We start from the raw sequence: 87,328 nt of genomic DNA on the forward strand, positions 1-87,328 counted from the left end.
CTGGCCTGTCACGCGCTCGACCCAGCCGACGATCTGACTGACGTTGATCGCCGCGATCACGCCCAGCACGCCGCCGATCACGGTGCCGACAATGCCAATGACAGTGCCCTGCACCATGAAGATGGTCATGATCTGGCCAGGGGTGGCACCGATGGTGCGCAGGATGGCGATGTCGGCACCCTTGTCGTTCACCACCATGATCAGCGTGGCGATGATGTTGAACGCCGCCACGGCGACGATCATCAGCAGCAACAGGCCGATCATGGTCTTTTCCATCTTCATGGCGCTGAACAGGCTGCCCTGGCTGTGGGTCCAGTCATCGGCCTTGTAGCCCGCACCGAGTCCGGCGGCGATGGCCGTAGACACTTGCGGGGCAGCGTACAGATCGGTCAGCGCCAGGCGCACGCCCTGCACCTGATTGGGCTGCCAGCGCTGGATGACCGCAGCATCGGCGACGTTGACCAGCGCCATGGACCCGTCCAGTTCAGCGCCCACCTTGAACACGCCGACCACCGTCAAACGTTGCAGGCGCGGGGTGATGCCACCCGGTGCGCTGCTGATCTCCGGAACAATCAGGGTCAGCTTGTCGCCGACGTTCAGGCGAAAGCGCCGCGCGGTGATTTCGCCGATCACCACACCAAATTCTCCCGGCTTCAGGTCCTGCAGCCGGCCCTGCACGATGTGCTGGGTGACAATGGAGACTTTGGATTCCAGTGCCGGGTCGACGCCGTTGATCTGGATCGGCTGCATAGAACCCTTGTAGGACAGCATGCCGTCCATTTCAGTGAACGGCACGGCGGCCGTCACCTGCGGATCCTTGAGCGACGCATTGGCAGCCGGCTGCCAGTCGTCCAGCGGTTTCACCCCGGAGATCACCGCGTGGGGGACCATGCCGAGGATTCGCGAACTCATTTCCTTCTGGAAACCGTTCATCACGGACAGCACCACGATCATCGCCAGCACGCCCAGCGCCAGCCCGATCATCGAGGTCATGGAAATGAACGAGATGAAGTGGTTGCGACGCTTGGCCCGCGTGTAGCGCGTACCGATAAAGATGGATAACGGTCTGAACATTCGTGGAGCACCGTAACTAAGCAGCTAAAAGTAAAAAGCCGATGCCCGAAAGGCATCGGTTGTACGGGTCAGGCTTCGACCAGACGGCCTTCTTCAAGACGCCACACGCGGTCCATCTGCCGGGCCAGCGCCATGTCGTGGGTCACCACCAGAAACGCGGTGCGCGACGACGTGCTCAGCTCCAGCATCAGGTCCTGAATGCCTTGTGCGGTGTGCGAATCGAGGTTGCCGGTGGGCTCGTCGAGCATGACCAGACCCGGCTGGTTGACCAGCGCGCGGGCGATCGCCACCCGTTGACGTTCTCCCCCCGACAACTCCGACGGCTTGTGCGCCAGTCGATGCTTGAGCCCTACCCGCTCCAGCAGCGCGGTTGCACGCTGACGCGCTTCCGGAATCGGTGTCTTGCCGATCAGCAGCGGCATGCAGACGTTTTCCAGCGCCGTGAACTCGGCCAGCAAGTGGTGGAACTGGTAGACGAAACCAAGGGCACGGTTGCGCAGCAGGCCGCGGGCTTTCTCGTTCAGCGCCGAAAGTTCTTCGCCCGCCAGCCAGACGCTGCCTTCGGTGGGCGTGTCGAGGCCGCCGAGCAGGTTGAGCAAGGTACTTTTGCCCGACCCCGAACTGCCGACGATCGCTACGCGTTCGCCCGGGTGCAATTCCAGTTGCAGCCCCGAGAGGACGACCACGGATTCCGGACCTTCCTCGTAGGATTTGCCCAGGTTGCGGCAGCTCAGTACAGCTTTATCACTCATGCCCGACTCACTCATAACGTAGCGCCTCCGCCGGCTGGGTGCGCGCAGCACGCCAGGCTGGATACAGGGTGGCGAGGAAACTCAGGACCAGCGCCGCGCCGCATACCAGCAACACGTCCTGGGCCATCAATTGCGAAGGCAGATAGTCGATGAAGTAGACATCCGCATTGAGAAACTTGTGGCCGATCAGGCCTTCCAGCGCCGAAATCGCCGAACTGACGTTGAGCGCCGCAAGAATGCCGACTCCGGCGCCGATCAGCGTTCCGACCACACCGATGACCGTGCCCTGGACCATGAAGATCGCCATGATCTGGCCCGGGGTCGCGCCCAGCGTGCGCAGAATGGCGATGTCACCGCGCTTGTCGTTGACCACCATCACCAGCGTGGAAATGATGTTGAACGCCGCGACCGCCACGATCAGCAACAGCAGCAGGCCGATGATGGATTTCTCCATGCCGATCGCCTGGTACAGGTTGCCATGGGTGCGGGTCCAGTCGCGGGAGTAATACTGATGCTCGCCGAGTTTCTGGGCGATGTCGTACGCCGTGCGCGGCGCCTTGAACAGATCGGTGAATTTCAGGCGCAAGCCCTGCACCTGATCCGGCTTCCAGCGGTGCAGCCGCGCCAGATCCTGCAGGTTGGTGACGCCCAGATAGCCGTCCAGCTCGCCGGCGCCGACATGAAAGATCCCGACCACGGTAAAGCGCTTCATGCGCGGGAACATGCCGGCCGGGGTCACGGTAACTTCCGGGGAGACGAAGGTGACTTTGTCACCCATGCCGACACCGAGCTTGGTCGCGGCCTTGTCGCCGATCACCACGCCGAAGCCGCCCGCGACCAGATCGTCGAGACTGCCCTGCTTCATGAAGCCGTCGATGATCGACACCTTGCGTTCCTGCGCCGGGTCGATGGCGTTGAGCAGGATCTTCTGCACATTGCCGTTGTTGGTCAGCAGGCCTTGCATCTGGGTGAACGGCGCAACGGCTTCCACCTGTTTGTTCTGTTTGACGCGGGCGGCCAGCGCCTGCCAGTCATTGATCGGCTCGCCGGACTCGATGGTGGCGTGGGGCACCATGCCCAGCACGCGAGTGCGCATCTCATGGTCGAAGCCGTTCATGACCGAGAGCACGACGATCATTACGACCACGCCCAGGGCGAGGCCGATCATCGACGTCAGGGAAATGAAGGAGACAAAATGATTACGGCGCTTTGCACGGGTGTAGCGCGTGCCGATGAATACAAAAAGAGGTCTGAACATTTAGGGGCTTGTTCGGAGGAATGGGAACGTCCTTGTGGCGGGCCTGGGCTGGCGGCTTTACACTCGAATCACCGCCAAATCATGCTTGAAAAGCTGAGCTATGATTTTGAGCAATCACTCTGACAACCGCCGCTACCATGGGTTCGCCATGCCGACACTAGATGAAGAAGAACGCCGCGAATACTACCGTATCGAGGACAGCGTCGCACTGGAAATTAACCGCATCGCCGGCCCCGGCACGGGAGATGAACCTGGCCATCACGACACGTCCACGCTCTTCGATCTGCTGAGCGAACTGCACGTCGCCGAGTTCGAATCCCAGCACCTGCTGCGCCAGCTGGATGATCGCGACCGCACTACCAACAGCTTTCTCCGGGCCATGAGCAAGCGCATCGACCTGCTCGGCCAAGTGGTTGCGCACACGGCACTGGGCAAGCTGGGCGCCCCGCAGCGCGTGATCATGTCCGAAGGCGGCCTGCAATTCGAAACCCCTCAACCCTACCCGGCCGGCACTCTGCTGTCGGTGAAAATGGTGCTCATGCCCCAGGCTTCGGGGATGATGCTGCGCGCCCGTGTGACACATTGCGATACGTTGGCCATCGGCGACTTCGACGTCGGCATCGAGTGGATTGACCTCACCGATGCCCAGCGGCAGCTGCTCGCTCGACACATCCTGCAACGACAAGCCGCGCAGCGACGCCTGGCCCGTGAGCAGACCGACCCTGATGTAAAGCCCAACTGATTCCAGCGCGACTTTCTCCAGCTCTACGCCTCCCAAGGAGTGATTGTGACCATTATTTACGGCCACCGCGGCGCCAAGGGCGAAGCACCGGAAAACACCCTGACCAGCTTTCAGGAATGCCTCAAACACGGCGTCAAGCGCTGCGAACTGGACCTGCATCTGTCCCGCGACGGCGAATTGATGGTGATCCACGACCCGACGCTCAAGCGCACCACGGACCGCCGCGGCAAGGTCGTCGAACACGATGCTGCCGATCTGGTCACCTACGACGCGCGCAAGGGCGGCCCTGGCTGGGTGCAGCCCTGCCCCATTCCACGCCTGGAAGAGCTGTTCGAGAAATGCCCCTTCGACCACTGGCAGCTGGAAGTCAAAAGCGCGTCACGCACCCGCGCGGCGACGACCGTGCTGGCCATCCGCGAAATGGCTCAGCGCCACGGGTTGCTGGATAAAGTAACGATCACGTCGAGTTCCCGGGAAGTGCTGCGCGCGGCGCTGGAACTGACGCCGGACATTTCACGCGGGCTGGTGGCGGAATACGCCTGGCTTGACCCGCTGAAAGTGGCTCAAGGGTATGGCTGCGAAATACTCGCGCTGAACTGGACGCTGTGCACGCCAGAGCGCCTGAAGAAGGCCCAGAATCAGGGCCTGCATGTGTCGGTGTGGACAGTCAACGAGCCCGCGCTTATGCGCAGACTCGCCGACTTCGGCGTTGACAGCCTGATTACAGACTTTCCCGGTTTGGCCAGCGCCACCCTTGGGAAGTACTGAAATCGGTCTCCCCGGCCGGCTCAGGCCACCGGCCGGAGCCGCTCAAAAAAGCCGGTTGAGGCCGTCGTATGCCGCTACCCGATAGGCCTCGGCCATGGTCGGGTAGTTGAACGTGGTGTTGACGAAGTACTTGATGCTGTTCGCCTCACCCGGCTGGTTCATGATCGCCTGGCCGATGTGCACGATCTCCGATGCCTGGTCGCCGAAGCAGTGCACGCCGAGGATCTGCAGGGTTTCCCGGTGAAACAGGATTTTCAGCATGCCCACCGGCTCGTTGGAAATCTGCGCGCGGGCCATGCTCTTGAAAAACGCCTTGCCCACTTCGTACGGCACTTTGGCAATGGTCAGGTCATGCTCGTTCTGACCGATGGAGCTGATCTCGGGAATGGTGTAAATCCCCGTCGGCACGTCGTTGACGAAGCGCCATGCGCCGTTGTCCACCGCGCTGCCCGACGCCGAACGACCCTGGTCATAGGCTGCGCTGGCCAGACTCGGCCAGCCGATCACGTCGCCTGCGCCATAAATGTTCGGCTGGCTGGTGCGGTAGGCTTCGTCGACATCGATCTGCCCGCGTCCGTTGGCCTTGATGCCAACGTTCTCCAGACCCAGCTTGTCGGTGTTGCCGGTACGGCCGTTACACCACAGCAAGGCGTCGGCCTTGACCTTCTTGCCGGACTTGAGGTGCAGGATCACCCCGTTGTCCAAGCCTTCCACGCGATCGTATTCCTCGTTGTGGCGAACCATCACGTTGTTGTTGCTGAAGTGATAGCTCAGGCCCTGGGAGATTTCCGAGTCGAGGAAGCTCAACAACTGGTCACGGTTGTCGATCAGTTCGATCTCGACGCCCAGACCGCTGAAAATCGATGCGTATTCGCAGCCGATAACGCCTGCGCCGTAGATGATCAGTTTGCGCGGGGTGTGGCCCAGGCTGAGGATGGTGTCGCTGTCGTAGATGCGCTTGTGGGAAAAGTCGATATCGGCCGGGCGATAAGGCCGCGAGCCAGTGGCGATGATGATCTGGTTGGCAACCAGTTTTTCCACGACGCCAGTGTTGCAGACCACGTCAATGCTGCGTTCGTCGGCGAAGCTGCCGGTGCCGAAGAACACGTCGACCCGGTTGCGCGCGTAGTAACCGGTGCGCGACGCCACTTGCTTGTTGATGACCTTCTCGGCGTTCTTCAGAACGTCCGGGAACGAAAACCAGCGTGGTTCACCGATGGCGCGGAACATCGGGTTGGTGTTGAACTGGATGATCTGCTTGACCGAGTGACGCAGGGCCTTCGACGGGATCGTGCCCAGGTGCGTGCAGTTGCCGCCGACCTGCCGACGGCTGTCGACCATTGCCACCTTACGCCCGGCCTTGGCAGCGTTCATCGCCGCGCCTTCACCCGCCGGGCCCGAACCCAGCACTACCACGTCGTAGTTGTAGACAGCCATGCGTACTCCTCAGAACTGGCCGAGACACCACTCTGGTGTCTCTGGCTGAATCACGCCGCCGCGGGCGGCATGAAGGATCGAAACTCGCGGCGCAGTCTAGTCGCACCGAGGGCAAACGACCATTAACCCTTGGTCGTGCCCCTCGGCTGACTGCTCTGCGCTGGCGCAGGTCGAGTGCTGGAAACCTCACTCCCCTGCCCAATTGCTGCGGATGATAAATCCCTTGCGTGACGAATCCTAAAAAAATCGCACACTCAGGCATCTGTCTCTGCAAAGGCCCCGGCCATTCACTCGGCCAGATGCAGAAACAGCCGCTGCGCCAGTTCCTTGCCGATAACGCTGCGATAAATACTCACCACTTCCTTGTTGTCCTTGGCCGCCTTGAGCATCGCCCTGTAACCCAGCAGCCGCTGCTCCGGCAATTTAAGGTGCGCGGCGGTGAAGGCATCCGCCGCCGCGTCCTCGCTGGAGTAGTGAAAATGCGCCCACCACAGCAACTGACCTTCTTTGTCGCGGATGGCATATTCCTGCACGAAGTCGTTGCGGCGAGCACCCGACATGTTTTTCCGCCCGTCATAACGGGCGATGTCCACCTCTCGCTGCCGGTCCAGGTAGCTGATGCGACTGGCCGTCGGCGGCTGTCGCTTGATCATCTCGATGCGCAACTGACGGCCCTGTTCACGGAGCCGGGCCTCCCCCGTCCGCAGCTCCGCCAGCACCGCCTCCAGCGCTTGAGCATTGCTCTGACCGGCGTGGGAATCGTCCTCATAAACCTGAAGCTTCTGCGCAATATCTCGAAGCTTGTCGGCCTTTTGCCCAAGAATATCTTCCATGTCCTCGGGCTCATTGGCGCGCCTCGATTGGCGTACGGCATTGGCGATGTCCGGCTCGACGCGCTCCAGCAGCGCCTGAGAGCGCCGGATGAGCTCGGCCATTGGCACAATGCTGTCACGACTGACCGGCCTGGGTCGCTGCGCCTCCAGCTCGACCCATTCGCCTTCGGCGTGCTGGTGATACGCGCCGATGACGCGGTCACCTGTGGCCGCCTTGACTTCGACCACCTCTCCCAGTGCAGGCTCCTCACCCTCGCGCAGACGACCGATCAACGTGCGCTGGCCGCGGGTCTTGATCACGCGCTTGCGAACCTGCTTCACCCTGGGGACATACTCGACCGGCGTGTCTGCGGGCTCCTCGCTCTCGCGAATGAGGTCCGAAAGGCGGTGCTCGGCGCAATCGGAGATGGCAGACAGATCATCGAAGAAACGCTGGAAATGTTCGGTATTAATGGCTTCCGGCTCGCTATCGAAGGCAGCGAGTGCAACCATCGACGCGCGGTCGTACTGGCGCAACGAACTTTCCAGTACGCAGATCTGTTCGGAAATCGAATAATCGTGCGGCTTCTCCAGTTCGGCCTGGGAGGTCAGCGCCCCATGCAAGTCGTCGTCGTTGAGCAGGCGCTTGAAGCTCACCGCCTTATGGTCATCCATGATGGTTTCGGGCTTGAAGCACAACTCGAGGGACGACCACATGCGGCTGGCCCGCCAGTCGATCACGGCAAACATGCGGTTGTTATAGAACCCCAGCGCTTCAGTGCGCCAATAGCCTTCACCGACTTTCGGAACCGCCCGCAGTCGTTGCCACAGGCCTTCCCTGACGAGGGACCACTTCACGCCGACCTCCTGCAGCACCAGCGACTTCTCGAACAGCGCCAGGTAAAGCCCGACGTTTTCGGCGATGACCAGGTTCGACAACGCACGCATGTGTACAAGGTCTTCCTTGGCCAGGGTCAGCATGTCACTCAACAGCACACCCTCAAGCAGACAAATGCGCCGCGCAATGCCTTGCAGGTCCTGTGCATAGACCTTGTCGCTGGTGCGGTCGGCGGGCCTGAGTTGCTGGTCGAGCTGGTTTTTGCGGTCAATGATCCCGATCACTTCACGGATATCGGTCTCCAGCGCGGAAATAACCTCCTGATGCTGGCTAATGGGCAAGCTATCGAAGCGGTTGTCGTTTTCGACGATCCGGGCGTACAGCTCAGTCTGGCGCTGGATCAGCTCGGTCTTTTGCCCATTGACGAGCTTCAGTCGGGCAGCGTTTTCCAGGGCCATCTGCCGAGCGCTACGCTTCGGCCCACCGCCCTTGAGGCGCAGGGCAAGGTCCAGACGCCAGCGCGTGCCGTCATGAACAAGCCGAGGCCCCGCGCGGTCAAGGTGCTGCGGATCGATGATCAGCACCTCGTCGTCGTTGACCCTCACCCGATAAACCGCATCATCTACCTGCGCGTACCAGACCCCGTCTCGCTCATAGAGACCCTGGGTGCCAGGAGCGCTTGAAGGCTCAGGCAGCCCGGGCTTGGGGACGATTTCAAACGTCTGCAGCGCTGCCCTCTGACCCATGCTCAGCTTCAGATCCGGTCGCGACCAGGAGAATGCGAGCTGCGTAGCGAGCCTGTCCGGCGGGGGGGATACCCTGTTCGCAGTCTCGGGGGCAGTCGTCGGGGGCGCTGCGAGCAGTTCAGCCAGGTTCGGCCGGTCAATCTGCGGCACTTTACGAGGGCGTGGTGGCACACGACTGCCGATCACGTTATGCAACAGCAGCGTCGCCACGGTCAGCAACAGGTTGGCCGTCGATGCGGCCCCTTCGCCGGCGCGGGCGTCGCGGTCGGCAGACACCTGCGCTTGCGCCTCAGCCATCAGCTGCACCAGCCACAGCGCGGTACCGGCGGTCCCGGAGATGAAGGGCATGACCATGTCCAGCGCCAGCCAGCCGCCGCGCTTGAGCAACGTCCAGCGGCTTTCGGCATTGGAGGTGGACTGTCTGTCCGCCAGCTCGATCAGCGCCGACGCGTTGGCCTGATAAAGCGCCACCAACGGATCACCGATCACCTCGTCAACGGTGAGCTGGGCAGGCGCTGGGGTTTCCAGGGGCGCGAACTCCGAGCCTTGCCCGAAACGCAGAATATGCGGCTGGTCGAATCCACCATTGGCATACACCTGACGGGCGCGATCGGTCATCCAGGTCAGTACTTCATCACTCAGTTCTCCGGGTTCGACGATGGCGGCACGCAAGGCCGCCATTGAGCTGAATTCGGTCAGCGATTGCCGCGACAGCGGGCGATACAGCACCACCGGCCCCTTGGTCGGGTTCTGGTCACTGATGACGAACATGTTTGTCACGACATCAGCCGACGCCCCGCTGCTGGCACGAAATGCCAGCGGGCGCAGCGTGGTGTCACGCAACGCCATTGCCCGTTGCTCCCGAGGCAGCATGAGCGCGGCGACGAGGCCATACGCCGTGGCGCAGAAATGCGCAGCGCTGCGAATCTTCTGCTCCAATGCCTGAAGCGGCAATTGAACGCGCAGCTGATCGATGTAAAGCGCCTGACGCCGAACCGACTCATGGGCATCGCTTATCAGAACCTGCTCCACCAACGCAGGGTAATGGCGCCCGATGTCCACCTTGCACACCAGTAATCTGAGGTAGTCGGCAGTGAACCATTCGGGCATTGGCTTGCCGTCCCGGTGCACCACGTGCAACGCGCCGGCTGGCTGGCCCGAGAGATTCTCCAGCGCAAATTCGGCGACGCTCATGCGCATCGGTTCGACCGAGCCTGAGGTAATCACTTCACCTCCGTGTGGAATGGCCACGGCGATCACCTGGCTAATTACCACCTCCAGATCGGCGACCAACACGTCAGTGGCCTCTGGATGGTCGGCCAGCAGTGCTCGCTGCAGTTGCTGACCGGCGTAATCCAGCAGCGGCGGCAAGCCTTCGTTGAAGGTCTTGCCGCCGGACCTCGCCTGGGCGCCGGCCAGCGCTATCATCCGGCGGCTGAAATCCAGGCGGTCGGTCACACTGGCGTTGCGCAGCCACTGCGGAAGCTTGTCGGTGCTTTGCGAACCGGGAACGAAGGGCAGCAGAACCGTTGAGATGTCCGTGCTCGCGATCACGCGACGCTCCAGCTCGGCAAAATCCTGCGCGGTAGCGTGATCCATGCCGGCAAGGTCCCACAGTTGCCGCTCCAGCACCGCTGCGGACAAGGCATCGAATATGTCCTCTTCGGACTCTCGCAGCGTCCAGCTCGCAGGATCAGCCGCTGACTCGCCGGCGTTGAAGCTCGACAGGAGATCCGCCTGGGACGCGTGGCGGGTGATGACGCCCGGCGACTGCCAGCTGAAAAACACGTGCGACCCGCGCCATACACCGGTCGCCACCAGCACGGGCAGCGCGACCTCCGGCAGTGACGCCTCAGGTCGATGATGGAGAATGCACGCACGAATGGCGTCGTCCGGCCAGGTTTTGTCAATTTGCAGCATGAAATCGCGCTGAGTCTTGTCGGCAAAACCTGCAATGGCGCGGAGAAATTCGCGCTCGTCTTCTTTCAGGGTCTGACTATTCGCCACAGCGTTGGAAAAGTGCTGCCTGAGCCCGTCGGACAGACGCGCCCAGGGGCTTCGCCCGCCTGCCACCGGCGCTCCCCAAAAGGCGACCAGCGCTTGTTGGAATACATCAGCCAGACCCAGCGCGACGGTGTCCACCAGAATGTTCAGCGTGTCGAAATCGACTGGCGCAGCCGGCGCACCGGAGACCTTGGGGTGCAGTACCAGCGCGTGGGCTGCTGACGTCCAGCGCGGGGTCTTTCCCGTGAGGAACGCCTGCTGCACGTTTCTGAGCAGGGTTTCGGCACGCTGCCCCTCGCCAGGGGTTGTGCGGGTGATGACGGCTGTCTGAGGATCGATGTGAAGGTCTGGAAAGTGCTGCTGCAGCGCGGTGCGCAGTTGAGCGAGGGCTACGTCGGCCAACGTTGGACGTCGGGAAAAAATTTCGATCAGGTCGATATTCAGGCTCATATGCCAGGTAACTCGTGCAGTGGGATGAGAAACACTCAACGACCCTTCGGGCATTGAGCGCATTTGCGGCGAGTTAAATCGGGAATGAGCCCATCGGTGGGATACATAGATATTGTTTTTAGCCGGGTGCAGCGGCAAGCCCGTGGTCGGTGCGCAGGGGTTCTCATTGCCAACCGCCAGCTTTACACATATCGTTACAAATCTGCGGTGCCCGAGGCCAAGCGCGGGCGCCGCAGCAGAGGACGCATAAATACAACGGATCCCCCCAGCTAGACAGCTTAAGTGAGTAATTCCAGATGGCCTCGAACACAGGCAAAGGCAAGGCGATCTTTCGCGTTGTCAGCGGCAACTTCCTTGAAATGTTTGACTTCATGGTCTATGGCTTCTATGCCACAGCCATCGCCAAAACCTTCTTCCCTGCCGACAGTGAATTCGCATCGTTGATGCTGTCGCTGGCGACCTTTGGCGCCGGCTTCCTTATGCGCCCGTTGGGTGCAATCTTCCTCGGCGCCTACATTGACCATCACGGTCGGAAAAAAGGCCTGGTGATTACGCTGGCGATGATGGCCATGGGTACGGTGCTGATTGCCTGCGTGCCGGGTTACGCGACCCTCGGCGTTGCCGCACCGATCCTGGTGTTGATTGGCCGCCTGCTGCAAGGCTTCTCGGCCGGCGTTGAGCTGGGCGGTGTCTCGGTTTATCTGGCAGAGATTTCCACGCCGGGCCGCAAGGGCTTCTTCGTCAGCTGGCAGTCGGCTAGCCAACAGGCGGCGGTGGTTTTCGCCGGCCTGCTGGGCGTTGGCCTGAACCACTGGCTGAGTCCGGAAGACATGGGTCAATGGGGCTGGCGTGTGCCGTTCCTGATTGGCTGCCTGATTGTTCCGGCGATCTTCGTGATCCGTCGCTCGCTGGAAGAAACCCCTGAGTTCGAAGCCCGCGCTCAACACCACCGCCCGAGCCTGGGCGAAGTGGTCAAGTCGATCGGTCAGAACTTCGGTCTGGTCATCGCCGGCATGGCGCTGGTGGTCATGACCACCGTGTCGTTCTACCTGATCACTGCCTACACCCCGACGTTCGGCAAAAACGAGCTGCACCTCTCTGACCTGGACAGCTTGCTGGTGACCGTCTGCGTCGGGATATCGAACTTCATCTGGCTGCCGGTGATGGGCGCGCTGTCTGACCGGATCGGGCGCAAGCCCCTGCTGCTGGCGGCGACCATTCTGGCCATCATCACGGCGTACCCTGCCCTGTCCTGGCTGACCGCCAACCCGAGCTTCGGCAACCTGCTGATGGTCGAGCTGTGGTTGTCCTTCCTGTACGGCTCGTACAACGGCGCGATGGTGGTTTCCCTGACCGAAATCATGCCGGTCGAAGTGCGCACCACCGGCTTCTCCCTGGCCTACAGCCTGGCGACCGCGACGTTCGGCGGTTTCACGCCGGCGGCCTGTACTTACCTGATTCACGTGCTGGACAACAAAGCGGCACCGGGCATCTGGCTGAGCGGCGCTGCGGTGCTGGGCCTGATCGCCACGCTGGTCCTGTTCCGCAAGGGTCAGACGCGGATTCAGGGTGTGACAGCGGTCGGCTGATCGCCGAGAGCAGCTAGCTCCAAGCTGCAAGTAAAAACGAAAACGCCCCGACTGGTTCGGGGCGTTTTTGTTTCGGCAGGGCTTCGACGCCAACTGTAGGAGCACGCTTGCCCGCGATGGCGGTGGGTCAGTCAACGTATCCAGCGGCTGACACGCACCGATCGCGGGCAAGCGCGCTCCTACAGGTAATCGGTGTTGAATCCGGAAGCCGCGTCAGGTCAGGACCTGCAGGATCATCCCCCATGGCCCGGTCTTACGCCTGGCACAGCGCCCAACAAAAACGCCCCGAACCAGTCGGGGCGTTTCTTTTTGCGTCGCGGTTCAGCTTGCAGCGTGCGGCTTACCGCTTGGCGCTTACCGCTGCTTTCAACCTACTTCGGGAAGGCTGGCGGGTTGACCCCGGTCATTTCTTCCATCACGCGGACCACCTGGCAACTGTAACCGAATTCGTTGTCGTACCAGACGTACAGCACAACGCGGTTATCCATGGCGATGGTTGCTTCGGCATCCACCACGCCGGCGTAACGCGAGCCGACGAAGTCAGTGGAGACCACTTCCAGGGAGTTCACGAAGTCGATCTGTTTATGCAGATCGGAATACAGCGCCGTGTGGCGCAGGTACTCGTTCATCTCTTCGCGAGTGGTTGCCGTCCCCAGGTTCAGGTTCAGAATGGCCATCGAGACGTTCGGCGTTGGAACGCGGATCGCGTTACCGGTCAGCTTGCCGGCCAGCTCGGGCAGTGCCTTCGCCGCAGCGGTGGCCGCACCGGTTTCGGTGATGACCATGTTCAGCGCGGCGCTGCGGCCACGGCGATCGCCCTTGTGGAAGTTGTCGATCAGGTTCTGGTCGTTGGTGTACGAGTGAACCGTTTCAACGTGACCATTGACGATGCCGAACTTGTCGTTGACCGCCTTGAGCACCGGCACGATGGCGTTGGTGGTGCAGGACGCTGCCGAGATGATCTTGTCATCGGCGGTGATCTGCTGATGGTTGATGCCATGCACGATGTTCTTCAGTTTGCCCTTGCCCGGCGCGGTCAGGACCACGCGGTCAATGCCCGGGCATTGCAGGTGCTGACCCAGACCGTCGGCGTCACGCCATACACCGGTGTTATCGACGAGCAATGCGTCCTTGATGCCGTACTGGGTGTAATCCACCTCGGCCGGGTTCTTGGCGTAGATCACCTGAATCAGGTTGCCGTTGGCGCAGATGGTGTTGTTGGCTTCATCAATGGTGATGGTGCCATCGAAAGGACCGTGGACCGAGTCACGGCGCAGCAGGCTTGCGCGCTTGACCAGATCGTTTTCAGCGCCCTTGCGGACCACGATGGCGCGCAGGCGCAGGCCGTCGCCGCCACCGGTTTTTTCGATCAGGATGCGCGCCAGCAGACGACCGATGCGACCGAAGCCGTACAGCACGACGTCAGTGCCCTTGCGCTCGCCGGAATTCTGCTGGCCAATGACTTCGGCCATTTCTTCGCGGATGAATTCTTCAGGGGTACGGCCATTGGCCTCGGCCTTGTACTTCACCGCCAGCTTGCCCAGGTCCACCGAGGCGGCGCCCAGTTTGAGCTCGCTCATGGCTTTGACGAGGGGGAAAGTCTCGTGTACGGACAACTCGCTGGCGTCGGCCTGGCGGTGACGCGCAAAGCGGTGTGCTTTGAGAATCGCGATGACTGAACGGTTGATCAGGCTGCGGCCATAGATCGAACTCACCACATTATTATTGCGGTAGAGCTGACCGATAAGCGGGATCATCGCCTCGGCGAGGGCTTCACGATCGATCCATTCACCAAGACACTGGTCGGGCTTCTGAGTCACGGGAACCTTCCACATGTAGGGGCTGAAAAAAGGGACTACATTATGCACAGGCCTTTGTTTATGAGCAATCCAGACTTTTCACCACCTGGAGCACTACATAATTTCCGGCGCACAAAACTGACAGCGTCTCTGCGGATTAGTTACACTCCCCGGCTTTGCCGCAACGCCTGGAGCTTTAACTTCCGTGCCCGTTCTGCGCCTTCCGATTCTGCCTGCTGCAGCAGGCAAACAACATTGGGGTAACCTCCCCGGTGCCGCCCTGAGTCTCGCCATCGCCGAGGCTGCCAGCGCCGCGAAACGCTTCACCCTGCTGCTTACCGCAGACAGCCAGAGCGCCGAGCGACTGGAGCAGGAACTGAAGTTTTTCGCCCCTGATCTGCCGGTGTTGCATTTCCCCGATTGGGAAACCCTGCCCTACGATCTGTTCTCGCCCCATCAGGACATCATCTCCCAGCGCATCGCCAGCCTGTACCGGCTCCCGGAGCTGGTACACGGCGTACTGGTGGTGCCGATCACGACCGCCCTGCACCGTCTGGCGCCGACCAGCTTCCTGCTCGGCAGCAGCCTGGTCCTGGACGTGGGCCAGAAGCTCGACGTCGACGCCATGCGCACCCGCCTGGAAGCGAGCGGCTATCGCTATGTCGACACGGTGTACGAGCACGGTGAGTTCACTGTCCGTGGCGCGCTGATCGACCTGTTCCCGATGGGCAGCAAACTGCCTTACCGCATCGACCTGTTCGATGACGAAATCGAAACCCTGCGCACCTTCGAGCCGGAAACCCAGCGCTCCATCGACAAGGTCGATTCGGTGCGTCTGCTGCCGGCGAAGGAATTCCCGCTGCAAAAGGAAGCCGTGACGCGGTTCAAGGCGCGCTTCCGCGAACGCTTTGACGTCGATTTCCGCCGCAGCCCGATTTTCCAGGACTTGAACAGCGGCATCACGCCGGCGGGGATCGAGTACTACATCCCGTTGTTCTTCGAAGAAACCTCCACGCTGTTCGACTACCTGCCCCAGGACACCCAGGTGTTCTCGATGCCGGGTATCGAAGCGGCGGCCGAGACGTTCTGGAAGGACGTGCGCAACCGTTACGAAGAACGCCGTGTCGACCCGGAGCGCCCGTTGCTGCCACCGTCCGAGCTGTTCCTGCCGGTGGACGACTGCTTCGCCCGCCTGAAGAACTGGCCGCGCGTAGTTGCCAGCCAGGACGATGTCGAAACCGGCGTTGGCCGCGAGCGTTTCCCCGCGCAGGTGCTGCCTGATCTGGCGATCGAAGCCAAGGCCAGCCAGCCGCTGGCGGCGCTGTCGAAATTCCTCGGCGAGTTTCCCGGCCGCGTGCTGTTTACCGCTGAATCCGCCGGTCGCCGCGAAGTGCTGCTGGAGCTGCTCGAACGCCTGAAGCTGCGCCCGAAAACCCTGGACAGCTGGCAGGAATTCGTCGACAGCAAGGAGCGCCTGGCGATCACCATCGGGCCACTGGACGAAGGCCTGGTGCTGGAGGAGCCGGCGTTGGCGCTGGTGGCGGAAAGCCCGCTGTTCGGTCAGCGGGTCATGCAGCGTCGACGCCGCGACAAGCGCGCCGACAGCCACGCCAGCGATGCCGTGATCAAGAACCTGGCCGAGCTGCGTGAAGGCGCGCCGGTGGTGCACATCGACCACGGTGTCGGCCGTTATCTGGGGCTGGCGACGCTGGAGGTCGAAAATCAGGTCGCCGAGTTCCTCATGCTGGCCTACGCCGAGGAAGCCAAGCTGTACGTGCCGGTGGCCAACCTGCATTTGATCGCCCGCTACACCGGCAGCGATGACGAGCTCGCCCCCTTGCACCGACTGGGTTCGGAAGCCTGGCAGAAAGCCAAGCGCAAGGCTGCCGAACAGGTGCGCGATGTGGCCGCCGAGCTGCTCGACATCTACGCCCGACGGGCGGCCCGCGAAGGGTATGCCTTCGCCGATCCGAAGCTGGACTACGACACCTTCAGCGCCGGCTTCCCGTTCGAAGAAACCCCGGACCAGCAGACCACCATCGAAGCCGTACGCGCCGACATGCTCGCGCCCAAGCCCATGGACCGTCTGGTCTGCGGCGACGTCGGTTTCGGCAAGACCGAAGTGGCCATGCGCGCGGCGTTCATCGCGGTACACGGCGGCCGCCAAGTGGCGATTCTGGTGCCCACCACTCTCCTTGCCCAGCAGCACTACAACAGTTTCCGCGACCGCTTCGCTGACTGGCCGGTGACAGTCGAGGTGATGAGCCGCTTCAAATCGGCGAAAGAGATCAACGCCGCCGTGGCCGATCTGGCCGAGGGCAAGATCGACATCGTCATCGGCACCCACAAGTTGCTGCAGGACGACGTCAAGATCAAAAACCTGGGGCTGGTGATCATCGACGAAGAGCACCGTTTCGGGGTGCGTCAGAAGGAACAGCTGAAGGCCCTGCGCAGCGAGGTCGACATTCTGACCCTCACCGCGACACCGATCCCGCGGACCCTGAACATGGCCGTGGCCGGCATGCGCGACCTGTCGATCATCGCCACGCCGCCGGCCCGTCGTCTGTCGGTGCGCACCTTCGTCATGGAACAGAACAAGCCGACCGTGAAAGAGGCGTTGCTGCGTGAGTTGCTGCGCGGCGGTCAGGTGTACTACCTGCACAACGACGTGAAAACCATCGAGAAATGCGCGGCGGACCTGGCCGAACTGGTGCCGGAAGCGCGCATCGGCATCGGCCACGGGCAGATGCACGAACGTGATCTCGAACAGGTGATGAGCGACTTCTACCACAAGCGCTTCAACGTGCTGATCGCCTCGACCATCATCGAGACCGGCATCGACGTGCCGAGCGCCAACACCATCATCATCGAGCGTGCCGACAAGTTCGGTCTGGCCCAGCTGCACCAGTTGCGCGGCCGGGTCGGGCGCAGTCACCACCAGGCCTACGCCTACCTGCTGACGCCGCCGCGCAAGCAGATCACCCCGGATGCCGAGAAGCGTCTGGAGGCGATCGCCAACACCCAGGACCTCGGCGCGGGCTTCGTCCTCGCCACCAACGACCTGGAAATCCGGGGCGCCGGCGAACTGCTGGGCGATGGCCAGAGCGGACAGATTCAGGCGGTGGGCTTCACCCTGTACATGGAAATGCTCGAACGCGCGGTGAAGTCGATTCGCAAAGGCGAGCAGCCCAACCTCGACCAGCCACTGGGTGGCGGTCCGGAGGTCAATCTGCGGGTGCCGGGGCTGATTCCGGAAGCCTATCTGCCGGACGTGCACACGCGCCTGATTCTGTACAAGCGCATCGCCAACGCCGCCGACGAAGAAGGCCTCAAGGACCTGCAGGTCGAGATGATCGACCGCTTCGGTCTGTTGCCGGAGCCGACCAAAAACCTGGTGCGCCTGACCTCGCTGAAGCTGAAGGCCGAGCAACTGGGCATCAAGAAAGTCGACGCCGGGCCCCAGGGTGGACGCATCGAATTCGCGGCGGAGACCCCGGTCGACCCGCTGACGCTGATCAAGCTGATCCAGAGTCAGCCCAAACGCTACAAGTTCGAAGGCGCCACGCTGTTCAAATTCATGGTGCCGATGGAGCGCCCCGAGGAACGCTTCGCCACACTGGAGGCGCTGTTCGAGCGCTTGACTCCACCGCCTTCCAAAAAATCGGCTTAAGGATTCACCATGGGTTTGATCCGCTCCTTCACCCTGCTGCTGGTGCTGTTCGCGCCGGCGGCCTTCGCCGATGGCGCCTATCAGGTGGAACTGATCCTGTTCCGCCAGAACGGCGAGCCGGCGGCGACCAATCAACCCGCGCCGGAAGACTGGGCCGGTGGGGCGCAACCGCTAGGCGCGGACAGCCAGACGCCAACAGCGCTGGACACGCTGGTGAACAAGCTGGAATCAAGCGACGGCTACAACGTGCTGCTGCACAAAGCCTGGCAACAGGACCTCAGTGCCACGCCGAGCAAGGTGGCGATCAGTGACGGCCAGGAGCAGTTCGGTCACTTCCCCATCGAGGGCACGGTGAGCCTGAGCCTGGCGCGCTTTACCGACATCGACGCGAACTTCTGGGTCAATCAGCTGGACAGCCACGGCGTGCTGGTGACCAGCGAGCGCATGCGTCAGGCCACCCGGGTCAGAAACGGAGAACTCACTTATATGGACAACGGAAGCCTCGCCATGCTGATCAAGGTTTCTCCCGTCCAGCCACTCCGTTGACGCAGGCCTAGACGTGGCGTCCAACCTGGAAAAAGCCCTCGCCCTGCCGTGGGAACCGCTGTTCAAAACGCAGTCGGTTGAGCGCGGTCTGGAGTACGCGCGGCAGAAACGTGTGATGCTTGAACACCTGAGCGGCGATGTCGTGCGCACGGTCTGCCGGGGCTCGAGCCTGGAGATCTACACCCAGACGCTGCTGTTCAAGGACCCGGAGCGCACGCGCAATTTCATTGTCGGCAAATGCACCTGCCCGGTCAGAAACAACTGCAAACACTGTGCGGCAGCGCTGTTCTTTTTGCAGGACCCGGAAAACACCCCCGGGATTCTGGCTGCGGTGGACGGCGAGTCGGTTGCGCGCAGGCCGAAAGTCGTCGAGCAAAAACCCAAGTTGCCCGAGCGCCTGGAAAAGAACATCAAGCCCGAGCCGCGGCTGATACTCGCCAGCTTCGAGTACAGCGCCTACGAGCCGCGCAACGGCAAGATGCAGCGGCACATCCAGCACCGTGCGGCCCTGGCGTTTCGCTACCGGGAATCCTATGTGTCCGGTGTGCCCGCCCCCGGCCGTGGCGGCGACATCCTCTGGCATCTGCCGGACGAAATATTGCGCACGCGCCGCCATCCGGAGCGTGAAGGCGAATACCGCAAGCAGCTGCAGGAACTGGGCTTTCGCATCGCCACTCGGCAGAGCAAGGCGCTGCCCGACAGTGCCGGCGAGATGTTCGAGCTGCCCACCGATAAAGCCTGGCTGAGCTTCATTCTCGACGAGTTGCCCCGGCTGCGCGCCGAAGGCTGGCAGATCGAAATGAGCGAAGACTTCGGCTTCGACGTCACGCCGGTAGACGACTGGTACGCCGTGGTTGACGACGAACCGGAGCGCGACTGGTTCGATCTGGAGCTGGGGATCATCGTCAACGGCGAGCGGCTGAGCCTGCTGCCGATCCTGATCAACCTGCTGCGCACGCACCCGGAATTGATGACCGCCAGCGGCATCGCCAAGCGGCGCGACGACGAGCAGTTGCTGGTTCAGCTCAACCATTTCACCCAGCGCGGCGGCGTGCCGATTCAGGTGGCGCTGCCTTATGGACGGCTGAAACCGGTGCTGGCGACCCTCGGCGATTTCTACTGGCGCGAGGACGGCAACAACGCCATTCGCCTGAGCACTGCCGATGCCGCGCGGCTGCGGCAGCTCGACGACCTGCCGCAGGTGTGGCAGGGCGGCGACCGGCTGCGGCAGTTTTCCGAGCGACTGGTGAACATCAAGGATGTGCGCGGTGAGGTGCCAGAAGGCCTCAATGCGACGCTGCGGCCTTATCAGCTGGAGGGCCTGAGCTGGATGCAGGCGCTTCGCGAGCTGGAAGTCGGTGGCGTGCTTGCCGATGACATGGGCCTGGGCAAGACCCTGCAGACCCTGGCGCATCTGCTGCTGGAGAAACAGGCCGGGCGTCTCGACCGGCCGGCGCTGGTGGTGATGCCCACCAGCCTGATCCCCAACTGGATGGACGAGGCGAAGCACTTCACGCCGCAACTGAAGGTGCTGGCGTTGTTTGGCACCCAGCGCCATCAGGATTTCAAGCGTTTGCAGGATTACGACCTGATCCTGACCACTTACGCCCTGCTGCCCCGTGATGTCGAGGTGCTCAGCCAGCAACTGCTGCATGTGCTGGTGCTCGATGAAGCGCAATACATCAAAAACCCCAACAGCAAAGCGGCGCAGGCGGCGCGTCAGTTGAACGCCCGGCAGCGTCTGTGCCTCAGTGGCACGCCGCTGGAAAACCACCTGGGCGAGCTATGGTCGCTCTTCCATTTCCTGATGCCCGGCTGGTTGGGGGAGGCCAAGCAGTTCAACAGCAATTACCGCACACCGATCGAGAAGCTTGGCAACGAGCAGCGCCTGGAGCACCTCAACGCGCGGATCAAGCCGTTCCTGCTGCGCCGGACCAAGGAGCAGGTGGCCACCGAGCTGCCGCCGAAGACCGAAATCGTGCATTGGGTCGAGCTCAATGACACCCAGCGTGATGTGTACGAAACCATGCGTCTGGCGATGGACAAGAAGGTCCGCGACGAGATCACCCGTAAGGGCGTGGGGCGCAGCCAGATCATCATTCTTGAAGCGTTGCTCAAGCTGCGTCAGGTCTGCTGTGATCTGCGGCTGGTCAACAGTGCGCCGGTCAATCCGCGGCAGTCGACTTCGGGCAAGCTGGACAGCCTGATGGAGATGCTGGAGGAGTTGTTTGCGGAGAATCGCAAGATTCTGTTGTTTTCGCAGTTCACGTCGATGCTGGAGTTGATCGAGGCGGAGTTGAAGCAGCGCGGGATCGCGTATTCGCTGTTGACCGGGAAGACCAAGGATCGGCGGGTGCCGGTGCAGGATTTCCAGAGCGGCAAGCATTCGATTTTTCTGATCAGTCTGAAGGCAGGCGGCACGGGGTTGAATCTGACGGCGGCCGATACGGTGATTCACTATGATCCGTGGTGGAACCCTGCGGCGGAGAATCAGGCGACGGATCGGGCGTATCGGATTGGTCAGGATAAGCCGGTGTTTGTGTACAAGATGATTGCGCGGGGGACGGTGGAGGAGAAGATTCAGCATTTGCAGCAGGAGAAGGCGGCGCTGGCGGCGGGTGTGCTGGATGGGCGCAAGGCCGGGGACTGGAAGTTGCAGGATGAGGATATTGCGGCGTTGTTTGCGCCGTTGCCGGCGGTGGCCAAGAAGGTGAAGCGCTAGGCGGGTTGTTTTTAGGATCAAGAGCGTCGGCCTAACGGCCTCGGTTTCGCCTTCGGCGAGTTACTTGGAAAAGCACCCCAAGTAACCAAGGGTGCTTGCTCTCGGTTGGGCCCTTCCTTCGTCAGGGTTCCTTCACTCCGGTCTCGCTCCGTGGGCCCGCGCCGAACGGACATCCATGTCCTGACGGCGCTCTCGCCGCATCCATGCGGCTCGGCCCACTCCGCGAGACCTGCGTTCAGCCTGCACCAAAGTCGCGATTGGCGGTGTTTGGACTATCTGCGTTTGAAGATCAAAAGCAAAGCAAAGCAAAGGCTTCCCGGCTGAAGCCGGTCCTACGGACGTACACGGTGATTAGTGGGACCGGCTTTAGCCGGGAAGAGGCCAGTGCAGGCGCCATCAATTCTCTGATCGTGCCCACGCTCCGCGTGGGCATGCATCCCGGGATGCTCCGCGTCCATTCCGGCTGACGCCGGTGCTACGGGTGTACGCGGTGCTTTCGTAGGACCGGCTTCAGCCGGGAAGAGGCCAGTGCAGGCGCCATCAATTCTCTGATCGTGCCCCCGCTCAGCGTGGGCATGCATCCCGGGACGCTCCGCGTCCATTCCCGGCTGAAACCGGTCCTAAGGGGTATACGCGATGCTTTTAGTGGGACCGGCTTCAGCCGGGAAGAGGCCAGTGCAGGCGCCATCAACTATCTGATCGTGCCCCCGCTCCGCGTGGGCATGCATCCCGGGACGCTCCGCGTCCATTCCCGGCTGAAACCGGTCCTAAGGGGTATACGCGATGCTTTTAGTGGGACCGGCTTCAGCCGGGAATAGGCGAGTGCAGACACCATCAATTCTCTGATCGTGCCCCCGCTCCGCGTGGCCGTGCTTCCCGGGATGCTCCGCGTCCATTCCGGCTGACGCCGGTGCTACGGGTGTACGCGGTGCTTTCGTAGGACCGGCTTTAGCCGGGAAGAGGCCAGTGTGGGCGCTGGCGATGTTGCGGATGTACGGAGTGGGTGAAGCCGATGTCACCCTGCCGCCAGCACTTTTTCTTCCGCCCATTTCACGTAGCACACCACCACAGGCATTTCGTGTTCGGCGCAGAAGTCTATCCAGCGCAGTTGGTTGTCTTGCAGGCGGTCGCCGGGGCCTTTGACTTCGATCATTCGGTAGCGGCGTTGTTCGGGGTAGAACTGGATGAGGTCGGGCATGCCGGTGCGGTTGGCTTTGATGTCTTGCAGCAGGCGGCGGAACCAGCGTTTGAGGTGTTGCGCCGGCAGGCAATGCAGCGCTTGGTCCAGCAGTTCGGGGGTCAGGGTGCCCCAGAACACGAAGGGCGATTGCAGGCCGAATTTGCTGGTGTAGGTGTCGCGGATCACCGCTTCGTAGCGCTGGTCGTCGAGCTGCGCCAGGCATTCGTCGAACAGGGCCGCGCGGCGCTGGTAGAAGTCCGGGCTGTAGAGGTCGCTCGGTGCGCTGTGGAACGGATGAAAAAACGCGCCGGGCAACGGCGCAAAAATGGCCCGCCAGCACAGCAGGCCGAACAGCGAATTGACCAGGGCGTTCTCGACGTAATGCACTTCGCTGCCCTCTTCCGCCAGGTGCTGCTGGATCAACCGTTCGACGCTGTGATCGGGCAGCGGCAGCACGCTCAAATCAAGCCGAGTGACGGTTCGTTTCAACCGTTTCTGCACGCTGCCCTCGCCCAGCTTGCGCTTCAGACGCGGCTGTATGCGCAGCAGGTGTTGGGTCTCTTCATCGTTTTCCGGCGCCGATTGCGCTTCCAGCAGCAACGTCATGGCGTCGAGAAATTGCTCGCTGCGTTCGAGCACCCTGATCCTGCGCACACGGGCGCCGGGGTAGCTGGACTGCGCGTAGACACTCAGCGCCAGAGGCCAGTCTTGCTCCCGTTCGGCCTGCTGGCCGATCTTGAACAACAGTTTGGCGCGACGCATGGCCAGCCAGGGATTGTCGGTCTTGACCGCCAGCGCCTGCGGGGCCAGCTCGGCCAGTGCCATGCCCTCGTCAAGCGCCTGTCGGCAGGTGTGCAGATGCAGGCAGATGTCGATGTCGGCGCGCTGATTGATGCCACGGGACTCGACGGAGAATTCGACTTTTTCGTAGCGATAGATACCCAGGTCCGCCAGCACAAACTCCGACCATTCCTGGTACAGGTTGCCGAAGTACAGCAAGCGAAGCCGGTCGCACAGGGGCATGACCTGCAGCGCGAAAATCACTTCTTCGAACCCGGCAAACCAGTGCTCCAGGCGCTGGGGCGATTCGTAGATCGGCAGCAGGCGCTGCAGGAGGTCGGATTTCTTCTCGGCGCTTTTGACGCCGTGAGCTTTGAAACACTGGCCCAGTTCGTCTTTGCGCAGCAGCGCAAACAGGGCGTGGAGATCCAGATGGGGTTGGCCGTCGACCCAGCCGGATTCCAGCAACGGCGCGGCGGCCAGTCGGACATCGCCGATTTCAGCGTAATCCAGCTTGCTCGCGCGAAAGAGCGTGCCTTTGCGCATGACCATGCGCACCAGCAAAGCCTGTGCAGGTTGCGGCAGTTGGGCAAAGTCGTCGATGAAACGGCGCTCGTCATCGTCGAGCAAGTCGTCGTAGCGCTGGGCGATCCAGTTCAGCACCTGACGGAAGTTTTCCAGGTAGTAAAACGGATTGTCGAGGGGGGAAAGGCTCACGGCGAGGTCACGTAACGGCTGACGGAAGAGCGTCAGGATACTGGTTATCCGTACAGATTCCAGCCCCGCCTGCTGTAGGATGACGCCGGCCCGATCAACGGCGCGGATCAACGGGCCCTGCCCATCCGCTACACTCGCTCTCCGAATTGCTCAGGAGATCACCATGCCTTCCGCCGGCAAACCCCTCGTTTATCTCGCAGGCTTCGACGTGTTTCGCGCCGACGCCATCGAGTACGGCCGCTATCTGAAAGCCCTTTGCGACCGGCACGGTCTGGAGGGTTTGTACCCTTTTGACAACGAAGTGCCGGAAGGGCTGAGGCCTGAAGAAGCCGCCGCGGTCATTTGCAACGCCAATATCGCGATGATCAAAGGCTGCGACGGGGTGCTGGCCAATTTAAACCCGTTTCGCGGCGCCGAGCCGGATTCAGGTACGGCCTTCGAAGTGGGCATGGCCGTTGCGCTGGGCAAGCCGGTGTGGGCGTATTTCGCGGCGAAGGGCTCGTTGCGCGAACAGATCGCCAATGATGCGGCGGGCTTCGATGAGCAGGGGTTTCAGGTGGAAGATTTCGGTCTGCCGCGCAATTTGATGCTGGCGTGTACCTGGGCGGGCAGCAGCGAGACGGCGGAACAGGCAATCGAAGCGTTGGCTACGTGGCTTGGCCACCGGTGATCCAGCTAGGCAAGCGGCCATGACTGGGGTGTATGACTCCGTGTATTTTAGCCAACGAGAGGACGCGGATGGATGAGTGAGTGCCGCTTGATCAAGCATGTCCGATTACTTCGCCACGGGGAAAGTACCGCTAACGCCGGGGCCGCCAGTGCGGATCACGCTACGATTCCCCTAACACCGAAGGGCGTGGAGCAAGCACGCCTGGCTGCCGCGTCATTTACACATGCGCCGGATCTGATCATCGCCTCGCCGTTTGCTCGAGCACAGACGACTGCGAAGGCAGCCGTAGCTGCCTCACCCGCTAGCCCGTTCGAAACCTGGCTCATCCACGAGTTCACCTATCTCGAACCTGCCAGATGTGCGAATACGACTCTCGACCAACGCCGGACGTGGGTCCACGCTTACTGGTCGAGGTCAGATGCCGCGTATGTGGATGGTGCCGGTGCAGAGTCGTTCCGGGACTTCATACATCGAGCTCAATCTTTCCTGAATCGACTTGCAGAGCATCCCGCGCAGGATATAGCAGTGTTTTCTCACGGGCAGTTTATCAATGCCGTCGCTTGGGTAATCGAGCATAAGCCACAGATCATAGACGGCCAGGCTATGGCGCAATGGCGCAAGTATGAGATCGAGAACCACGTTCCCAACTGCGGTGGCTACATCCTCTCGAAACATCCAGACGGCTCTGACTGGAGAGTGGTCCGCTCGTCTCCTAGGGAGCGTTCAGCGGGCGAAGCTCGTCGCGCACAAGACCGAGTGGGCAGCGTTATCGAAAGCGCCCAATCTGAACTCTCTGCCAGAGAGATAGTGCAGGTATTGCGAGAGGTCACCTTCGAGCAACGGACGATGTCCAGGGTAGGCACGGCCTCTTGGGCAGAGATTCATGGGGGCCATTTCCTGGTTGATATAGACGGTTGGCAAGTCTCCCTCTTCAACGACTGCGATACGCTCGACTACTGCGACGAATGCATCAGCGCCGATGGACGCCGCTGGTCATTCCATTCTGGAGATCGCTCTGGTACAGATCCGGTTGCGTTGCTCAGCACGTGGGAGCATCAGACACTGGAGCGGTTGTTAAAAGCATTGTGATGAAGACGGGGTTGATTGCTGCACGCTTACCCTCGGGGAGATGAAATGTTGGTGGATGACGTGAATCAGAACGTTGGAGAGTCGGTCTGGGGAGCTGCGGAGTGGGTCAATGAGCCCGGCTTTTATCGCGTGCTGGCAGATCAGTCACTGGAGGTGGTCACTGACGACCAGACCGATTTCTGGCGTGAAACCTACTATGGATTCGTGCGCGATAGCGGCCACTTCCTGGGGTTCACAGCCAAAGGAGGGTTCACGGCCCAGGTCAGAGTCAATGCAGACTTCCGCGAGCTCTATGACCAGGCAGGCATCATGGTGAGGATCGACGAGCAAACCTGGGTCAAGGCGGGAATCGAGCTTAACGACGGCAATGCAATGATCAGCAGCGTCATCACTCGGGGTCAGTCAGATTGGGCACCCGGCTTTTTTTCTGGAGATCCGCGGGACTTTTGGCTTCGCATGACCGTTGCCAAAGGCGTGCTTCGTTTGCAGTACTCAACAGATGGTCTGAGCTGGCCCCTGCTCAGACTTGCACCTTTCCCTGAAGCGGACACTTATCGGGTAGGCCCGATCTGCTGCACACCCCAGCGACAAGGGTTGCAGGTCAGGTTTTCAGAGTGGTCGTTGATCGGCCCTCTGGAACGAGAGCTTCATGACTTGAGCTGATCTGATGACGGGGAGGCATGTCCGTCACGGTACCGCTCTGTTTCTGCAGTGGTCTCATCTCCCAGGACACCTCGATAAGTGGAAACTGCATTTATCGAGGCGTTTTTCCCAGAGCAGTGGTGTTTAAACGAGACTGATGTCTCCAACCGTCGATCGCCAACGCCCTCGCCTATTCCAGATTAGACGAACTGATGTCCAGCTTGTCAGCGTCAGCAAACTCATCCAGGTCCAGTTCGCTCAGGTCCAGTTCGCCCTCGGGGTCGCGGTCTTCGTCGGAATCGGCGTCGTTGAGGGGCGACTGGTCGCCGCCGAAATGCTCGCCATCGTGTGCCAACCAGGTCATTGCGTGGATGTCCGGCTGGCTTGTCTGTACCTGCATCTGTACCTGCATCTGTACCTGCATCGTTGACGCTCCGTAGGTGAATGTCTCTGCGCAGGCTAACCCACCCGACGGGGTAAAAGCACAGGTCAGGACCAATTGAGGAAGGATCCGCCGTCGTCGCGCAGCATTTGCACCATGGCGTGGGCGGCAGGCGACAGGTAGCCCTGGCGGCGCAGCATGACGCAGATGGTTCGCGTCATGGTGGTCTGCTCCAGCTGTACTTCGCGCAGGTCTTGCATGTTCTTGCCGAACTCCAGCGTCTCCCGGGCGATGAAACTCAGCAGGCTGGTCTGGGCAATCAACCGCGGCAGCAGGGAAATCGAGTTGGACTCGATCTGCACTTCCGGCAGCGGCAGGTCGTGGCGGGCGAAGGCGTCGTCGACCCAGATCCGCGACGACACACCGGACGGCGGCAACACCCAGCGATAGCGGCACAGGTCGCGCATTTCGAACGGCGCGGTGAAGATCGGGTGATTGCGGCTGGCGATCACCACGGCTTCGTCGGTGAGGATCGGGTAAAAGCTGAATTCCTCTTCGGCACTGCGCTGGGCGCAGATGATCATGTCCAGGTGCCCGGAGCGCAGTTGCTCGCGCAGCATGTCGTCCTGACCGATCACCAGCTTGAGCGTGACCTGCGGCGAGCGTTTGAGCAGCGCGCTGGTCAGTTCGGGCAGCAGGTACTCGGCCATGGTCGCCGCACAGCCCAGACGGATATCCCCTACCGCGCCACTGGCAAAATCCCGCACCTCGCGCTGGGTCTGGGCAATGCTCTGCTGCAGCACCTTGCCCCGTGCCTGCAGCAGTTCGCCGACGGGTGTGAGCTTGATCCTGCGACCGTCGCGCTGGAACAGCCTGGTGCCGAAGGATTCCTCCAGCCGCTGGATGCTTTTGGTCAACGCCGGTTGGCTGCGGTTGAGTTTTTCCGCCGCGCGCCCCAGATGACCGAGCTCGGCGATGGTTTCGAAATAGGTCAGGTCACGCAGGTCCATATATCAACCAAAGTTATCAATTCATGATTATTAGAAAATAGACTTGATCGATTGCGCTGTCGATACTGCTCGCCATTGGAAATGCACTCGGCATGGAAGCACTCAGGTCACTCCTTATCAGGAAAAGCCAATGCTCTGGAGATCCGCGTTGCCACGCCCCGCCTCGTTTGCCCTCGCCCACCAGCACCCGCTGACCCAATGGCTGCTGCTCATCCTCGTGGCCGGTAGCGCCGGCCAACTGTTCAAATACTTCCACGTTCCCGCCGCACTGTTTCTCGGCCCCATGCTGGTGGCGATCGGCTTCGGCGTTGCCGGGGCCAGCGTTCGTCTGAACAAGCAGGTGTTCCGCCTGGGTCAGGGCACGGTCGGCGTGCTGGTCGCCCACTCCATGACCGTCGGCGTTCTGCTGGCGGCGATGCAATCGTGGCCTGTGATGGTCTTCGCCACCCTGCTCACGGTCGCATTGAGCGCGGTGGTCGGCATCGCCATGGCGCGCTGGGGCGGCATTCAGAGCAGCACGGCGGCGTGGGGGACTTCACCAGGTGCGGCCTCGGCCATGGTGGCGATGGCCGAGGATGACGGCGCCGACTCCCGGGTGGTTGCCACCATGCAATACGTGCGAGTGGTGTGTGTGGTAATGGTCGGCGCGCTGGTCAGTCGGCTGATCGGCGCCGATGCCGGCGGTTCGGAGGCCCACAGCACGGACGCGCTGCTACACGGGATGAATCTGCTTAATCTGGGCTTGAGCCTGCTGGTGATCGTGGTCGGCGTGATGATCGGCAGTCGGTTACCGGCGGGCGCCTTGCTGGTGCCCTTGCTGCTCGGCGGCGCGCTGCAGTTGAGCGGCGTGCTGCAGATCACTCTGCCCACTTGGGTGCTGGCGATTGCCTACGGCGCGATCGGCAGTTACATCGGCCTGCGCTTCGACCGCGTGACCCTCCGCTACGTCTGGCGGCGGCTGCCGGCGATGATTGCCGGCGCGCTGGTGCTGATTCTGCTCTGCGCCTTATCGGCTTGGGGCATCGCTGAAATCATGGGCAAGGACTTTCTTTCGGTGTACCTGGCCACCAGCCCCGGCGGCCTTGATGCGATGGCGATCATTGCCATCGACACCCACTCGGACGTCGGCTTCGTGCTGGCGATGCAGACCCTGCGATTGTTCGCAGTGATTGTGACCGGCGCGTACATCGCCCGGCAGGTGATTCGCCTGTCGCACCGCCTGGCGTGAATGGGCGAAGCCTGAGTGAGCGAACAGCGCAAGCAGCACGCATGCCGATGGAATCTTCATCGATCCCGCCACCTCCAACGCTGCACACTCATTGGAGGCGAACGCCATGGCCACGCTGAAAATCGCCACGTTCAACATCAACGGCATTCGCGCGCGTTTGCCCATTCTGTTGCAGTGGCTGGAAAAGGAAGCGCCCGACATCGTCTGTCTGCAGGAACTGAAAGCGGCGGACACGGCCTTCCCCGCCGACGACATCCGCAACGCCGGCTACGGCGTGATCTGGCAGGGCGAGCCCTCGTGGAACGGCGTGGCAATCCTGTCCCGGGACAGTGAGCCGCTGGAGATTCGTCGGGGTCTGCCGGGCAATGAAAAGGACAGCCACAGCCGGTATCTGGAGGCGGCGGTGCAAGGCGTGATCGTCGGCTGCCTGTACCTGCCCAACGGCAACCCGCAGCCGGGGCCGAAGTTCGAGTACAAACTGGACTGGTTCGAGCACTTCATCAAACACGCGGACTCGCTGTTCAAGAGCGAGCATCCGGTGGTGCTGGCCGGGGATTACAACGTCATTCCCACCGACAACGACATCTACAACACCCGCTCATGGCTGAAGGATGCCTTGCTGCAGCCGGAAAGCCGCGCCTGCTTCGAGCGCCTGTTGGATCAGGGCTGGACCGACGCCCTGCGCGCGAAATTCCCGGACGAGCGGATTTATACGTTCTGGGATTATTTCCGCAACCACTGGAAGACCAACTCCGGCCTGCGCATTGACCACCTGCTGTTGAGCAAGGACCTGGCACCCAAGCTGAAAAACGCGGGAGTGGATCGCTGGGTCAGGGACCTGCCCCACGCCAGTGACCATGCACCGACGTGGATTGAGTTGAAGGTTTGATGGGGGGGCAGCGATGGATTGATCGCCGTCAGTCGGGCATACAGGCGTCGCCTGGTTTGCTGCCGCTTCGCGCCAGATCGCGGGCAAGCGCGCTCCTACAATGGATTTCGACAATTCCCATCATCTCCGGCCGACAAAATTCCGTAGGAGCCGGCTTGCTGGCGAAAGCGTCCTTCCAGATAAATTGCGGTCATCTGAAACGACGGGTTCGCCAGCAAGCCGGCTACGAACTTTATGTGCGCCGGCGATTGTGTGCGTTGCCCAGATCCATCGTAGGAGCGCGCTTGCCCGCGAATGCGATCTGTCAGCGCCACCGATTCAGCCTGACACAGCGCATTCGCCAGCAAGCCGGCTCCTACAGTGAACTCCGACAATTCCCGTGATCTGCGGCGAACAGAAATCCGTAGGAGCCGGCTTGCTGGCGAAAGCGTCCTTCCGCAGACATCGCCCTAAGCTGACACGCGGGCTAGGCCCTCTGCGCCAACGCCGTCGCCAGGCTTTGCTCCAGCGGCAACACTGGTAGCAGCGTGGCCTGATAGGCGTGGTAAAGATCCGGCTTGCCGGCCCAGATGTCGGCGCTCGGTTGGTTTTGCGGGTTGAGCTCGTGACGCCAGCTGCCGTGTTCGAGGTCGATGAACAGGGTTTCGTTGAATTCCCAGAACGTCCGGTACCAGTCTTCGTATTGCTGCTCGTGGGTGCGCTGCAGCAGCGCGGCGGAGGCAGCGGCCGCTTCGGCGTGGGTCCAGTGCAGGCGATGGCGGACCACCGGATGATTTTCCCAGTCCAGGGTGTAAACGATCCCCGGCGCGCCATCGACGTCCCAGCCATAGCGGCAGGCGTTTTCGAATAATCCTCGCGCGTCTTCGAGCAGCCAGTTCGGCGTCTGCAAACCGGCCTTGCGCCGTGCGGCTTCCAGGTGCAGCACCAGTCGCGCCCACTCGAAAGCGTGGCCGGGCGTCGTGCCATAGGGGCGGAAACCGTCGTCGGGCTTGTCGACGTTGTAGTCGAGAATCGGCTGCCACTGCAGGGTGAAATGCTCGATCACCTGATGATTATTGCCAGCGGCGTGCTGATGGATGACCCGCTCGACGATGCTCAGTGCCCGATCCAGCCAGCGCCCATCGCCGGTGACGTCGGCCAGGGCGAGGAACGCCTCGGTGCTGTGCATGTTGCTGTTGGCACCGCGATAGGGTTCTTCGTTGCTCCAGTCGCGGTCGAAGGATTCGCGCATGGCGCCCTCTTCCTCGCTCCAGAAGTGCCCGGTAATCACCTGAATCGCTTGCTCCAGCAACGCCTGTGCGCCGGGCCGTCGGGCAACCACGGCGGAGCTGGCGGCCAGGGCAACGAAGGCGTGCAGGTAGGCGTTCTTGCCGGTGTCGGCGCTGTGCTCCAGGGGTTTGGCGAACCAGCCGCCGTGCTCGGCGTCACGCAACGGCCCGGCCAGCGCCGCGATGCCGTGATCGACCAGCGCGGCGCAACCGGGGATGCCATTGATGTGGGCCATGGCGAAACTGTGGGTCATGCGGGCGGTGTTCATGGTTTCGGCCACGGCATCGGCGGGCAGCCGGCCGAGGTCATCCAGATTGCCGAAGCCCTGGGGCAGCGTCGAGGCCTTGGCAAACGCCAGCAGCCGATTGCCCTCCTGCATCAGCCAGGCCGTGTGGCCCGGGGAGCGCAGCCAACTGCTGAAATCGCGATTCACGTCATCCATTGCCCTTCACCTATCTCGTCGGCAGGTTCGGCCCGCCAGGAATTATTAGTCGGGGCGAATCATGCAAGCCGAGGGCAGCGACAGGCAAGTGAATGAGGTGAAAGGGGCTGTTTTGGCCTGTTCCCGGCTAAAGCCGGTCCTACTGCCGGGAGGCCTTTGAATCCCGCCATCAAACCCGAAAGCGCGTCACCACCTGGTTCAACTCCGCCGCCAGCCGGGACAGCTCGTTGCTGGATGCGCTGATCTGGTTGGCACCCGACGACGATTGCATCGACAGGTCCCGAATGTTGACGATGTTGCGGTCCACTTCCCGGGCGACCTGGGCCTGTTCTTCGGCGGCGCTGGCGATGACCAGGTTGCGCTCGGAGATTTCGTTGATCGACGTGGTGATGCGGCTCAGCGACTCGCCGGCACCCTGGGCCAGGCCCAGGGTTTCGGTGGCGCGGGAACGGCTGATCGACATCGATTCCAGCGCCTCGGTGGAACCGCTGCGCATGGTGGTGACCATCTTGTCGATTTCCAGCGTCGACTGCTGGGTGCGGTGGGCCAGTGCGCGCACTTCATCGGCGACCACGGCGAAGCCGCGTCCGGACTCCCCCGCCCGTGCGGCTTCGATGGCGGCGTTCAGCGCCAGCAGATTGGTCTGCTCGGCGATGGAACGGATCACGTCCAGCACCTTGCCGATGTCCTTGGACTGATCGGCCAGGTTCTGCACCAGGTCCGAGGTGTGCTGCACGTTGCCGGACAGGGTCTGAATCGAATTGACCGTGTCGATGACGCGGCTCTGGCCGTCGCGGGCCGCGGTGTTCGATTCGCTCGACGCCTGGGACGTCGACACTGCGTTGCGCGCGACCTCCTCGACCGCCGAGGTCATCTCGTTCACCGCTGTGGCCGCCTGTTCGATTTCGGCGTTCTGCTGGTGCAGGCCGCGATGGCTGTCTTCGGTGACCGAATTCAGCTCCGTGGCGGCCGACGCCAACTGGCTCGCCGAGTTGCCGATCAGGCTCAGGGTCGAACGCAGGTTGGTCTGCATCTGCTGCAACGCGCTTTGCAACCGCGTGACCTCGTCATGGCCCTCGACGCGGATGTCGTGGGTCAGATCGCCCTTGGCCACGTATTCGGCGGCATCAACCGCTTCCTGCAGCGGACGCACGATGCTGCGGGTCAGCCACACCGCCAGCACCACGGTGGCCAGCGCAGCGATCAGCACGAACACCAGCACCACATTTCGCGAGTTGCGGTATTGCGCTTCGGCGGCAATGCCTTCGAGCTCGACCTGATGGGAGTAGAAATCGCTCAGATCGCCCAGTTGCGCGCCGGAGTTGTCGACGGCGGTTTTCATGTCCACCAGCAGCAGTTTGTTCAGCGCCTTGAGGTCACCGCTCTCGGCGAGCACGAAGGACTGGGTCAAACCGCGCTGATAGTCAACCAGGGTCGCGCGGAATTTACTGTACAGCTCCCGCTCTTCCGGGGTGTCGATGAAGGTGTCGAGGCTCGTGAGTTTTTCATCGAGGATCTTCGCGCGGGCGTCCATCTGGCTCTTGTAGACGCCGACGTTTTTCGGATCGGCGTCAAGGGCCACCCGCAGCGAGATGGTGCGAATGCGCAGCATCGCTTCGCGGATGTCGTTGACCAGACGCATGCTCGGCATCCAGTTGCTTTCGACGGCCACCTCGCTCTGGCGAATCGTCGACATCTGGCTCAGGGCAAACCAGCCGAGCAACGCGACCAGCAGGGAAATCAGGGTGAACCCAAGGCCGGCGCGGCGGGCGATGGTCAGGTTGCGTAGGCTCATAACGGTTGGCTCATTGTTTTAGGGGAACAGCGACGCGCCAGGCGGCGATGACGCAAAGTCGTCGTATGACCAACGCTTATCGACGCCAAGGCAGGCTTCTTGAGCCGCCGGCCCATGAAGAATCCGAACGTCTGTTCGAGAAAACATCGAACCCCGCCAGCTTGAGCGGTCTAGACCTTTAAGCCCGACACCACATTTCAAGCCGAGGTGAATCATGCATCTGGAAGGTTCCTGCCATTGCGGCGCCGTCGAATTCAGCCTGACGAGCGCCCATCCCTACCCCTATCAACGCTGTTACTGCTCGATCTGCCGCAAGACCCAAGGCGGCGGCGGTTACGCGATCAACCTGGGCGGCGACGCGAAAAGCCTCGCGGTCAAAGGCAAAGACATCATCGCGATCTATCACGCAAAAATGCGCGACACTGAGGGTCACGAAACCCACATCAGCAGCGCCGAACGGCATTTCTGCAGCCTGTGCGGCAGCGGGCTGTGGCTGTTCAGCCCCGAATGGCCGGAACTGATTCACCCGTTCGCATCGGCCATCGACACGCCGTTGCCAACCCCGCCGGAGCACACGCACCTGCTGCTGAACTCCAGGGCGCCGTGGGTGGAAGTGGCCGCCGGGCCGCACGATCAGCAGTTCGACGAGTTTCCCGAAGAGTCGATTGCCGACTGGCATGAGCGGCTGAAGTTGACGCGATAGCCTGGTGCGATGAACTGACAACGGAATCAGGGCGTTCCTGCGACAGTCAAAGGGGAAGGAACGCCCGTCCAACCGGCCACCCGATAATTCCCTGAACCTCTCCCCTGACAGCCGACTCCCAACTAAAAGCCCCCAAGCCCTATAAAAAAGCCCATAAGGAAGCGCACATGCCTATGCATCGAGTCGCCACCCTGACCGATCTTCAGCGAGACCGAGGTCTCCAGGTCGAGTTTGGCGAAACCAAGGCGCTGCTGGTTCTGCACGGCGACGAAGTCCGCGCGTTTCAAGCCTTTTGCCCCCACGCCGGTGCCCCCCTGGCGGACGGCGCCATTTGCAACGGTCATCTGATCTGCCCCTGGCACAAAGCCGAATTTTCCATCGACGACGGCCACCTGTGCGAACCACCTGCGCTGGATGCCCTGATTCGTTACCCCGTTCAACTCATCGATGGCGATGTGCACGTCGATGACCAGCCCATTACCGCTGAAATGCCGACGCTGGCCGAAGACAGCCGCTGCTTCGTCATCATCGGCGCCGGCGCGGCGGGCACTGCTGCTGCCTGCGCGTTGAGGGAGAAAGGCTTCAACGGTCAGTTGCTGCTCATCGACAGAGAGGCCACGCCCGGCTACGACCGCACCGCCCTGAGCAAATTTGTGCTGTCGGCCGACATGGAAACCGATGAGATCCCTGCCCTGCGCGACGACGGGTTCTACCTGGACAACCGCATCGAGCGAGTCCACGGCGAAGTGATGAAGCTGGACGTGATCAACAAGCGCGTGACCCTGGCAGACGGCCGCCGCTTTGATTACGACGCGGCGCTGGTCACCACGGGCGGCGAGCCCCGCGCGTTGTCGCTGGAGGGCGCTGATCTGCCGCAAGTGCTGACCCTGCGCAGCCGCGATGACGCCTGCCGGATTCTCGCAGCGGTTCACCCCGGCGGCCACGCGCTGATCGTCGGCGACAGTTTTATCGGGCTGGAGGCGGCGTCGGCGTTGCGCACACAGGGCGTGAACGTAACGATTCTGGCCCATCACCAGGTGCCCTTTGCCGGTCAACTGGGCGAGCGCATCGGCAAGGCGCTGCGGGCGCTGCATGAGCAACACGGTGTACTGTTTCGCACCCACGTCGATATCAATCGTTTCGAGGGCGTTGAGCGGGACGGCCAGCAGGTGCTGCAGACGGCGGTGCTCAGCAACGGCGAGCGATTGCAGGTGGATCTGGCGCTGGTTGGCGTCGGCGTAAGCCCGGTGACGCATTTCATCGACGGCCTTGAGCTTGAGGACGATGGCTCGCTGGCCGTCGACGATGGCATGCGCGCGGGTAAGGATCTGTGGGCGGCGGGCGATATCGCCACCTTTCCCCTTAACCGTCAGCCCCGGCGCATCGAGCACTGGCGCCTTGCCCAGCAGCAGGCGCGCATCGCGGCGGGCAATATGCTCGGCGAAGACCGGCATTACAGCGACGTGCCGTATTTCTGGACCTACCATTTTGAGAAGCGTCTGGATTACCTCGGCCACGCCGAAGACTGGGACGACATTGTTTATTTGGGCGAGCCGGAGCGCTTCGACTTCCTGGCACTTATCTGCAAGCAGGGCGTTGTCGCGGCCGTGGTCGGCTGTGATCGCGAACGGCCCATGGCGATGCTCGCTGAACGCATGAAACAACCGCTGTTCAAAGACGAAGCGCTGATGCTGATCAACCAGATCGACGATTAAGCACGCACTTCAGAATCCTTCATTCAGCCGCACACCGGAGGGCGCCATGCCTGATAAAGAGTCCAACCGCGAAGACCTCGACCACAAACCCGAAAACGCAGGCAAGGTCGGCGAGGAACACAAACAGGCCAACCAACGGGGTGAACAACAGCGATCACCGGAAACCGAACATCCGGCCGATTCCACTGGCGCCAAACCCTGAAACAGGCGGTTAGCCGCGACTGGTGACCTGATGACGGTTGCCCCGCTGCTTTGAGCAGCGGTCGGTCGCAGGCTTTGCCGCCTTGTCCACCTTCAGCCACCACGCTTCGCCGCGGCTGGGGTATTGCACATAAAATGGCTGACCCATTTCCGGGGTGGTGATTGAAATGCTGCGGTCCCACGCCAAAGCAAGAATCCGGTCGAACGGCTCGTGCCAGGCGTGCATCGCCAGGTCGAAGGTGCCGTTGTGGATCGGCAGCAACCACTTGCCGCGCAGGTCGATGTGCGCTTGCAGCGTCTCCTCCGGCTGCATGTGCACGTCCGGCCAGTCTTGGTTATACGCACCGGTTTCCATCAGGGTGAGGTCGAACGGGCCGTACTGCTCGCCAATCAACTTGAAGCCGGCGTGATAGCCTGTGTCGCCGCTGAAGAAGATCCGCTGTTCGCCTTCCAGAATCACCCACGACGCCCACAGCGTCTGGTTGCCGTCCCGCAACGTCCGGCCCGAGAAATGCTGCGCGGGCGTGGCCACAAAGCGAATGCCGTGGATATCGGTCGACTGCCACCAGTTCAACTGTTGAACCTTGGCCGCCGGCACGCCCCACTCGATCAGCGTGTCCCCTACCCCCAGCGGCGTGATGAAATGCTCGGCTTTGTCCTTGAGCACCTGAATGGTCATGTGATCAAGGTGGTCGTAATGGTTGTGGGAAAGAATCACTGCTTTCAGCGGCGGCAGGTCTTCGAGGCTGATCGGCGGCTGGTGAAAGCGCTGCGGACCGGCCCATTGCACGGGCGATGCACGCTCGGCAAATACGGGGTCGGTCAGGAAGTATTCACCGCGCAGTTTCAGCAGCACCGTGGAGTGGCCGAGCCGGTAAACCGTGTTGTCAGGCGCCGCGAACAGTTGCTGGCGCGACAGCGGCTGAACCGGGATCTCCCCGGCGGGGCGAGTGTGGTGGGGTTTGTTGAACAGAGCGTTCCAGAAGATGCGCAGGGTTTTGCCAACGCCTGAGCGCGCCATCGGCTTGTGATTGAAATAGCGACCTTCGCGCCGAGTCAGAACGGGCAGCGCAGGATTTGAATCAAGGTTTTTTTCGATCGAGGCCATGAGGGTGCTGACTCCATGAAACGGGTGAAGGTGGTGCTGCGCAAGCTGCAAGCTGCAAGAGCGTGCCGGACGTCGAAGCTTCGGCTTGAAGCTTGAAGCTTGTGGCTGCTCCTACACTACACAGTGTAGTTTCAAGCTTGCACGATGGGCAAAGAGAAGTAAACTGCCCGGTGTAATTTTCTTGCCGGGGACTTGATTGCCCGGCTCACCTTACAGAAGCGAATCCATGACTGCCCCACTGCGACTGACCGACCGTAAACGTGAAGCCATTGTTCAGGCGGCAATAGCCGAGTTCCGCGACAACGGTTTCGAGGTCACGAGCATGGACCGCATCGCCGCCCGGGCCGAGGTCTCCAAGCGCACGGTCTACAACCACTTCCCCAGCAAGGAAGAGCTATTCTCCGAAATGCTCCATCGCCTGTGGTCCAGCGCCGCAACGCAGACCGCCGCGGTGTACAAGCCCGGCGTGCCCCTGCGCGATCAGCTGCGCGAATTGCTCGACGCGAAGATGAAGACCCTCGGCGACAGCAACTTCATTGACCTGGCCCGCGTGGCCATTGGCGCGACCATTCACTCCCCCGATCGTGCGCAGACCTGGGTCAGCCGGCTCAATCAGCGCGAAGAAACCTTCACTGTCTGGGTGCGCGGCGCCCAGCAGGACGGCCGCCTCAAGGCCGTCGAGCCGGTGTTCGCCGCGTCGCAGATCCATGCGTTGCTCAAGGCCTTTGCGTTCTGGCCGCAAGTCACTCTCAACGAACCCCTGCTCGCGCCGGACAAGCAGCGCGAAGTGGTGGAGTCGGCGCTGGACCTGTTCCTGTGCTGGTATGAAATCCCGCTCGACAAATCCTAGTCCAGTAACGCCCTTAGCCCATGGCTGCCGTCACGCGCTCGACAATCTGCCGGCGGGCGAGCAAGCCTTGCATGGCGCGATCGGTGGCGACGGCAAGGATATTCGCCGGTGCCGTGTCCGGCCGGCCCGAGTCGTAGGGCGGCGCCGGTGCGTATTCCAGTTGCAGCTGAAGGGTCCGGGCCGTATCCGCGTCGAACACTTCGCTGATCAGCGTCAGCGCAAAATCGATTCCCGCGGTCACGCCGCCACCGGTCATCAGGTTGCCATCGCGCACGACGCGCTCGTGTACCGGAATCGCGCCGAATTGCTCCAGCAGCGAATGGGATGCCCAGTGAGTGGTCGCGCGACGGCCTTTCAACAGCCCTGCCGCGCCGAGCACCAGCGCGCCGGTGCAGACCGAGGTCACGTATTGCGCCGTGGCCGCCTGATGCTGAATGAACGCCAGGGTTTGCGCGTCTTCCATCAGCGCATCGATCCCTACCCCGCCCGGCACGCAGATCACGTCCAGGTCCAGGCAGTCGGCGAAAGTCGCGGTCGGCACCAGGGTCAGACCGGTGCTGGACTGCAGCGGCTCGAGGTTTTTCCAGACCAGGTGCACGACCACGCCGGGCATGGTGGCGAAAACATCGTAGGGACCGGTGAGGTCCAGTTGCTGGACTTTGGGGAATACCAGCAGGCCGATATGCAGGGTCATGGTGTGTTCCTTATCGTTTAATCGTGGGTCATCTAAATGCGTGAGCCAGGCAGCCGATTGCACCTGAAGGCCATCGGCTGGACGAAACCACTGTAGAGGGCTAGCCTCTGGCGGATACGCCATAAAGCCAACGATTTACGCCAATTTTTCACAGTGAGCGCCCCATGCCCCATCAGCCCAGGCTGGTTCATGTTCTGGCCTTTCCCAACGTTCAGTTGCTCGACGTCACCGGACCACTGCAGGTGTTTGCCTCGGCCAACGTCATGGCCCAGGAAGCGGGCCTGAAAAAAATCCCTTACCGGCCCGAGGTCATCGCCCGCGAACCCGGCGGCGTGACCTCCTCCGCCGGGCTCGGGCTGCTTACCTATCCGCTGCCGTCCACGGCTTCGGACACGCTGATCATCGCCGGAGGCGGCGCGGTGCACACGGCACTGCTGGACCCGGTTCTGGTGGACTGGGTGCGAACGCAATCCGCCAGCGCCCGGCGCGTGGCGTCGGTGTGTACCGGCGCCTTTTTGCTCGCCGCCGCCGGCGTGCTGGACGGCCATCGGGTGGTCACTCACTGGGACAGTTGCGACGAACTGGCCCGGCGCTTCCCGCAACTGCGCGTCGACCCGGACCCGATTTTTATCAATGAAGGCAGGCTGTGGACGTCCGCCGGAGTGACGGCAGGCATTGATCTGGCGCTGGCGATGGTCGAGGCGGATCTGGGACGCGATATCGCCCTGGCCGTCGCGCGGGATCTGGTGGTGTTTCTCAAGCGTCCGGGCGGGCAGTCGCAGTTCAGCACGGCGCTGTCGATGCAGCACCAGACCCGTGATCAAGGCAGCCGGTTTGGCGACCTGCACGCCTGGATCCTCGACAATCTGGCCAACGACCTGTCGGTCGGCACGCTGGCGGCGCAGGTGGGCATGAGCGAGCGCAGTTTCGTCCGCCATTACCGCGCCCACACCGGAAACACGCCGGCACGGGCCATCGAGCAGTTGCGCGTCGAAGCGGCGCGGCGTCTGTTGGGGGACAGCGCGCTGCCGATCAAGCGCATCGCCGACCGCTGCGGGTTTGGCACGGAAGAAACGTTGCGGCGCAGCTTCATGCGCGCCGTATCGGTGACGCCCCAGGCGTATCGCGAGCGGTTCAGCGCGGGGTGAGCCTCTGATTTCAGTGGGAACGGCTTTAGCCGGGAAGGCGCACAAAGAGTCCGTGGGAGCCGGCTTGCTGGCGAACGCAGTGGGTCTGAAACGGAGATGTCGACTGACCCACCGCCTTCGCGGGCAAGCGCGCTCCTACAGTGGATCTCGGCAACGCACGCAATCGTCGGCGTAAACGAAACCCGTAGGAGCCGGCTTGCTGGCGAACGCGGTGGGTCTGAAACGGAGATGTCGATTGACCCACCGCGTTCGCGGGCAAGCGCGCTCCTACAGGGGACCTCGGCACGGCACGCAATCGTCGGCGTAAACGAAACCCGTAGGCGCCGGCTTGCTGGCGAACGCGGGGTTCTGAAACGGAGATGCCGATTGACCCACCGCGTTCGCGGGCAAGCGCGCTCCTACAGGGGACCTCGGCAAAACAGGCAATCGTCGGCGATCACAGTATCCGTAGGAGCCGGCTTGCTGGCGAACGCGGGGTTCTGAAACGGAGATGTCGACTGACACACCGCCTTCGCGGGCAAGCGCGCTCCTACAGGGGACCTCGACACAGCACGCAATCGTCGGCGAGCACAAAATCCGTAGGAGCCGGCTTGCTGGCGAACGCGGTGGGTCTGAAACGGAGATGTCGATTGACCCACTGCGTTCGCGGGCAAGCGCGCTCCTACAGGGGAACTGGGCACAGCACGCAATCGTCGGCGATCATAAAATCCGTAGGCGCCGGCTTGCTGGCGAACGCCGTGGGTCTGAAACGGAGATGCCGATTGACCCACCGCGTTCGCGGGCAAGCGCGCTCCTACAGGGGACCTCGGCACAGCACGCAATCGTCGGCGATCACAAAATCCGTAGGCGCCGGCTTGCTGGCGAACGCGGTGGGGCTGAAACGGAGATGTCGGCTGACCCACCGCGTTCGCGGGCAAGCGCGCTCCTACAGGGGAACTGGGCAAGGCAGGCAATCGTCGGCGATCACAAAATCCGTGGGAGCCGGCTTGCTGGCGAACGCGGTGGGGCTGTAACGGAGATGCCGATTGACCCACCGCGTTCGCGGGCAAGCGCGCTCCTACAGGGGAACTGGGCAAGGCAGGCAATCGTCGGCGCACACAAAATCCGTAGGAGCCGGCTTGCTGGCGAACGCGGTGGGGCTGTAACGAAGATGCCGACTGACCCACCGCGTTCGCGGGCAAGCGCGCTCCTACAGGGGACCTCGGCAAAACAGGCAATCGTCGGCGATCACAGGATCCGTAGGACCCGGCTTGCTGGCGAACGCGGGGGTCTGAAACGGAGATGCCGATTGATCCACCGCGTTCGCGGGCAAGCGCGCTCCTACAGGGGAACTGGGCAAGGCAGGCAATCGTCGGCAATCACAAAATTCGGAGGCGTAGCGAGCAACATACGGAGATGAGCGTGAAGTAATTAATTTTCATGAATTGATATTTTTATCCTGTTTCGTGTAATTTAATTTCCATCACGAAATCAGAGATAACAATAATGACTGCCTGTGATCGTCCCGCCCCCGCTTTTCTTTCGCCGTTGATGGCGCTTGCAATACCCACTGCCGAGATCGTTTTCACTGCCTGGCTGCGCGCCGGTTAACGCCATTGCGCGGGTGAGTCCTGCTTTGTTCAGCTCGACAGCCCAGTCCCGCCGCTGCCCAAGCCCTGACCTCCTCATTCTCAGCAAGGAATCCGTTGCATGCCTCCGTCAACCGGCCTGTCTCTGTTGGTCTATGCCGCCGTCGCGATCATCGCCCTGATCGTGCTTATCGCGCGCTTTCGTCTCAATCCGTTCATCGTCATCACCCTGGTGTCCGTCGGCCTCGCGTTGGTCGCCGGGATGCCGGCCAATGCCGTCGTTGCGTCCTATGAGGGTGGCGTCGGCAAGACGCTGGGGCACATCGCGCTGGTCGTGGCGCTGGGCACCATGCTCGGCAAGATGATGGCCGAGTCCGGCGGCGCCGAGCAGGTGGCGCGCACCTTGATCGACCGCTTCGGCGAGCGCAATGCGCACTGGGCGATGGTCTGCATCGCGTTCCTGGTGGGGCTGCCGCTGTTTTTCGAAGTGGGTTTCGTGCTGCTGGTGCCGATCGCGTTCACCGTCGCCCGCCGGGTCGGGGTGTCGATTCTGATGGTCGGCCTGCCGATGGTCGCCGGCCTCTCGGTGGTCCACGCCCTGGTGCCGCCACACCCTGCTGCCATGCTGGCGGTGCAGGCCTATCAGGCGTCAGTGGGCCAGACCCTGTTTTACGCCATCCTCATCGGCATCCCCACCGCGATCATTGCCGGCCCGATCTACGCGCGCTTCATCGTGCCGCACATTCATTTGCCCGATGAAAACCCGCTCGCCAAACAATTTCTCGACCGTGAACCCCGTCCTCAACTGCCAAGCTTCGGCATCACCATGGCGACCATTCTGCTGCCCGTGGTGCTGATGCTGCTGGGTGGCTGGGCCAACCTGATTTCCACCCCGGGCAGCGGCTTCAACAGCTTCCTGCTGTTCATCGGCAACTCGGTGATCGCGCTGCTGCTGGCCACGTTGCTAAGCTTCTGGACGTTAGGCATTGCCCAGGGCTTCTCACGGGATTCAATCCTGAAATTCACCCAGGAATGCCTGGCGCCGACGGCCAGCATCACGTTGCTGGTGGGCGCTGGCGGCGGTCTGAACCGGATTCTCGTCGACAGCGGCGTGACCAACGAGATTGTCGGTCTGGCGCAGGACTGGCATCTGTCGCCGCTGTTGATGGGCTGGCTGTTCGCCGCACTGATGCGCGTTGCCACGGGTTCGGCCACGGTGGCAATGACCACCGCGTCCGGCATCGTGGCCCCCGTGGCGCTGGGCCTGGGCTACCCCCATCCGGAGCTGCTGGTGCTCGCAACCGGTGCCGGCTCGGTGATTTTTTCCCACGTCAACGACGGCGGGTTCTGGCTGATCAAGGAGTACTTCAACATGACCGTGGCACAGACCTTCAAAACCTGGACGGTGCTGGAAACGCTGATTTCGGTGATCGCTTTCGTCCTGACCCTCGGGCTGGCGCAGGTGATCTGAGTGGACATTCTTTACCAGATCCGCGCCCGTCAGGACTCGTTCAGCGCCGGCGAAGGCCGCATCGCCAGACTGGTGCTCAGTGACGTGGCGTTTGCCGCCAGCGCCAGCCTTGACGACCTCGCCGCCCGCGCCGAGGTCAGCAGCGCGACGCTGTCACGTTTCGCCCGCACGGTGGGCTGCAAGGACCTGCGGGACCTGCGCCTGCAACTGGCCCAGGCCAGCGCCGTGGGCAACCGCTTCCTCACTGCGGAGCAGGCGCCGGAACAGTCGGCGTTTTTCACTCAGATCGTCGGCGACATCGAGTCCACCCTGCGTCAGCACCTGGCCGGGTTTGATGAGTCGCGCTTCCAGGCGGCGGTGGCCCTGCTGACGCCGGCGCGGATGATTCACAGCTTCGGCATGGGCGGCGCGTCCAGCCTGTGCAGCGAAGAATTGCAGACCCGGCTGGTGCGCCTCGGCTACCCGATTGCCGCCAGCCGCGACCCGGTGATGATGCGCCTGATCGCCGCGACCCTCGGCCCGGAGCACAGCGTGATTGTCTGCTCCCTGAGCGGGCGCCCCCCTGAACTGCTCGACGCAGTGGATCTGGCTCGCAGCTATGGCGCAAAGATTCTCGCCATTACCCTGCCCGGCTCACCGCTGGCGGAACGGGCGGATGTGCTGTTGCCGCTGCAGATCGCCGAGACCCATTTCATCTACAAACCCACGGCCGCGCGCTACGGCATGCTGCTGACCATCGATGTGCTGGCTACTGAACTGGCGCTGACTGCGCCCGATGCCAACCGCGAACGGCTGCGGCGGATCAAGCTGGCGCTGGATGACTACCGCGGCGGCGACGACGGCCTGCCCCTTGGAGACTGACCCCATGCTTTACGACCTGATCATTCGCGACGCGCTGGTGATCGACGGCAGCAATTCCCCCGGCTACCGCGCCGACGTGGCCATTCGCGAAGGCCGCATTCAGCGCATCGGCGATCTGCACGACGTCTCCGCCCGCGAAGAAGTCAACGCTGCCGGCCGCGTGCTGGCGCCGGGTTTCATCGACGTGCACACCCACGACGACACCGTGGTGATTCGTCAGCCGGCGATGCTGCCGAAGATCACCCAGGGCGTGACCACGGTGATCGTCGGCAACTGCGGCATCAGCGCGTCACCCGTTTCCCTGGCGGGGGATCCGCCGGACCCAATGAACCTGCTCGGTCCCGCTGCCGCTTTCGTTTATCCGCGCTTTATCGACTATCGCAACGCGGTGGACGCGGCGCGGCCGGCGGTCAATGTGGCGGCGCTGATCGGTCACACCGCGCTGCGCAGCAATCACATGGACGATCTTTTTCGAACGGCGCGCGCGGATGAAATCAGCGCCATGCGCGGGCAACTGCGTGACAGCCTGGCCGACGGCGCGCTCGGCCTGTCCACCGGTCTGGCTTATGCCTCGGCTTACTCGGCTGAAACGGATGAAGTCAAACAGTTGGCCGAGGAGCTGACGGCGTTTGGCGCGGTGTACACGACGCACCTGCGCAGTGAGTTCGAGCCGGTGCTGGAGGCCATGGACGAGGCGTTCGAAATAGGCCGTCACGCGAAATCGCCGGTGGTCATTTCCCATATGAAATGCGCGGGCGCAGGCAACTGGGGTCGCAGTCCGCAGCTGCTGGCGTCCCTGGAAAACGCCGCGCTGACCCACCCGGTGGGCTGCGATTGCTACCCCTATGCGGCCAGTTCTTCGACGCTGGATTTGAAACAGGTCACCGATGCCTTTCCCATCACCATCACCTGGTCGACGCCGCATCCGGATCAGGGCGGACGCGAGCTGAAGGACATTGCCGCCGACTGGGGCCTTTCGCTGGTGGACGCCGCGGGGAAACTGCAACCGGCTGGCGCCGTGTATTACGGCATGGATGAAAAGGATGTGCAGCGGATCATGAAGCACCCGCTGTCGATGATCGGTTCGGACGGACTGCCGGAAGACCCGTTTCCGCACCCGCGCCTGTGGGGTGCGTTTCCCCGGGTGCTCGGGCATTTCAGTCGGGATGTGGGGCTGTTCCCGTTGCACACCGCCGTGCACAAGATGACCGGACTGACCGCCACGCGCTTCGGGCTGCACGATCGGGGGTTCGTGCGCGAGGGGTATTGCGCGGACCTGGTGCTGTTCAACGCGGACACCGTGCGTGATGTGGCGGATTTCAAAGAACCCAAGCGCGCGGCCGAGGGCATTGATGCGGTATGGGTGAACGGGCATTTGAGTTACGCCGAGGGCAAGCCCCAAGGTGAACGGCAAGGGCGGTTCTTGCCGAGGAGTGGGTCGTTGGTGGGTGGGTTTGGGTTACAGAAGTAGTACCCAGGCGCCGAAAGCGCAGCGCTTGCACCCCCGAAAACCTTGGTGGACACACATCCGTAGGAGCCGGCTTGCTGGCGAACACGTTGTGTCAGGCGACATCTGCGAGGCTGACCCGCCGCATTCGCCAGCAAGCCGGCTCCTACAGATCAAAGTTGGCGTGCAATGAAGTATCGAGCCTGGCTCTCAATCAGCCAATCACTACCCCACGGCACTCGCCAAACCCGATGCTCACTTCACCGTCCTTGCGGCAGCGCGCTTTAAGAATCACCTCATCGCCTGCCTCCAGAAAGGTCCGCGTCTCGCCGTTGGGCAGTTCGACGGCGCGCTTTCCGCCTTCGGTCATCTCCAGCAGGCTGCCGAGCTGCCCGGGTTGCGGCCCTGACAAAGTGCCGGTGCCGAACAGATCCCCCGCCTGCAGCTTGCAGCCGTTGACGCTGTGGTGGGCCACCATCTGCGCGACGGTCCAGTACATGTTCAGCGTGTTGCTCAGGGACAGACGCTGGGGCGCGACGCCCTGCTCTTTCATTCGCGCGGTGAGCAGCAGCACTTCCAGTTCGATGTCCAGCGCGCCGCCGGCCTGGTCCTGCTCGTCGAACAGGTAAGCCATGGGCGGCGGGTCACCCTCGGGACGCGCCGGCTGGGCCGCGCGAAACGGCGCCAGTGCCTCGGCCGTGACCACCCACGGCGAAATGCTGGTGGCAAAGCTCTTCGACAGAAACGGCCCGAGCGGCTGGTATTCCCAGGCTTGCAGGTCCCGGGCCGACCAGTCGTTGAGCAGGCAGAAACCGGCGATGTGCTCGCCCGCCCTGCCGATAGCGACAGGCTCGCCCGCCTCGTTGCCCTGCCCGATCCACACGCCCACTTCCAGTTCGTAATCCAGGCGCTTGCTCGGGCCGAAATCCGGCGTATCAGCACCCGGCTTCAGGGTCTGCCCGCTGGGGCGCTTGACCGGCATTCCGGACACACCCAGCGTCGACGCTCGCCCGTGGTAGGCGATCGGCACGTACTTGTAGTTTGGCAGCAGCGGGTTATCCGGGCGGAACAGCTTGCCGACGTTCATCGCATGATGAATGCCGACGTAAAAATCGGTGTAGTCGCCGACCTGCGCCGGCATGTGCATCTGGCAGTCAGCCATCGGCACCAGCAGACGATCCCCCATCGCTTGCAAGCGCTCACGCTGCAGGTTTTTTTTGTCGAGCAGGTGCAGCAATTCGTGGCGCAGCGCCTGCCGCGACGAACCGCCCAGGGCGAAAAAGTCGTTCAACTGGCCTCGGCAGGCAGCTTCGACGGCCACGCGTGCGGCGCCATTGAACAGACTGGCCTCAAGGGCGGTTTGCAGGTCCAGAATGTAATCGCCGATGGCAACGCCGCCGCGCTTGCCGAAACCGGGGCGGCTGAACACACCCAGGGGCAGGTTCTGCAGGGGGAAATCGGGATGGTCGTTGGCGCTGGCGACCCAGCTGCGCGGGTGCTGTGAAGTACTCATCGTTGGCTGTCCGTGTCGAAAGGCTTGAACGTTCTGGCGATGCCATCCCAGCAGGCATCGTAGTCGCTTTGCAGCTGAGGGCATTCCAGCGCGTGATAACTGGGACGCAGGACTTTGCCGGTCTCGAACATGAACGCCATGGTCTGCTCGATCTTGTGCGGCGTGAGCTCGGCGGCGATGGCTTTCTCGGCGCTGGCGTTGTCCGGGCCGTGGGCGCTCATGCAATTGTGCAGCGACGCGCCGCCGGGCATGAAGCCTGCGGCCTTGGCGTCGTAGGCGCCATCGATCAGGCCCATGAACTCGTTCATCAGGTTGCGGTGGAACCACGGCGGCCGGAAGGTGTTTTCCGCCACCATCCAGCGCGGCGGGAAGATCACGAAATCGACGTTCGCCTGACCTTCAACGGCGCCCGGCGAGGTCAGCACGGTGAAGATCGACGGATCGGGATGGTCGTAACTCACCGTGCCCAAGGTGTTGAACAGGCGCAGGTCGTATTTATACGGGACGTTGTTGCCGTGCCACGCGACGACATCGAAGGGGGAATGGCCCAGCGTGGTCCCCCACAGTTCGCCGAGGAATTTCTGCACCAGCACGGTGGGCTGTGCGCTGTCTTCAAAATGCGCGCGGGGCACCTGGAAATCCCGGGGATTGGCCAGGCCGTTGCTGCCGATCGGGCCGAGGTCAGGCAGCCGCAAGGCGCAGCCGTGGTTCTCACAGATGTAACCCCGCGCTGTGCCGTCGAGCAGTTCGACGCTGAATTTCAAACCCCTCGGCAACACGACGATTTCCTGCGGTTCCACATCGATCAGGCCCAGTTCGGTGGTGATGCGCAGTCGGCCCTGCTGGGGGACGATCAGCCATTCGCCGTCGGCGTTGAAGAACGCGCGCTGCATGGAGCGGTTGGCCGTGTAGACGTAGACGCTCACGCCCTCGGCCTGCTCGGCAGACGAGGTGCTGGCCAGCGCGTGCAGGCCATCGATGAAATCGGCGGGTTCGGCGGGGATGTCGAACGCATTCCAGCGCAGGCGATTGGGGGTGACGGGGCCTTGCTGCTGGCCGGTGATCTGCCGCTCGAGACGCTGAAAGCGAGGGTGCGCGGCGGACGGTTGAATGCGGTAGAGCCAGGAGCGTCGGGCTTCGGCGCGGGGCACGGTGAACGCGGTCCCGGAGAATTGCTCGGCGTAGAGGCCCAGCGGATGACGCTGCGGCGAGTTCTGCCCGTGGGGCAAACCGCCCGGCATTGCCTCGCTGCTGAATTGATTGCCGAAGCCATGCTGGTAACGCAGGGGCTCGGATCGGGGTGCTGTGGACATGGCGACCTCTTATTGTTTTTTTTCGTAAGCGTATTACGCATAACGTAATTTGAGTTTGGAGAAGGGTCAAGCTATAAAGCAGCCTTTCCAGACCGGGGGCCTGCCTTCCATGACCGACGATTCCACCCCCGCTACCGCGCCGCGCCAGCAGAAAGTCCAGTCGGCTGAAGTCGGCGTCGGCATCCTCAAGGCGCTGGCCGAGCTGGCGCCCGCCACGTCACTGTCGAAACTCGCCGAATACGTCGGCATGCCGGCCAGCAAGGTGCATCGTTACCTGCAAGCGCTGGTGGACAGCGGTTTTGCCGAGCAGGACCCGGCCAGCAATCACTACCGTCTCGGGCGTTCGGCGCTGCAGGTCGGCCTGGCGGCGCTGAGCCAGCTCGATGTACTCAAGACCTCTGCCCCTGCATTGATCGCACTGCGCGATGAACTCAATGAAACCTGCTTTCTGGCGGTGTGGGGCAACAAAGGCCCGACGGTTGTATACGTCGAGCAGTCGCTGGGGGCGGTCACCCTGGTCACACAGATCGGTTCGGTGCTGCCACTGCTGAGTTCGTCCACCGGACTGGTGTTCGATACCTTTCTGTCACCGAGGGAAACAGCCGCGTTGAGAGCGGCGGAATCGGCCTCGCTGAACGCGGCGCAGTTGAAGGAGATCGATCGGCACGTCCAGGAAATCCGCAGCACCGGGGTGCATCAGATTCATGGGATGTTGATGGCCGGCGTCAACGCGGTGTCATCGCCAGTATTTGCCATGGGCAACAAGCTGGTGGGTGTGGTGACGGTGGTGGGTTCGGCGTCGGTGTTTACCGGCCAGCGCCAGGCTGAGGCAGCGCAGAAACTGCTGCAGACGGCGCAGGCGATCAGCGCGCGGATGGGTGGGGAAATGCCGCAGCTGGCGTGAACTCGCGATCACGAATAACGCGTGGGACATGGCTGCGCTCAAAGGTCCGTGCCAGTCACTGAACCCACCATGAACACGAATCTGTAGGAGCCGGCTTGCTGGCGAACGCGGTGGGTCAGCGAAATCGATGCCCCAGACTGATCGCATTCGCGGGCAAGCGCGCTCCTGCAGTGGATTTCGACAATTCCCATTATCTGCGGCGGGCACAATTGCGTAGGAGCCGGCTTGCTGGCGAAGGCGATTTACCCCGCACCGCTATAGTGAATGATCCACCCGATTCGCCAGCAAGCCGGCTCCTACAAAGTGTGTATCGAACCAAGGCTCAATCCACCGCCAACACGCCCCGCCGCACTTGATCGCGCTCGATCGACTCGAACAGCGCCTTGAAATTGCCCTCACCAAAGCCATCGTCGCCCTTGCGCTGGATGAATTCGAAGAACACCGGCCCCATCAGGGTTTCCGAGAAGATCTGCAGCAGCAGACGCTGACTGCCGCCTTCGGAATTGCCGTCCAGCAAGATCCCTCGCGCCTTCAGCTCCTGCTCCGGTTCGCCGTGGTTGGGCAGCCGGCCTTCGAGCATTTCGTAGTAGGTGTCCGGCGGCGGGGTCATGAAGCGCATGCCCAGGGCCTTGAGCCGGTCCCAGGTGTCGATCAGGTTTTCGGTGAAGAACGCCACGTGCTGAATGCCCTCGCCGTTGAACTTCATCAGAAACTCTTCGATCTGCCCGGCGCCCTTGGACGACTCTTCGTTCAGCGGGATGCGGATCATGCCGTCCGGCGCGGTCATCGCTTTCGAGGTCAGGCCGGTGTACTCGCCCTTGATGTCGAAATAGCGCAGCTCGCGGAAGTTGAACAGCTTCTCGTAGAAGTTCGCCCAGTAGGCCATCCGGCCGCGATAGACGTTATGGGTCAGGTGATCGATGAATTGCAGGCCGGCGCCCTTGGGGTGACGGTCGACGCCTTCGATGTACACGAAGTCGATGTCGTAGATCGAAGTGCCTTCACCAAAACGGTCGATCAAGTACAACGGCGCGCCGCCAATCCCTTTGATCGCCGGCAAACGCAGTTCCATGGGCCCGGTGCCGATCTCGACAGGCTGCGCGCCCAGTTCCAGCGCGCGCTTGTAGGCCATTTGCGAATCCTTGACCCGGAATGCCATGCCGCACACGGAGGGACCGTGCTCCGCAGCGAAGTAGGACGCTTCGCTGTTGGGCTCGTTGTTGAGGATGATGTTGATGGCGCCCTGGCGGTACAGCGACACATTCTTGGAGCGGTGATGGGCGACTTTGGTAAAGCCCATGATCTGGAACACCGGCTCCAGCACGTTCGGGGTGGGCGAGGCGAATTCGATGAATTCAAAGCCCATCAGGCCCATCGGGTTTTCGTAGAGATCAGTCACGGTCTTGCTCCTGCTAAAAAGTGAGAGGCACAGCGGCTCGGATCACGATTCAGCGGGTGGCGCGCAGGAAATTCCCCGCACGCTGCGGGCGAGGAAGTCGCCGAAGATGAGTTGCAGACCGAAGCTTTTCATGGGGGAAAGATTACTCCGGCTTGTCCGATTGCGCATCGGGATGGGCGGCCTGGAAGGCTGGATGCTGCAAAGCCAGCGTTTCGACCCGGCAAATACGCGGGTACGGAGCCATGTCCACGTTGAAGCGTCGTGCTGCATACACTTGGGGCAGCAGGTATACATCGGCCAGGCCGACGGTGCCGAAACAAAATCCAGTGTCGCCAATCAGGGCTTCCACAGCGGCGAAGCCTTGGCTGATCCAGTGGCCGATCCACGCCGTAACATCGCCTTCGTCGTGGCCCATGCCGCGCAGGCGATTGAGCACCGCGACGTTGTGCAGCGGGTGAATGTCGCAACCGATCAGGGCGGCAATCTGCCGATGGCGCGCGCGGTCCAGCAGCGCGTCGGGGAGCAATGCAGGTTGGGGGGAGAATTCTTCGAGGTATTCGATGATCGCCATGGACTGAATGATCACCTCACCGTCGTCCAGCCTCAGGGCGGGAACGCGGCCCTGGGGATTGATCGCCAAGTAATCGACCTTGTGATGTTCGCCACCGTCGCGGATCAGGTTGACCGGAATGGCGTCGAACGCGAGACCTTTCAGCGCCAAGGCAATGCGCACCCGGTAGCTCGAGGTCGATCGGTAGTAGGTGAAAAGATCCACGGGAATGGCCTGTTATTGTTGTTTTGGTTTTTTCACTCCGGCGTAAGCGGCTTACGCAATGCGTAAACTGCGGCAATGCGCCATGGCTGTCAAGCTAAGGTCCGACCCGGCAAAGCTCCAGCCAGCCTCAAGCCCAGCCCTCCAGCCGCAGCGTGGCGCGCACCAGTCGCTGCTCCTCGCTTTCGATCTCCCGCAGGTTGTCGCAGATGTTCTGGATGTGCGCCACCGCCGCCTTGCGCGCCTGCTCGGGCAAACGCCCGGTCACCGCGTTATAGAGCCGGGCGTGATGGCGGTCTATCTGGCGCTTCTGGGCGTCGCGGTGATAGAGGTTGTTGACCGAGGCGAACACCGTGTTGAGCAGCAGATCCGTCAATGAACGCAGGGTCTGCACCAGCACCGGGTTGTGCGACGCCTCGCAGATGGCCAAGTGAAACGCGTGGTCGAGCCGCGCGTGTTCGCAGGCCGGCAATGGGTGATCATGGCCGGCCACCAGCGCGTCATAGGCCCGGGTGATCAAGACGAAATCCGCGTCGGTGCCACGCAGCGCCGCCAGCCGCGCGGACTCCCCTTCCAGCAGGCTGCGCACTTCAAACAGGTCGTAGAGCGTGCGTGGCTGGGAGGCGAACAAGTGCATCAGCGGCGAACTGGCGGTCAGCCCGAGCCCGCCCATTTGCGCGACAAACGAGCCCTTGCCCTGACGGGTTTCGATGATGCCCCTGGCGCGCAGCAGCTGCAGGCCTTCGCGCAGCGCGGTGCGCGACACACCGAGTTTTTCGGTCAGCCGCCGCTCGGAAGGCAACAGCTGACCGACCTTGAGCACCCCGTCGACAATCAACCGCTCAATGCGCTCGCTGACGACGTCGGCGACCTGTTGGGGGCGGTTTGTCTGCGGATTTTCCATGGACAGATTTCCTCGGGTAAGGGCCGGGTCCGGTTTGCTCGGTCGAATCAATCCGTAGGAGCCGGCTTGCTGGCGAACGCGTTTATTGAGTCGGTACCAAGTCGCATGGACCACCCGGTTCGCCAGCAAGCCGGCTCCTACAGATGTTCTCAACAATGCCCATTAAACGTGACGACCACGCTTTCTTCACTGGTATGACCACGGATAACTGCTCGAACAGCAATAAGCGCGACGATACCTATACCAATGATATTAAAGTCTATTCACCGATAATTTCAGGATGCTTCGTCGCAAAACTGGTTCGACCACCGCGCCGCCCGGTAGACACTAAGCCCCGCTGAGCCAATGATGCAAGCCAGCCATTGAGGTTCCGCCACGGAACAGGCTTCCAATAAAAACAAGACAGGGTTGCGAACCCATCATGAATATCCTGTACGACGAACGCGTCGACGGCGTTCTGCCGGCCATCGACAAACAACAACTGCTCCAGGCGCTGCAGTCCCGGCTGCCTGATCTGGACATCCTCCATCGCGAGGAAGAACTGCGCCCCTACGAGTGCGACGGGCTCTCGGCCTATCGCACGACGCCGATGCTGGTGGTGCTGCCCCAGCGCATCGAGCAGGTTCAGACGCTGCTGAAGGTCTGCCACGAGCGTGGCGTGCCGGTGGTGGCGCGCGGTGCCGGGACCGGACTGTCCGGCGGCGCCCTGCCGCTGGAAAAAGGCGTGCTGCTGGTGATGGCGCGCTTCAATAAAATGCTCCACATCGACCCCGCCGGGCGCTATGCCCGCGTGCAGCCCGGCGTGCGCAACCTGGCCATTTCCCAGGCCGCCGCGCCCTATGACCTTTATTACGCGCCTGACCCGTCCTCGCAAATTGCCTGCTCCATCGGCGGCAACGTCGCGGAAAACGCCGGCGGCGTGCACTGCCTGAAATACGGCCTGACCGTGCACAACCTGCTCAAGGTCGACATCCTCACGGTCGAGGGCGAGCACATGGTGCTGGGTTCCGAGGCGCTGGATTCGCCGGGCTTCGACCTGTTGGCACTGTTCACCGGTTCCGAAGGCATGCTCGGCGTGATCACCGAAGTCACCGTCAAGCTGCTGCCCAAACCGCAAGTCGCACGGGTGTTGCTGGCCGCCTTCGACTCAGTGGAAAAAGCCGGTCGCGCCGTCGGTGACATTATTGCCGAGGGCATCATCCCCGGCGGCCTGGAGATGATGGACAACCTGGCCATTCGCGCCGCCGAAGACTTCATTCACGCCGGCTACCCGGTCGACGCCGAAGCCATCCTGCTGTGCGAACTGGACGGTGTAGAAGCCGACGTTCACGCCGATTGCGACCGGGTTCGCGCTGTACTGGAAAATGCCGGCGCGACCGAAATACGCCAGGCGAAGGACGAAGCCGAACGCGTGCGCTTCTGGGCCGGGCGCAAGAATGCTTTCCCGGCAGTGGGTCGTCTGTCGCCGGATTACTACTGCATGGACGGCACCATCCCGCGTCGGGAATTGCCGGGCGTACTGAAGGGCATTTCCGCGCTGTCGGAAGAATACGGCCTGCGCGTCGCCAACGTTTTCCACGCTGGCGACGGCAACATGCACCCGCTGATTCTCTTCGATGCCAATCAACCGGGTGAGCTCGACCGCGCCGAAGCATTGGGCGGAAAGATTCTGGAGCTGTGCGTGAAAGTCGGCGGCAGCATCACCGGTGAGCACGGCGTCGGCCGCGAGAAAATCAATCAGATGTGCGCGCAATTCAACAGTGACGAGCTGACCTTGTTCCACGCGGTAAAAGCCGCGTTCGATCCGGCCGGCACCCTCAACCCCGGCAAGAACATCCCGACCCTGCACCGCTGCGCCGAATTCGGTGCCATGCACGTGCACATGGGCAAGCTGCCCTTCCCTGAACTGGAGCGTTTCTGATGGATGCTCAACGTCAGCCGTCCTTCGTGGCTCAGGACCGTGATGCCAGCGATGCGCTGCTGGAACAGGTCAATCAGGCGATTCAGTCCGCCCTGCCGCTGCGCATTCAAGGCGCCAACAGCAAGGCATTCCTCGGTCGCGAGGTGGCCGGGGAGGTGCTGGATACGCGTATCCACAGTGGCATCGTCACCTACGACCCCACCGAACTGGTGATCACCGCCCGCGCCGGCACGCCGTTGTCGGTGCTGAATGCAGCGCTGGAAGATGCCGGGCAGATGCTGCCGTGCGAACCGCCAAGCTACAGCGATGGCGGTGCAGGCGATGCCACCGTCGGCGGGATGGTCGCGGCGGGCGTGTCAGGCCCGCGCAGGCCGTGGTCCGGCTCCGTGCGGGATTTCGTCCTGGGCACTCGGGTGATCACTGGCCTGGGCAAGCACTTGCGCTTTGGCGGCGAGGTGATGAAAAACGTTGCGGGCTACGACCTGTCGCGCCTGATGGCCGGCAGTTTTGGCTGCCTGGGACTGATCACCGAAGTCTCGTTGAAAGTCCTGCCCAAGCCGCGGCTGTGCACCAGCATTGCCCTGGAGATGGACAGCGCCACCGCCCTCGCCCGCCTGGCGCAGTGGGGTCAGGAACCGCTGCCGATCAGCGCCGCCAGCCACGACGGCCGCGTGCTGCGTTTGCGTCTCGAAGGCGGCGAAGGTTCGGTCGCCGCGGCCCATGACCGCCTGGGCGGCGAATCCATCGACCCGGCTTACTGGCGCGCGCTGAACGAACACCGTCTGGATTTTTTCACCGATGGCCGTCCATTGTGGCGCCTGTCATTGCCCGTCAGCACGGCTGCGCTGGACCTGCCGGGGGATCAATTGATCGACTGGGCCGGTGCACAACGCTGGTTGAAATCCGACGCCAGCGGCGACGAGATTCGCCGCATCGTCAGCGCTGCAGGCGGTCACGCCACCTGCTACAGCCATGGCCTCGACGACAGTCCGTTTCAGCCGTTGGCCACGCCCTTGCTGCGCTACCACCGCCAGCTCAAGGCGCAACTTGATCCGCACGGAATTTTCAATCCGGGCCGAATGTACGCGGAGATCTGAATCATGCAGACGACCCTGAGCGAACATGCTAGAAGCCTGCCCCGTGGCGAAGAAGCGGAAAGCATTCTGCGCAGCTGCGTGCACTGCGGTTTCTGCAACGCCACCTGCCCAACCTATCAGCTGCTCGGCGACGAACTGGATGGCCCGCGCGGGCGCATTTACCTCATCAAGCAAGTGCTGGAAGGCCGCGAAGTCACCGAGAAAACCCAGCTGCACCTGGACCGCTGCCTGTCCTGCCGCAACTGTGAAACCACCTGCCCTTCCGGGGTCGATTACCACAACCTGCTGGACATTGGCCGGGAAGTGGTCGACGCCGCCGTGCCGCGCCCATTGGGCCAACGCCTGCTGCGCGACAGCCTGCGCGCTGTGGTGCCCAACGCCGGTCTATTCAAATCCCTGACCCAGTTGGGCAATTCCTTCAGGCCACTGCTGCCCGGCGCCTTGAAGACCAAGCTGCCCGGCAATATCCGCCCCGCCAAGGCTCGGCCGACAAGGCAACACGCGCGGCAGATGCTGATACTTGAAGGCTGTGTGCAACCCGGTTTGTCGCCCAACACCAACGCGGCCACGGCGCGAGTGCTGGATCGACTGGGCATCAGCGTCACGTCCATCGCCCAGGCCGGTTGCTGCGGCGCCGTGGATTACCACTTGAATGCGCAGGAGCAGGGCCTGCAGCGCGCACGTCGAAATATCGACGCGTGGTGGCCGAGCATTCAGGCCGGTGCCGAGGCCATTGTGCAGACTGCCAGCGGCTGCGGCGCTTTCGTCAAGGATTACGGCCACCTGCTGCGCCACGACCCGGCTTATGCGCAAAAAGCGGCGACGATCAGCGAACGCACCAAGGACCTGGTTGAAGTGCTTCGCGCCGAACCTTTGGAACAGCTCGGCGGTTGCACGCGCCAGACCCTGGCCTTCCATTGCCCGTGTACGCTGCAGCACGCGCAGAAACTCGGCGGCGCCGTTGAATCCGTGTTGACCCGACTGGGCTTCAATCTCACACCGGTGCCCGACAGTCACTTATGCTGCGGCTCGGCCGGCACCTACTCGATCACCCAGCCGGTGCTGGCCAAACAGCTGCGCGACAACAAGATGAATGCGCTGGAAAGCGGCAACCCGGACGTGATCGCAACGGCCAACATTGGCTGTCAGACCCATCTGGCCAGCGCCAACCGCACACCGGTCAAACACTGGATCGAACTCATCGAGGACGCCTTGCCTCCAAGTTGAGTGCAGGCGCCCTGGCTCCGTATCAGACCGACACTTATGACACCCTTTGCCCTTCAGGAGATCTGCATGAAAACCAAATCCGTACTGACCCAGACCGAAGTCACCCAGATCCTCGCCGCGGCACGCACCGAGGCGCAGAACAACGGCTGGGCAGTGTCCATCGCCGTCACGGACGACGGCGGTCACCTGCTGGGCTTCGAGCGTCTCGACGGCTGCGCGCCCATCGGTGGCTACATCGCCATCGAAAAAGCCCGCACCTCGGCGCTGGGTCGTCGCGAATCCAAGGGCTATGAGGAAATGGTCAACGGCGGCCGCACCGCATTCGTCACCGCCCCGCTGCTGACTTCGCTGGAAGGCGGCGTACCGATCATCATCGACGGCGAGACCATCGGCGCGGTGGGTGTGTCCGGGGTGAAGGCTGATCAGGATGCGCAAGTGGCCAAGGCCGGTGTTGCAGTGGTGAGCGCGCAGTAACGCCCCCAGCGATCGCCTGCAGCAACGCTGCAGACCCAATTCATGATGGAGACCCCAGATGACCGAATTCGTCAATTGCCACAACCTTAAAGTGGCGGCCAACCTCAAGCGCTTCGTCGACGAGGAAGTGATTCCCGGCACAGGCCTGACCCCGGAACTGTTCTGGGCCGATTTCGATTCACTGGTCCACGACCTCGCGCCGATCAACCGCGAACTGCTGAAAGAACGCGACCGCATACAGGCTCAGTTGGACAAGTGGCATAAATCCAATCCCGGCCCGGTCACCGACATGCCGGCGTACATCGCCTTCCTCGACAGCATCGGTTATCTGAAGCAGGTGCCGGCGCAGGTTCAGGTGTCCACCAACAAAGTGGACATCGAAGTCAGCGAACAGGCCGGCCCGCAACTGGTGGTCCCTGCGGCCAATGCCCGTTATGCCCTGAACGCGGCCAATGCGCGCTGGGGTTCGCTGTACGACGCACTGTACGGCACCGATGCGATTTCTTCGGCGAACGGTGCGGAAATCAAGGCCGGGTACAACCCGCTGCGGGGCGAGAAAGTCATCGCCTTCGCCCGTGCTCTGCTGGATGAAGCCGCGCCCCTGGCGTCCGGTTCCCACGTCGGCGCCAAGGCCTACGCGGTGGACAGCGGCGAGTTGCTGGTCACCCTCGCCGACGGCAGCCCGTCGCGCCTTGCCCAGCCCGAGAAATACGTCGGCTATCAGGGCGAGCCGCGCCAGCCGACTGCAATCCTGCTGAAGAACAACGGCCTGCACATCGAAATCCAGATCGACCCCGCCAGCCCGATCGGTGGCACTGACCCGGCCGGGATCAAGGACCTGCTGCTGGAAGCGGCGCTGTCGACCATCATCGACTGCGAGGACTCGGTCGCCGCCGTCGATGCCGACGACAAGCTGGTGATCTACCGTAACTGGCTGGGCCTGATGAAAGGCGACCTGACAGAAGCGCTGGTCAAGAACGGCAAGACCATTACCCGTCGCCTGAACGCCGACCGCCAATACACCGCTGCCGACGGCAGCGCGATCACCCTGCACGGACGTTCGCTGCTGTTCATCCGCAACGTGGGCCACCTGATGACCAACCCGGCGATCCTCTACGACGGCAACAAGGAAATCCCCGAAGGTATTCTCGACGGCGTCATCACCAGCCTGATCGCCTTGCACGACCTGCACAACCGCACCAACTCCCGCGCCGGCAGCGTCTACATCGTCAAACCGAAGATGCACGGCCCGGACGAAGTGGCGTTCGCCAACACCCTGTTCAGCCGCATCGAAGACGCACTGAAGATCCCGCGCAATACTTTGAAGATGGGGATCATGGACGAAGAGCGGCGCACCAGCGTCAACCTCAAGGCGTGCATCGAAGCCGCATCGTCGCGGGTGGCGTTCATCAACACCGGCTTCCTCGACCGCACAGGCGACGAGATGCACAGCTCGATGGAAGCCGGCCCGATGCTGCGCAAGGGCGACATGAAAGCCACGCCGTGGATCAAGGCGTATGAGCGCAACAACGTGCTCGTCGGCCTGGCCTGCGGGCTGCGCGGCCGTGCGCAGATCGGTAAGGGTATGTGGGCAATGCCCGACCTGATGGCCGACATGCTGGAGCAGAAGATCGCGCACCCGAAATCCGGCGCGACCACCGCCTGGGTCCCTTCGCCGACTGCCGCCACCTTGCACGCGCTGCATTACCACAAGGTGGATGTGAAAGCGGTGCAGCAGGAGCTGGAACAGGTCGATCCGGACAGCATCAGCGAAGACATTCTGCTGGACTTGCTGACCATTCCCGTCGTCGAGAAAGCCGAGTGGAACGAGGATCAGATCCGAGAAGAAGTGGAGAACAATGCCCAGGGCCTGCTGGGCTATGTGGTGCGCTGGGTGGAGCAAGGCGTTGGCTGCTCGAAGGTGCCGGACATCCACAACGTCGGCCTGATGGAAGACCGCGCGACGCTGCGCATTTCCAGCCAGCACATCGCCAACTGGCTGCGCCACGGCGTGGTCTCCGAGGACTATGTGAAAGACGCTTTGAAACGTATGGCGAAGGTGGTCGACCGGCAAAACGCCGGGGACTCGGCTTACACGCCGATGGCCGGCAACTTCGAGAAGTCCGTGGCCTTCCAGGCGGCCAGCGCGTTGGTGTTCAAAGGTCGCGAGCAGCCGAGCGGCTACACCGAACCGCTGTTGCACGAGTTCCGGTTGGCGTTCAAGAAGGAGCATTGATGGTCGGTTAGCCTTCACCGGGCAATGCAGAAGCAGTAGGAGCGGTTGGAGGTGGCGAACGGCGGAGTGCCTGACACAACGCGTTCGCCAGCAAGCCGGCTCCTACAGATTTTGTGCCCGACCGGGATTCATCAATCGTCGCAAAACCACTGGAGGAGCGTCGGGGTGGCGCTCCACTTTGCCCGCGAAAGCGCCCGACCGCTCACCGCCCAGCTGACTGACTCACCACAAATTCTGTAGGAGCCGGCTTGCTGGCGAACGCGTCAGGTCTGGACACATCAATGGTCGAGGTTAAACCCAATCACACGCAAGCCTGCCCCCGCAACACCAAGTCCCGTCAGGTACTTTCCCGCACCACCAGTTCAAACCCCAGATCCACCTGCGCTTCGTGAACCGTGCCGTCCAGCAAGCCGAGCAATAACTGCGCGGCGCGCTGGCCGACCTGTTCGCGCGGGGTGCGGATGGAGGTCAGCCGCGGCACCATGTGCGCCGAGCCCGGCAGGTCATTGAAGCCGATCAGCGACACCTGTTCCGGAATACGGATGCCCCGCCGCAGGGCTTCCAGCGATGCGCCCTGGGCCAGGTCATCATTGCAGAAGAACACCCCGTCGACGTCCGGATGCGCTTCCAGCAATCGGGCGAACAGCTCACTGCCCAGGCCAATGGACGACGGCAGCGGCGACGCCATCTGCAGCGCCTCGTCATATAGCCCTTCCTGTTCCAGCACGCCGCGAAAGCCGACGCCCCGTTGAATCACCCTCGGATCAAGCTGCGCCGACACATACGCCAGTCGCCGCCGGCCGCGGCTCAGTAGATGCCGCGCCGCCTCGGCACCCGCCTGTTGCTGGGAAAACCCCACGCACGGCTCGGCGCGGGTGGGGTCCAGCTCCATCATGTGCACGCACGGCACGCCGCTGGACGCCAGCAATTGCTGCGCCGCCACGCTGCGGTCAAAGCCGGTCAGCAAGATGCCACGAGGCCGCTGGGACAGATGACTGCGCAGCAGGTTCTCTTCTTCTATAGGCGAGTAGTGATAATTACCGATCACCACGTCCAGCCCCCGCGGACGCAGAACGGTCTGAATGGCTTCGAGGGTTTCAATGAACAACTGGTTTGAGAGCGACGGCACCAGCACCACCACCGACTGACTGTGCGAAGACGCCAGCGCCCGTGCGGCAGGATTGGCGACATAGCCTAGACTCAGCGCAGCAGCGCGGACTTTTTCCACCAAATCCGGTGCCACGGTGGCCACGCCACGCAAGGCCCGGGACGCGGTAATCGGCGAGACGGCAGCCAGTTTGGCGACTTCGTTAAGGGTGGGACGACCGGTGGAGCGGGAACCAATACGTGTCATGCGTTGCCAACTGATTGGAAGAAAGCTGCGGGGGTTGCGATTGTGTGGGATGGGCTCTAAGGTAGCGCTATCTCACGGAGGCCCGCAACTTTTCGATCGATTCCACGACCGGGGTTTTGCATCTCATGGATCAGCGAGATACCCATAACAATGACTACACCTGGAAACAGTCTTGCCGGACTTGCACACCATTCGGCGAAGACAGCGCTGTCTCCGGGACGAGGTTTTTATGACTACTGCTCCACATGCAATTTCCGCCATCGTGGTAATGGGTGTTTCCGGCTGCGGCAAGAGTGCCGTCGGCGAGGCCATCGCTAAAAACAGCGGCGGCCGCCTGATCGAGGGTGATGCGTTCCATCCTCAAGCCAACATCGACAAGATGAGCGCGGGCCATCCGCTTGACGACAACGATCGCGCCGGCTGGCTGACCCGCCTCGGCGAAGAAGTTGCCGCCGCTGTAAAGAACGGCGAAAAGCCCGTTCTCACCTGCTCCTCCCTCAAGCTCATCTACCGTGAACGTCTGCGTGCAGCCGTGCCGGGCCTGGGCTTCGTGTTTCTGGAACTGACCAAGGAACTCGCCACCGAACGCTGCTCCCATCGCCCGGGGCATTTCATGCCGGCCAGTCTGGTCGACAGCCAGTTCGCGACCCTCGAGCCTCCGTACAACGAAGACCGCACACTGGTGGTGGACGCGACGCAATCGATCGAGACCATCGGTCAGGAAGCGGCCACCTGGTGGAGCGAGTCTGGCGCCGAATCCCATACCCCATCTGTCACCGCGCGCACCGGCTCTTGATCCTCGATCAGGCGTGAGCGACAAAGGTAGCGCTGTCTCTGATGACGCTGCCCTTGTTTCACAGGGCAGAGAGCAACAGCGTTAAGCCGAAGCTCCAAAAAAACAAAATACAACGGAGAGACACCCCATGTTCGGTATGAGTCAAGACACGTATCTGCTGGTCGATGCGTTGGTGACCATCATTGGCCTTGTGCTTCTGATCACCAAGTTCAAAGTCCACCCCTTTATTGCATTGACCATCGCGGCAGGTTTTCTCGGGCTGACCTCCGGGATGCCGGTCGACAAAGTGATGAAATCGTTCCAGGACGGTTTTGGCGGCGTGCTGGGTTTCGTCGGCATCATCCTTGGCCTGGGCACCATGCTCGGCAAGCTGATGGCCGATTCCGGCGGTGCTGACCAGATCGCCCAGACGTTGATCCGTCGCTTCGGCAAGGACCGCGTGCACTGGGCCATGATGTTTTCGGCGTTTCTGGTGGGCATCCCGCTGTTCTTCGAAATCGGCTTCGTGCTGCTGATCCCGCTGGTGTTCATCGTTGCCCGTCGTAGCGGTGTGTCCATCGTCAAGATCGGTATCCCGTTGCTGGCAGGTCTGTCCGCCGTGCACGGTCTGGTGCCTCCGCACCCGGGTCCGTTGCTGGCCATCGGCATCTTCAACGCTGACATCGGCAAGACCATTTTCTACGGTCTGATCGTCGCGTTCCCGACCGCAATTATCGCCGGCCCGATCTACGGTAAATGGATTGCCAAGCGCATTCCGGGCAACCCGTCGAAAGAGCTGATGGACCAGATTGCCAAGGAATCGACCAACGAAAACCTGCCGAGCTTCGCCATCACCCTGGTGACGATCCTGCTGCCGGTGTTCCTGATGCTGCTCAAGACGTTCGCCGACGTCGCGCTGCCAGCCGGTCACATCTTCCGCATCTGGATGGACTTCATCGGTCACCCGATCGCTGCCCTGCTGTTCGCCCTGCTGCTGGCGTTCTACACCTTCGGTTCGGCCCGTGGTTTCAGCCGCGACCACATCATCAAGCTGCTCGACCAGAGCCTGGCGCCCGTAGCCGCGATCGTGCTGATCGTCGGTGCCGGCGGTGGCTTCAAGCAGATGCTGGTGGACAGTGGCGTCGGTAACCTCATCGGCCACATGGCCGTGCAGGCACAGATCTCGCCGATTCTGCTGGCGTGGCTGGTGGCTGCGGTCATCCGTATCGCCACCGGGTCCGCGACCGTCGCTACCATTACCGGTGCCGGGATCGTTGCCCCGGTGGTCGGCATGATCCCTGGCGTGAACCGTGAACTGCTGGTCCTGGCGACTGGTGCCGGTTCGCTGATCCTGTCCCACGTGAACGACGCGGGTTTCTGGCTGGTCAAACAGTACTTCAACATGACCGTGGCCGAAACACTGAAAACCTGGACCGTGATGGAAACCATCCTGTCGGTGGTAGGCATCATCCTGATCATGCTGTTGTCGCTGGTGGTCTGATGCATTGATCGCGGCATATTGACGCGGCGATCAACCCGTTACACCCATGCCCACCCTCGCGGTGGGCATGTTGTTTCAGCACCTTTCGCCCTCCTCCGCTCTTATCTTGATCATGACCTTCGCGTCTTGAAGTGTCCTGAATCGGGGGCTGATACAAAACCGTTCACACATCCCGTCATCAATTCGATTAAAGTTACGGCGTTTTGCCGCTACTCATTTCGGAAGTCTCCTACACTCCTCTCAGGAAACTCGTACGGGGCAATCTAATGAAAATTTCATCGCCACCCGGCACGAGTTCTTTGCAATAAAGGGCAAAGGAGTGTGGAATAGGCGCCGCCCGGAATTCGGCTATCACTGCGATAGCCGATTTCCACGGGAATTTGCCGCCAGCATCAGGCAAGATTCCCATGCCGTTCGACCCAGGAGCGATGCTAACTGTGACGAGACGATGAACCTGGGGAATTAAAATCGTACCAATGGCGTCATACTGATGAACGCATTTGGATGCAATCGGCAATTACCACCACCCAAAGGCTCACGCCAGCCTCCCGGTAGAGGCGCTTCATGAGGCCATCAAGGAAAAGATTATGTTGATACTCACCCGCAAAGTCGGCGAAAGCATAAACATTGGTGACGACATCACCGTCACCATTCTGGGCGTTCAGGGCCTCCAAGTCCGTCTCGGCATCAACGCTCCGAAAGATGTTTCAGTGCACCGCGAAGAAATCTACAAACGCATCAAGGCCGAGACTGCACCCGACCAGGATCCGCAATAAACCCACCGGTTTATGCTTATTCGATAACTGTCAGCGGCCACCCGGTGCTGACAGATCGGCGACGGCGACTGACCAGACGCCGTTTTTTTTCATCCGAACTTTGGATCCATGGAAGTCGCCCCGCTGACAACTAAGCGTGAGCGAACACACAGATTCAGCGTATCGGACGATGCACTTCCGGATGTCGCGGCAAGTTGTCAGACATCCGCTATCGCCAACTAAAAACGGCCGACCTCCATAAGAGATCGGCCGTTTTAGTGACCAGGCCGTTTAACCCGATCAGCCCGCTGTGTTCAGGTAACTGGCGATGGTGTCTTTTGCCTGCAGCCGTTTTTCCTTGAGTTTCTTCAGTTCATCGTCCGAGGCATCGCCTGCCTGTTCTGCGCTGACGATATCGGCGTCCAGCTCATCGTAATGATCGACCAGCGCGTTGAGCTTCGCGTCGCTGCCTTTGCGCTTGGCGAGCTCTTCTTTGGTGATGCTCAGGTCCGCGTACAAATCGTGCTTAACCGGCATGGGATGCCTCTCCTCTGATGACTGATGTAGGAATGTTGAGGGTAGCCCAGCCTAAAGGTTCGGTGTTTTTGCCGATGTGAATAACGCGTTTTGACATGCACGATCCTGTACAACGGGCTAGGGTGTCGGTCGAGCCCTCTTCATGCCATTACAAGGATCGACCATGACCTCACCCTTCTCCCGCTCCCTTCTCGCCAGCGCGCTGGCCCTCGGTATCGCCTTTTCCGCGGCAGCGCCTGCCTTCGCCGAGCCCAATAAACCGGTTCAGGCGGACGCCGAGCAATACAAGGACGAAGCGCTGAAGCTGCTGGAGCAACTGGTCAATATCGATACGGGCTCCGGCTACGAGCCGGGACTGACCCAAGTGCGTGACATCGTCGTCGCCCAGCTCAAGGCGCTCGGCGCAACCATCGAGCTGATCCCCAATACCGCGCCGGACAAGAGCCAGCATGTGGTCGCGACGCTCAAGGGCAGCGGCAAGGCAAAGATCCTGCTGATGGCGCACATGGACACCGTATTCAAGGAAGGCTCCGCCGCCGCCCGCCCGTTCCTCATCAAGGACGGCCGTGCTTACGGACCAGGGGTCATGGACGACAAAGGCGGCATCGTCGCCGGGCTTTACGCGCTGAAGATTCTGAAGAAGCTCGACTTCAAGGACTACGCACAGATCACCTTCCTGCTGGACGCCAGCGAGGAGACCGGCTCGGACGCCGCCACCGCGCTGATTCAGAAAGTCGCCAGGCAGCACGATGTGACCCTGAACCTGGAGCCGGGGCGTCCCGCCGACGGTCTGGTGATCTGGCGCAAAGGCAGCGCCACCGCGGTGGTCGAGGTCAAGGGTAAGGCGTCTCACGCCGGCGTCGCGCCGGAACTGGGGCGCAACGCGGCGATGGAGGTGGCGCATCAGATCCTGCAACTGGGCAAACTGGGCGACGCCGAGAAGAAGACCACGATCAACTTCACCGTGCTCAACGCGGGCGACCGCACCAACGTGATCCCCGATCAGGCCACCGCCAAGGCCGATGTGCGCGCCGCCGTGCCGGAAGAATTCGACCGCATCGAGAAGGATCTGGCGCGGGTTTCCGCTGACAAACTGATCCCGGACACCCAAGTGACCACCCGCCTGGAGCGCGGTTTGCCGCCCATGCCCCAGACGCCGGAAACCGACAAGCTGGTCGATATCGCCCAGGGCATCTACGCAGAGATCGGCCGCAAGCTGACCATCGAAGGCAGCGGCGGCGCGGCCGATGCAAGCCTCTCGGCCGGGGTCGGCGTGCCGACGCTGGACGGGTTCGGCATCGTTGGCGGGAACATTCACACCCCTGAGGAATATGCCGAAGTCGACAGCGTATCGCCGCGCATCTACCTGCTGACGCGGATGATCATGGAGCTGGCGACCCACACTCCGGGCAAGTGAGCGACGCCTGCTCCCCGGGCTTTTTCCGCGAGCCTGTTACGTGAGCCGCCGCGCCTCATACGTGCGCAGGTGCAGATACACGTAATCGAGCGCCGACAGTGATGCTTCAGCTGACCTGTCGGCGCCTGGACGCCGGGCAATCATCTCGCCGAACACGTGCTGCACTTCGATCGGCGCACCGCGCTCGATGTCCCTGAGCATCGACGCGGTCATCTTCGAGCCGGGGGCGGTCAGCATCTTTTCGAACCGTTGCCGGACCTCACTGCGCAGCGGGTGGCCGGCGTGGTCCGCCACCTGGGCGCACTCATCCAGCAGCTTCAGAATCAGTCCTTCCCCGCCACTGGCGACCACATCGCCGATGCTCGCGCGCATCGATCCGGTGATGCCGGCGCCGGTCGCGATGAAGCACCATTTCTCCCACATTTCCTGGGTAATCTGCTCACTCAGGATCGCATCGAATCCTGCACTGCCCAGTGCCTCGGCAACCTGCTGAATGCGCGGGGTCAGCGCGCCGTCCTGCTCGCCAAACGAGAGCTGGTTAGTGTCGTTCAAGTGAAGGATGGCGCCCGAGGCATCGCGATCCAGCGAGATCAGGCATTGGCCGCCGAGCACGTTGGCGGGAGAGAACCGCTCGGCGAGCCGATCCAGATGCGCCATGCCATTGAGCAGCGGCAGGATCAACGTCTCCGGGCCGACGGCTGGCGCGAAGGACTCCATGGCGCTGTCGAGGTCGTAGGCCTTGCAACTGAGGATGATCAGGTCAAAGGGCGTGTCGAGCATCGCCGCCATGACCTGCGGCGGCGAGGGGTATTCAATGTTACCCAGCGGGCTGCGGACGATCAGCCCGTCGCGCTCCAGTTCCTGCGCGCGGCCTTCGCGCACCAGAAATGTCACGTCTCGCCCGGCATCCAGCAATCGGCCACCGAAATAGCCGCCGATCGCACCCGCGCCCACCATCAAAATACGCATTGGTCAATTCCTGTTCGATGCACCCTCGAGGGTCAGGACAGGAGAATAGATGAGCGGCCGGACTCTGGCGAACGGCTTGTATGGCGGCCAACCTATTGTGTGCCGACTGAATCACGGGCAAAAAAAATCCCGGGCTGCCTAACCAAAGGAGCGCCGGGATTCGGGTGTTGCAAGGAGCATCAGGACTGCGCGTTGACCAGCGCGGGCCAGAGGAACGGCAGGCGTTCTTCGCTGCGACTGGACACCAGCCTTGGCGCAGCAGGGACGGGCTGTACGACCGGAGTCTGCAGGCGGGTCAGGACCGAATCGATCACCACGCCGCTGGCGTCGTGATGGAACTGCCAGACGCCGTAGATGCGGCCGTCAAACGACGCTTCGCTGCCCAGCCGCGGATCGACGCCCAGCCCTGCCCCCAGACCGAACAGGTGCAGGCCATGCAGGCGCTGACCGCTGGCATCGAGCGGACAACCCGAAGGGTCGGAATCAAGCCCACCCTTGACCTCCATCAGTGTGATGGCCTCGCCACCGGCATGACTCAACGCCGGCAGCACCGGCTGATAGCCCGTACACTGCACGACAATGTCGGCTTCCGCCAGCGCCTGACGGGCGAGCTCTAACTGATCGGCCGGGCCCTGATGGGTCTGCAGCAACTGCACGCGCACGCCGGTCTTGCCGATCTGGCCTTTGGACAGGGCTTCACGGCCCACATCCAGCGCCCGGTAGCGCAACCCGCCTGACCGGTTGACCCGACCCGAAACCGGGCAGACATCCCTGGCGGCATCGAATACATAACCCGCGTCCAACGCCGCCTGAGCGGTTTCGTAAAACAGGCGGATGGGCGAACGGTGTACCAGCGTGACCTCCTCCAGGCCGGCAAACTCCAGCGCGTCGGCCAGGTTTTCCAGCACCGAGAACGCGCTGTGGGAGCCGCCCACGACGCACACCCGGCCCTTGGCCGCCAGCGTCGTTGCGAAAAGGTGGCGCAGCTGCACGGCATTCATTCTCAACAGCGCATCGGCGCTCTCGATCTGCGCCGAGGGCGGCACCGCGAGGCCTTGATCGGCCAGGCTGTCGAGCAGGTGCTGCGGGTCCTGCCAGCCGCCCAGATTGAGGACGACTGCACGGCTGCGAATACGCCGACTGCGTCCATCGGACTCGACCCACACCTGGTAATCGTCGCCTTCGCGCACGACTTCGGTGATCGTCGTGCTGCTCCATAATTTCACGCCGTAGCGCTCGACAATGAAGTCGAGCACCAGCTTCGAGGCTTCCGCCAGCAGTTCAGCGACATCCGCCAATTGCGGCGCACTCTGCGCCTGCCGACGGATGCGCCAGTAAGCGGGCGAATGTTCGAGGGGTTCGAATACATCACGCAACGCCGGGTCGCGCAGACAATCCAGGAACACATCGCCCACCGAGTTGGCGGTGATCCGGTAATCGCCCAGCCGACCCGTGCCCGGCGTGGGACTTGCGTCGACAATAATTAAGCCTTCCTTGGCCAGTTCTGGCATGGCGCCACTTTTTAATGCGTTGAAAAGCAGCCCCATTCCCGCAGGTCCGGCACCTCCTACTACGCAACCGCAAACGGTTTCCAGATGATCTCCTTGCATAACTGTCACTCCACGCTGGGTCGTTACCGTATCGCCACGTGCGTTATAAACCGCTGCACTTGCGTGCGCGTTCAACCGCTGCCGCTGAAGCGATGTCTGGACTTTGAAGTTGAAAATAAATGCGCTGTTATTGAACTACTGCATTAGGCAGGCATGACGACCGCGGTGATCTGCGTCACGTGGCGGCTGTAGAAGATCGGATGATCAACAGGTGGTCAATCAATCGGCGCAGGCTCTGCGACGCCGCTTGCCGGTTGGCAGGTCGTTTTCCGAGCCCGCGTCCGGATGCCTAGTGGTTACATTGCCCTTTATCAGATGTCCCGAAGGACGCTACCGCCAACTCATCGCGAGTCGGAAGGCATTATTGCCAGGACGAGAAGTGTCGGACGCTTGCACTAAGCGCGGTGTATTCAAGTTCAAAACGTAAAGTGATAGTTGCAAAGATCAGGCGAAGTGTCAATTTTCTGAGAAAACGCAGCGCCCTGCTATCCAGACCACTAACATGTTGTTTTATATAGAATATTTAATTATGGCGCCATTATGCCGTCGCCTTTGCGGGCCTCCATGGATTTATAAAATAAGACGGTTTGGCAATTTAATTTCAGATCACGTGTCGCTCATGGATATAAGTGGCTTTTCTTTCGCACACTACCACCTCCGTTAGAATCATCCGTCCCTTGTACGTGCCCAACGATTGACATTCGGTAGTGTTTATTGACGTCAGAATTATCAAGCTTGAGTCACTTCGTGGACAGCAGAGGCGAGCGATACCGTATCCGATGAATGGAGAATTACTGCAGGCAGAGATGAGAACTATTCCGTCCTGCCAAGTCTCCATTGTTATGCCCGAACGCTTTCCCATGGACAGAGAGGTATCACAATGAATGCTGATAAATCCCGTCGATCCAGCTTTGCCGAGATTGATTATTCGCGGGATACGCTGTTTGGACCGATTCCCATGCAGGCAACCTGCAGAGTGCGACTGGCGACCATAGAGCACGACGGCCACGCGCTGCGCGAGCTGACAATTATCGGTGATGTGCCGGAATACTTGCCCAAGTCAGCGATCATTCGCGTGGCAATGGACGGCCGCATCGAAGCAGGGCCTGTGCGTGAGCACTATGCAGTTCAAGACAATGGCGAAGAGCAGTTCAAGCTGCTCTTCGAGAATGAGCACCGTCGCCGGATGCATTGAGGCAGGTGGGTCCTGCTTACTGCGTGCCGCTATGCACGTGAATCGCCTGAGCGATGCCCAGGGGTTTGCCAGATCGATCAGGCGCGACAAGGGATGACGGTCCAAGAGGTGAAGACGGCGGGCTGAACAGAAGCGCTGCTGCCGAGGCTGACGCTTCGTCAGGCGTGACCGATTCAACGCTCGTAGCCTTAATGGCCGGCGAAATGGCGCTGCCGTAGCGCAGACCTTCTACCTGAGGTTTGACTTCCAGTACCGGCTCCGGCGGCAGCAGCTGCTCCCGCTCGAGGGATGTCATGGGCGGTCGGAAGCTGGCATTTCGTGTTTCCAGATGCTCAAGCATCGTGACTATCGTCGCCGCGCCCACCACCACAATACCCAGCAGGCCGCCGACGCCAATCATGATTTTGCGACGACGGCGCGAAGGCGCCGCTCGTTCGTGCTCTTGTACCGCTTCGATCTCGGGTTGCGCGTGCGCCATGCAAATCCTCAATATCCCGCCTGGCCTCTTATGGCCGATGCGGACCAACATAAGGCCCAACGGCGATTTTTGCTAGAGCCCTGCCCCTTAGCTCGCCAACGCGTGGGGATAATGCCTGGCCTTTTCGAGCTCGGACTGGAGGTCTCGGATCAGCACGCACAGGGCGTGACTGTTATCGAGGGAATCCAGGGCAATATTGGAAACGAACAGGTCGACATGCTCGGTGGCAGGGTCGATGACTTCCACAGTCATCACATCCTCACACACGGTGCAATTGCAACGCAGGGGCAGAAACGCACTTTCTATGATGCTGCGCAGTTCAAGGTTGGAGAGCGTACAGGCAATCATCGTCAATCCTCCGCAGGCAGGACTGCGTGATGCTTTCAGCCACTCGCCTGACTATAAATAACCATTTCCACGAATTGGAAATGTTTCCCATGCCCTGTCTGCACTCGTCAAACAAGGCTATCCAAGTTATACGCCGCGCCCAAGGGTGAAGCAAACAACCGCCATTGCCCGCACTCAGATGCAGGCTGCCTGAGGAAAATCGATTCACCGGAACACAAAGGCCCCGGTAAATCGTTTAATTGGCGGGATACTCGGATTAAGTGTCTGGAACGTGCGTTGAGGTGCTCTCATCCATTCGTCGGCCACCCGTGAAGCGCCCGACGAATGAAGTGGTTGATCGATGCCGCGGGTTAATTTCGAGGCAGCTTGAGATGGATAAGCGCAACTCGAGCGCCTTTCTTGTCCAGGCGCTCTTCAATGGCGAAAGGCTTGAAACCCAGCTTAGGGTAGAAGAGCAACCCCGGGACATTATGGTTGAAGCAGGAAGCGGTCAGTTCCGCCGCTTCGTGCTTGCCGAACGCCAGTTCCATCATGCAGCCGATCATGTAGCGGCCAACACCCTTGGAGCGAAAGCGCGGGTCAATGATGACGTTGCCCATGGAGCAACGGCCTCTGAAGTCATAGCGGGAGAAGTTGGCGAAGCCCACGACCTGGCCGTCCAGTTCGATGACCGTGTTGTCCGAGCGCTGCTCGATAGACTCGGTCAACTGCTCCGGGGTGAGCGGGAAAACCGCCTTGGGGAACATATAGAAGAGTTCGTCGATGCTCTGAGGCATGTCGCAGATGAAAGGGATGTCTTTTTCTTCCAGGGGGCGATGGACAAACATGCTGGGTTACCTCTCGAAGAAACAGGAGCCGTGGGCGGACTATAGCCGTCAACCCGCGGGGCTGACGTTATAAGACACCATTCAGGCAGAAATGTGCCGGAATGTTGCGAGTCGGCGGAATTCGCCGCAGGAGAGAGCCGCAAACCTTTGACTCTCATGGAAATCCCTTCACCGGGCAGAACGCATCCGCTCTTTTAAGAGGTTCATGCATTTTGCACGACTTCAAGGAATTCATTAATTTGCAGGTTATTGATTTATATAGCGTTTTACTATATTTCGCGTCTGGCACAGGCAGTGCACCGTATTGGTGAGAAGTACAACATCATTCGCACGGAGCAGCACAATGAACGTCTCACCTGATTCTTATCCTGCCGCTGTAGAAGAATCCTCCTCGGTCTCAGGCGTGTCCTGGGGTGCCATCTTTGCTGGCGCTGCCGGCGCCGCTGCCTTGTCCCTTATCCTGGTTCTGCTGGGGTCGGGTCTCGGTTTCTCGGCGATGTCGCCTTGGGCCAACGAAGGGGCCAGCGCGAAAACCATCGGTATTTCCACGGTTGTCTGGCTTGCGCTGACGCAGATCGTGGCATCGGGCCTCGGTGGTTATCTTGCCGGCCGTCTGCGCGTCAAATGGGCCAATATGCACGGTGACGAAGTTTACTTCCGTGACACCGCGCACGGCTTCCTGTCGTGGGCTGTCGCTACGCTGGTGGCTGCCGTGTTGATCGTCGGTTCGGTCAGCGGCATCGTCGGCAGCGGCGTCAAAGCCGGCGCCACTGCGGTCGCCGGTGTTGCAGGTACTGCCGCCACTGCAGCCGGTTCTGCAGCGGGCAATACCAGCAGCGATCAGTATGGCTACTACATCGATTCGCTGTTCCGCGACGATCGTCCTGCCGCTGTCAGCGATGATGCTGCCCATGGCGTTGTGGTGCGCATCTTCACCAAGACGATGGCCAACGATGGTCAGCTGGCTCCGGAAGACCGTACCTACCTGGCACAGCTGGTCGCTCAGCGGACCAACATGAGTCAGGCCGATGCCCAGGCGCGTGTTGATCAGGTTTATGGTCAGGCCAAACAAGCTGTAGCCGATGCCAAACTCAAAGCTCAACAAGCTGCCGATGCTGCCGCGAAGGCCGCTGCAACGGCTGCGCTGTGGACATTCGTTTCGCTGCTGTGCGGTGCGTTCGTGGCAAGCCTTGCCGCCATCTGGGGTGGTCGTCGTCGTGATGCGGTGACGTATGTCGAAACCCGTGCTTATTCCAATACTTCCAGCATTCGCTGATTAAGGAGAGTCATCATGCGTTCACTACTTCTGTGGTTCCTCGGCATTCCAATCCCTATCATTATTCTGATTGCGCTCTTTGTGCATTGATTGAGTAATTGATTAAAGATCCGCGCTGTTCTCTTAAAGGCAGCGCGGATTTTTTTCGTCTGGTGAAAAGTTGGTGGCGCCTCTGCTTGGGGGCAGATTGTTCGCCATCGGTGACTTACTTTTGAAAAGCCGGGAGCGGGAACAACCAAAAGTAAGCAAAATGGCTTGCTCTCGGTTGGGCCATGCACCCACGTCGCGATGTCGTCTGGACTTTTTGCGTAGGAAGATGAAAGGCGCTGCGCAGAGCCGTCAGGCCGCTGATTTCGATGTTGCTGCCTGCTCCCGAGGCGTAATCAGATCCAGACATCGTTCTGCGCGGTGCGGTCGTTGGTGTCGCTGCCGGTGTTGATAACGCCGCTAGGCTCGATCAGCATCAGCTTCACTTCCTTCTCGGCGTAGGGTTTGTGATCGACGCCCTTGGGCACCACATACAGCTCGCCCGCGTTGAGTTCGACGAAACCGTCGCGAAAATCGATGCGCAAACAGCCTTCGATCACGATGAAGGTTTCGTCGGTGTCAGCGTGGCTGTGCCAGAGAAACTCCCCTTCCAGCCGCGCCAGCTTGAACTGGTAGTCGTTCATCTGCGCGATGACCTTTGGCTGCCACTGTTCGGTGAACAGGCTGTATTTCTGGGCGAAATTGATGGGGGTGTGCTGGGTGCTGGACATGGACACGATGGCGGCTCCGACAGGGTTTGATGTAGAGCCAATCTAAGCGCGAAGGCCGGCGGGGGTCTTGTACGTTATTGCACGGTGGCCCTTCCAGCGCGCGCTTTCTCTGTGGGACCGGCTTTAGCCGGGAAGAACCCGGTGGGTACGCCATCCGTTCTGCAGCACTGAACAGGCCGGGCCGGATGGATTCGTAGGAGCCGGCTTGCTGGCGAAACCGGTTTGATTTTCGCTGCCGCAGCGCCTGACCTAACGCCTTCGCCAGCAAGCCGGCTCCTACAGTGCAATGGCGTGCAGTCAGTGGGACCGGCTTTAGCCGGGAAGAAGCCGGTGTGTACGCCATCAAGTTTGCGGCGTGACGCCTCACGCATTCCCGGCTGAAGCCGAACCCGCTATGCGCGCGCCGCCAACATCTTCAACCACTGCCCCGGCGGATAACCGAAGGTCTTCACGAAATGCCGTGTCATGTGGCTCTGGTCGGAGAACCCCGCCATCACCGATGCATCGCTCAGCGACACGCCCAGGGATATCGAATGGCGGACGAGGTCCAGCCGGCGCAGGGTCAGATAGCGGTAAGGCGTGGTGCCGAACAGCACGCGGAAATCCCGGGACAGGCGCCAGCGATCGGTGTCGCTGGCCTGTTCCAGATCGGTCAGGCTGACGCCCTGTTCCAGACTGGCCATGAGCATTTCCCGCGCCCGTTGCGCGCCGGCGTAATTGACGGTCTGACGGCCCTTGCGCATACCGGCTGCCCCTTGCAGGGCGATGGCGAGGTCGTAGATCGCGTCGTCCAGTTCGAGAGGATCCAGCGCAGTGTTCAGGTCCGAAAGCAGCGCCTGGGTCGCCCTGAACAGGCGCGGATCACTGGACGCCCCGCCTTTGATGAACGGCAGCGGCTTGCCACCGAGCACCTGCTGGATCATTGCTGGTTCCAGGTAGAACATCCGGTAGCGAAAGCCGTCTTCAGTCCCGGCGTGGCCGTCATGGGCTTCGTCGGGGTGCAGCACCATCGTCCGTCCCGGCAGGTTGTCGACCCGCTCCTTGCCGTACTGAAAGCTCTGCACCCCCGACATCGTGTGGCCGATGGCGTAAGTGTCGTGGCGGTGCATCTCGAAACCGTGCCCGTGAAAATACGCTTCGATCCGCTCGATCTGCGGCAGTGGCGCGGCACGCAGCACCCAGTCCCGCGCGGAATGGGTCATGTGAGCGTCTTCGTCTCCATGTGAGTCCATCGGCAGCGCTCGCGGCAGTTGGCGGCAGGAGCATTGAAAGACACCGGCCGCCGTCGTGAAAAAGGCTAACCGGGTTGTTTGAGCAACGCCGCCGATGCGTTGGACGCATGCACCGCCGGTGGCTTCTCGCTGAGCAGATTCTGGATCGCCTGGCCGTACGCCTCGCGTCCAAGATTCATGCTGTTGTTGTGGTTGCCGCCCGGCACCATCAGCAGATTCTTCGGCTCCTGCGCGGCCTCGAACAGCGCTTCGCTGAACTGCGGCGCGACGAACTGATCCGCCGTGCCATGCACGATCAGCACCGGCATGTGCACGTCGGCGATCTTGTCGATGGAGTCGAATTTCTGCGAGATCAGCCAGCGCACCGGCAACGAGGTGCGTTTGCTGGCGACGGAGGACGCGACGTCGGCGAGGTTGGTGAAGGTCGATTCGATGATCAGGCCGCGCGCCTGAATCGGCCCGTCGCCTTTTTGCGCATCCCGGCCCAGTTCGGCGGCGAGGTCGACCGCCACGGCGCCACCCAGCGAATGCCCATAGATCAGGCGCTTTTGCGGGTCGGGTTGAATCTGCTTCAGGCGTTCCCAGGCGATGCGCGCGTCTTCGTAGACCGACGCTTCCGACGGCAACTGGCCCTTGCTCTGGCCGAAACCGCGGTAGTCGATGGCGAGGATGGAAAACCCGAGGGCGCGCAGTTGTTCGATGCGAAACAACTGGCCGGTGAGGTTCCAGCGCGCGCCATGCAGATAAAGGATGGCCGGGGCGTCCTTCTTGTCCGAAGGCCACCACCAGGCATGGATGTTCTGCCCCAGGCCGAACGACGGCCCCTTGAGCTCAAGCTCCTGCACGTCGGACGGCAGGCCCTGGTACCAGCTCGCCGTGCCGGGATCGATCATGAAGACCAGCTCCCGCTCTTTGTGCTGCAACGCTGCGCAACCGACCGGCAGACCGACGACGATCAGCACCATACACAGCCAGAAAAACCAGCGGGCCTTGAGCCGCGCCAGGGAGAATGTTCGCATTGAAAAAGGTGTCCGGTGCAGAGGTGAGTGCACCGGCAGTTTGCCACTCATTGGCGGGGCGGGTCCTGCTCTTTTCGGCGAAAGGCTTCTGTCGCGAGCCTCTGTCGAAAGGCCCAGACCAACCGGGAAAGATGCCGCGCCGGGGGCAGCACCGAACCCTGCCTGGGCTACAGAATCAGTAACCCGAGCCCGAAGCCGCCGCGCCACTGACGATGGCGATACCGGAGCTGGTGCCCAGTCGCGTTGCGCCAGCCTCAATCATCGCCACCGCCGTCGCATAATCACGCACGCCGCCGGACGCTTTCACGCCAACGCCCTGCCCCACGACCTTGCGCATCAGGGCGACGTCTTCCAGGGTCGCGCCGCTGCGGCTGAAGCCGGTGGAGGTCTTGACGAAGGCGACGTTGAGGTCACGGCAGATCTCGGCGGCGCGGGTTTTCTGCGCGTCGTCCAGCAGGCAGGTCTCGAAGATGACCTTTAGCGGCACCGCGCCACAGGCGCCCTCAACGGCGGCGATGTCGTCCCGCACTTCGTCGAACAATCCGTCCTTCAGCCAGCCGATGTTCAGGACCATGTCGATCTCGCCCGCGCCGGCGGCGATGGCCTGCTTCGCCTCAAACGCCTTGGTGTCGCTCAACCCGGCTCCCAGTGGAAAGCCGACCACGGCGCAGACCTTGACGGCCTGCCCTTCAAGCAACGAGGCGGCATAGGGCACCTGGCCAGAATTCACGCACACCGAATAGAATCCGTGCTCCTGAGCTTCGCGGCACAGGGTTGCGATCTGCTCGCGGCTGGCGTCGGCGGCCAGCAAGGTGTGGTCGATGTACTGGGCGAGTGCTGCGGGTTCGATCTTCATGGCCAATCGTTTCCTGATAGTGAGGCGGTAACCGGCGACACGCTTTAAGCTTCATGCCTGAGCGCATCATTTTATGTTGTAAATATAACAATGAATGTTATTTTTTTACCACATCCATTCGACAATCGGAATGCCCGTGGACAGTAAAAAATCCGACCGTATCAAGCTGATCCAGCAAGCCCTGCAAGATCAGAAGGCCATTCACCTGAAGGAAATGGCCGCCCTGCTGGACGTTTCGGAGATGACCCTGCGCCGGGACCTGACCCGGCACCCCGACAAATTCCATCTGTTGGGCGGGCACATCACCCTGGCCTTTGATCCGTCCGAGGCGAGTGATTACAAGGTCACCGAGCAAGACACCCGCCACGTCGAGGAAAAGCGCCGGATCGGCAAGCTCGCCGCCGCGTTCATTCAGCCCGGCGACACGGTGTTTTTCGACTGCGGCACGACGGTCCCATTCGTCATCGACTTTATCCCGGACGAGCTGGAATTCACCGCCGTGTGCAACTCCCTCAACGTCCTGCTCAAGCTGCAGCAGAAACCCAACTGTTCCATCGTGCTGTGCGGCGGCACCTTTCACCGCAAGAATCAGGTGTTCGAACACCACAGCGAAGCGAGCATTCTGGATGGCATCCGCCTGACCTGGGCGTTCGTGTCCGCAGCCGGGGTCAGCGACGAGCTGGGCGTGACTTGCTTCAACTTCAACGAAGTGGAGGTGAAGCAAAAGGTCCTGCGCCAGGCCCGGCACTGCATGTTGCTGGCCGATCATTCCAAATTTGATGCCGTGCGCACGGCGCATTTCGCGACGTTGCAGGACTTTCATGTGGTGGTCAGCGACAAGAAGCTGCCGAAGGCGTATCGGGATTTGATTGAGGGTTATGGGGCGCGTTGGGTGGTTTAGGCAAGACGCCGCCTTGTTTTGGCGAGCGCCGATTCCGTAGGAGCCGCCGGGGTGGCGCTCAACCTTGCTGGCGAACGCGACCTGTCTGTCAGCGAATTCGCAACTGACCCACCGCGTTCGCCACTGTCGTAACCTCCAGCAGCTCCTACAGGGACTGCGTACAGACCCTGCATTTGGGCAGCAGCTCCAACAGTGACGGCGCACCCGCTCGACATTTGGTCGACAAAGAGGCCGTCAGCGTTTCAGATCGCTTTCCAGCTTCTGCACTTCCTCAGCCCCCAGATACCCCGTCGTCACGCTGAACGACGCGCTCTCCCCCACGCCCAACAAACGCACATTGCCTTTGGCCTTTTCCGCCAGATACCCCTCGGGCTCACAGGTCGCCGGCAGCACAAACGCCGCCACCTGCTGATCTGCGTTGTGCAAAATCCACCTCGCCCCATGATCGAACTGCGCAGGCTGATAACGCGTGTAGAACGCCGGGCCTTCAGGGTGCTTGAGCAGGAAATGCGCATGGCCCTGGGCGTCCGCCTGCACGCCGTCGAAGAAGCAGACGATCTCCGGATCGTACAGCTCAGGCGTGCTCAGGGTTTCCAGTCGCGAAGGGTCTTCTGTCAGTTCGGCCATGTACGTCGACCACGCCGGGGTCGGCTTGACGTGGGCCGGCACACTGCTGCGGACCCGCGTACCCGCCATGCCCAATGGCTCGACGAAACGTCCGCCGTCGACGTAGGCGTAATTCATGTGGGCCATGTACATCAGCTCCATCGGCTTGCCGGCCAGGTTGCGCACGTCCATGCCGATGTCGAACAGCGCAGAGCCCCGGCGCAAGGTCACGCTGGGCCTGGCGCGGTAGTGGTCGCCGAAGCCCATCACGTATTCGTACTCACCGCCGATGCGCAGAAACGCGCCGCCACTGTCCTCGCCGATTTCCAGCCAGGCACTGTCCATCGGCGCGCAGGGCATTTCGCCATGCAGCGGGTGATCGTCTTCCGGCGTCGGGCAGCCGCTGCGCAAAAGGCCGCTGTGGAACATGAAACAGCCATAGGTGCCGATGACTGTCGGGCTCGGGCGCGGTTGTTCGAACATGTTGCGCATGGTCAGGTCGCAGCCATCGAACACCGCTGACCAGACCATTTGCCCCTGATAAGGCAGCACCACGACCCGGCCGCGATCATTTTCCAGCGCCAGGGCTTTCACGCCGCTGGGATAGGTCCAGGCCAGCACGCGGAAGTCAGCGGATGACAGCAAGGTCTTTTCATCGCCGCTGAACAGCTCCGGGTACAGCGCAATCGTGGTGCGCTTTTCGCTCGCTATCATGATGCCGTCACCGCACCTACCGGTGCCTGGGCCGGCAGCGGATCACGCATGCACTTGATGGCATACGCGACGATCGCCACGAAACACAGCAGCGGCACGGTGTAGGCAATCTGCATGTTTCCGCCGGTGGCGTCGGAGAGCAGGCCCTGGAAGATTGGCATCACGCCGCCGCCCACAATACTCATCACCAGCAGCGAACCGCCGACGCCAGTGTCCTCACCCAGACCGTCGATGGTCAGGCCATAAATGGTCGGCCAGCACGGACCCAGGAAAATACTCACACCCACCGCCGCATACACCGCGCTGATGTTCGGCACCAGAATCGTGTAGGCCAGCAGCACAATGGCCAGCACGCCGTAGATCGCCAGCACCTTGGCCGGGGACATTTTGCGCATCAGCAGGTTGGCGACCATCTTGCCGACGAAGTAGGCGGCGAAGGTGGTCAGCAGGAACCACGAGGCGCTGCGTTCGTTCATCCCGCCCATCTGCATGGCCAAACGAATGGTGAAACTCCACACGCCCACTTGCGCGCCCACGTACAGAAACTGCGCCAGCACGCCGAAGGTGAAGCGCGGGTTGCGCCACAGACGCGACAGGCTCTGGCCGATGCTGCTCGATTTGACGTTGGCCGTGACCTTGCCCTTGCACGCCGGAAACTTGGTGAACGCGATCAACACGAACATCAGGACCAGCACCGCGATCATCCATTTGTACGGCAGCAGCGTGGACTGAATCATCTGCAATTGCTGGACGGCGGCTTCCGAGGCGCTCATCTGCGTCAACTGCTCGCGGGTGGCGTCGGTGTCCTTGAACATCACGAAGCTGCCGACGTACACGCCGGTCATCGCGCCGAACGGGTGGAAGGTCTGGGAAATGTTCAGGCGACGGGTGCCGGTTTCACGCGGGCCCATCAGCGTCGAGTAGGTGTTGCAGGCGGTTTCGAGGAAAGCCAGGCCGGCCGCGATGACGAACAGCGCCATCAGGAACATGCCGTATTTGGCCATCGACGCTGCCGGGAAGAACAACGAGCAGCCCGCCATGTACAACACCAGACCGATGAGGATGGTGGTCTTGTAGCTGAAACGTCTGACGACCATCGCCGCCGGAATCGCCACGAAGAAGTAACCGAGGTAGAACGCCGACTGCACGAAGGAGGTCTGCACATCGCTGAGCAGGAAGGCTTTCTTGAAGTGCGCGATGAGCACGTCGTTCATGCTCGCGGCCGCCGCCCACAGTGCGAAGCAGCAGCACAGCAGGAGGAAGGCGAACCATGGCGTGCGGTTCAGGTAGAACCCGTCCGGTGATTGTTGGAGCGCGGGCTTTGTCATTGTTGTTCTCCGGGAAGTACAGGAAATACCCCGGCCCGCCGATCAGCTGATCGGCAGGGCGCGGCGGCTCAAAGGGTGTCGAGAAAGTGGCTGAACGCGGCAGCGTCCGGGTAGGAACTCTGGGTGCCGAGGCCGGTGACCGAGCAGGCGGAATAGGCCACCGCACGGGTCATGGCGTTGCGCATGTCGCCGTCTTCGCTCCAATGGCGGGCAAAACAACCGATGAACGCGTCGCCTGCGCCGGTGGTGTCGCGGGCATCGACCTTGATGCCTTCAACACGAAATTCGCCTTCTTCGCCGACATACAGCGCGCCCTTTTCACCCAGGGTGACGATGACGTGACGAATGCCGTCCTGCACCAATTGCAGGGCGGCCGCGCGGGCCGAATCCACCGAGTCGATAACCCGCCCGGTGACCAGCGCCAATTCGGTTTCGTTGGGGATGAAAAAGTCCAGCTGCGACAGGTGCTCGCGGCTCAAGCCTTTGACGGCAGGCGCAGGATTGAGCAGGACCGGAATACCGTTGGCCTTGGCGAATTCGATGGCGTAGTAGACCGTCTCCAGCTCGATTTCCAGCTGCAGCACAATCAGTTTGCAATCGCGCAACGCGGCCTGGGCAGCGTCGATGTCCGCAGGTTTCAGGTGCGCATTGGCGCCTTTGACGATGAGGATGCTGTTGTGGGAATCGCTCTGCACGAAGATCGGCGCGACGCCGCTTGAAACACCGGCGACGCGCTGGACGAACTGGGTATCGATGCCATAACGCTGGAAATTGGCCAGGGTGTTGTCGGCGAACATGTCGTCGCCGACTTTGCTCAGCATCAACACGTCAGCGCCCAGCTTGGCCGCCGCAACGGCCTGATTGGCGCCCTTGCCGCCGCAGCCCATGGCGAAATTCGGTGCTTCGAGGGTCTCGCCCTGCGCCGGCATCCGGTCGATATAGGTGATCAAATCCACCATGTTGCTGCCGATGACCGCGATCTTGTTCATGTGTGTGAGTACCTTGTTCACGCGCTGGGCCCGAAGAATGAGCCGCCGTCGCGGTTTTATTTTTGTTATTTAAATAACATTTTGTGTGACTATTCAACCTATTTCTTCGGAGCAAGACATGCGGTTTGTTGTCTTGGTCAGAAAGCACTACCCGAACGCCTGTGGTAAGCACTGAGGCAGAGGGATTGCAGCCACCGGTCGTACAGACCACGGATTCGCGCAAACGTTTGCGATGAGGGAATTTATTGCGGGGCAAAGGGCGTGAGTGGAGCGGACGTGCCAAGGAATCTGCTGAGTAGAGGTTGCGTATTTTGCTGCCGCTTCGCGACAGATCGCGGGCAAGCGCGCTCCTACACAGAGCGCGATAAGCGAGGCAAGCGATGGCGTGGCGTTAGATTCTGGCCGAAGGCCGTAGGAGCGCGCTTGCCCGCGAAAGCATCCGTGCAAGCGCTGCAATTGCATCAGGAAATGGGCAACTACATCAGGAAATACAGCAGCAGAATGTTCGCCACCAGCATCGCTAGCGCGGTGGGGATTTGCGCTTTGATCACGGCGTACTTGTCGGGCAATTCCAGCAACGCTGCGGGAATCAGGTTGTAGTTCGCCGCCATCGGCGTCATCAGCGTGCCGCAGTAGCCCGAGAACATGCCAATGGCGGCCATGACCGCCGGATTGGCGCCGTACATGCCCACCAGCACCGGCACCCCGATGCCGCCGGTCATCACCGGAAACGCCGCGAAACCGTTGCCCATGACGATGGTGAACAGCGCCATGCCCAGCACATACACCATCACCGCGACGAGGCGAAAATCCAGGTTGATGTAGGCCGTCGCCAGGTGCGCCACGGCCTTGCCGACGCCCGCGTCGTTGAACACCAGGCCGAGCATCGCCAGCATCTGCGGCAGCACCAGCGCCCAACCCAACGCTTCGGTCAGGCGCCGCGATTCGCGCATGGCCTGCACCGGCGTGTCGCGGGTAAGCCAGCAGGCCAGGGCCAGCGCCACCAGACTGCCAATGCCCAGGGACACGAACGTGCTGTTGGCCGGGTCCAGCAGAAAGACATCGCCAAACTTGATGTTCTTCAGCAGCACCGCACCGATTACCGTCACCAGAGGAATCGCCAGCGCCGGAATGAACAGCTTGTTCTTCAAGCGCCCTGCACTCTCCCGCCGAGCCCGGTCGTTGAGGTTTTCGTGCTGGCCGAAACCCACACCGCCGAACCCGGCGATCACTGCCATGACGATCACGCCGACGCCCACCCAGACGGGTGGCAGCTTCTCACCCACCAGAAACGCGATGGCGAACAATCCCCAGAACATTCCCGTGGTCCAGCGCTTGGGATTGCTCCGATCGGTCGCGGTCATGAATGCCGTGATCGCCAGAATCACGCCTGCCAGCCAGTACAAGTATTGAATGGAAATAATCATCGCGCCAGCTCCTTGTCGACCGCAGCGGCCTGCGGCAGCACCGTCAGCTCACGGTTCAGGCGCTGATCGAAACGGTGCAAGCGAATGGCGTGGATGACGAACGCGCAGATCGCTGTCGGTATTCCCCAGAAGGCGATGTGCATCGGGTCGACATCAATGCCGGAGCCGAGCAGAAAGGTGTGCATCAACGCAATCGCCCCGAACGCGACAAAGATGTCTTCGCCGAAGAACAGCCCGACATTGTCGGTCGCCGCGCACAACGCCAGCAGCTTGATGCGCAACGCCTCGGGCAACTTGCCGAAACGCGATTCAGCGGCGCCTTCGGCCATGGGCGCGAGCAACGGCCGCACCATCTGCGGGTGGCCGCCAAGGCTGGTCAGCCCAAGGGCTGCAGTGGTTTCGCGCACGAACAGGTAGGCGATCAACAGGCGTCCGGCCGTGGCGCCGGTGAACCGGGCGATCCAGTTCTGCGCATGCAAACGCAGGCCGTGGCGTTCGAGCAGACCGATCACCGCCAGCGGCAGAAGGATGATCAGCGGCAGCGTGCGGGTTTTGATGAAGCCCGTGCCGATGGTCGCCAGAATGGTTTCCAGCGGCATGCTGTCGGCAAGGCCGGTGGCCAGGGCGGCGAGCGCCACGACCAGCATCGGGTTGAAACGCAGGACAAAGCCCAGAACGATGACCAGCACGCCAAGCAGCGGCCAGAGGTTGATAGCGGTTTGCATGATGGGGTTCTCGTTGGCAGTGGCGGTACCTTGCTGGGGCACGAATGAGGAACATGTTCGAGAAACGAGCGGATGGCAGCACGTATGCCCAGGCCAGGCTCAGCCCAGGCTCGACGAGGTCACCGTGCCGCTGCCTCATGGCACCGCAGTCACGCCGGGGCGTCCAACGGGAAAAACCCGCTATGGGCCATAAGATTTTCTGTTGCCGGGGTGGCATGTAACCTGCTGTTCCAGTGCTCAGTTTGCACAGGTCGTGCCGGCCAGGATGTGTCGATCGCAGGTCATACTGAATGTCAGCCGGCGCTCAATTGCTCAAGGAAACCCCTCGGTGAATCTCAAGTTTCTGGAAACCTTCGTCTGGGTCGCACGGCTGAAAAGCTTTCGTCTGACGGCGGAAAAACTGTTCAGCACCCAGGCCTCCATCTCCAGCCGCATCGCCGCGCTGGAAGATGAAATGGGCGTGCGCCTGTTCGTCCGGGATTCCAGGGGCGTGTCGCTGACCCAAGAGGGCGTGCGCGTGCTCGAATACGCCGAGCACATTATGGACACCATGCAAAGCATGAAGGCGGCCATCAAGGACCCGAGCCAGGTGCGCGGCCGAATCCGCATCGGCGCCATGGATACGGTGATACACACCTGGCTCAGCCCCTTGGTAACACGCCTGATGAAGTGTTACCCGAACCTGGAAATCGAGCTCACCGCCGAGACCGCCAGCAACCTCTGCTCGCAGCTGGAAAAGGGTTATCAGGACATCATTTTCCAGACCGACGTGCTGCGTTTCGACAGCGTGCGCAACGCGGTACTGGCGCGCTATCCCCTGCGCTGGGTGGTGCCGACCGGCTCGGCGTTCGACCGCGCGGACGTGACCCTGGAAGAGATCGCCGAAGCGCGCATCGTCACGTTCTCGCGCAACTCTCGGCCGCACCAGGACATCCTCAACATGCTGCACACCGCCAACATCGTCACGCCGCGGATCAACTGCGTGAACTCCGTCTCGGCCATCACCCGGCTGGTCCGTGACGGCTTTGGCATCGGCGCGCTGCCAGTGACGCTGGTCCATGGCGAACTGGCCCAGGGCGCGTTGACGCTGATCGAGAACGTCCCGCTGCCGCCGCTGATGGACATCGTCGCCAGCTGGCGCACCGGCGCGGGGATGGAGTTGGTGGAGGACATCGTCGGCCTGACCCGCGAGGTCGTGAACGCTTTCGCTCAGGAGATGCCGGCGGGTTTTGTCCTGGAAGGAAGTCAGGATTAGACCTGCAGCTGTAGGAGCGTGGCTTGTCCCGCGATCTGCCGGGAACCGGCAGCAAATCCGGCTGACGCAGTGCTCCAGATGCACCGCGTTTAACAGGTTTACGACGGGTTCCCCGCCGATCGCGGGACAAGCCACGCGCCTACAGGACAGGGTCGCGGGTGCAACCTGCAGCCGCTTTCAATACCCGCCGCGCCCCTCCAGCAAGGTGTCCAGCAACCACGTCCCTGCCGGGCCCAGGCTTTTTTGCCGGGACCAGATCACGTCGACCGCCGAGCTGCGCGGCCAGCCCGGCACGGTGAGTTCCTTCAACCGGCCCTGACCGCAGGTACTGACCAGCCAGCGCGGCAGTGCCGACCAGCCGAATCCGAAGATCGCCATGTCCATCAACAACAGGTAATTGGGCGCTGACCAACTACGTCGCGCGCCACTGGGCAGGTCGTCGGTGGGCACGCTCTCGTCGACGATGGTGTTCAGGCGTAACGCCCGATGCTGCGCCAGATGACGGTAATCGACGGCCTGTTCAGCGGCCAGCGGGTGGTTGTGGGAAACGAAAATGCCGAAGTCGGCGCGCTCGACAATCGTCGCGTAACCCACTTCCGGCGGATACGAAGCCTGGGCCGACAGCAGACCCAGGGATGCCCTTCCCGTCTGGATCAGGTTGATCGCGTCGCCGTGTTCGGCAAATACGCATTCCAGTTCCAGCTCCGGAAAGCGCTGATCGAGCTCGGTCATGCGCGCCTGAAACTCAGCGAACTGGTTGGCGTCGGAGAGCACCAGCGTCAGGCGCGGCTCCATCCCTTCCACCAGACGCCCCGCGGCGCGGCGCAATGTGTCGGACGCAGCGAGCACGTCCTCAATGCGGCCTTCCAGCGCCCTGCCCGCTTCCGTCAGTGCCGGATGGCGGGTTGATCGATCAAACAGTTCGACACCGAGATCGATCTCCAGTCGCGAGATGGCCTCGCTGATGGTCGATTGACTCTTGCCCAGGCGCCGTGCGGCGGCGCTGAACGAACCCAGCGCGATGGTCTGGGCGAACGCTTCGAGTGCTTCGGGGGAATAGCTCACAGGTGGACACCTCAAAGGAGCATGTGGCGTCGCCATCGGTTTTTCCGATGGGACCGATTTTCACTCTAGCCCATCGCGCCCCGACAATGCACACCTGCCCGAGACAAAGTGATCACCGACATGCCTCTCCACACCCTCACGCCCCACAAGACCGCGAAGCCGGTCGTTGCGACCAAGTCCCTTAGAGAGCGCGCCTTCCATGCGCTGTTGTTCGAGCTCATCGGCGTGCTGATGTTTGCGCCCGGGCTGGCCTGGGTGCTCGGCCAGTCCATCGGCAAAATGGGAGCGATGACGGTGATGATTTCCACGGTCGCCATGCTCTGGAACATGGTGTTCAACGCCGGGGTCGACCGTCTGCGCGCCCGCTTGGGTTTCGCCCTGACGCTCAAGGCGCGGGCTCTGCATGCCGTCGGCTTTGAAGGGGGGCTGGTTTTTTTGGTGGTGCCGATGGTGGCGTGGTGGCTGTCGGTCACGTTGCTGGAAGCCTTCCTCCTGGACATTGGTCTGGTGCTCTTATATCTGCCGTATACGATGCTGTTTAACCTTGCCTACGACGGGGTTCGCGAGCGGATGCTCGCCCGTCCACAGCCATGCGCTGCTGATCGATAAACGCGTAATTGGTCTCCTCTAAACCTCCTTCATTGGCTATTCGACCGGCCGCAGGGCGGGCGTAACATTTCGCCACGTCCAGCGGCTTACGCCGGCCACTTTGAAGAGAGCACCCATCATGAACAACCGAATCGCCTGGGCCCAGAAATCGCCGGAAGCCTACAAAGCCATGGTCGGGCTGGAGACCGCGCTGAGCAAATCCGGGCTGGATCATTCGCTGCTGGAGCTGATCCGTCTGCGTGCCTCGCAGCTCAATGGCTGTGCCTATTGCGTCAACATGCACGCCAACGACGCACGCAAGGCCGGCGAAACCGAGGCCCGGCTGCAGACCCTCAGCGTGTGGGAAGAAACCGAGTTCTTCACCGAGAAGGAAAAAGTCGTGCTCGCCTGGGTTGAAAGCCTGACCCTGCTGCCCGTGCACCGGGCGCCGCAAGATCAGTACGAAGCGTTGCTCAAGCATTACAGCGAAGCGGAAGTGGTCAACATCACGCTCGCTGCCGCGACCATCAACGCCTGGAACCGCTTCGGCGTGGGCTTTGCGATGATGCCGAGCTGATTCCCGTCACTGGCCTCACACCCGCAAGAACCGCCCGCTGACGGCCACACCCAGCAGCATGACGGCGATGATCATGAACGCCGCGCCGAGGCTGCTGAGGTGGGCAACAAAACCGATGCCGGCCGGCCCCATCAGAATCCCGATGTAGCCCAATGTGGTGATCGCCGGGACCGCCACGTTCTCCGGCATGGTTTTCTGCCGGCCGACCGCGCTGTAAAACACCGGCACGATGTTGGAACAGCCGATCCCCACCAGCGCATACCCACACAACGCTGCCTGCCAGACCGGAATCAAGGTGGCGACGGTCATCCCGGCGGCCGCGCACAGCCCGCCAAACAGGATGATTTTGTGCACACCGAGGCGCCGGACAATTGGATCGCCGCACAGACGCCCGATCGCCATGAACAGCGCGAACACCGCATAACCGAACCCTGCGTAAGACGGTTCCACACCGCGCTGGGCGCTGAGGAACACCGCGCTCCAATCGAGCATTGCGCCTTCGGTGAGGAACACCGTGAAGCACATCAAACCGATGAACAGCACCACGCCCCGGGGAATCGCAAACGCCGGACCGCCCGGCTCGCTGCCATAGGGCAATAAGTGGGGCGCGGCCTTATACAGCGCGATTGCAATGAACAGCGCAACAAAGGCCATCGCCAGCCATGGCCAGACCCCGACGCTCAACAACGCCGAAACGCCCGCAGCCCCCAGAATCCCGCCGCAACTGAACAGGCCGTGAAACCCGGACATCATGGTCTTGCCGCTGGCCCGCTCGACGATGATCGCCTGAATGTTGGTCACGCACCCCAGCGCGCCCATGCTCGCGCCGTAGACGAACAGCGTCGCGACCATCAGCGGAACCGAGTCGAGGGTCGCCAACAATGGCAGGCAGACACAGGCGATCACGCCCGTCATCACGATCAAACGCCGACACCCGTAACGCACCGTCATTGCCCCGGCCAACGGCATGGAAACGATCGAACCAATGCCCAGACACAACAGCAACAACCCGAGGCCGGCATCGTCCAGGCCTAAACGGCTTTTCGCATAAGGCACCAGCGGCGCCCAGGCCGACATGCTGAACCCGGTGACAAAAAAAGCGATCCGCGTCGAAAACTGCTCCAGCCGTCCCGGAACCACAGGCGCTGTGGTGCTGATGGAGGTCATTGCCACTCCCTTGAAAACAGCGGCCCGTCATGGCCCGCTTCAGCACCAGCCTAACAAAGCTTGAAACAATGCCGAAGAAGGGATGTTGAAGGGAATGGCCTCACGAACGCCTCAATCGATCTTCAAGACACGGACGCGGAGCGTCAAAGGATGCATTCCCACGCGGAGCGTCACTAGTGTCCGGGGAAAGTTTGTCATAGCTGAAGGATGCCTTGGGCAGCCTTCAGCTTTTCAATGCTTTTCCTCTCTAACG

General features: G+C 61.8%; 70 protein-coding genes and 4 pseudogenes (1 of these 74 running past the window's edge). 37 read left to right on the forward strand and 37 right to left on the reverse strand.

Going from position 1 to position 87,328, the window contains the following annotated elements; genetic code table 11:
- The 3 genes from EC919_RS24695 to EC919_RS24705 all read right to left on the reverse strand — a co-directional run.
- Window positions 1-1,074: the 5' portion of a lipoprotein-releasing ABC transporter permease subunit gene (locus tag EC919_RS24695; protein WP_133776921.1), read on the reverse strand. 171 nt of this gene lie to the left of the window's left edge; the window shows 1,074 of its 1,245 coding nt (coding positions 1-1,074); the start codon lies at window positions 1,072-1,074; its stop codon lies beyond the left edge, outside the window.
- 68 nt (window positions 1,075-1,142) lie between these two features.
- Window positions 1,143-1,826, reverse strand: a complete 684-nt coding sequence (gene lolD, locus EC919_RS24700; protein WP_166650625.1) for a lipoprotein-releasing ABC transporter ATP-binding protein LolD — start codon at window positions 1,824-1,826, stop codon at window positions 1,143-1,145.
- A 7-nt stretch (window positions 1,827-1,833) separates the two neighbouring features.
- Complete coding sequence (locus EC919_RS24705; protein ID WP_133776923.1) at window positions 1,834-3,084, reverse strand: lipoprotein-releasing ABC transporter permease subunit; 1,251 nt, start codon at window positions 3,082-3,084, stop codon at window positions 1,834-1,836.
- 148 nt (window positions 3,085-3,232) lie between these two features.
- Here EC919_RS24705 and EC919_RS24710 point away from each other — a divergent pair, with 148 nt between their 5' ends.
- The gene (locus EC919_RS24710; RefSeq protein ID WP_133776924.1) at window positions 3,233-3,826 is read left to right on the forward strand and encodes a PilZ domain-containing protein; all 594 of its coding nucleotides are present in this window, start codon (window positions 3,233-3,235) and stop codon (window positions 3,824-3,826) included.
- A 45-nt stretch (window positions 3,827-3,871) separates the two neighbouring features.
- Entirely contained in the window at window positions 3,872-4,594 is a 723-nt protein-coding gene (locus EC919_RS24715; RefSeq protein ID WP_133776925.1) for a glycerophosphodiester phosphodiesterase, read from the forward strand.
- Between the two features lie 42 nt (window positions 4,595-4,636).
- On the opposite strand, the gene sthA is transcribed toward EC919_RS24715, so the two are convergent.
- Both sthA and EC919_RS24725 read right to left on the reverse strand, forming a co-directional pair.
- Window positions 4,637-6,031 (reverse strand): Si-specific NAD(P)(+) transhydrogenase, encoded by a 1,395-nt coding sequence (gene sthA, locus EC919_RS24720; RefSeq protein ID WP_133776926.1) that lies wholly within the window; start codon window positions 6,029-6,031, stop codon window positions 4,637-4,639.
- Between the two features lie 287 nt (window positions 6,032-6,318).
- Complete coding sequence (locus EC919_RS24725; RefSeq protein WP_133776927.1) at window positions 6,319-10,881, reverse strand: dermonecrotic toxin domain-containing protein; 4,563 nt, start codon at window positions 10,879-10,881, stop codon at window positions 6,319-6,321.
- 296 nt (window positions 10,882-11,177) lie between these two features.
- Between EC919_RS24725 and EC919_RS24730 the strand changes: the two genes are divergently transcribed.
- Complete coding sequence (locus EC919_RS24730; protein WP_065989595.1) at window positions 11,178-12,470, forward strand: MFS transporter; 1,293 nt, start codon at window positions 11,178-11,180, stop codon at window positions 12,468-12,470.
- A 371-nt stretch (window positions 12,471-12,841) separates the two neighbouring features.
- Here the strand turns inward: EC919_RS24730 and EC919_RS24735 are convergent, their stop codons facing one another.
- The gene (locus EC919_RS24735) at window positions 12,842-14,305 is read right to left on the reverse strand and encodes a glyceraldehyde-3-phosphate dehydrogenase (protein ID WP_122538023.1); all 1,464 of its coding nucleotides are present in this window, start codon (window positions 14,303-14,305) and stop codon (window positions 12,842-12,844) included.
- Between the two features lie 169 nt (window positions 14,306-14,474).
- On the opposite strand from EC919_RS24735, the gene mfd reads away from it, so the two are divergent.
- The 4 genes and pseudogenes from mfd to EC919_RS24750 all read left to right on the forward strand — a co-directional run.
- Window positions 14,475-17,939 (forward strand): transcription-repair coupling factor, encoded by a 3,465-nt coding sequence (gene mfd, locus EC919_RS24740; protein WP_133776928.1) that lies wholly within the window; start codon window positions 14,475-14,477, stop codon window positions 17,937-17,939.
- Window positions 17,940-17,948: 9 nt separating this feature from the next.
- Complete coding sequence (locus EC919_RS24745) at window positions 17,949-18,485, forward strand: CsiV family protein (RefSeq protein WP_133776929.1); 537 nt, start codon at window positions 17,949-17,951, stop codon at window positions 18,483-18,485.
- 13 nt (window positions 18,486-18,498) lie between these two features.
- Window positions 18,499-19,012, forward strand: a pseudogene (locus tag EC919_RS28000) (SWIM zinc finger family protein); the annotation flags it as partial.
- Between the two features lie 62 nt (window positions 19,013-19,074).
- Window positions 19,075-21,207, forward strand: a pseudogene (locus EC919_RS24750) (DEAD/DEAH box helicase); the annotation flags it as partial.
- Window positions 21,208-22,222: 1,015 nt separating this feature from the next.
- Here EC919_RS24750 and EC919_RS24755 read toward each other — a convergent pair.
- Entirely contained in the window at window positions 22,223-23,884 is a 1,662-nt protein-coding gene (locus EC919_RS24755; RefSeq protein ID WP_133776931.1) for a VRR-NUC domain-containing protein, read from the reverse strand.
- A gap of 163 nt (window positions 23,885-24,047) precedes the next feature.
- Here EC919_RS24755 and EC919_RS24760 point away from each other — a divergent pair, with 163 nt between their 5' ends.
- From EC919_RS24760 to EC919_RS24770, 4 genes and pseudogenes are all read left to right on the forward strand, one after another.
- Window positions 24,048-24,554, forward strand: coding sequence for a nucleoside 2-deoxyribosyltransferase (locus tag EC919_RS24760; RefSeq protein WP_133776932.1), 507 nt, complete (start codon window positions 24,048-24,050; stop codon window positions 24,552-24,554).
- Between the two features lie 90 nt (window positions 24,555-24,644).
- A pseudogene (locus EC919_RS27505) lies at window positions 24,645-25,253 on the forward strand (histidine phosphatase family protein); the annotation flags it as partial.
- A gap of 57 nt (window positions 25,254-25,310) precedes the next feature.
- Window positions 25,311-25,643, forward strand: a complete 333-nt coding sequence (locus EC919_RS28005) for a DUF7693 family protein (protein ID WP_432213849.1) — start codon at window positions 25,311-25,313, stop codon at window positions 25,641-25,643.
- Between the two features lie 45 nt (window positions 25,644-25,688).
- Window positions 25,689-26,306: a DUF1349 domain-containing protein gene (locus EC919_RS24770; protein ID WP_133776933.1), complete on the forward strand. Its 618-nt coding sequence runs from the start codon at window positions 25,689-25,691 to the stop codon at window positions 26,304-26,306.
- A gap of 169 nt (window positions 26,307-26,475) precedes the next feature.
- On the opposite strand, the gene EC919_RS24775 is transcribed toward EC919_RS24770, so the two are convergent.
- Window positions 26,476-26,709 (reverse strand): hypothetical protein, encoded by a 234-nt coding sequence (locus tag EC919_RS24775; protein WP_133776934.1) that lies wholly within the window; start codon window positions 26,707-26,709, stop codon window positions 26,476-26,478.
- Between the two features lie 65 nt (window positions 26,710-26,774).
- Window positions 26,775-27,677, reverse strand: coding sequence for a LysR family transcriptional regulator (locus EC919_RS24780; protein WP_133776935.1), 903 nt, complete (start codon window positions 27,675-27,677; stop codon window positions 26,775-26,777).
- A 130-nt stretch (window positions 27,678-27,807) separates the two neighbouring features.
- On the opposite strand from EC919_RS24780, the gene EC919_RS24785 reads away from it, so the two are divergent.
- Together EC919_RS24785 and EC919_RS24790 are read left to right on the forward strand one after the other, a co-directional pair.
- Window positions 27,808-28,905: an AbrB family transcriptional regulator gene (locus EC919_RS24785; RefSeq protein ID WP_133776936.1), complete on the forward strand. Its 1,098-nt coding sequence runs from the start codon at window positions 27,808-27,810 to the stop codon at window positions 28,903-28,905.
- A 106-nt stretch (window positions 28,906-29,011) separates the two neighbouring features.
- Window positions 29,012-29,794, forward strand: coding sequence for an exodeoxyribonuclease III (locus tag EC919_RS24790; protein ID WP_133776937.1), 783 nt, complete (start codon window positions 29,012-29,014; stop codon window positions 29,792-29,794).
- A gap of 466 nt (window positions 29,795-30,260) precedes the next feature.
- Here EC919_RS24790 and EC919_RS24795 read toward each other — a convergent pair whose 3' ends face one another.
- From EC919_RS24795 to EC919_RS28015, 3 genes and pseudogenes are all read right to left on the reverse strand, one after another.
- Window positions 30,261-31,505, reverse strand: a complete 1,245-nt coding sequence (locus EC919_RS24795) for an AGE family epimerase/isomerase (RefSeq protein ID WP_133776938.1) — start codon at window positions 31,503-31,505, stop codon at window positions 30,261-30,263.
- A gap of 169 nt (window positions 31,506-31,674) precedes the next feature.
- Window positions 31,675-32,538, reverse strand: coding sequence for a methyl-accepting chemotaxis protein (locus EC919_RS28010; protein ID WP_432213850.1), 864 nt, complete (start codon window positions 32,536-32,538; stop codon window positions 31,675-31,677).
- Window positions 32,533-33,300 (reverse strand): annotated as a pseudogene (locus EC919_RS28015) (MCP four helix bundle domain-containing protein); the annotation flags it as partial. The gene EC919_RS28010 and the pseudogene EC919_RS28015, both read right to left, overlap by 6 nt.
- A gap of 214 nt (window positions 33,301-33,514) precedes the next feature.
- Here EC919_RS28015 and EC919_RS24805 point away from each other — a divergent pair.
- The 3 genes from EC919_RS24805 (at window position 33,515) to EC919_RS27235 (ending at window position 35,920) form a co-directional block, all read left to right on the forward strand.
- A complete protein-coding gene (locus EC919_RS24805) occupies window positions 33,515-34,003 on the forward strand; it encodes a GFA family protein (protein ID WP_133776940.1) in 489 nt (162 codons plus the stop codon).
- Window positions 34,004-34,170: 167 nt separating this feature from the next.
- Window positions 34,171-35,718 (forward strand): FAD-dependent oxidoreductase, encoded by a 1,548-nt coding sequence (locus EC919_RS24810; protein WP_133776941.1) that lies wholly within the window; start codon window positions 34,171-34,173, stop codon window positions 35,716-35,718.
- Between the two features lie 46 nt (window positions 35,719-35,764).
- Window positions 35,765-35,920 (forward strand): hypothetical protein, encoded by a 156-nt coding sequence (locus EC919_RS27235; RefSeq protein ID WP_166650626.1) that lies wholly within the window; start codon window positions 35,765-35,767, stop codon window positions 35,918-35,920.
- 9 nt (window positions 35,921-35,929) lie between these two features.
- Here EC919_RS27235 and EC919_RS24815 read toward each other — a convergent pair whose 3' ends face one another.
- Window positions 35,930-37,027, reverse strand: coding sequence for an MBL fold metallo-hydrolase (locus EC919_RS24815; protein WP_133776942.1), 1,098 nt, complete (start codon window positions 37,025-37,027; stop codon window positions 35,930-35,932).
- A gap of 226 nt (window positions 37,028-37,253) precedes the next feature.
- On the opposite strand from EC919_RS24815, the gene EC919_RS24820 reads away from it, so the two are divergent.
- Window positions 37,254-37,877: a TetR/AcrR family transcriptional regulator gene (locus EC919_RS24820; protein ID WP_133776943.1), complete on the forward strand. Its 624-nt coding sequence runs from the start codon at window positions 37,254-37,256 to the stop codon at window positions 37,875-37,877.
- Between the two features lie 13 nt (window positions 37,878-37,890).
- Here the strand turns inward: EC919_RS24820 and EC919_RS24825 are convergent, their stop codons facing one another.
- On the reverse strand, window positions 37,891-38,571 hold the full coding sequence (locus EC919_RS24825; RefSeq protein WP_133776944.1) for a DJ-1/PfpI family protein: 681 nt from the start codon (window positions 38,569-38,571) through the stop codon (window positions 37,891-37,893).
- Between the two features lie 164 nt (window positions 38,572-38,735).
- Here EC919_RS24825 and EC919_RS24830 point away from each other — a divergent pair, with 164 nt between their 5' ends.
- The 4 genes from EC919_RS24830 (at window position 38,736) to EC919_RS24845 (ending at window position 45,090) form a co-directional block, all read left to right on the forward strand.
- Window positions 38,736-39,719: a GlxA family transcriptional regulator gene (locus EC919_RS24830; RefSeq protein WP_133776945.1), complete on the forward strand. Its 984-nt coding sequence runs from the start codon at window positions 38,736-38,738 to the stop codon at window positions 39,717-39,719.
- Window positions 39,720-41,408: 1,689 nt separating this feature from the next.
- Window positions 41,409-42,758, forward strand: a complete 1,350-nt coding sequence (locus EC919_RS24835; protein WP_133776946.1) for a gluconate:H+ symporter — start codon at window positions 41,409-41,411, stop codon at window positions 42,756-42,758.
- The gene (locus EC919_RS24840) at window positions 42,759-43,619 is read left to right on the forward strand and encodes a MurR/RpiR family transcriptional regulator (protein ID WP_133776947.1); all 861 of its coding nucleotides are present in this window, start codon (window positions 42,759-42,761) and stop codon (window positions 43,617-43,619) included.
- A gap of 4 nt (window positions 43,620-43,623) precedes the next feature.
- Window positions 43,624-45,090 carry an N-acyl-D-amino-acid deacylase family protein gene (locus EC919_RS24845; RefSeq protein ID WP_133776948.1) on the forward strand — a complete coding sequence of 489 codons (1,467 nt, stop codon included), beginning with the start codon at window positions 43,624-43,626 and terminating at the stop codon, window positions 45,088-45,090.
- Window positions 45,091-45,280: 190 nt separating this feature from the next.
- Here EC919_RS24845 and fahA read toward each other — a convergent pair whose 3' ends face one another.
- Together fahA and hmgA are read right to left on the reverse strand one after the other, a co-directional pair.
- Complete coding sequence (fahA, locus tag EC919_RS24850; RefSeq protein WP_133776949.1) at window positions 45,281-46,579, reverse strand: fumarylacetoacetase; 1,299 nt, start codon at window positions 46,577-46,579, stop codon at window positions 45,281-45,283.
- Window positions 46,576-47,892, reverse strand: coding sequence for a homogentisate 1,2-dioxygenase (hmgA, locus tag EC919_RS24855; protein WP_133776950.1), 1,317 nt, complete (start codon window positions 47,890-47,892; stop codon window positions 46,576-46,578). The genes fahA and hmgA overlap by 4 nt, the downstream gene beginning before the upstream one ends.
- Before the next feature lie 109 nt (window positions 47,893-48,001).
- On the opposite strand from hmgA, the gene EC919_RS24860 reads away from it, so the two are divergent.
- On the forward strand, window positions 48,002-48,796 hold the full coding sequence (locus EC919_RS24860; RefSeq protein ID WP_133776951.1) for an IclR family transcriptional regulator: 795 nt from the start codon (window positions 48,002-48,004) through the stop codon (window positions 48,794-48,796).
- Between the two features lie 322 nt (window positions 48,797-49,118).
- Here the strand turns inward: EC919_RS24860 and hppD are convergent, their stop codons facing one another.
- The 3 genes from hppD to glcC form a co-directional block, all read right to left on the reverse strand.
- Window positions 49,119-50,195, reverse strand: a complete 1,077-nt coding sequence (hppD, locus tag EC919_RS24865) for a 4-hydroxyphenylpyruvate dioxygenase (protein WP_133776952.1) — start codon at window positions 50,193-50,195, stop codon at window positions 49,119-49,121.
- 142 nt (window positions 50,196-50,337) lie between these two features.
- Window positions 50,338-50,970: a maleylacetoacetate isomerase gene (gene maiA / locus EC919_RS24870; RefSeq protein WP_133776953.1), complete on the reverse strand. Its 633-nt coding sequence runs from the start codon at window positions 50,968-50,970 to the stop codon at window positions 50,338-50,340.
- 127 nt (window positions 50,971-51,097) lie between these two features.
- A complete protein-coding gene (glcC, locus tag EC919_RS24875) occupies window positions 51,098-51,871 on the reverse strand; it encodes a transcriptional regulator GlcC (protein WP_133776954.1) in 774 nt (257 codons plus the stop codon).
- A gap of 421 nt (window positions 51,872-52,292) precedes the next feature.
- Between glcC and glcD the strand changes: the two genes are divergently transcribed.
- From glcD to EC919_RS24900, 5 genes are all read left to right on the forward strand, one after another.
- On the forward strand, window positions 52,293-53,792 hold the full coding sequence (gene glcD / locus EC919_RS24880; RefSeq protein WP_133776955.1) for a glycolate oxidase subunit GlcD: 1,500 nt from the start codon (window positions 52,293-52,295) through the stop codon (window positions 53,790-53,792).
- Window positions 53,792-54,889 (forward strand): glycolate oxidase subunit GlcE, encoded by a 1,098-nt coding sequence (gene glcE, locus EC919_RS24885; protein ID WP_133776956.1) that lies wholly within the window; start codon window positions 53,792-53,794, stop codon window positions 54,887-54,889. Before glcD ends, glcE begins: the two co-directional genes overlap by 1 nt.
- Window positions 54,890-54,892: 3 nt before the next feature.
- Window positions 54,893-56,116 (forward strand): glycolate oxidase subunit GlcF, encoded by a 1,224-nt coding sequence (gene glcF / locus EC919_RS24890; RefSeq protein ID WP_133776957.1) that lies wholly within the window; start codon window positions 54,893-54,895, stop codon window positions 56,114-56,116.
- A gap of 66 nt (window positions 56,117-56,182) precedes the next feature.
- Window positions 56,183-56,590: a heme-binding protein gene (locus tag EC919_RS24895; protein ID WP_133776958.1), complete on the forward strand. Its 408-nt coding sequence runs from the start codon at window positions 56,183-56,185 to the stop codon at window positions 56,588-56,590.
- Between the two features lie 58 nt (window positions 56,591-56,648).
- The gene (locus EC919_RS24900; protein WP_133776959.1) at window positions 56,649-58,826 is read left to right on the forward strand and encodes a malate synthase G; all 2,178 of its coding nucleotides are present in this window, start codon (window positions 56,649-56,651) and stop codon (window positions 58,824-58,826) included.
- Window positions 58,827-59,163: 337 nt separating this feature from the next.
- Here the strand turns inward: EC919_RS24900 and EC919_RS24905 are convergent, their stop codons facing one another.
- Window positions 59,164-60,180 (reverse strand): LacI family DNA-binding transcriptional regulator, encoded by a 1,017-nt coding sequence (locus tag EC919_RS24905; protein WP_133776960.1) that lies wholly within the window; start codon window positions 60,178-60,180, stop codon window positions 59,164-59,166.
- A gap of 268 nt (window positions 60,181-60,448) precedes the next feature.
- Here EC919_RS24905 and EC919_RS24910 point away from each other — a divergent pair, with 268 nt between their 5' ends.
- The 3 genes from EC919_RS24910 (at window position 60,449) to csrA (ending at window position 63,232) form a co-directional block, all read left to right on the forward strand.
- Window positions 60,449-60,976 (forward strand): gluconokinase, encoded by a 528-nt coding sequence (locus EC919_RS24910; RefSeq protein ID WP_166650628.1) that lies wholly within the window; start codon window positions 60,449-60,451, stop codon window positions 60,974-60,976.
- Window positions 60,977-61,103: 127 nt separating this feature from the next.
- Window positions 61,104-62,456, forward strand: a complete 1,353-nt coding sequence (locus tag EC919_RS24915) for a GntP family permease (protein ID WP_133776962.1) — start codon at window positions 61,104-61,106, stop codon at window positions 62,454-62,456.
- A gap of 587 nt (window positions 62,457-63,043) precedes the next feature.
- Entirely contained in the window at window positions 63,044-63,232 is a 189-nt protein-coding gene (gene csrA, locus EC919_RS24920) for a carbon storage regulator CsrA (protein WP_037012727.1), read from the forward strand.
- 279 nt (window positions 63,233-63,511) lie between these two features.
- Here the strand turns inward: csrA and EC919_RS24925 are convergent, their stop codons facing one another.
- The gene (locus EC919_RS24925) at window positions 63,512-63,748 is read right to left on the reverse strand and encodes a YdcH family protein (RefSeq protein ID WP_133776963.1); all 237 of its coding nucleotides are present in this window, start codon (window positions 63,746-63,748) and stop codon (window positions 63,512-63,514) included.
- A 163-nt stretch (window positions 63,749-63,911) separates the two neighbouring features.
- On the opposite strand from EC919_RS24925, the gene EC919_RS24930 reads away from it, so the two are divergent.
- Window positions 63,912-65,165, forward strand: a complete 1,254-nt coding sequence (locus tag EC919_RS24930; protein ID WP_133776964.1) for a M20/M25/M40 family metallo-hydrolase — start codon at window positions 63,912-63,914, stop codon at window positions 65,163-65,165.
- Window positions 65,166-65,201: 36 nt separating this feature from the next.
- Here the strand turns inward: EC919_RS24930 and EC919_RS24935 are convergent, their stop codons facing one another.
- Window positions 65,202-66,134, reverse strand: a complete 933-nt coding sequence (locus EC919_RS24935; protein ID WP_133776965.1) for a ketopantoate reductase family protein — start codon at window positions 66,132-66,134, stop codon at window positions 65,202-65,204.
- Between the two features lie 179 nt (window positions 66,135-66,313).
- The gene (locus tag EC919_RS24940) at window positions 66,314-67,681 is read right to left on the reverse strand and encodes a pyridine nucleotide-disulfide oxidoreductase (RefSeq protein WP_432213847.1); all 1,368 of its coding nucleotides are present in this window, start codon (window positions 67,679-67,681) and stop codon (window positions 66,314-66,316) included.
- A 943-nt stretch (window positions 67,682-68,624) separates the two neighbouring features.
- On the opposite strand from EC919_RS24940, the gene EC919_RS24945 reads away from it, so the two are divergent.
- Window positions 68,625-68,939 carry a hypothetical protein gene (locus EC919_RS24945; protein WP_133776967.1) on the forward strand — a complete coding sequence of 105 codons (315 nt, stop codon included), beginning with the start codon at window positions 68,625-68,627 and terminating at the stop codon, window positions 68,937-68,939.
- A gap of 16 nt (window positions 68,940-68,955) precedes the next feature.
- On the opposite strand, the gene EC919_RS24950 is transcribed toward EC919_RS24945, so the two are convergent.
- From EC919_RS24950 to EC919_RS24960, 3 genes are all read right to left on the reverse strand, one after another.
- Entirely contained in the window at window positions 68,956-69,417 is a 462-nt protein-coding gene (locus EC919_RS24950) for a hypothetical protein (RefSeq protein WP_133776968.1), read from the reverse strand.
- An 87-nt stretch (window positions 69,418-69,504) separates the two neighbouring features.
- A complete protein-coding gene (locus tag EC919_RS24955; RefSeq protein ID WP_133776969.1) occupies window positions 69,505-69,765 on the reverse strand; it encodes a DUF1652 domain-containing protein in 261 nt (86 codons plus the stop codon).
- Between the two features lie 350 nt (window positions 69,766-70,115).
- Entirely contained in the window at window positions 70,116-70,592 is a 477-nt protein-coding gene (locus EC919_RS24960; protein ID WP_133776970.1) for a GNAT family N-acetyltransferase, read from the reverse strand.
- Between the two features lie 343 nt (window positions 70,593-70,935).
- Here EC919_RS24960 and EC919_RS24965 point away from each other — a divergent pair, with 343 nt between their 5' ends.
- Window positions 70,936-71,868: a hypothetical protein gene (locus EC919_RS24965; protein ID WP_065989501.1), complete on the forward strand. Its 933-nt coding sequence runs from the start codon at window positions 70,936-70,938 to the stop codon at window positions 71,866-71,868.
- Between the two features lie 383 nt (window positions 71,869-72,251).
- Here the strand turns inward: EC919_RS24965 and EC919_RS24970 are convergent, their stop codons facing one another.
- From EC919_RS24970 to deoC, 4 genes are all read right to left on the reverse strand, one after another.
- Window positions 72,252-72,626: a cupin domain-containing protein gene (locus EC919_RS24970; RefSeq protein ID WP_133776987.1), complete on the reverse strand. Its 375-nt coding sequence runs from the start codon at window positions 72,624-72,626 to the stop codon at window positions 72,252-72,254.
- 392 nt (window positions 72,627-73,018) lie between these two features.
- Window positions 73,019-73,858, reverse strand: a complete 840-nt coding sequence (locus tag EC919_RS24975) for an AraC family transcriptional regulator (RefSeq protein WP_432213848.1) — start codon at window positions 73,856-73,858, stop codon at window positions 73,019-73,021.
- 65 nt (window positions 73,859-73,923) lie between these two features.
- Window positions 73,924-74,877: an alpha/beta hydrolase gene (locus EC919_RS24980; protein WP_243842338.1), complete on the reverse strand. Its 954-nt coding sequence runs from the start codon at window positions 74,875-74,877 to the stop codon at window positions 73,924-73,926.
- Window positions 74,878-75,052: 175 nt separating this feature from the next.
- Window positions 75,053-75,733: a deoxyribose-phosphate aldolase gene (gene deoC / locus EC919_RS24985; RefSeq protein WP_133776972.1), complete on the reverse strand. Its 681-nt coding sequence runs from the start codon at window positions 75,731-75,733 to the stop codon at window positions 75,053-75,055.
- A gap of 130 nt (window positions 75,734-75,863) precedes the next feature.
- Between deoC and deoR the strand changes: the two genes are divergently transcribed.
- Window positions 75,864-76,634, forward strand: a complete 771-nt coding sequence (gene deoR, locus EC919_RS24990; protein WP_166650627.1) for a DNA-binding transcriptional repressor DeoR — start codon at window positions 75,864-75,866, stop codon at window positions 76,632-76,634.
- Window positions 76,635-76,868: 234 nt separating this feature from the next.
- Here the strand turns inward: deoR and EC919_RS24995 are convergent, their stop codons facing one another.
- The 5 genes from EC919_RS24995 to EC919_RS25015 form a co-directional block, all read right to left on the reverse strand.
- Window positions 76,869-77,954 (reverse strand): aldose 1-epimerase family protein, encoded by a 1,086-nt coding sequence (locus tag EC919_RS24995; protein WP_133776974.1) that lies wholly within the window; start codon window positions 77,952-77,954, stop codon window positions 76,869-76,871.
- Window positions 77,951-79,282, reverse strand: a complete 1,332-nt coding sequence (fucP, locus tag EC919_RS25000) for an L-fucose:H+ symporter permease (RefSeq protein ID WP_133776975.1) — start codon at window positions 79,280-79,282, stop codon at window positions 77,951-77,953. Before fucP ends, EC919_RS24995 begins: the two co-directional genes overlap by 4 nt.
- Window positions 79,283-79,350: 68 nt before the next feature.
- On the reverse strand, window positions 79,351-80,271 hold the full coding sequence (gene rbsK / locus EC919_RS25005; protein WP_133776976.1) for a ribokinase: 921 nt from the start codon (window positions 80,269-80,271) through the stop codon (window positions 79,351-79,353).
- A 476-nt stretch (window positions 80,272-80,747) separates the two neighbouring features.
- Window positions 80,748-81,698, reverse strand: a complete 951-nt coding sequence (locus tag EC919_RS25010; RefSeq protein ID WP_133776977.1) for a DUF979 domain-containing protein — start codon at window positions 81,696-81,698, stop codon at window positions 80,748-80,750.
- Complete coding sequence (locus EC919_RS25015) at window positions 81,695-82,423, reverse strand: DUF969 domain-containing protein (RefSeq protein ID WP_133776978.1); 729 nt, start codon at window positions 82,421-82,423, stop codon at window positions 81,695-81,697. The genes EC919_RS25010 and EC919_RS25015 overlap by 4 nt, the downstream gene beginning before the upstream one ends.
- A gap of 328 nt (window positions 82,424-82,751) precedes the next feature.
- Between EC919_RS25015 and EC919_RS25020 the strand changes: the two genes are divergently transcribed.
- The gene (locus tag EC919_RS25020) at window positions 82,752-83,678 is read left to right on the forward strand and encodes a LysR family transcriptional regulator (protein ID WP_133776979.1); all 927 of its coding nucleotides are present in this window, start codon (window positions 82,752-82,754) and stop codon (window positions 83,676-83,678) included.
- A gap of 177 nt (window positions 83,679-83,855) precedes the next feature.
- Here the strand turns inward: EC919_RS25020 and EC919_RS25025 are convergent, their stop codons facing one another.
- Complete coding sequence (locus tag EC919_RS25025; protein WP_133776980.1) at window positions 83,856-84,743, reverse strand: LysR family transcriptional regulator; 888 nt, start codon at window positions 84,741-84,743, stop codon at window positions 83,856-83,858.
- 120 nt (window positions 84,744-84,863) lie between these two features.
- Between EC919_RS25025 and EC919_RS25030 the strand changes: the two genes are divergently transcribed.
- On the forward strand, window positions 84,864-85,352 hold the full coding sequence (locus EC919_RS25030) for a multidrug/biocide efflux PACE transporter (protein WP_133776989.1): 489 nt from the start codon (window positions 84,864-84,866) through the stop codon (window positions 85,350-85,352).
- A gap of 118 nt (window positions 85,353-85,470) precedes the next feature.
- Window positions 85,471-85,908, forward strand: coding sequence for a carboxymuconolactone decarboxylase family protein (locus EC919_RS25035; protein ID WP_133776981.1), 438 nt, complete (start codon window positions 85,471-85,473; stop codon window positions 85,906-85,908).
- Window positions 85,909-85,923: 15 nt separating this feature from the next.
- On the opposite strand, the gene EC919_RS25040 is transcribed toward EC919_RS25035, so the two are convergent.
- A complete protein-coding gene (locus EC919_RS25040) occupies window positions 85,924-87,075 on the reverse strand; it encodes an MFS transporter (protein ID WP_133776982.1) in 1,152 nt (383 codons plus the stop codon).
- Window positions 87,076-87,328: the final 253 nt, after the last annotated feature.

The organism is Pseudomonas graminis (assembly GCF_004364335.1).
Classification (GTDB): Bacteria; Pseudomonadota; Gammaproteobacteria; order Pseudomonadales; family Pseudomonadaceae; genus Aquipseudomonas; species Aquipseudomonas graminis_D.

Excerpts from the sequence above, each read along its gene's own strand:
- lolD (WP_166650625.1), bottom strand. The coding sequence starts at position 1,826 with ATGAGTGATAAAGCTGTACTGAGCTGCCGCAACCTGGGCAAATCCTAC.
- EC919_RS24705 (WP_133776923.1), bottom strand. The coding sequence starts at position 3,084 with ATGTTCAGACCTCTTTTTGTATTCATCGGCACGCGCTACACCCGTGCA.
- EC919_RS24710 (WP_133776924.1), top strand. The coding sequence starts at position 3,233 with ATGCCGACACTAGATGAAGAAGAACGCCGCGAATACTACCGTATCGAG.
- sthA (WP_133776926.1), bottom strand. The coding sequence starts at position 6,031 with ATGGCTGTCTACAACTACGACGTGGTAGTGCTGGGTTCGGGCCCGGCG.
- EC919_RS24725 (WP_133776927.1), bottom strand. The coding sequence starts at position 10,881 with ATGAGCCTGAATATCGACCTGATCGAAATTTTTTCCCGACGTCCAACG.
- EC919_RS24730 (WP_065989595.1), top strand. The coding sequence starts at position 11,178 with ATGGCCTCGAACACAGGCAAAGGCAAGGCGATCTTTCGCGTTGTCAGC.
- EC919_RS24735 (WP_122538023.1), bottom strand. The coding sequence starts at position 14,305 with ATGTGGAAGGTTCCCGTGACTCAGAAGCCCGACCAGTGTCTTGGTGAA.
- EC919_RS24745 (WP_133776929.1), top strand. The coding sequence starts at position 17,949 with ATGGGTTTGATCCGCTCCTTCACCCTGCTGCTGGTGCTGTTCGCGCCG.
- EC919_RS24760 (WP_133776932.1), top strand. The coding sequence starts at position 24,048 with ATGCCTTCCGCCGGCAAACCCCTCGTTTATCTCGCAGGCTTCGACGTG.
- EC919_RS24770 (WP_133776933.1), top strand. The coding sequence starts at position 25,689 with ATGTTGGTGGATGACGTGAATCAGAACGTTGGAGAGTCGGTCTGGGGA.
- EC919_RS24775 (WP_133776934.1), bottom strand. The coding sequence starts at position 26,709 with ATGCAGGTACAGATGCAGGTACAGATGCAGGTACAGACAAGCCAGCCG.
- EC919_RS24780 (WP_133776935.1), bottom strand. The coding sequence starts at position 27,677 with ATGGACCTGCGTGACCTGACCTATTTCGAAACCATCGCCGAGCTCGGT.
- EC919_RS24785 (WP_133776936.1), top strand. The coding sequence starts at position 27,808 with ATGCTCTGGAGATCCGCGTTGCCACGCCCCGCCTCGTTTGCCCTCGCC.
- EC919_RS24790 (WP_133776937.1), top strand. The coding sequence starts at position 29,012 with ATGGCCACGCTGAAAATCGCCACGTTCAACATCAACGGCATTCGCGCG.
- EC919_RS24795 (WP_133776938.1), bottom strand. The coding sequence starts at position 31,505 with ATGGATGACGTGAATCGCGATTTCAGCAGTTGGCTGCGCTCCCCGGGC.
- EC919_RS28010 (WP_432213850.1), bottom strand. The coding sequence starts at position 32,538 with ATGCAGACCAACCTGCGTTCGACCCTGAGCCTGATCGGCAACTCGGCG.
- EC919_RS24805 (WP_133776940.1), top strand. The coding sequence starts at position 33,515 with ATGCATCTGGAAGGTTCCTGCCATTGCGGCGCCGTCGAATTCAGCCTG.
- EC919_RS24810 (WP_133776941.1), top strand. The coding sequence starts at position 34,171 with ATGCCTATGCATCGAGTCGCCACCCTGACCGATCTTCAGCGAGACCGA.
- EC919_RS27235 (WP_166650626.1), top strand. The coding sequence starts at position 35,765 with ATGCCTGATAAAGAGTCCAACCGCGAAGACCTCGACCACAAACCCGAA.
- EC919_RS24815 (WP_133776942.1), bottom strand. The coding sequence starts at position 37,027 with ATGGCCTCGATCGAAAAAAACCTTGATTCAAATCCTGCGCTGCCCGTT.
- EC919_RS24820 (WP_133776943.1), top strand. The coding sequence starts at position 37,254 with ATGACTGCCCCACTGCGACTGACCGACCGTAAACGTGAAGCCATTGTT.
- EC919_RS24825 (WP_133776944.1), bottom strand. The coding sequence starts at position 38,571 with ATGACCCTGCATATCGGCCTGCTGGTATTCCCCAAAGTCCAGCAACTG.
- EC919_RS24830 (WP_133776945.1), top strand. The coding sequence starts at position 38,736 with ATGCCCCATCAGCCCAGGCTGGTTCATGTTCTGGCCTTTCCCAACGTT.
- EC919_RS24835 (WP_133776946.1), top strand. The coding sequence starts at position 41,409 with ATGCCTCCGTCAACCGGCCTGTCTCTGTTGGTCTATGCCGCCGTCGCG.
- EC919_RS24845 (WP_133776948.1), top strand. The coding sequence starts at position 43,624 with ATGCTTTACGACCTGATCATTCGCGACGCGCTGGTGATCGACGGCAGC.
- fahA (WP_133776949.1), bottom strand. The coding sequence starts at position 46,579 with ATGAGTACTTCACAGCACCCGCGCAGCTGGGTCGCCAGCGCCAACGAC.
- hmgA (WP_133776950.1), bottom strand. The coding sequence starts at position 47,892 with ATGTCCACAGCACCCCGATCCGAGCCCCTGCGTTACCAGCATGGCTTC.
- EC919_RS24860 (WP_133776951.1), top strand. The coding sequence starts at position 48,002 with ATGACCGACGATTCCACCCCCGCTACCGCGCCGCGCCAGCAGAAAGTC.
- glcC (WP_133776954.1), bottom strand. The coding sequence starts at position 51,871 with ATGGAAAATCCGCAGACAAACCGCCCCCAACAGGTCGCCGACGTCGTC.
- glcD (WP_133776955.1), top strand. The coding sequence starts at position 52,293 with ATGAATATCCTGTACGACGAACGCGTCGACGGCGTTCTGCCGGCCATC.
- glcE (WP_133776956.1), top strand. The coding sequence starts at position 53,792 with ATGGATGCTCAACGTCAGCCGTCCTTCGTGGCTCAGGACCGTGATGCC.
- glcF (WP_133776957.1), top strand. The coding sequence starts at position 54,893 with ATGCAGACGACCCTGAGCGAACATGCTAGAAGCCTGCCCCGTGGCGAA.
- EC919_RS24895 (WP_133776958.1), top strand. The coding sequence starts at position 56,183 with ATGAAAACCAAATCCGTACTGACCCAGACCGAAGTCACCCAGATCCTC.
- EC919_RS24900 (WP_133776959.1), top strand. The coding sequence starts at position 56,649 with ATGACCGAATTCGTCAATTGCCACAACCTTAAAGTGGCGGCCAACCTC.
- EC919_RS24905 (WP_133776960.1), bottom strand. The coding sequence starts at position 60,180 with ATGACACGTATTGGTTCCCGCTCCACCGGTCGTCCCACCCTTAACGAA.
- EC919_RS24910 (WP_166650628.1), top strand. The coding sequence starts at position 60,449 with ATGGGTGTTTCCGGCTGCGGCAAGAGTGCCGTCGGCGAGGCCATCGCT.
- EC919_RS24915 (WP_133776962.1), top strand. The coding sequence starts at position 61,104 with ATGTTCGGTATGAGTCAAGACACGTATCTGCTGGTCGATGCGTTGGTG.
- csrA (WP_037012727.1), top strand. The coding sequence starts at position 63,044 with ATGTTGATACTCACCCGCAAAGTCGGCGAAAGCATAAACATTGGTGAC.
- EC919_RS24925 (WP_133776963.1), bottom strand. The coding sequence starts at position 63,748 with ATGCCGGTTAAGCACGATTTGTACGCGGACCTGAGCATCACCAAAGAA.
- EC919_RS24930 (WP_133776964.1), top strand. The coding sequence starts at position 63,912 with ATGACCTCACCCTTCTCCCGCTCCCTTCTCGCCAGCGCGCTGGCCCTC.
- EC919_RS24935 (WP_133776965.1), bottom strand. The coding sequence starts at position 66,134 with ATGCGTATTTTGATGGTGGGCGCGGGTGCGATCGGCGGCTATTTCGGT.
- EC919_RS24940 (WP_432213847.1), bottom strand. The coding sequence starts at position 67,681 with ATGGGGCTGCTTTTCAACGCATTAAAAAGTGGCGCCATGCCAGAACTG.
- EC919_RS24945 (WP_133776967.1), top strand. The coding sequence starts at position 68,625 with ATGAATGCTGATAAATCCCGTCGATCCAGCTTTGCCGAGATTGATTAT.
- EC919_RS24950 (WP_133776968.1), bottom strand. The coding sequence starts at position 69,417 with ATGGCGCACGCGCAACCCGAGATCGAAGCGGTACAAGAGCACGAACGA.
- EC919_RS24955 (WP_133776969.1), bottom strand. The coding sequence starts at position 69,765 with ATGATTGCCTGTACGCTCTCCAACCTTGAACTGCGCAGCATCATAGAA.
- EC919_RS24960 (WP_133776970.1), bottom strand. The coding sequence starts at position 70,592 with ATGTTTGTCCATCGCCCCCTGGAAGAAAAAGACATCCCTTTCATCTGC.
- EC919_RS24965 (WP_065989501.1), top strand. The coding sequence starts at position 70,936 with ATGAACGTCTCACCTGATTCTTATCCTGCCGCTGTAGAAGAATCCTCC.
- EC919_RS24970 (WP_133776987.1), bottom strand. The coding sequence starts at position 72,626 with ATGTCCAGCACCCAGCACACCCCCATCAATTTCGCCCAGAAATACAGC.
- EC919_RS24975 (WP_432213848.1), bottom strand. The coding sequence starts at position 73,858 with ATGGACTCACATGGAGACGAAGACGCTCACATGACCCATTCCGCGCGG.
- EC919_RS24980 (WP_243842338.1), bottom strand. The coding sequence starts at position 74,877 with ATGCGAACATTCTCCCTGGCGCGGCTCAAGGCCCGCTGGTTTTTCTGG.
- deoC (WP_133776972.1), bottom strand. The coding sequence starts at position 75,733 with ATGAAGATCGAACCCGCAGCACTCGCCCAGTACATCGACCACACCTTG.
- deoR (WP_166650627.1), top strand. The coding sequence starts at position 75,864 with ATGCCCGTGGACAGTAAAAAATCCGACCGTATCAAGCTGATCCAGCAA.
- EC919_RS24995 (WP_133776974.1), bottom strand. The coding sequence starts at position 77,954 with ATGATAGCGAGCGAAAAGCGCACCACGATTGCGCTGTACCCGGAGCTG.
- fucP (WP_133776975.1), bottom strand. The coding sequence starts at position 79,282 with ATGACAAAGCCCGCGCTCCAACAATCACCGGACGGGTTCTACCTGAAC.
- rbsK (WP_133776976.1), bottom strand. The coding sequence starts at position 80,271 with ATGAACAAGATCGCGGTCATCGGCAGCAACATGGTGGATTTGATCACC.
- EC919_RS25010 (WP_133776977.1), bottom strand. The coding sequence starts at position 81,698 with ATGATTATTTCCATTCAATACTTGTACTGGCTGGCAGGCGTGATTCTG.
- EC919_RS25015 (WP_133776978.1), bottom strand. The coding sequence starts at position 82,423 with ATGCAAACCGCTATCAACCTCTGGCCGCTGCTTGGCGTGCTGGTCATC.
- EC919_RS25030 (WP_133776989.1), top strand. The coding sequence starts at position 84,864 with ATGCCTCTCCACACCCTCACGCCCCACAAGACCGCGAAGCCGGTCGTT.
- EC919_RS25035 (WP_133776981.1), top strand. The coding sequence starts at position 85,471 with ATGAACAACCGAATCGCCTGGGCCCAGAAATCGCCGGAAGCCTACAAA.
- EC919_RS25040 (WP_133776982.1), bottom strand. The coding sequence starts at position 87,075 with ATGACCTCCATCAGCACCACAGCGCCTGTGGTTCCGGGACGGCTGGAG.